Origin of the sequence: Kribbella sp. NPDC058245 (assembly GCF_042882005.1) — a bacterium.
Lineage (GTDB): Bacteria > Actinomycetota > Actinomycetes > Propionibacteriales > Kribbellaceae > Kribbella.
On record NZ_JBHVWY010000007.1, the window covers coordinates 355,962 to 442,430 of the forward strand.

Consider the following 86,469-nt stretch of genomic DNA (forward strand, 5'->3'; position numbering starts at 1 on the left):
GGCAGAAGACCGCGTTCGGCTACGACGACAACGGCAAACGCACCGACGCTTGGTTCAACACCAACACCGCACACACCACGTTCGCTGCGCACACCAAGACCACCTTCGACAAGTCCGGCCGGATCTCGCGTACCTGGACCTCGCGGGCTTCCAACGACGCGACCAAGGTTTACGACACCGGCTTTTGCTACTCGCTGTACGTCGCAGGCCAGTCCTGCCCCTCGGCCTCGGCAAGCACTGACACCGGGCTGATCAAGTGGTCGACCAACAACCTCACCGGTGCGCGGTCGGATTACATCTACGACACCTCGAACCGGCTCACCGCCGTCTCGAACCACAACGGCCACTCCTACGCTTACACCTACGACAAGGCCGGCAACCGCCTCACCGCCAAGGTCGACGGCACCACAACCCAGACCCTGACCTACAACTCGGGTAACCAGATCTCGACATCCGGCTACGCCCATGACGCTTCGGGTAACCGGACCACTGACCCGAACCAGGGCACGCTCACCTACAACGCCGCCGGGCAGACGATGACGCGCACTAACAACTCGGCCGTGACGAACTACGTCTGGGGCGGTGGTGACCAGAACGAGCTCGTCTCGACCACTACTGGTACTGCCAGCACGTCGTACGTGTACGGGCGCAGTGACCGCAACGGTGTGCCGACGATGGAGTCGTTCACCAAGAACGGCCAGACCAGCTACCTCGACACCGACCCCAGTGGCACACCCATCGCACTCACCACCAGCGCTGGTGTCGACTACTACGCCCTCGACAACCAAGGCTCGCCCGTCGGCCTCACCAACGCCGCCGGTGCGGTAACTGCCACGTACACCTACGACCCCTCCGGCCAGCAGACCTCCGCTACCGGGACCTCAGCAGCCAGCAATCCACTGCGCTACACCCAGGGTCTGCTCGACGACCAGACCGGCTGGCTCAAACACGGCGTCCGCTTCCACGACACCACCACCTCGAACTGGACCGCCCAAGACCAGCTCAGCCAGTTGTTCCGGCCCGACGCGGCTAGCCGCTACGCCTACGCCGGAGGCAACCCCTGCAATTACATCGATCCGACGGGCCGCGATGACGAAGACGACGATGATCTCAGCGACTACATGGGAGACATCGCAAACTTCTCGGGTGCCGGCGCTGGGATCGGGGCAGGCGTGGGCTGTGTGCTGACGATCCCGGCCGGTTGCTGGGAAGGAGCGGGGGTGGGCGCAGGTATCGGCGTTACTATCGGCGCAGCAGCAGGCATCATCTACGCGATTGGTTCAAGGTTGTGATCGGACGTTGGCAGCAGGGCGTGGTACTCATCTTCGCCCTGGTCGGTTTAGCTGCGCTCGTTGCAGTGGGAGTCTATTTAGGCCTGTCACGCGGCGAGGTGATGGCTTTGTTCCTGCCCGCTGCAGTCGCCACTCTTCCAGGCGTGATCGCCGTCTTCCTTGCTGGACAGCATCCGCGAGGGCGCTAGGCCTCTTCGCCCAGGACAGTCACAGTCTGAGCCTCACCGGATCGTACGGATCAGTCAGTTCCTTGCGACTTGATCACCACGCCTGACGAAAGGCCACGACCGCGCTGGTCGTGGCCTTTCGTTACGAGGGCCCGGTGACTCACTGCTGACTGTCCGCCCGGGAGTGTCTTCTCATCGGTGGCACACGAAGGCCGTGAATCCGCTGTCGCGCTTGCGGAACCTCTCGATCGCGGGCGATGAGGTCTCTGCGGTCGCTAGCGTCTCCGCAGGCGAGAGGCCCTCAGCCATGTGCGGCACGGCGGAGGTGGCGGGGGACGGCTCGCATGACCCGGCCGAGGTCGTCGGTGATGGCGGAGACGCGTTCGGCGCGGCCGTCGTCGTCGATGTAGATCATCACGGTGCGGACGTCGGCGTGGCCGGACAACTCCTGGATGTCTTCGGCGTTGAGGCCGCGGCGCTTCTGATCGGTGATGGCGGTGGCGCGCAGCGAGTGCGGAGTGACCTTCTCAGGGCGGGGAATGCCGGCGTTCTTGGCGAGACGGCGTAGTAGCCGGGTGACGTCGTGGCGGTCGAGGCGACTGCCGGAGGCGTCTGCGACGAGAGGTGCTGGGCCGGTCCCGGTCCACGGTGGGCGGATGGCGACGTACAGGTCGAGGAGCTCGGCGACTGTGGTCTCGAGGGGGACGCGGACGGATGCGCCGCCTTTGCGCGTGATGACGAGCCAGGTACGTCGGCCTTCGTCCTGGCGGTCTTTGTCGTCGGCGGCGCAGAGCTCGGAGACGCGGAGTGCCCCGGTGAAGAGCAGGCCGACGACGAGTGCGTCCCGCACGTCGGTGGCGGCAGCGAGGATGGCTGAGATGTCGTCTGCCTGCAGCACCCGGGCGGAGGTCGCGCGGCGGCCGCGGTGGAACTTCGGGCGGTGGTCGTCGTCGGAGATGGGGGAGACCACCTGCAGACCCCAACTGGCGGCGTACCGGTAGAGGCTCGAGAGCGTCGACAGCCGGCGCGCGATCGAGGACTGCGTAACGCCGGCATCTTGCTGCTGCGACAACCACATCGTCACCTCGGCGCGGTGCAGATCGAGCGCGAAGCGGTCCCGGCCGAGCTCGCGACGCGCCCATTCGGCCCACAGCAGGAGGTCGTCGGCGTACGCGATCCGCGTCTGGGTGCTCGCTCGGCGCGTCCCGCCCAGCCACAGCACGGAGAGCGCGGTCAGCTCCGGTGTCAGGGCAGCGGCCAGCAGATCTAGCCGATCGACGGGTTCTGCCGAGCGCTCGGCTCCTAGTGGACGCTGGGCACCCAGGGAGCGTCGTACGGCGGCTTCGGTCGCCCGATCTGGCAGGGGCTCTTTTTCGGCGAGCTCGTTGCGTCGTTCCAGGGCGGTCCCGCGCTCATCGTCCACAGCGCAGATCCTAGCGCATAACGGGGATTATGCGCTCTATCCAGGTTCTATTTAGTTCTCATCGTTCAGTCATATCTGACGTAACTAAACTAACGTAACCATGAACGTAATGACGAAAGTAAGATAGGATGACGTTCATGACGGCGACCGAAACTGAACAGGCCCGCGGCGGACTGTGCGAGTTCCCTGGCGTGAACTGCCCGAATCCGAAGCTGGCAGACGCCGGAGCTTCGGGCCGGCCTCCGAAGTACTGCGGCCTGGAAAGCCCTGGGATCGACGGGAAGCTGGTCGTCCACAACAAGGCGACCGCTTGGTCGGCTAAGAAGGCCGCTGAGAGACGTCCTGAGCGCGCCGCCGGGGGAGCGGGGTCGATACCGCCACTGCCGGCCGGGCCGGTGACGACCGCCAGGACAACGCTCGAGAATCAGATGCTGGAGCTGCCCCGGCGACTCGATCAGCTACAGGAGTTCCTGACCGGGATCACTGCAGCAGTTCGCGCGTACGGCGATGCTGAAGCCGTGGCTGCCGAGGTGGAGCAACTGCAGGCGTCGTCGCGAGCCCAGGTGGCCGAGGTCGAGCGGCAACGCGGCGAGGAAGAGCACCGCCGGCGCCAGGCCGAGCAGCAAGCCGCTGATGCCGAAGATGCCCGGGAGGAGGCTGATGCCGCCGCCCAGGACGCGATCGAGGAGCTCGAATCCGCCCGCGCAGAAGCATTGGCCGCGCTGACCGCGGCGGAGAAGGCCCGGCAGGACGCTGTCACAGCTCGCGAGAGCGCTGCCGCCGATGTGGAGCAGGCCCGCGCCGAGGCGACGGCCGCGCAGGAAGCCGCCACGGCACACGCCGAAGAGCTGCGCCTGGAGACCGAGCGGCGAATCGCCGAGATCCAGTCAGCTGCAGAGCTCCAGATCCAGCAGACGCGGACCGAGGTAGAAGTCGCCCGGATCGCTCAAGCCACGGCCGAGTCCGAGCGCCAGACCGCTCAGCACACTGCGGACCAGCTCCGCGCTGAGCTGCGTGAACTGCGCGATCAGCACCGTGGCGAGCTCGAAGCCTTGCGCACCGAGCACCGTGCCGATCGCGATCAGCTGCGCTCCGATCACCAGGCCCAGTTGGCCGATATCAGGCAGGCAGCTGCTGACCGCGTCGCCGCTGCCGCGTCCGCCCAGCGAGCGGCCGAGCAGACCACCGAGGCCCTGCGCGAGCAGCTCGTCGCCCGTTCTGAACCGGTCATCGCGACGGAAGAGTTGAGTGCTTGACCGACTGCGATGAGTGACTGATCATGAGCCTACGCCGCAGGTGATCAGTCGATTACGTGTGCCGATACCTACTTCCCGGAAATGCGTGCCCGTTCGTCGCTGACTGACGAATCGGCACGCATTTTCGTGATTTCCCGGGTTTTGCGCAAAGGCACAAATATGCTGCGCAATCGCGAACCTTGACAGACATTGTCGGGCTTTGTCACGCTCAGCTGTGAGAGCGCGATCACTGTGCTCTGCCGCCCACTGCAGCACCCGAAGTGAGGTCTAGCCGACGTATGAGTAACCACCTGGGGAATATCTCGGCGACAGCATGGAAAACCGTGAGAATTGGCCAAGGAAGGGAGCGGACAGTACGCCGGGCACTCGACGCACTGGCGGAGACAGAATGCTTCGAATCACCCTGGCGGCTGTGGAGCGCGCTCTATGCGCTCATTTCCGCGGGTGAACTCCGCCGGGCCGACCAGCACTGCCTGTGGCTGGCCGAACATCCGCGGACGTCCCAGGAAGCCCTCGAGGGCATCACTCTGGTCCGGGCCCGCACGCACTTCCTCCGCGGCCAGGTGAACCAGGCGCTCGCGGCCTACTCGCTACCGGCGTCGGTCGATCGGCTGGTCGCGATTCGCACGGCCTGGACGATCGAGGCGATGCTCGATCTGGGGGAGGCGAAGGGCGCACAGCAACTGCTCCAGAGCCGGCGCCTCGACGGCACCATCTCATCCGGGCTCCCAGGGCGTGGCACGTTGCTCACCGCTCGCGGGCAGCTGCAACTCGCGCTCGGCGCGACGCACCAGGCGGTAGCCGACTTCATCGAGAGCGGCCGCCCGCCGGCCAACGGGCCGATCGAGAACCCGGCGGTCACCTCTTGGCGATCGCGCGCAGCGCTCGCCCTTGCGGCAGTTCGGCCGGAGTTTGCTGCTCGGCTCGCAGACGAGGAGCTGTTGCTCGCGATGCGCTGGGGCGCTCCTCGCCAGATCGGTTGGGCGCTCCATGCCCACGCGATGGTTCGTGATGACCAGCAGACGCCTGCGCTGCTCGGTGAAGCCATTGACTTGCTGGAGATCGCCGACGCCCGCAGTGAACTGGTGCCGGTCCTGTTCCGGACAGCCACTCACCTGGCCGCCAAGGGCGACGCACTCGCCGCCCGGCAACGCCTGGCCCGAGCCTCTGAGCTGGCCCGGCAGGACGCGCGGTCGCACTGGGCCAAGCGCATCGACTCTGCGACGCACCGGCTCCAGGGCCGCCGGCCCCACCCGACGCTGACCAGGCAGCAGCTCCGGGTGACCAGCCTGGCCCGCGCCGGTTCCACCAACCGGCTCATCGCTTCCCAGCTCAACCTGTCCGTGCGGGCGGTCGAGTTCCACCTCTCAGCGGCGTACCGGCGGTTGGGGATCTCGGGGCGCGCGGAGCTCTACCAGATGATGGGCTGAAGGCGCCGCCGGCCTTCCTGCGTGAGCAGGATGGCCGGCTGCAGCTCCCGGCGTCCGGAGATGCCGAGCTTGCGGTAGACCGACGACAGGTGGAACTCGATCGTCCGGACCGTCAGACACAGGTGCTCGGCGATCTGCCGGTTGGTGCGCCCTGGCTGAACCTCTCGCGCAACGGCCAGCTCCTGCGGGGTCAGCCGCGCCGGTCCGGGCGCTCCCTCGAGCTGGTTGATCGCTGCGACGATCCGGTCGCGCCACAGGTCGTTTCCGACCTCGTCAGCCAGCGCCCGCGCCGTACCGAGCAGTGCGAGTGCTGCCGCGTCGTCGCTGCGCTCAGCCCGCAGTACGGCGAGTTCGTACTTGACCCGGATCTGTTCGAGCAGCGCACCGCTGTCGGCCAGCTCGCTGTCCGCGCTCTCCAGCCGCTCCACTCGGGCCTGCTCGTCAGGGGCGAGCCGGGCCGAGATCTGCAGCGCAATCCCGCTGGTACGGCGTCCGCCCCAGGCGCGAGCGGCTACGACCTCGTCACTCGCCAGTGTCTTCGCCAGCCAGTTCCGGCGCGTCATGTGTGCGCACAAAGCGGCGTACGCACGCCAGTTGGCCACTGCGGGGTTCACCACGGCCCACGCGGTCAGCTCCCGGCCACAGGCGGAGTAGTCGTCGTACGCGAGTCCGAAGCGCCCCTCGGCCAGGTGCAACGCACCGCGAGCAGCGAGCAGCTCAGGACGGTCCGGTACGTCGACCAGCTCGTGGTCGTACCCGTGGAGACGCAGCAACTCGTTGGCCTGCTCAAGTTCGCCGAGGTCGACCAGCGCGGAGACGCGCCAGGCGACCGCGGCCGGGGTCAGATCAGCCCGCAGGTCACCGTCGAGGAGAGTGTCGAGTAGCTCGGCCGCCTCCCGGCTGCGGCCCTGGCAGGCAACGATCCGGGCCAGCAGCATCGCGAACACCGGGCTGACCTCGCCAGCGGCCAGCATCGTGCGGAGGCGGGACTCGGCCTGCGCGAACTCCTCGGCGTACAGGAGCACCAGTAGCGCCCGCAGCATCGACGCCGGACTGGTCGGCGGGGAGTCCAGCGTCATGAGCGCTGCGGCGACCGCGGGTTCACGGTCGCGCTTCTGGTTGACCGCGAACAGATGCCGCAGCAACGCGGCTGCCGACGGCGCGGCCAGAGCCGGGTCGTCGGTCGCACCGCCCACGGCGTACACGAGCGGTTCCAGTTCGTCGGCACGCAGGCGCTGCGGATCCGCGCCGGCCGCCACGATCGCGTCCCGCCGTCGGTTGCTGTCGGTCAGATAGTTCATCCCCAGTTCCCCCGTTGCGCTCACCGGGCGCTGGAAACGCTCCCAGATCGCCGATCCTCGCCTGTCGATCACCCAGAGTCCATACGGTGCAACCACAGAGTTGTCAGTTATGGGTTGCGGACAGGTGTGCACGCTCACCCTGAGCGCCGAACAGAGTCAGCTGCCCCGGCATGTCGAGGACGTCGCGGTGGCTTCGTCCCAGGGGTACAAGCAACGAAACGGAGAACTACCGTGACGATTCAGCGGATGGACAACGTCGGCATCGTGGTCGGCGACCTGGATGCCGCCATCACCTTCTTCACCGAACTCGGGATGGAGGTCGAGGGCACCACTCAGGTGGAGGGTCCCTGGGCAGACCAATGCGTCGGACTCGACGGCGTCGTCTGCGACGTCGCGATGCTGCGGACCCCCGACGGCTCGGGCCGGTTCGAGCTCGCGCAGTACCGGCATCCCGTCGCCCTGCCGGCACCGGACAACCCGCCGCACAACACGCTCGGCATGCATCGGGTGATGTTCACCGTCGACGACATCGACGATACCGTGACCCGCCTACGCCCGTACGGCGCCGAGGTGGTCGGCTCGGTAACGCAGTTCGGAGACAGCTACCGGCTCTGCTACATCCGCGGCCCCGAAGGCATCCTCATCGGACTCGCCCAGGAGCTGAGCTGATCAACTCTTCAGCCAGATAGTCTGCTCTCTCGGTACTGGGGACCAGGGGGAGACCGTGAGCACAGTAGATCCGATCGCGGCGCGTCGGGCGCAGCGGCTGAGCAGGCAAGGCCAGCCGAAGTTCCTGGTCTGGGCGATCGTTGCAGGGTTCATTCAGTCAGGCGCCGCGTTCTTCGCCGGAATGGCCATCGGAACCATGGTCAACCTGCTCCGGGCCGGAGTCATCGACAGCAGCTTCTCCGACAACGATCCGGGCATCGACGGATTCCTGGGGCCGGCAACGATGCCGGTCCTGATCTTCGGCGGCATCTTCGGACTGATCATTGCGGGCGCCACCACCAGATACCTGGTCGACGCTTACAGCGGCGGCGAGAAGCAACCGATCCGGCAGACGGTGGCCGTGGTCTGGCTCGTCGCCGTGGGCCTCCTCGTGCACACCACGACCTGGACCACCCCGCTCGCCGTCGGCACCAAGGTCGATCCGGTCTTCCAGGACGACGAGCCCTGGAGCGCTTTCGGCTGGGTGATGTACCGCGCCAATCTCTGGCTCCCGGCACTCCTGATCATCATCGCCGTGCTCGTCACTCTCTATGCCCTCAAGCACAACCGCCGCCTGCGTCAGCAAATCGCCGACCGGAACCGTCTGCTCACCGCGGGCCGCAAGGTCACCGGCGCCATCACCAACGTCTCCATCCGGACCTCACAGAATGATCAGGGTCAGCGATCCGTCGTGGGCGCCGACGTCGTGGTGAAGTTCACCGACCTCCAAGGCACGGATCGCTGGGTCACCCGCCGCGCCGAGAACCGCTCCAGCATCCCCACCGCGGACACTGCCCTGGTCCTGTTCGACCCGCTGCGACCGGACTCCGACGATCTGATCTTCGTCGCGTTCCTCCCTGACCCGCTGCCCGGCGACTGGATAGGCACCGTCGCATGAACGCTCCCTCTCACCGGCGCCGGCGAGAGGGAGCGCACTGGCTGATGGATCAGCCGAGGGTGAGGGTGACGCCGTAGTACTGGGCGGCGTCGACGACCGGCTGGTAGAACGAGTAGGAGCCGGTGGCATTGCTGCCCTGGTTGAAGCCACAGTCGTGGCCGTCGCTCGGGCCGCCAGACGTCATGCCCTGGGCGAGGGTGCCGGAGATGTAGGCCCCACCCGAGTCGCCGCCCTCGGTGCAGACGGTCGAACGGGCCAGACCGCTGGTGCGGGTGACCGCGCCGCTCGGGCTGCCGTAGTTGACGGTCAGGTTGTACTGCGAGATCGTGCCGCAGGTCCACCCGGTGGTGTTACCGGCCTTGCAGATCGTCGAGCCGACCGGAGCCTTCGACGAACCGGTGACGCGCGTGGTCTGACCGTTGCGGTTGTCGATGTAGCCGCGGCCGACGTTGTTGGAGTCGATGTCCATCAACCCCATGTCGACGCTCGGCGACCCGGTCCGGAACCGGCTCGCCACCCCGACACCGAGCCGGACGGCGGAACTGTTCTGCACCATCGGGTTGCCCTCGACACAGTGACCCGCGCTGAGCATCACGTTGTCGCCGCCGTTCCGCGTCCCGGAGAAGCCGAGCGAGCAGTTCGTGCCCGGCACCAGGTCCATGATCTGGCCGCCGATCACGTCGGCGGTCATCGTCAAGGTGGTGTCGTTGCTGCTGACGTCGACTCCCGGGATCGCCTTCAACTGCTTGACCAAGGCAACAGTCTTCGCCGACTGCTTGCCCGGCTGGAGCACCACCTGCAGCCGGTCGGTCGGCAGATCGGCACCGATCGACTGAACCTGCAGCGAGCCCGACTTGTCAGCCAGCGCCTGCACCTGAGTCTGCAGCTTGGCCAGCGCCTTCTCACCACGAGCCACGGTGCGCGGCGACAGGCCCTGCGCACGAGCGACGTCGGCAGCCTTCGCCGAGTGCACGTTCACCACAAGCTGCCGGTCAGCGTTGAAGAACGCGCCATCCAACTGGCCCTTCGCGGACTCGAACGCAGAAGCCTTGGTGTGCTCGCCGTCGAGCCGCACCTTCGCCTCGGCCGGGCTGACACCCCAGCTCTTGCCGAGTACGTCGTACACACCATCGACGGGGGAGGGGACCGGCGCACTCGTCGCACTCTGCATCGGCGCCAGGGCGGCGGCACCGAGTCCAAGAGCGAGAACTGCACCAGCAATGGACTTCCGGGGGCGGGGCGGGAAGCGCATAACTCACATCCGATTCCTCTGGGGTGGCCTGCCTCAGGGCCACGATGTTGGGAATCGTTGTCGGTAACAGAACGTCCTTACAAGCCGTCACCCAGACCCGCAGGGTCGCACAAGGGCAAACCTTCGGTTCACCCTGCGTCAACCACCCATCGACCGAGGGTGAACAATCGTTGAACCCCGCGAATCAAGGGTTCACCCCAAGGCCGGTTGGTTAGTGGGTCGGCGGCGGTGTTAAGCAGCCCGCCCCGCGTTGACGTCCGAAAGAACTGCGGGCGTGGTCTCCGGATCATCACTGTTAGGTGAGCGCGTTGGGTCGGGTGGGCGGAGTGCTGCTTTGGCTGGCGGCTGTCGCGCGGTGGCTCCCCAAACCGGTTTGGGGAGAGTTTGCCCGGCCCGGAACGGGATCTGGGGAGGATTCGCCCCCCGAATCGGTCCCATATCCTCCCCACACTGGCTGGACGCCGACCCTGACCCATTAACCAACCGGCCCCTCGAAGAACGAAGGAAGTCGCTCGAGCGCGGCGATCGCCTCCGGCGGAAACTGCCGCGGCGGATCGATGGAACCCTTCTCCTCACCACGCAGGTGCTGCTCGATAAAGGCTTGTGCGTTACTCATGGCGGCCGCGCATTGAGCCGGCGTGATGGCGCCTTGCGTGAGGGCTTCACCGAGCTCGTCCAGGTCGAGTACGTGGTAGCGCGCAGCGCCGGGCGGCACGAGGAAGTCGACGTACAGGTCGTGGACGACCAGGCCGCCGTCGGTCTCCTCGATCTCCACCACATCGACGTACCACCAGCCGATGAGCGGCCCCTCGAACGTCACGGTCCGGATCAGTTGGATGCCCTGGTCAAGCAGGAGGTACGCGCGATCGACAGTCGGGTGCCCGGCGACCTGCCACTGGGGCAGGATCGGGAGGTCGTAGGCAGCAACCTCGCCGAGCCGGCGGCCAGGACACCGCTGGCCAGTTCGGTGCAGGACCTCGATGTGTTCCATGGCACATGCTCCTTTGGGCAACCGTGCGGGCATGAAAGGGCACCGCGGGAGTGTTACCGATCAGGTGGCTGCCATTTCCTTGGCCGCCGACCGCTCCCGAGAGGACTACTCAGTGCCCGAGTTCGATATGAATGACTTCAACCAGAAGATCATTGCCGACTTCCGTGCCAACAACGGAACCGTGACCATCGAGCCGTTTGCCGGCGGCCCGATCGTGCTGCTGCATCACGTCGGCGCGAAGACCGGCACCGAGCGAGTGACGCCGCTCGCGTACGACGAGGTCGACGGCAAGCTGTTCATCATCGCGTCCAAGGGCGGCACGCCGGAGAACCCGGCGTGGTACCACAACCTGCTGGCCAACCCCGAGACCACGATCGAGTTCGGTCCGGACACCCTCGAGGTCACCGCCGAGGCGTTGACCGAAGGCGAGGAGCGGGCGCGGCTCTACAAGCACATCTCCGACAAGATGCCGAACTTCGCCGAGTACCAGAAGAAGACCGACCGGCTCATCCCGGTCGTCGTGCTGCACCGCAAGTAGGTTCCGCATCATTGGGCGTGCCACGTGCGCCAGAGGCGGCCGTAAGGGCCGTTCGCGGTGACGAGGTCGTCATGGGTGCCGAGCTCGACGAGTCGGCCGGCATCCATGACGGCTATCCGGTCGGCGTCGTGGGCCGTCTGCAGGCGGTGGGCGATCGCGATGACGGTCCGCCCCTCGAGAACGGCGCCCAGCGACTGTTCTGTCTGGCGAGCCGTCTTGGGATCAAGCAGCGCCGTGGCCTCGTCGAGGATGAGGGTGTGCGGGTCAGCCAGGACGACGCGGGCGAGTGACAGTTGCTGAGCGCTCGCATCGTCGAGGTCGAGCTCGGTGTCCAGCCCGTCGGGGAGGTCGTCGAGCCAATCCACACCGACCACCGACAGAGCGGCGTACAGGTCCTCGTCGGTGGCGGTCGGCTTCGCGATCAGGAGGTTGTCGCGCAGCGTGTCGTGGAAGACGTGATGGTCCTGCGTGATCAGTACGACGTGCTCGCGGAGCTGATCCGGCGGCAGATCGACAACCGCCGTACCGCCGATCGTCACCGAGCCGGTGTGCGGGCGGTCGAGACCAGCGAGCAGCCGCGCGAGCGTTGACTTGCCCGCGCCGGAGGTGCCGACGATGGCCAGGCGCTCGCCGGGCTGCACCACCAGGTCGATCCCGCGCAGGACGTCGCGCGCACCGGTGTAGCTGTAGTGCGCGTTCTCCACCCGGATGCGATCACCGGTGTTCTCCGCCACCGGGGTGACGTGCGACTCGGCCGTGGGGACATCCGCCAGACCTTCAACGCGCGCGTACGACGCTCCGGCCCCCTGCAGCTGTTCGATCCAGAGCATCAGGGTGTCGAGCGGACCGACGAGCTGGCGGAGATAGACCGTCGCAGTAATGACGACTCCGAGGGTGACCAGATCCCTCGTGTACAGCGTGAAGCCGACCAGCAGTACTCCGACCACCGGCAGCGCCAGTGCGATCTCCGACCACGGGAACAGCACCGTCCGCAACCACAGAGCCCCGAGCCGAGCGGACCGAGACTCGGCGATGGCAGCTTCGGAGACCTCGGTACGGCGCTCCTCCAGCGCGAGCAGCTCGATCGTCCGAGCCCCCTTGGCGTTGCTGGCGACGACACCGGCGACCTCCGCACCGGTCGCGGCCACAGCTAAGTAGACCGGCCGCGCGCGCCGCATGTACCACCGCACCGCGGCGCCAACACCGACCAAGCACACCAGTCCGCAGAGACCGAGTCGCGGATCCAAGACGAGTACGGCGACCACCAGGAACAGCGCGTGGACCACCGCCACGAGCACCTCAGGCACCGCGGACCGCAACGTCAGCGCGACGAGCGACGCGTCGGTGCTGCCCCGAGCGATCAGATCACCGGCCGGAAGATGATCGGCAACCCGAGGCGGCAGCGCCAACGTCCGCAGGAGGAACCGCTCCCGAACCCGCGCCGCCGTCCGCTCGCCGAACCGGTACCCGATCTTGAGCGCCCACCACGACAGCACCATCTGTACGACGGTGAACACCAGCGCGCCGAATGCCAGCCGATCAACCGCACTGAGCACGTTCCCCGAGCCGGCCTGGATCGTGTCGATGATCCGGCCCAGCAACAGCGGCCCGACCAAACCGGCTCCAGCCGCAAGCCCGTTGACCAGCACGAGCCGCACCACAGCCCACCGGTCCGCCCCCAGATCCCGCATCGCGGCAGCACGGACCTCTGCCGGACTCGCGACCGGCATCTGCCTACTCATCGTCGCCATCCTGAGCACGCGAGACCAACTCGCGGTAGTAGGGATCGCTGTGCAGCAGGTCGGCGTGCTTCCCGACCGCCGCCACCTTGCCGTCAACCAGCACGATCACCTCGTCGGCACGATCCATTACCAGTGGCGACGTCGTCGTGATCACCGTCGTCCGGTCGCGCCGGACCTCGCGGATCCGGTCGATCATGGCCGCCTCCGTATTCGCATCAACCGCGGAAGTCGGGTCGACCGCGAGCAGTACATCCGGGGCGGCGTAAACAGCGCGAGCGAGCCGGATCCGTTGCCTTTGGCCACCAGACAGGTCACTCCCACCGGCAGAGACCGCCGAGTCCAGACCATCAGGCAGCGCGTCCACAACGTCCTCAGCCACCGCGACCCGAACCGCCGCCTGGATCAGCTCGTCATCAGGCTCCAGCCGACCGGCCACAATCCCGCGCACGGTCCCGGCGAACAGCTCCGCATCGTTGTCAGCGACAACCAACCGCTGCCGGAACTCCGCACGGCTGACCGCGCTCACGCGCACCCCGGCCCACGTCGTACCGGGATCGTTGCCGAGCCGCTCGATCACACTCAGCGTCTCGGCCGGCCGCGCGGCCACCAACGCCGTCAACAGCCCGGGACGAATCATCACTCCCGACTCAGCGTCGGCCAACGGACCACAGCCGTGGGGGAGTGGCGCCGTACCGGAATCCTCAGCGACCGGGAGGTTGAGCAGGTCGATGATCCGCTGACCAGCCACCCGGGCGCGTGCGATGTCGCCACCGCCCTCGATGAAGTTCGAGACCGGCACCACCAGTACGGCGACGTACCCGTAGACCGCGACGACATCGCCGATCGTGATCGCTCCGGTCGCCGCCATCCGCGCCGACACCCACACGACCGCGGCGAGGAACAACGCCGGCAGCCCGGTCGACAACGCGCCTACCCAACTCGCCGGGCCCGCGACTCGGTAGCCGCGACGAACCAGGCGCTGCGACTGTTCGCCGTACCGGTCGGCGACGAACGTCTTCCCGCCGAGGCCGTTCAGAACTCGAAGCCCAGCCAGTACGTCGACCAGTCGGGTCGTCAACCGGCCTTGGTGAACCCGGTACTCACCGCCGGTGCGCTCGATGCGCTGCAGGAACGGGCCGACCGCAACCACGATCAGTGGAACACCGGCCAGGACGACCGCGGCCAGGAGCGGTGAGATGGCGAAGAGGATCACCGCGACCACGCCGTACGCGATGACTGCACCGACGCCCGGGCCGGTGACGGTCAGCGCCATCGCGACCGTGTAGACGTCGGAGATGCCGACCGTCACGACCTCACCGGCGCTGATGCGACGCGTCAGGGACGCGCCCAGTCGGGAGGTGTGCCAGACGGTCGCGCGGACCGAGCGGAACGACGCGTCCATCCGGATCTTTGTCATCGTCCGGTGCCGCGCGATGGCGAGCGACGCGATCAACACGCTCACCACCAGCAGGACCAGCGCCCACTTGACCAGTGCGCCGGTGTCGCGTGGTCTGAGTCCTTCATCGACCGCCTTCGACAACACCCACGGCGGTACCGCGAGCCCGACCATCCAGACCGTGCCGAGGAACGCCCCGAGCGCGACCCGGCGCGCTTGCGACCGCGTCAGCCAGAACAGGAACCGGAACGGGCCGGCCAGGTCCTTCGCTGTCGGTGGCGCCCACGTGTCCGGCGTTCTGTCCAGCCACTCGCGAAGCCTCGCCATCCCCAGATCCTCGCAGGCGCACGGGTCCGCCGGGTCAGCCAGGGTTGCAGGTTGCTGCAACCGGCACCGCCGAACCAAACCGGCCCGGCTGTCGTCGGAGGAACCAACCTAGGTGAAAGGACGCTGTCTTGCGGCCCGATCATTACGACAGCTTCGCGGCGAGCTACGCCACCGAGAACGAGTCCAGCCTCATGAACGCCTACTACGAACGCCCCGCGATGCTCGCCCTGGCCGGCGACGTCTCCGGTCGCAGCGTGCTCGACGCAGGGTGCGGATCCGGAGCATTGTCCGCAGAGCTGCAGGCCAGGGGAGCGGTCGTGACGTCCTTCGACGGCAGCCCCGGCATGGTCGAACTCGCCCGCGAGCGGCTCGGACCGGACGCAGTTGTGGATGTCGCCGACCTGACGAAACCACTCCCGTACGCCGACGCTCAGTTCGACGACGCGATCGCCTCGCTCGTGCTGCACTACTTCGAGGACTGGACGACGCCGCTCGCCGAACTGCGGCGCGTCCTCAAACCGGGTGGCCGACTCTTGGTCTCGGTGAACCACCCGATCATCTACCGGCTGCTGAAGCCGACGGCCAACTACTTCGAGACCGTGCCGCACACCGAGGAGTACGCCTTCAACGGCCAGCCCGCAGAGCTGACCTACTGGCATCGCCCGCTGACCGCGATGTCGGACGCGTTCGCGGAGGCCGGCTTCACTGTGTCGTCCTTCACCGAGCCACCGTTCTCCACCGACACCCCACCAGAGTTGCTGGCAGAGAATCTGCGGGACAAGACGCACTTCCTCTGCTTCATCTTCTTCGTTCTCAGCGCTCCCAGTCCCGCCTGAGCAGCCCGTAGACCCACGAATCGGAGACGTCGCCGTTCACAACACAGTCTTCTCTGAGGGTTCCTTCTCGCAAGAACCCGAGCTTCTCCAGCACGCGAGCCGATGCGGCGTTGCGGGTGTCGCACTCGGCCTGCACCCGATTCAGATCAAGCGTGTCGAAGGCCCACCCCAGTACGGCGCCCGCCGTCTCCGTCGCGTATCCGTGTCCCCACGCCGCCTCGCCGAAGCAGTACCCCAGCGCCGCGCTGCGGAAGTCCGCATTCCACTGCGTCAGACTGCACCACCCGATGAACACGCCATCCGACGCCCGATCCACAGCCAGCCGAGCGCCAACGCCATCCTCAGCCAACTGCCGGCACTTCGCGACAAACCCCTCAGCCCGCGAACGCTCCGTCCACGGCGGCGAGTCCCAATACCGCAGTACCGTCGCATCGCTGTGCAGCGCATAGAGCGCGTCCGCATCAGAGTCCTCAAACGGCCGCAACCGAAGCCGATCGGTCAACAACGAGGGAGTAGGCAACAACATGCAGCCAACCAAGCACCCAAAGCCCCCTACCGGCAACCGGTTTGAGGTGCTCCACATTCGTAGTGCAGACCCCGGCGAAGCCGACGCGCTGGCAGAGTTGCATGCCCGGTCGCGAGCCGTGTACTACCGAGCCGGCGGCCATGACGTCGCGACACATCCCGACGAGGGATACCGGGAGGGATGGCGCAAGCTGGTCGGCGATTCTCGGATCATCGTCCTGGTCGCCGCCTCCGATGACGAGCTCGTCGGCGTGCTCACGGTCGACGTCGGCACGTCGTACCGGAAACGCGTTCGGCTCACCGGCATCTTCGTCGAGCCGGGTCAGTGGTCCACCGGCGTCGGTAGCACTCTGATGGCGCGCTTCATCGCGATCGCACGCGACGCTGATGCCGTGGGCGAGGTCGACGTGTGGGAGCGGAACTCGCGCGCCATCCGGTTCTACGAGCGACACGGCTGGACCCGAGACGGAACCTCCCGGCCAGGGCCCGCCGGCGCGGCCTACCTCGGCTACGTGCACCTGCCCACTCCTGTTAGTGCTCCACCGGGAACACGAGGTGGATGACCTGGTCGCCCTGAACGCAGACCGTCGGATTCCCGAGCTTCACGTCTTCGGCGGAGAGCTTGCCGAAGAACGGGCGGTTGCCCTCGCCCATCACGACCGGAACCAGGTCCACGGCCACCTCGTCGAGCAGCCCCAGTTCCAAGCACTGCTTGGCGATCGTGCCACCGGTAACCGTGACGACGCGATCCCCAGCGATCTTCTGTGCGTGAGCGATCGCCGACGCCACGCCATCGGTCACGAACGTGAATGGCGCGTCGGGATGTGCCTCGACCCACTCGGTGGGTACCTCGTGCGTCACCACGACAACGGGCACGTCCAGCGTATGGCGACCCTGCCAACCCGCGGCCACCTCGAACAACGTCCGCCCGCACACCAGCGCACCGAGGGACGACACCCACTGCTGCAAGTGTTCCAAGCTCGGGGGAGTGAGGTGCAGAGCGAAGTCTCCCGCCGGCGTGGGCATCTCGACCTCGCCGTTCTGCAGCCAGTCGAACAAGCGGCCGATGCTGTTGTCCTGCTTGGCGACGTACCCGTCGAGCGACATGTTCGCCTGCGCAACTACCTTGCCCATGATGCCTCTTTCCCTCTTACCTGCTGATGTCTCAACTCTCGCTGCGGGAGCGGTTCGCGTCATCACCAGATCTGGTGACTTCATCGGTTGGACGACACAACGCCGTACCGGAAGCAGGGGAGTAGCTCATCGAGGCGCTGCGAGCACCTTGCTGATGACGTGCCGCGCGTAGTTCGCGCTCACCGGGTTGGTGTCCTGGTGGGCTGCCAGCACGATCACGGCCTGGGAGAGTGCGCGGCCGCGGCCGCGGAGCCACGTCGCGTCATCCACGTCCAGCGCCGCACGGAACTCGTCGCGGAGGGTCGCGGGCAGCAGGTGCCACGCAGGAAACAGATCGCACGCCGGATCGCCGACACCGCAGGTCTCGAAGTCGAGCACCGCGGTCAGCCGGCCCTCCGCCGACACGAGCAGGTTGCCCGGCGTCAGGTCCGAGTGCACCCACACCTCGCGCCCGTCGTACGGCGCCGCGAGCGACTCCTCCCATGACGCCAGCGCTGCGCGAGTGTCGATCAGGCCCTCCAGATCCCCGATCGCCTTCCGCGTCGGCGAGTCAATCGAGAGCATCGAATCGCGCGTACGGCGCTCGCCCAGGTACACCGGTGACCGGTCTGGCAGGTCGATCCGCCGGAACGCGTCGACGAACGCTGCGAGGTCCGTCGCCAGCCCGCGTGGGTTTGTGAGCGCGTCGGCGGCGGGATGCGTACCGGTGAGCCAGCGGTGGACGGACCACACGCCTGGGTAAGCGTCAGTGGGGGAGCCGATCGCCTCGACCGACGGGATGGCCACCGGCAGATACGGTGCGAGTGCGACGAGCTTCTCCTGCTCCCGGTGCACTATGTCGGCGGTCGAGGGGCGGAACGGCAGCCGTACAGACAGGTCGGAACCGAGCCGGTAGATCGCGTTCACCATTCCGCTGGAGTCGACCGGCTCCAGCGGCAACGCAGCCCACTGCGGGAACTGAGCCGCCACCAGCTCCCGAACGAGCGGTGTGTCGATATCGACCTGGTCGGCATGTCTCACAAGCCCATCCGAAGGGCCGGCCGCATCCACTGTCAACCCGGTTATCAGACCGCGAGGCGGTAAGTTACCTGGCTATCCCTGCCTATCTGTCGTCGGAGAGGTGTGACTGCATGTCCACGATCAGTAACTCAGAGGCGATCGCAGCGTGGTCGGCGATGCCGGCTGACGCGATTGAGGCGTACGACGATCAGGGTGACTTTCCCAAGCGCCACTTGATGAACGGGAACCTGCTCCGAATGCTGGGGGACGTCGACGGCCGGAAAGTCCTCGACGCAGGCAGTGGCGAAGGCTATCTCAGCCGGCTGTTGGCCGACGGGGGAGCCGAGGTGGTTGGTGTCGAGCCGGCCTCCGCGCTGCTGGCGCGTGCTCAGAAGATCGAGCAGGAGCGGCGTCAGGGGATCAGGTTCGTACAGGCTGATCTCTCGACGTTGCCGGAGGTTGGCCAGCCCTTCGATGCGGTGGTCTGCAGCATGGTGCTGCTCGCCATACCCGCCTGGCAGTCGGCGATGGCGGCGTGCGTCCGCGCACTGAAGCCGGGCGGCCGGTTCGTTTTCTCGATCACTCATCCGGCGTTCGAGAATCTCTACCCGACGTGGCGCGATCACGGCCATTACCAGCTCGATCGGTATCTGGACGAGTACGAGATCCCAGGCGGCTATCCACTCGACTTTCATCGCCCGCTGTCTGCCTACCTCAACGAGGTCATCAGCCTCGGGTGTCGCCTGACTGAACTGTGCGAACCGAAACTTGATCCACAGGTCGCACGAGACAGCGGAATCGACGCGATCGAGTCCTACGTCGCGCTGCCGAACTTCCTGATCGTCAGCGCCGAACGCGAGGCGGGGTAGTGGTTCCGCGGCGACCTACTGATCCATCCTCAGCGGACTAGTTGACATAATGTCGCTTATCGGCGCTTAATCAACGGGAGTAGAAGTAGATGCGACTACTCCCGTCCCTTGGCGATCACACACGAGAAGCTCGACCGAAGCGACCCACGGTCGCGACCTGATCAGTCGACGGGTTACTGGTTGAAGAACGTCTTCAGTACACGGGCCATGAGTTCGGGGGCGACGACGTGTCCCTGCCCGTCGAGCGTGTGTCGTTCGGTCTGGGGGGTGGCAGCGGCTATCGCTTTCGCGGCGCGGTCGAAGAAGTCGGTCGGGAGGCCCGCCATCTGGGGCTCGGTGATCGGACCCTCGGTGGTCACCAGGACCGACTGAGTGATGCGGGCAAGTCGGTTCGTGGGGATCTTGTAGTCATTGAGGACCATGGCGTCCTTGACGAGCGTGTGGGCGAGCGCGACGGACGAGGCCCAGTACGGGTGTTGTTTGCCAGCCGCGATGTCCGCGTCGGGTCCGCCGGTAAGCCTCATGAACAGTTCCAGCATCTCCTCGTCGCGGCCGGCTTTGTATGCCTCGTGGGTGTCCGCGAGGTACTGGTTGAACCTCGGCAGCAGGTCGTCCCCGATCACGTACGGCACATCCCACACCGCGATCTTGTCGATCGCCGAACCTGCCGCTGCTGCCTCCAGCGCGAGGGCGCCGCCAGATGAGGCGCCGTACAAGTGAGCTGAGCCGCCGGCTGTCGCAATCAGCGCGTCGAGGTCTTCCACCTCCCGCGCCACGGCGTACGGCGGTGTATTGCCGCTGTCGCCCCGGCCGCGTCGTGCGTAGTTGTAGACCGTGAAGTGGTTGGCAAGGAGCCGGGCCAGCGGCGCGTTCTCAGCGCCGTCGTCTAGGGTGCCGCCGACGAGGATCACCGCCGGGCCAGTGCCTTTCCGGTCGTAGGCGATCCTCGTACCGTCGGCGGACGTCACACGAAGTGTCATCTCGTTCACTGCTTCTCTCCATTTCTCGATGAGTGGTCGTCACCGTCGGAGCATGTCGACCAGGATTGAGTTACGTGGGCTGCCCCCTCCGTCACTTGCACTTCGGGCCAGTTTCGGGAGTTCCGGGCTTGGGGCGTTCTCCGTTCCGTCGTCGAGACCGCCGCCGACCAAGGATCTACCCAGGGGCCCGTCGCCGTGCCGTGTGTAGCCGATGACGGTGCCGTCGGCGGAGGTCACAGTTCATACTCCTAAGTTAGGAGCATGAACACCTATTGTGCAAGTACACTCGGGTGCATGAGCAAGAAACGGCTGTTCGACGACCCCTGCGGCATCGCGCGAGCGCTGAACGCGGTCGGCGAGCGGTGGGCGTTGCTCGTCGTGCGAGAGCTGGTCTTCGGCCCGAAGCGCTACTCCGACCTACACCGCGGGCTGCCGCAGATGAGCCAGAACGTCCTCGCGCAGCGGTTGCGCGAGCTCGAAGCCGACGGCCTGGTGCGGCGAAGGCGCCTGGGACCGCCTGCGCCCGCCGCCGTGTATGAACTCACCGAGCGCGGGCAGGAACTGGAGCCCGTGCTCCGCGCGCTCGCCCACTGGGGCAGCCGCGCACCGCTGCCCGAGGACGGCGCGGCGGAACTGAGCGTCGACGCGCTGCTGTTCGCCCTGCGCGCCACCTTCGATCCGGCACTGGCAGGTGAGCTGTCGCTGCGCTGCCAGCTGGACGTCGCGGGCGACCGGTTCCGCATCACCGTTGCGGGCGGACGCCTCGAGTTGGACCGCGGTGAGCACGCCGAACCCGATGCGTGGCTGACCGTGCCGGAGGCGGCGACATTGCGCGATCTGGTGTTCGCCGGTGCGGCGCTGCACGACGCCGTCGAGCGGGCAGACACCGAGGTGGCAGGCGATACCGCGCGGCTCGCCGCACTGCTGCGCTGCTTTCCCGCAGCCGTGCGGTATCCGGCGCCACAGGACCCCGGGCCGCCGGATCCCGTGTAGCCGGGCCCCGTTTCACCTGGCCCCGGGTCACCGAACGCCGAACTCCCGGATCCCGCCGTCAGCACAGGAAGTCGTCGGGGGTGAGCGGCAGTCCGCGGACCCCAGACACCGGTGGCGAGGTTATGCCGGCCGACAGTTCAGACCCCGCGGGCTCGCGGAACTCATCGCCGAGACGACGACGCACCACTTGGATAGCGACCCGTAGCTCGACCAGCGTGTCAGTGATCTACCGCTCCCGAGTCGTGGCCAGGCACCGCCGGCCCATCCCGTGGCCATGTGAGGGGATCTCCGTTGAAGTTGACGGTTCTCCCCTCAAAATTTGGGCAGAGAAGGGTCAACTTCAGGGGATCTCCGTTCACATGGCCAGAGGCCGGCAACGTTGACACGGGTGTCCGGGGCCGGGCAGGATCGGGGTACGGCGTTGCCGACGCCCAGCCTCGTGAGGACCTGCCCCAGCCGGGACCTCGAGAAGGTGAAGGGGATTCTGCCCTCAAGGCTGCTGCTGTCCAGGCCTGTACCGAGTGCCGCTTCGCTGGGGGAAATGGGCACATCGTGGAGGCTTGTCATGACCAAAGAGGGCAGTTTCAAGCGTGCAGTACGTCAGCGCGCACAAGCGACCGGGCTGCGATACACCGAGGCTCGTGCAGCTCTGGAGAAGGGCAGCAAGTCGCCGTTCGCCAAGACTCGACCAGTTGAGTTCGCCGAACTGAGGGCGCACCTCGAGACGCGCTACGCCATTCGCATCACGTCGATCGCGCCGATCGACGACGATCCCGAGACTCGGCCGAGTGGCTCCTGGATCGGGCATTACCCCTGGACGCTGGTCGTCAAGCGGCAGGACGACTCCCCCTGGATCGCTCGTGTTTTCTCGTCGGCTGCGGATACGGTCGAACGCGTCGAGGGTGATGCGGAGATCCTGCGATTCCTTGCCTTGCACAACTTTCCCGCCGAACGGCCGGCACACGACGATCCCGTGTCGGTGTTCGAGGGAAACGGCGTGATCGTGACCCAGTACGTCGAGGGCGGACGCCCAGCCCAGTCCCCCACGGTGCTTCACGAGTTGGCGAGCCTGCTCGGCCGCCTGCACAAACTGCCCGCGGCCGGTGGTGCGGTTGCGCGGGACGGCGGAGCCGAGGAGCACGACGGCGCGTTCTTCGCAGGACGACCGAAGCAGGATCTCGCGGCAGCGATGAGCTTTCTGGTGAGTATCGAGGACGCCGTCAGTCCCGAGGGCCGCGAGACGTTCGAGTGGCTGCGCGACACGATCGAGCACGCCGACGACGCAGAAGGTTTGCCCGAGGCGTTCACCCACGGGAACTACCACGCGTGGGCGGCAGTCGGCACGCCGGGCGAACTCTCCATCGTCGGCTGGGCCGGTTCCGGGCGCGGGCCTCGGCTGCCCGCCCTTGCCTGGCTGCTGACGACCGCCGGCGAAGGTGACGCGGAGGGTATCGACGCCGTCGTACGCGGGTATCGCGAGCACATCGAGCTCACCGCCGAGGAACTCAAGCGGTTGCCCGGCGTACTGGCTATGCGACCCCTGTGGCTGGCGTGCCTCGACTACCGCGAGTCGGTACGCAACGGGTCGACGCCACCGATGGACCAGGGATGGATCGGCTGGGTGGCGCGCCCAGAGCACGCCGAACGACTAGCCGCCCAGGCGATCGCGTCGTTGCAAGGCTGAAGCGCGCACCACTCCCCTGTTCCTGGCCTAGGGTTCCGCCATGGGCGCCCAGACTCCGATCGCACTCGCTGCATTTGTCCGTGATGGCCTGTTGCTGCTGCTGCATCGGAGTCCGGCGCGTCGCTGGTATCCCGATTGCTGGGACCTTGCCGGCGGCCATGTCGATCCGGGCGAGTCACCGCACCAAGCAGTCAGGCGTGAATGCCTCGAAGAACTCGGGGTTCACGTCCGCGACGCCGTACCGATCCCGATGACGATCAGCGACCCCAACCTCGCCGTACACGCGTTCCTCGTCACGCGTTGGGACGGCGAGCCTGCCAACACGGAACCGGACGAGCACGACGACCTTCGCTGGTTCCGTCCCGAGGAGCTCGCGGACCTGAAACTGGCCCACGCGGCCAGCCTGCCGTGCCTCCTGAGCGCCATAGAAGGGGCATGATCCTTCCGTGGAAGTTCACGTCGTCACTGCCGACCGGTGGGCCGATCTGGTCGCGCTGTTCGAGCGCAAAGGCCCACGCGGTGGCATCCCGATTCCCGGCCACTGCTGGTGCCAGGCCTGGCGCGACCAAGAGTCACCCGACGGCCCCAAGGCGAATTTCAAGGCCGCCACTGTGGACCAAGACCGCCACCCAGGGCTCATCGCCTACCTCGACGGCCGACCCGTCGGCTGGATCGCCGTAGCGCCACGCCCGGACCACGCCAAACTCGAACGGTCCAGAAAGTACGGGCCCGGTCCCGACGATCACGACGTCTTCGCCATCACCTGCTTCTACGTCGACCGCGACTTCCGCGGAACCGGAGTCGCCAGCGCCCTACTGGACGCCGCGATCACCTACGCCCGAAACGCAGGCGCCCAAGCCCTCGACGCCTTCCCCAAGGCATCCCTCGCACCCCACACCCTCGCCAACCGCCGAGCCGAAGAGAACGACAGCTTCATGGGTCGCCGCGCCTCCTACGAAGCCAGAGGATTCACCATCCTCCGCGACACCGGCGCCAGACTAGTCATGCACCTGATCCTCTCCCCCACGAATCCTCTGTCAGGTGAGGTCGGCTAGGACCTCGGCGATCATCCTGTGCCCCTGCTGCTCGAACGACTCGTCGCCGACTTTGTGCGCCCAGGCTGCGGTGCCAATGGCTTCCTGGAGGCGCAGTCTGAGCCAGGCGTCGGGCTGCCGTGGGTCGGCACCGTAGCCTTCGAGGAAGGCTGCCTCTAGTGAGGGCATCGTTCGGAACTGCTGTACGGCGAGGCGCCCGAAGTCGGTGTGTGGGGGTCGGAGGTCGGCGCGGCCGAAGTCGATGATGCGCACGTCGTTCTTGTGGATAAGCCAGTTGCGCGGCTGCCAGTCGCCATGAGTCGGTACGACGACCGCTGGCCGAGCGCGCCATTGCTCGACTTCTTTTGTCAGTACGGCGACCGCGTCGTCGGCAATGCGGTGCGGGCGACCGAGCCACGCGAGGGCGGATTCCTTCTGGTGTCGTTCGAAGGCGCCATCATCGAGTACGGCGTGCTGTCCGTGGAAGCGGGCTAGGAGCTGACCGGCTTGGCGGTAGGTGCCGAGGCTCCACTCGTGGTCGGTGCCTTCGACGAGTTCGCCAGGGAGGTACTCGGTGATGAGCAGCTTGGCCTCGTCGTCGCCGTGAACGAGTCGCGGCGCGTGGCGGGTGGACGCCAGGATGTCGACCCATTGTCGGTGGGCGGCGAGTTCTCGAACGAGGTGGTGATCGTTGGCGTCGCCGGCCTTGACGATGTACGGCGTACCGTCGCTTCCCCGCAGCCGAAGGACCGTCGTACCGACGACGCCCCAGCTGAGGTCGCGCTCGACTGTTGCCCCAGGCAGCCACCGGTGCAGCAGATCGTGTTGCCGTGAAGTGAGCTGCACCTGGCCAAGACTAGCCGGACGAGTTTTGTCGGTGGGGGGTGTCAGGGTGGGGGGAACTTGGACGCTCTGGAGGACTTCGATGGCTGTGTCGTACCAACTGGTGATGGACTGCCGGTCGCCTGAAACGCAGGCTGAGTTTTGGGCTGCGGCTTTGCAATATGTACTGGCGCCACCGCCGGACGGGTTTGGGTCGTGGGACGACTTCTACCGGTCGATCGGGGTACCCGAGGAAGAGCTTGGGGGTGGGGTGGACAGCATCGTGGACCCGAAGGGTGAGGGGCCGCGGATCTGGTTCCAGATCGTTCCGGAGGAGAAGACGATCAAGAACCGGATCCACATCGACGTGGCTGTCGGCGGAGGCCGTGGGAATTCTCTTGAGGTACGGCGGGAGCGGGTCGAGGCTGAGGCGGCACGGCTCGTTGGTCTCGGGGCGACGCGGGTGCGGGGGCTGGCCGCCGAGGGGCTGGACCATTACGCGGTGGCGATGACCGACCCCGAGGGCAACGAGTTCGACATCAACTAGGGACGACGCGGTAGGTGACGAGGAGGTGGCCGGTCGGGGAGGTGGTGCTGCGGATGACCTCGAGGCGTAGCGACGGGAGGTTGTCGAGCAGGCGCTTGCCGGTGGCGACGACGGTGGGGGCGATGACGAGGCTCAGTTCGTCGAGAAGGCCGGCGGCCAGCAGGCTCTGAGCGACGGAGATGCTGCCGTGGACGCCGATGTCGTCGCCCGGCTGGTTCTTCAGGTCGCGGACGAAGTCGACCAGTCCCCCGTCGATCACCTCGGTGTTGGCCCAGGTGTCGTCGAGCGGCGTCGACGTCGCGACGTACTTGGGGACGGCGTTGATGAAGTCGGTGAAGGGCTGGATGTCGCTGTTCGGCCAGAAGCCGACCCACTCGTCGTACGTGCGACGGCCCAGGATCACGGTGTCCTGGGTTTCGATCAGGCGGGCGCCGGCGGCGTCCATCTCGTCGTCCCAGGCGGTGAGGAACTTGTCGGCGCCTTCGGCGACGCCGTCGAGGGACAAGAAGTAGGCGGCTACGACCTTGCGTGACATGGAGGTTCTCCTTGTGTTGGGTGTGTCTTCAGTACTGCGTCGAACGAGGATCGCGGTTTTCGACAGGGCGGTTCAGGTTCCTGCCAGAGTCCAGTTCTGGACGTCGAGGAACCCACTGCCGGGCGGTGGGAGTCGGTAGCGTCCCAGGCGAATCCACCGCCCTGAGGAGCAGACGCATGACGCCGCCCATCAGCCGTCGCACATTCACCGCAGGACTCGCCGCCGGAGCTGCCGGAGCTGCCGGAGCCGCTGGAGCCATCACCACCGCCTTGCCGACAGCCGCCGTACCGGCAGCCGGAGCCGGAGCCGCAGCTGCGACCGGTGCCGCCAGACCGACCGAGGTCGCGGCACCGGCGTTCGCCGAGACGATCTTGTGGGACAACACGGTCGGTCCCCTGGCCAGCTATCACGTGCATGGGCTCGCCGTGCTGCCGAACGACACGATCATCGCCTGCACCGAGGGCCGGCATGAGGTCTGCGACGCCGGTCCGCACGACCTGCTGATCCGGCGCAGCACTGACGGCGGCCAGACGTGGACCCCATCCACCGCGGTCGTTCCGTCGGTGAACGGTCAGAGCTGGGCCAACCCGGCCTTCGTCGTCGACAACGTAACCGGCGAGGTCTTCCTGTTTCACGGCCTCTGCGTGCGTCTCCCGGAGAACACCAGTTGCTCATCGGACTCCAGCACAGTCCACGTCGTCTCCAGCACGGACGGCGGCGTGACCTGGGGTCAGTCGCGCAACCTGACAGCGCTGTTCGACCACTTCCCGCACGACTGGGCCATGCACGGACCTGGTCCCGGCCACGGCATCCAGCTCACGTCGGGCCGACTGCTGCTGACCGTCGGGCACCGAACGATCATCACCGGCGTACCGACGACCGACCGTCACTACGGCGTCTCCACGATCTACAGCGACGACCACGGCCGGACCTGGCAGTCAGGCGGTGAGGTCCCCCTGGGTCCCGGGCTGCCGACCTTCGGCGAGGCGCGGTTGGTGCAGCGCGCTGACGGCAGCGTCATCCTGAACAGCCGGCCCGGCTCCGGCAACGACTGGGCGCGGGGAGTAGCAGTCAGTACCGACGACGGCCTCAGCTGGTCACGCCCAGTCCTCGACTTCGCGGCAGGATTGTTCAACGGCGTCGACACGGGCTTCCTCCGCTACACCGGCGACCGGGTTCTCTTCAGCCGCCCTGATGCCCCCATGCGTTGGAACATGACTGTGTCGGTCAGCTACGACGAGGGCGACTCGTTTCGCTACAGCCGCGTGGTCAACCCGGGCCGTAGCTACTACTCGGACCTCGCGCGCCTCTCCGACGGCACGATCGTCCTGCTGTACGGCCGGGACGGCGATCTGGACGGCTTCCCGCGCTGCGTCGCTGTCGCCCGCTTCAACCTCGAGTGGCTCACCCAAGGCCGCGACTCCCTAGCCGCCGGACCCGCACTCAGCACGCAGACCTTCCCGCTCGGCCCTCCCCCGACGGGCTCCATCGAATACCCGTTCATCGTCACCCGCGACGACCAATACGAGCTCTGGCTCCGCTACTACCGCACGGCCGATGGCGGTCTCATCAACCTCGCTGTCGACGGCCAGACGCCCCGCACCTCGGCCATCGACCTGACCTCATTCCGCGGCGAAGGACACGACGTCGTACTGGTGGACACCCGTCGCCTCGCACCTGGTCGGCACACGCTGAGCATCACCCTCGCCGGCGCGGGCCGAGGCGGTGGCAAGGCTGTCTCGCTCGATCGGCTGTCGCTGGTCACCGCACCGGCCAAGCCCGACATCTGTGAAGAGGTCACCGTGGACAACGACGGGCTCGGCTTCGACGTACTCGGCGACTGGAACAGTGCACGCAGCATCGCCGGGTGCTACGGCTTCAACTACCTCACGCACCCCAAGGGCACCGGTACCAACTGGGCACGGTTCCGACCCGCCCTTCCGGCCGACGGCCGCTACGAGGTGCTCGCCTCCTACACAGCTGACCCCAACCGTGCGAGCAACGCCAAGTACGCGATCCACCACGCCACCGGTACGGCGACTGTCACCGTCAACCAGCGTGTTCGCGCCACCCCGGATGACCGCACCGGCGAATGGAAGTCGCTCGGTGTCTTCACCTTCAAGGCCGGAACCGCCGGCTACGTCCAGCTCACCGATGCGGCCGACGGATTCGTGATCGCTGACGCGGTCCGGTTCCGCCGTCAGGCTTAGACCCGCCGTCACCTCTGGTGATCGTCCCGTCACAAACCCTACCCTTACTGAACGGTAGTGCATCTTTGTGAGGGGATGACTCGATGGGTGACAACAGTCTTAGCCGCCGCAGCGTCCTGGCCGCCAGCGGCGGAATAGCAGCCGGTACGGCGTTAGGCGCGTTCGGGCCGCGTCCAGCGTCGGCCGCGGCGCAGGCCGATGCCGACGTGATCGTCGTCGGAGCCGGATTGGCCGGCCTGGTCGCGACCTCCGAACTCGTCGCGGCCGGGCGAAGAGTGCTCCTGCTCGACCAGGAACCCGAGGCCAGCCTGGGCGGACAGGCGTTCTGGTCACTCGGCGGCCTGTTCCTGATCAACTCCCCCGAACAACGCCTCGCCGGCATCCGCGACTCGATCGACCTGGCCCGCAACGACTGGTTCAGTACGGCGGGCTTCGACCGCGGAGTCGACGATCCGCTCGGCCAGGACTACTGGGGATCGCGCTGGGCCGAGGCCTACCTGCAGTTCGCGGCCGGCGAGAAACGTTCCTGGCTGGCGAGCCTCGGACTCACCTGGGTGCCGATCGTCGGCTGGGCCGAACGCGGCGGCCAACTGGCCGACGGTCCGGGCAACTCGGTCCCACGCTTCCACCTGACGCTGGGGACCGGACCGGGTGTGATGGAACCGTTCGAGAAGAAGGTCCGTGCCGCGGCAGCCGACGGCAAGGTGACGCTGAAGTTCCGGCATCAGGTCGACGGGCTGATCACCACGAACGGCGCGGTGACCGGCGTACAGGGCAGTCTCCTGGAGGCGAGCAGTGCGGCCCGCGGTACGCCGAGCTCCCGGGTGAAGGTCGGCGAGTTCGAACTGCACGCACCCATGGTGATCGTCACGTCTGGTGGCATTGGCGGCAACCTCGACCTCGTCCGCGCCAACTGGCCCGCCCGGCTCGGTACGCCGCCGGCCCGGCTGATCACCGGCGTACCGGCGCATGTGGACGGCCGGATGCTTGCCATCAGCAACCGAGCCGGCGCGCGCATCGTCAACCCCGACCGCATGTGGCACTACACCGAAGGCATGGTCAACCACAGCCCGATCTGGCCCGGTCACGGCATCCGCGTACTGGCCGCGCCCTCGTCGATGTGGTTCGACGCCACCGGCCGCCGCTTCGCCAACCCGGGCGTCCCCAGCTACGACACGCTCGGGACGCTGGAGCTCATCGGGCAGTCCGGTCACGGCTACTCGTGGTTCGTGCTGAACAAGAAGATCATCGACAAGGAATTCGTCTTGTCGGGCTCCGAGCAGAACCCGGAGCTGACCCGCAAGGACCTGGTCGCCTACCTCGCTATGCGGCTGCTGAACAGTACGCCGCCGCCGGTGAAGGCGTTCATGGACAAGGGCGAGGATTTCGTCATCGCCAACACACTGCCCGAGCTCGTCATCGGGATGAACCAGCTGACCGGCACCAACCTGATCAATTACGACCAGCTTCGGCGGCAGATCGTCGTACGCGATCAGCAGGTCGACAACCCGTTCACCAAGGACAGCCAGGTGATGGGCATCCGCAACTCACTCGCCTACAGCGGTGACAGCCTCGCTCGCACCGCGCCGCTTCACAAACTCCTCGACCCATCTGCCGGCCCGCTCATCGCCATCCGCATGAACGTCCTCACCCGCAAGACGCTCGGCGGTCTCCAGACCGATCTCTCCGGCCGTGTGCTCAACGCGTCGGGCCAACCCATCCCCGGTCTGTACGCCGCAGGGGAGGTAGCCGGCTTCGGAGGTGGCGGCGTCCACGGCTACCGCGCCCTCGAAGGAACCTTCCTCGGCGGCTGCCTGTTCACCGGCCGCCAAACCGGCCGCGCCGCCGCGGCCGAAAGCGCCTAGTTTGGCTTCGTGGACAACCCGTTGCGTTCAGAGGTGCTTGCCCGGGCCAGCGCCGACAGTGCCGCTGTCGGCGCCGGGACCCGGCCTGATCCTTGGCGATCACCAATCCCAGGCGCGATGGGCCCTCTGGCAACTAGCCACCCACGCCGAAGCCCTCTCCCCCACCTGGCTCCGAACCACCCTCCAAACCAAAGCGGCCAAGCTAGCCGCCCGCTACAAGGGGTAGTTGAGGGCTTTGAGTAGTTCGGGGTGGAGGTTGGCGTTGGAGTAGAGGCCGCCGCCTTGGTCGCCGGTGTTGGTGCCGGTGGGGTTGGTGAAGCGGCCGCCGGCCTCTTCGACCAGGAGGATCCAGGGGGCGTGGTCCCATTTGTAGTAGCGCTCGATCAGGAAGGCGTCGATCTCGCCGCGGACCAGTTCGACCAGTGGGAGCGGGCTCGCTGGCGGGCGAGCTGTGGGGAGTCTGGGGTTGTTGCCTAGGGCATCCAGTACGGCGGTCGCGAGCGTTGCCGTCGTACTGACCTGGAGGCGCCGGGGCTCGGCGCGCGGCCAGGACGACTCGAAGGCACCGCCTCCGCGGACCGCCCACCAGCAGCGTCCGAGGGCGGGTGAGATGACGACCGCCAGTTCGGTGACGCCGTCGACCTCCAGCGCGAACTGGACGCGCCAGTGCGGATCGCCACCGCTGAAGCGTCGCGTGCCGTCGATCGGGTCGATGATCCAGACCCGGTCGGAGTCGCCGGTCTCACCCAGTTCCTCGCCGAGGAACCCATCGTCCGGCCGCGCCGCCGCCAGCGTCTTCCGTAGCAGATGCTCGACGGCCAGGTCGGCTTCGGTCACCGGAGACCCGTCGGGCTGCAGCGAGACGGCGACGCCGGCCTCGAAGTGGGCGAGGGCGAGCTGGGCGGCCAGGTCCGCCGCACTGAAAGCAAGCGCAAGATCATCCATGGCAGTAGGTTCGCAGCACCTGGTTGTCGAGCGCGGCGAAGGTCCGCGTCCGCGGGTTGTAGGCGGTCGGCCGATAACCAGCCAGTACGCCGACCCGCGCGCCCTCGGCCCGATCCCAGAACTCCAGCCCGTCCTCCCCGACCACCGCGAGCTGACCGTCGACACCCCACATCCGTCCCTTCGGCCCGAACACCGTGCCAACACGAGCCCCACTCCGAGCGTCGTACAGCTGGACACCGTCGACCAGGGCATCACTGTCGTCGCCGATGCCTTGGATGGCTACGACGCTGTCGCTCACCCAACTCGCGGGCTGGTTCCAGAGGTAGTCGCGGACGACCAGCTCGTGGCCGTGTTCGGCAGCGAACGTCTGCCCGTCCTGCCAGGCAGCGAGATCGATGACGGCCGGTATGCCGACCGGATGCCAGACCCAGCCGTCATCCAGAAGCCACACACCCGTCGGGCTGACCGTCAGCGCGCCATGGAAGTAGTCGAGGTAGTCAGGTGGCGGGTTCTCGCTGTCGCGCAGTTCGGTGTCGCGCGGCGTCAGGAGCCCACCCGTCGCCGGATCGAACCGATCCAGCCGGTTCCAGTCAGTCGCAACCACCAGGGTGCCGTTGGGTAGGAACGCGATGGGGAACGGCGTCGCGAAGTTGCAGTAGTCCTGACGATCGAGCCGCATCGTCACCCGGCCATCGCCGAGATCCACCACCACGCCGTACCGGCCGAAGTCGCGAACCACCGCCGCGAACCTCCCGTCCGAAGACACGTGCAGAGCCGGTCCCGGCGTACCGAATCCGTTGTCGTCCTCTTCATCTGCCGGCAGTTCGAGCTTGTACGACGTGCCGCCCGACGGCACGAGGTGTTGACCGGTGTACACGAGCCACCCGTCTGCCATCGGCGCGAGGCACCGATCATTCGCGGGTCGGACAGGGGCTGCCTCCTCGCAGAAGACCCCACCGAGCGGCCGATCCAAACGCCGTACCTCGGGCTGTCCGCTGACGTGGGCGACGCTGCGCGCGTCGGCCCGGTCGGTGCAACCCTCACACACGACCGCCAACTGCGACCACGGATCATCGAGCTTCGCACACGGCACGCACAACAGGTGGTAGTCACCACCGCGGCCCGTGTACAACCGCGACACCTGAGAGGCCTCCTCCACGCACAGGTGCAGGCAGGTCCGGAACGGCCCCTCGTTCGCCAGGTGACCGCAGGCCAGCAACTCCATCCCCCGACGATAGATGAGTTAGCGTTCGCGGATGGATGTTCAGATCACCGAGGGCCGGTTCGTCGAGGTGCCGACGCCGGAGGCGAGTGGGATGGATCGCCGGGCGTTCGGCGAGTTCGTGGGCCCGCAGGGCGAGTTGGCGTCGTACGCGATCGGCTGGACGACCGGCGCCGATGAGCACATCGGGCGGATCTCGGTCGGCATCGGGGCGGGCAATCCGGGCGGTGCGACGATCCATGCGGTCGTCTTCGACAACAGCAGCGAGTACGCATTCAGTTTGGTCGATGAGCCGTTCGAGCAGGTCCCCGAGGGCGGGCCGAACCTGACGGCTGAGCAGGCTCGCGCTCACGAGGATCTGCCGTTCATGTGGTGGGTGGCCGATCACGCCTTCGCCCGCGACCGGCGCGCGCAGTGGATGCGCCACTGGCTGCTCCAGACCCAATGCATCCAGACCGGCCCTGTCTTCGAACTGCACGAACCCATCCTCTTCGTCTGCAACGACGTCGCGACGAACCTTTGGCAACTCCTCGGCCCGACGGAGGCCGGTCCCGACAGCAAAGTCGGCCACTTGAGCCACGCGATCGACGAGGATCAGACCCTCCTCGACGTACTGGATCTCAGCCCCGACGAAGCCGCTGTCCGTCAGCAACCAGGCGGTCCTTGGACTCGCCAGGTCGGCTAGCGGACGTAGAGCTCGGAGCGGGTGCTCGGGCGGAAGCCGATGGATTGGTCGAGGGCGCGCCGCACAGCATCAGGGCCGTCGAGATCACGCTGGCGCATTACAACCTCTGATTTTCGAGCGGACGACATCCAGATGCCGGCGTACGAGCGCTGCGGCTGGGTGGTTGCTGTCGAGGTCAGACAGTACGTCGATCAGTGCTGCGGCGATGTCGGTCCCGGCTTGTGCGCCCAGCATGGCGGCGATCGCGGCGGCGGTCTCGTGGTTGCCACGGGCGACGTGTTTGCCGGCCAGGGGCAGCATGGCGAGAGCGAAGACATCCGGAGGCGGCGGCGTCCCGGGCTGACCTCGGCCGAGGTGGTCGATGGTGCCGTTGAGGTCGAGAGTGCCGGGGGTTCCGCTGCCGGTCAGCAGGCGAGCCTCGCGGGGAATGGCGGCGTGGGGCGGCCAGAGGTACCAGTCGACCCACAGTGGAAGACCGGCGACGTCGTACATCGCGCCGAGGTAGCCACCGTCGGCCGGGCCGTTGGCCGGCATCTCGATCGTCAGGAGACTTCCGTCGAGCACGGGCTGACCGCCGACGACGATGAGGTCGAGGTCGCTCCACTCATCGCCAACTCCGGTCGCGAGTGAGCCGACCAGCCAGACTCCCCCGGCCTGTAGGGCCGAGGCCGTCCGGCTGAGCCACTCGGTGCGGCCGCGTGCGTACGCCGCCAGCAGGTGCCCGGCCTCGTCTGGTGTCACCCCGCGGAGGCTACCGAAGCGACGTACCGACGACTACTGGTTTACCGCCGATCACAGCCAGTGCGCGAGACCGGAAATGCTCGAATCGCGGGACAGCCCTTGGAAAGGCTTCTCCGAGACTCTACTGTGCTGATTCCCGGCCCACTGGGACCGGGAATCGAGGACGGCGCCCCCCGCCACGATCGCAAGGAGACAATTATGGTGGAAAACACTGTCCGGGAAGACTGGATCGCCCCGGATTTCACCGAGTTCGAGACCCCCACCGAGGTCACCGGATACGCCGGTCGAGTGAACTGATCACCACCCGTATCCCCTGTACAGCAAAGTGATCACCGGGTTTCCGCCCCCACCTGATGATCAGCCTGCCCTGGCCTGCGGCACCCGTCGCCGGTCCGGGCAGGCGTTCCGCTGAATTCCCCTGAGTTCCGTCCCGTGGGCGAAATCTGGAAATCGTTCCATGAATTGCGGATCACTCAGGAGGTTCTATGCAGCCGATGAGCGCGGACGAATTCACCGGGGCACTGCGCGGCCTTTCCCATCGGTACTGGGGAACCCATCCGTTCCACCACCGGATGCACGCCGGCGAACTGTCCCAGCCGGAGCTCCAGGTCTGGGCCGCCAACCGCTGGTACTACCAGAGCGCGATCCCCCGCAAGGACGCCGCGATCATCAGCAACTGCCCACTTCCTGAGGTACGGCGTCAGTGGCTGCCCCGGATCGTCTACCACGACGGCACCGCTCCGGGCGAAGGCGGCATGGAACGCTGGCTGCGCCTGTGCGAAGCCGTCGGGCTGAACCGTGACGAGGTACTCGACGAACGCCACGTCGTCCCCGGCGCCCGGTTCGCCGTCGACGCGTACGTCGGCTTTGCACACACCAAACCGTGGGTCGAGGCGGTCGCCTCCGGGCTGACCGAGATGTTCTCCGGCCACCTGATGAAGGCTCGCGTCGCCGACATGCTCGCGCAGTACGACTGGATCCGCCCCGACGACCTCGCCTACTTCACGAACCGCATCGATGCGGTCGCCGGGGAAGGCCAAGCCACCCTCGACCTGGTCGTCGAACACTGCCGCACCCGCGCCCAGCAAGAAGCCGCCATCGCCGCTCTCTCCTTCAAGTGCGACGTTCTCTGGTCGTTGCTCGACGCAATCGATCACGCGGCGAGCAAGAAATGACCGCTGAACCCGAAGGAGCGCTCTCCGAGGATCTTCGACCGCGCATCCGCCGCGGCGTCCGGCTGAGCCACGACAAGGTCCGGAACACCCCGGTCGTGCTGCATCCCGAGGGCGTACTGATCCCGAACCCCACCGCGACCGCCGTCCTCGAGCTGTGCGACGGAGAGCGCTCTCTGACCGAGATCACGCGTCTCCTCGCCGACCGGTACGACGCCGTCCGGCCCGAGCAGATCCGAAGCCTGCTCGACCGCCTCGCCGACAAGCAGGTGGTGGAGTGGACATGACCAGCCCGACACCCGACGGATTAGCCCCCGAAGGCCCGGCCTCAGATCCGCAGAACCCGAAGGGTGCGGTCCCGCCGCTCAGCCTGACCGCCGAGCTCACCCATCGCTGCCCACTCCATTGCGGATACTGCTCCAACCCCATCGAACTTCTCACCCGCGACCAGGAGCTCGGCACAGCCGCCTGGCGCGACGTCCTCACCCAGGCACACGACATCGGCGTACTGCAGGTGCATTTCTCCGGCGGTGAACCGCTCGGCCGCAAGGACCTGGCCGAGCTGATCGAGCACACCGCCGGCCTCGGCGCCTACGTCAATCTCGTCACCAGCGGTCTCGGCCTCACCGAGGCCCGGCTGCAGAGCCTGGTCGATGCCGGCCTCAACCATGTTCAGCTTTCTGTCCAGGGTGCAGACGCAGCGACCGGCGACCGGATCGCAGGTACCCGCGCACACCACCACAAGATCGTCGCCGCCGGCCTCGTACGGCGGGCAGGTCTTCCGCTGAGCGTCAACGTCGTGCTGCACCGGGAGAACCACCACCAGGTCGCCGCGCTGATCGCCTTCGCCGAGGAGCTGGGCGCGGACCGGCTCGAACTCGCGAACACGCAGTACTACGGCTGGGCCCTGAGAAACCGCTCTCAGCTGATGCCGACCGCGGACCAGCTCGCCGCGGCCGAGCCGATCGTCCAGGACGCCCTCGTCAGGCTCAAGGGCAAGATGCAGATCGTCTACGTGATCGCGGACTACCCGGAGAAGTACCCCAAGCCCTGCACCTACGGCTGGGGCGCACGCCAGATCACCGTCGCACCGGACGGAACCGTGCTGCCGTGTCCAGCGGCCGGAGCGATCAGCACGCTGCAGCTCGAGAACGTCAGAGAGCGCTCCCTGGCCGAGATCTGGTACGACTCCGGCTCGTTCAACGCCTACCGCGGCGACGACTGGATGAGTGACACCTGCCGAAGCTGCGACCGGCGCGAGACCGACTTCGGCGGATGCCGTTGCCAGGCGTTCCTGCTCACCGGCGACGCAGCAGCCACTGACCCGGTCTGCCACAAGTCGCCGGATCGCGGTGTCGTCGACCTTATCCTGGCCGAGCCCCGCCGTACCGGCCTGGTGATGCGGAGCCCGAGCCGATGAAGGTGATAGTGCTCGGTACGGCGGCCGGCGGCGGGTTCCCGCAGTGGAACTGTGCTTGCCCGACCTGTCGTAATCCCAGCCTCGAGCCGCGAACCCAGGACGGGCTGGCGATCAGTGCCGACGGCAACAATTGGTACCTGGTGAACGCTTCCCCGGATCTCCGCGCCCAGATCCTCGCCACGCCCGAACTGCGCGCCGGTCCCGACGTGCGCGACACCCCGATCCGCGGCGTCCTCCTCACCGACGCGGAGCTCGACCACACTCTCGGCCTGCTCCTCCTGCGCGAGGCCGAGACACTGACCGTCCACGCCCCGGCGGCCGTGCTGAACGCGCTCTCCCGTTTCCGGGACATCACCGATCGCTACCACGCCTGGACGTGGTCCCCAGTCCCGGACGAGCTCGACGGGATCACCGTCAAGACCCTGGCCGTCAGTGACAAGCGCCCCCGGTACGCCGACGATCCGGCCCCCGGACCGTGGGTCGTCGCGTACCGCTTCGAGCACAACGGTGGCGCGCTCGTCTATGCACCCTGCGTCGCTCACCTACCTGACGGCTTCGAGCAGTTCGCCGCCGGCGCGACGTACATCCTGCTCGACGGAACCTTCCACAGCGCCGACGAGATGCCCGGCCAAACTGTCATGGGCCACCTGCCGATCACCAGCACGATCGAGCAACTCGATCTCCCGCTGGCGTTCACGCATCTCAACAACACCAACCCCGTGCTCGACGCCGGTTCACCCGAGCGCAAGGCCGTGGAGAACGACGGTCACCTCATCCCCGACGACGGCACGCGCTGGGAGATCTAACCCGCCGAAACCCCATGCTGCGCGAGCAGTTCGATCAGCACCTCGTGCCCTTGCGTCAGATCCCACTGCTCAGCCGCCATCCCGGCCGCCCGAGCCCCGTCAACATTCCGAGCGGTGTCGTCGATGAACAGCACCGCCTGTACGTCGGCCCCGATCCGCCGAGCCGCCTCGATGAAGAACCCCGGATCCGGCTTGGCCACGCCCAGGTCGTGCGAATAACAGCTCACGTCGAACAACTCGTCGTACCCGAGCGCCGTTCGCATATACCCGCCGCGGTACGACTCCTGATTCGTCCCCAGGTGCACGCCGTACCCGTTCCGCCGAAGCCCCCGAACCACATCCAGCGACCCCTCGAACACCACGATGTTCTTCCACACCGCGTCGTACACCTCACCCACCGGAGCGCTGACCCCGAACTCCCGCAACGTCGCCGCCAGCACCGGCAGATAGTCCCCCTGGCCGGCCAGCATCGGCAGCTCGTCCTTCCAGGTCCGATGCAGAAACTCCCGAGAGCGCTCTCCGAGATACGGCTCCATCGCCGAGTACCACCCACCCGGCAACTCCTGCAGCACCCCATCAGCATCCAGCAACACATGCCGAACCAGCGACTCAGTCACAGCGCGTTGGGAGCCAGTCAGCCGCCCGTTCGGTTCGTCGCTCACCGGCCCGATGATGCCGCACCGGGCCATGCGGCGCACCGCGATAACGGCTGTCACAAACTGCGCAGGTGCTCGGTCTAGGTGATGACAATCAATGACGCGGAGGACTACATGAGTGAGCAGCTGCCGCCTGGGGTCGAGGTCATCTCGACGCTGCCTGGGTCGGCGTTCGAGATTCCGGCCGGGGCAGAGGCCAGGACGATTCGGGTAACGCTGGCGCCGGGTGATCCGGGGGCGCCGCCGCACCGGCATCCGGGGCCGGTCTTCGGGTATGTGATCGCAGGTGAGGTCTTGTTCGAGCTGGAGGGGCAGGCGCCGCGGGTGCTCAAGGCGGGTGAAGCGCTCTATGAGCCGGGCGGTGATGTGATCCACCTCCAGGGCTCCAACAACCTCGAGGACGCGGAGACGTTGTTCGTCGTGACGCTGTTCTCGGAACCGGGTGCTCCGATCCTGACCATCGTCAGCGCCGAAGAGCTCGCCGAACGCGAGCACCTTCGCGTGAAGTAGCCCGGTTCTCCCCGCCCTCGGGAGCGTTTAATCAAATGCTCCCTGGGCGGGAGCGGTCTACGGTGTTCGTGTTGCACCGGCCGAGAGTTGGGATGTGGGAACCGATGGGCGTTCGTCTGCAGGAACTGACCTACGCAGCGAAAGACCCCGCCGGATTGGCGCGTTTCTGGGCCGGCGTGCTCGGCTTCGAGCGCGTCGAGGACGCCGTCATCGCACCTGCTGACGAGCGAGCCTTCCGTCTCCGCTTCGTCGCGAACGACCTGCCCAAGCTCGGCCCGAACCAGATGCACTTCGACGTGACCAGTACGTCGCTCGACGATCAGCAGGCGAAGGTCGATCGGACCCTCGAGCTCGGCGGGAACCACCTCGACATCGGCCAGTCGCCGGACGAGAAGCACGTCGTACTGGCTGATCCCGAAGGCAACGAGTTCTGTGTGATCGAGCCGACCAACAACTTCCTCGCCAACACCGACGTGATCGGCGCGATGTCGTCGGACGGCAGCCAGGCGGTCGGCTACTTCTGGGCCAAGGCGCTGGACTGGCCGCTGGTCTGGGACCAGGACGAGGAGACCGCCATCCAGGCGCCGTACGGCGGCACCAAGATCGCCTGGGGCGGCCCGCCCGTGAATCCGAAGCTGGGGGTCAACCGCCTGCAGTTCAAGCTGATCGCGGACGGCGACCTGCAGATCGAGATCGACCGCCTGGTCGCTCTCGGCGCGAAGACCGGCGAGGGCGGCGTGCTGACCGACCCCGACGGCAACGAGTTCGTCGTTCTAGCCGGCTGACTTCGGCGAGACGATCTGCACGAGGTTCCCGCAGGTGTCGTCGAGGACGGCCATCATCACCATGCCCGCATCGGTCGGCGGCTGGGTGAACACCACGCCCAGCGCCGTCAACCGGGCGTGCTCGGCCGCGACGTCGTCCACGGCGAACTGCACGAGCGGGATCCCGTCCTCGCCCAGCGCATCGCGGTAGGGCTTGACTGCGGGGTGACCCGCCGGCTCCAGAAGCAGCTCGGGCCCGTCCGGCGCATCGGGTGAGACGACGGTCAGCCAGGAGGCCTCGCCGAGCGGGATGTCGTGCTTCTTCGTGAAGCCGAGTACGTCGGTGTAGAACGCGAGCGCCGCCCGCTGATCGTCCACGAACACACTCACCAGGTTGATTCTCATTCCGCGGTCCTCTCGCCGACCGGCCACCGTCGCGCGATCTCCGCGAGTGGCGCGGGGTTGAAATAGTGGAACTTCGAGCGCCCACGCTTCTCCGTCACGACCAGCCCGGCCTCCTCCAGCACTCCAAGGTGCTGCGAGATCGCCTGCCGCGTCGACGACAGTCCGTGCCGCGTCGTCAGCGTCGAGCAGATCTCGAACAGCGTCTGACCGTCACGCGCCGCCAGTTCGTCGAGAATCACCCGGCGCGTCTCGTCGTCCAACGCCCGGAACACCGTGACCACGCACCCCACTATAGGCAAGTAGCCACTTGCCTATCAACTCCTCACCCCCACCGCGCGTCGAAGCAGACGTGAGCAGCCTCCGTACGACGACCTGGGGCAGCGGCGAGCGTGTCGCCGTCCTCCTGCACGGGATGATGGGCTCGGCCCAGCAGTACCACCGGGTCGGCCCAGCGCTGGCCGACCGCGGCTACCGAGCCATCGCCGTCGACCTCCCCGGCCACGGCAACTCACCACCAGCCCGCTCCAACCTCGCCGCCTGGGCAACCGCTGTCACCGCATCCGTCCCCACAAACCCGGCACTCGCGATCGGCCAGTCGCTCGGCGCCGTCGTACTGGCCGCCGCCGTGCCCAAGCTCCAACCTGTCCGAGCGGTCTACGTCGACATCCCACTCATCGCCTCCGCCGGCCCACCCCACACGGCCGAAGAACTAACCGCCAAGTTCACCGCAGCCCAAGCCGGCCGGACAGCCGACGCCCTGCGCGTATCCAAGCCAGCGTGGTCAGAGACCGACCGTCAAGTCGAGGCAACAGCAGCCCAGCAGTTCGACATCGCCACCGCAGTCGCCCTGGAGCTCGGCGACAACCAACACCAAGCACCAACGGCCGACACCCCATCGCTCGTCATCCACGCAGACCCCAGCCGCTACGTCTCCACCACCAGAGCAGCAGAACTCCAAGCCCTCGGCTTCGACGTCCGCGCGATCCCCGGCGCCGACCACACCATCTGGTACTCGCACTTCGACCAGTTCATGGCCGCTCTCGACGAATGGGTCGGGAACGACACTACGTAGAGGTATGAGATCGACACCTTCGTGAGGACCGCCCGCCTGCGAGAGCATCTGCGTATATGACTACCTAGTGTCCTTCACGACGCCGGTCGCCGAAGAGCTGCGTGCGTTCTTCACGCCTCTCGGCCGGGCGGAGTGAGCAGGCTCTCGATCACCCGGCGGGCCTGGTCCACGGCGGTGCCACGACCCAGCCGGAGGGCGATGTTCGCAGCGGTGAGCACCGCGTCGATCTGGAACGCCGCGAGGTCGACGTCCAGCTCGGCGATCTGTCCAGCCTCGACAGCGGCTCGCAACTCCGCCGCGATCCGACCGAGCCAGTCGGAGTGCTGGTCGGCCAGCAAGTCCCGGACCGGGCCTGGTCGACTGTCGAAGTCGGGCAGGGTGGCCGTCCAGAAGCACCCGCCGGGAAACACCGGGATCTGGACATAGGTGATCCAGTGCTCGACCAGCGCGCGCAGCCGATCCGCGCCACCCTGGGCCTGCGACGCCGGCCGAACCACCTGGTCGGAGAACACCTCACGAGCGCTCTCGACGGCCGCCAGTTGCAGCCGTTCCTTCGTGCCGAACAACGTCTGCACGCCACTCTTGCTGAGCCCGAGGTCAGTCGCCAGCCGGCCGATGCTCAGCCCGTTGAGGCCCTCCAGGGAGGCGACGTCGGCGGCGTGCCGAGCGATCGTCCGTCTGGTCTGCGCACCGCGCAGAAGGCGTCGATCGGTGGTCGCGGCCATTTCGTTCATAACCTCAGCCTATCCCATGTTGTTTAAAAATACGATCGGTCGTATGTTTTCTTTTATGACGGACACAGACACCAGAACGACCCCGACGACCACCCCTTGGCAGGCCGTGTCGATCGTGCTGATCGGCGCGTTCATGGCCACGCTCGATTCGTTCATCGTCATCGTGGCCGGCCCGGCGATCCAGGCCGACCTCGGCACGTCCGACGGCGAACTGCAGTGGATCCTCGCCGGCTACCAGCTCACCTACGCAGTGCTCCTGGTGACCGGCGGCCGCCTCGGCGACATGCTCGGCCGCCGGCGCATGTACGTCGTCGGCACAGCCCTGTTCACCGTCGCTTCGGTGGCCTGCGCCGTCTCCCCCACCGCGACCGCACTCATCGTGGCGCGCCTCGCCCAAGGCCTGGGTGCCGCGCTGATGCTGCCCCAGGTCTTCGCTACCGTCACCGTGCTGGTCCAGGAGAAAGACCGGCACCGGGCATTCGGCACCCTCGGCGTCGTCGTCGGGCTCGCGACCATCGGCGGTCAGCTCATCGGCGGTCTGCTGATCGGTGCCGACGTCTTCGGTTCCAACTGGCGGTCGGTGTTCTGGATCAACGTGCCGATCGGGCTGGCCACGATCGCGCTCGCAGCCTGGAAGCTGCCGGAGTCACGCGCGGCGGTCAAACGCGCACTCGACATCCCCGGCGTCGTGGCGCTGAGTGCGGCACTGTTCCTGCTCGCCTTCCCCCTGATCCAGGGCCGCGAGGCGGGGTGGCCATGGTGGGTCTGGGCCGCGCTCGCCGGCAGCGCGCTCGGCTTCCTGCTTTTCCTCCGGATCGAGCGCCGGATCGCAGAGCGTGGCGGTGACCCCCTGATGCGAGTCTCACTGTTCGCGAACAGATCGTTCTCGGTGGGGCTGATCCTCGTGCTGGCCACCTACGCCGTCATCACGTCGTACTACCTCGTCCTGTCGATCGCGCTGCAGGACGGGCTCGACCTGACAGCTCTCGGCGCCGGACTCGTCTACGCCCCGGCCGCGGTGACATTCATTGTGTTCAGTGTGATCGCCGGCCGGCTCGCGCCGAAGTACGGCCGCCGGGTGCTCGAGGCCGGAGGCATCACGCTCGCCGTCGGCTACTTGCTCACGGCAATCGTCCTGATCGGCGGCGTGCCGTTCAGCCCCGTGACCATTGTTCCGGCACTGATGCTGCAGAGCGTCGGTGGCGGTCTGCTGATCACTCCGTCCCTCAAGGTGGTGCTGAGCCGGATCGACCCGAGTGATGCGGGCATCGCCTCTGGCGCCTTGTCCACCGCCCAACAGATCGGCAGCGCGATCGGCGTCGCTGTTGTCGGTGCCGTGTTCTTCAGTTCCTTCGACGCCACGGCATCCGATCACTCCGGTACGGCGGCGTACGCGCTGGCGATGTCGTCCTTCGCCACGTTTGGCATCGCGATCGTGGCTACGGTGCTGGTGTATCTCCTGCCACGCGATCCGCGCGGCTGAACGATCTCCAGCTACTCAGGCGCAGACCGTCCGCCTGCGAGAGCGTCTACGTATATGACTACCTCCTGTCGTTGCGCAGGCCGTACCGTGGCCGGCATGAACGTGGAGCTGCTGACGAAGGCCTCAGCTGAGTTCGAGCGCGTGGTGACCGAGCTGCCCGACAACAGCTGGGAGCTCCCGACGCCGTGTGAGGTAAGCGTCCGCGAGCTGGTCGAGCACGTTGTCGAGGGCAACCGGTTTGCGGTGGCGGTGCTCGCCGGAGCGGGGGCAGCGGAGGCTTGGGCGGCGGTTCGCGCGCAAGCCAACGGCCCGGATGCGGTGCAGGAGTCGGCCGCCGAACAGCTCACCGCATTCCGCCAGGCGGCAGACGATCAGACCGTGCACCATCCAGGTGGTGACATCACCGCGGAAGCGTTTCTCAGGTACCGGTTGGTCGACGTCGTCGTACATGCGTGGGACCTGTTGTCGTCCGCCGGCCTGGACGAGACCCTAGATGCCGGAGTCGTCGACGGGCTCTGGGCTCTCGTCGAGCCGAAGCTGACCGAGATGCTCGCCTTCGGCTCCTACGGCGACGGCCCGAGCGGGACACCGAAAGCGTCAGTTCAATCGACGTTGCTGGACGCGTTCGGACGCCAGGTCTGACGAGGTGCGTGACCGGTACGACGCAACCAGTGGTCGGTGTAAAGGATCGGCTCCTCCGACTCCGCCCGCGGGAGCACGCCGTCGGGCGTCGGACCCGTCAGCCAGGGATTAGTGATCGGCAACGTACTCCTTCAGATGCTTACCGGTCAGTGTCTTCGCGGCCTTCACGAGCGCCGCCGGCGTCCCCTCGAACACGACCTTCCCGCCGTCATGCCCAGCCCCCGGACCGAGGTCGATGATCCAGTCGGCGTGCGCCATCACGGCCTGGTGATGCTCGATCACGATCACCGACTTCCCGGAGTCGACCAGCCGGTCGAGCAGACCGAGCAGGTTGTCGACGTCAGCCAGGTGCAGACCGGTCGTCGGCTCGTCGAGGATGTAGACCTCGCCCTTGTCGGCCATCTGCGTGGCCAGCTTCAGCCGCTGCCGCTCACCACCGGACAGCGTGGTCAGCGGCTGCCCGACCTTCAGGTAGCCGAGCCCAACATCCGCCAGCCGATCCAGGATCTTGTGTGCGGCCGGCACCTTCGCATCACCATCGGCGAAGAACGCAACAGCCTCCGCCACCGGCATCTCGAGCACCTCGGCGATGTTCCGCCCGCCGAGCGTGTACTCCAGCACCGCCGCCTGGAACCGCTTGCCCCCGCACTCCTCACAGGTCGCCTCAAAGGTCGCCATCACTCCGAGGTCGGTATAGATGACGCCGGCCCCGTTACACGCCGGGCACGCCCCCTCGGAGTTCGCGCTGAACAGCGCAGGCTTGACGCCGTTCTCCTTCGCGAACGCCTTCCGGATGGGCTCGAGCATTCCTGTGTACGTCGCCGGGTTGCTCCGCCGCGATCCCTTGATCGCACTCTGGTCGACCGTGACGACACCCTCGCGGTCGGCGATCGACCCGTGGATCAGCGAGCTCTTCCCCGACCCGGCCACGCCGGTCACCACCGCAAGAACCCCGAGCGGTACGTCGACATCCACGTTCTGCAGGTTGTGCGTCGAAGCGCCCCGAACCTCCAGTACGCCGTTCCTCTCGCGCACCTCGCTCTTCAGCGAGGCCCGGTCGTCGAGGTGCCGACCGGTGATCGTGTCACTGGCGCGCAGCTTCTCGACCGTGCCTTCGAACACGACCTCGCCGCCCTCGCTCCCGGCCGCTGGGCCGAGGTCGATGACGTGGTCGGCGATCGCGATCATCTCCGGCTTGTGCTCGACGACCAGGACGGTGTTGCCCTTGTCGCGCAATTGCAGGAGGAGCTCGTTCATCCGCTGGATGTCGTGTGGGTGCAGACCGATCGACGGCTCGTCGAACACGTACGTGACATCGGTCAGCGACGACCCGAGGTGCCGGATCATCTTCGTCCGCTGCGCCTCACCACCGGACAGCGAACCGGCCGGACGGTCCAGCGACAGGTACCCGAGGCCGATCGACACGAACGAGTCGAGCGTGTCGCCGAGTGCGTTCAGCAGCGGCTTCACCGACGGCTCTTTCAGCTTCCGGATCCAGGCCGCCAGGTCGCTGATCTGCATCGCGCACAGATCGGCGATGTTCTTGCCGCTGATCTTCGAGGCCAGCGCCTCCTGGCTGAGCCGCGTACCGTCGCAGTCCGGGCAGGTCGTGAACGTCACCGCCCGCTCCACGAACGCCCGGATGTGCGGCTGCATCGCGTCGACATCCTTGCTCAGGAACGACTTCTGGATCGATGGGATGAGGCCGGAGTACGTGAGGTTGATGCCCTCGACCTTGATCTTGGTCGGCTCCCGGTAGAGCAGGTCGTGCAGTTCCTTCTTGGTGTACTTCTTGATCGGCTTGTCGGGGTTGAAGTAGCCGGCGCCGCGGAAGATCCGCCCGTACCAGCCCTCCATGCTGTAGCCGGGGATCGTCAGCGCACCCTCGTTCAGCGACTTCGTCTCGTCGTACAGGGCGGTCAGGTCGAAGTCGGTGACGGAGCCCATCCCCTCACAGCGCGCGCACATGCCACCGGCGTACACGGCCTCGCGGACGACCTGCTTCACCCCGGCGCCCTTCTCAGCGACCATCGAGCCGGTCGCGACCCGGCGCGGGACGTTGAACGAGTACGCCGTCGGCGGGCCGGCCGGCGGTTTCGCGAGCCGGCTGAACAGGATCCGCAGCATCGCGTTCGCGTCGGTCGCCGTACCGACCGTGGAGCGCGGGTTCGCGCCCATCCGCTCCTGGTCGACGATGATCGCGGTGGTCAGCCCGTCCAGTACGTCGACGTCCGGGCGGGCCTGGTTGGCCATGAACCCCTGCAGGAACGCGCTGTACGTCTCGTTGATGAGGCGCTGCGACTCCGCGGCGATCGTGCTGAAGACCAGTGAGCTCTTACCCGAACCCGAGACCCCGGTGAACGCCGTCAGCCGGCGCTTCGGGATCTCGACGCTGATGTCCTTCAGGTTGTTCTCGCGGGCGCCGACGACCCGGATCAGATCGTGGCTGTCGGCAACATGCTCGGTCATTCGCGGTTCTCCAGGTCAGTGCCGTCTCAGGCGGGGGCGTGGTCTCAGGCCTGCTGATTGATGCGGATGTGGTTGCCCGCCGGGTCGCGGAAGGCGCAGTCGCGCACGCCGTACGGCTGGTCGGTCGGCTCCTGGATCACTTCGGCGCCACCGGCAACCATCTTCTCGAAGAACTCGTCCAGGTTCGGGCTGGACAGCACCAGCGTGGCGTAGGTGCCCTTGGCCATCATCTCGGTGATGGTCTTGCGCTCGTCCTCGGTGATGCCCGGGTCCGCGAACGGCGGGGTCAGCACGACCGCGGTGTCCGGCTGCCCGGCCGGGCCGACCGTGATCCAGCGCATCGTGCCGCCGCCGACGTCCATCCGGACCTCGAAGCCCAGGATGTCGCGGTAGAAGTTGACCGACGCGTCAGGGTCGGTGTGCGGAAGGAAGCTCGAAGCAATCTTGATGTCCATGCCCATCACAGTAGGTGCGGCGCAGCCTGGTCTGCTTCTTGATTCCTGATCGGTCTCGTCACGCGTTTGGCAACACACGACGGCAGCCCGGCCGCGGCCTGGCTCACCTCACGCTTGTACGCGCTCGGCGACATCCCCACCAGCTCGGTGAACCGCGTGCTGAACGTCCCCAGCGACGACCCACCGACCGCGAAACACACGTCCGTCACGCTCATCTCGCCGCCGCGCAGCAAGGCCATCGCCCGCTCCACCCGCCGCGTCATCAGATAGCTGTACGGCGACTCCCCGTAGGCGCGCTTGAACTCCCTGCTCAAGTGCCCCGACGACATCCCGGCGCCGCGAGCCAGCGCCTCCACGTCCAGCGGCTGCGCATACTCCCGGTCGATCCGGTCCCGCACCCGCCGCAGCCGGACCAGATCCTCCAGCCGCTGCTCCTCAGCACTTTTCCCCGCCATACCCAAGATCCTGTCACGCGACCGGCGCGTTTCCCAGATCCTTCAAAGCCCGGCGGACTGCAGATACTCCTCGACCTCGCGCTCCAACCGCCGTCGCCGCAGCCGCGCGGCCTTCGGAACCAGCCGGAGAGTGCTGACCAGTACGGCGGTGTCGGGGTGCCGCGGGCCGTGCTCGACCAGCGCCGCTCGGATGCCCCGGTCGAGGAACCACAGCGCTTGGCTGGGCCGGTGCGCCCGCAGCTTCACCCGGGCCAGGACCCCTTGGAAGCGGATCGCGCGGGCCACGGCGCGATCGGTCGGCTCGCCCGGAATCCGATCGGGCGTGAGGGAGTCGAATTCTTTCGCCAGCACGCGGGTGGATCCGAACGACTGAACGATGCGGACCGCTCCCCGCTCCGCCGAGCGCGTCACGAGGTGCTGAGGTCCCAGCCGGTAGACGGCCTGCTGCGCGACCGTCTCGTACCACGCCAGCGCGTCCCAGCGGTCGCCGATCGCCTCACGCTCCTGAGCGAGCCGGAGCCTCAACCAGACATCGCTCACAAAACATTGCCGCCCGCCCCTCCGAATCACCTGAGTGTCCTGAGTTTGGCGCGCCGGTGCGGCGGTCGGAGCCGGGTGGCAGGTTCGTGCCGGGCAGCCGCCACGGCAGCTCGCCCGGACGTTGGCGCGGAAATCTGACGGCGCGGAAATCTGAGAGGGTGAGCAGCATGAGCAACTCCCAGAACGGAGAGAGCGCGTTCCCGCGGCGCATGCACACCGCGCTCGACGCGCTGGATGCACGAGAGCTCGCCGAGTTCTACCGGCAGCTTCTCGGTCTGCGGTATCGACCGGGCGACGAGCCGCCCACGGACGGTACGGCGGATGATGCCGACTGGCTCGTGCTGGTCGACGACGAAGGAAACCGCCAACTCGCGGTCAACCGGACCGATGTGTTGCCCCGATCGACCTGGCCCTCACCCGACGTCCCGATGCAGATGCACCTCGATTACGCCGTACCGACGGTTGAGGCGTTGCACCTGCATCGGCGGCGGGCGGAGGAGCTTGGAGCCCAGGTTCTGCTGGACCGGACCGGTGTAGAGTCCGAGCCTTTGTACGTCCTGGCCGATCCGGCCGGGCATCCGTTCTGTCTCTTGGTGGGGATGCCATGAGATCCACGGCTCGGGCGAGCCGACTACCTGGCCAAGTGCCGGCCCGCCCGATCAACCTGCCGCTACAGCTCACGGCATTTACCTGCACGGTCGACGCGACCGGTCGGCTCCTGATGGTTCGGCACGAACGGCTCGGTGTGGTCCGCTGGGAGGTACCCGGCGGCCACGTCGAACCCGGTGAGACGGCCGCCGATGCCGCGGCCCGCGAGACTGCCGAAGAGACTGGCGTAGTTGTCACGCCCGGCCGGATCGTCGCCGACTGCGTGCACAACTGGCGCGGCCGAAGCGTCGAGATCGTGTACTACGAAGCCTCACCACAACCACCCTTCGAGCTGGGTACGACGGACGCGCGGATCAGCGCGGTGGACTGGATCAACCCGGCCGACCTCGCGCCCGAGGAGACCTCGGCGCTCGGCTGGCCCGTCGTCCAACATGTTGCTTCCGGCAACAGCTCCGTGCTGCACCTCGGGGCATCCCACCATCAGACGGCGGCCGGCTGGGAGCCCCTGATCACCTGGAGCCGGCTGTGCACTGAGTAGGGTCGGAGCATGTTTCGTGAGGCTGAGGCAGCGGACTTTGCGAGCGTGATGCGGCTCTACGGGCAGCTGCATCCCAACGACCCCGTCGTCGCGGAAGAGCGTGCGGCCGCGACGTACGACCAGATCCTCCGGACGCCCGGAATGCACCTGTTCGTGCTGGAAGACGCGGGCGAGGTGGTCGCCTCGACGTACCTGAACCTGGTCCCGAACCTCAGCCGTGGCGCGGCGCCGTACGGGGTGGTGGAGAACGTGATCGTCGACTCCGCTCGCCGCAGGACCGGCCTCGGGAAGGCGATCATGGCCGGTACGCTCCAGGCCGCCTGGGACGCCGGCTGCTACAAGGTGATGCTGCTGACCGGGTCCAAGCGCGAGTCCACGCACGCCTACTACCGAGCCTGCGGGTTCGACTCGGGCGAGAAGACGGGATTCGTGGCGCACCCGCCGTCCTGACAACACGATCATGCAAATTGCTGTCATCACCGGTGGAAGCTCCGGAACCGGCGACTACGACCTCTGAGGCCGCCAGGCACCACCTTGCTCGGCAGTCCGGGCGAGCGCGTACTCGGGACTGGACTTGGGGATCTGCGCCCGCACCCGCTCGGCGGTCGACGTACACAAAGTGAGCAGCACCTGGTTCTTCGGACGGACCGGCGGGGTGAGGACCCGGGCAGCCGCCGGCCTCGCCGGTCGCGTGGTCGCGACCAGGTAGCTGAATTTCTCGTCCTCGTAGTTGCGGGTGCCGGCCTTGAGCCGCCGATGCAGTTCGGTGCGCGGCAGCCGGACGGCGAAGTGGCACCAGTCAGGATCGACGAGCGGACACCGGAGCTGATGCGGGCAGGGCGCAGCGATCGTGAACCCGAGACCAATCAGCTGGTCGCGGGCCTCGACGATGTGCCGATATCCACGGGGGGGTGCCAGGTTCGACCAGCACGATCGTGCCGGTGGAGGCGGCCGCCGCGGAGAGAACGCTCTGCCGCGTCTCCGCCGTCAACTCGTTCAGAACGTACGCGACCGTCACCAGATCTACCGAGGCTGACGGCTGCCAGTCCCGAAGGTCCGCCGTCGACCACACAGGAGTTGGGCTCCAGGTGCTGAGCCTGCGCCCCAGCGCGACGGCGGCAGCTTGGCGTTCGACGATCTGGGTCTGGACGCCCGGCCAGATCGAGGCGGCGGCCCAGGCAGCAGCACCTGTTCCGCCGCCCAGGTCGAGGTGGGTGGTCGCCGCGCCCACATGAAGGTCGGCCGCACGCAACGCGGCCTGGATCGCCCGGTAGGTGGCCGGCATCCGGACCACGGCGTACGCCAGGCAGTCGAGCTCATCGCGCAGGGCGGGGAGCGTGTCGGTGATGCCCGCTTGGCGATAGCGGGCCGAGAGTTCGGACGCGCGCGTGCGAAGTACGTCGTACTTCACGCCGGTGATCGCGCGCAACAGGACAGCATGCAGTTGGGTGTCCACGGAGGACATGGCAGAGCTCCGGTTCGGCTGGTACGGAGTGCGCGACGCGCACGGGACCCGCGGCCAACGCCGCGACGCACCAACCGGTCCGACCGCTCAGAAAACAGCCCACAAGAGAGCTCAGAAGGAGGAGTTGGCACGCAACCGGATTGCCATGCAAGTCATCACGTACCTCCTCAGCACCGCATGCAGAAGCGGCTCTCGCTCACACAGTAGCTAGCCGCCGGCCGCCCCGACCACTTATTTCCGGCCGTTGATCGTGCAGATGCAGGCACGGTTGCCCTGCGCGTCGGCGAGCACGGTGAACGACGGGTACTCGTCGAAGACGACGGTGCCGCCGGCGGCTACGGCAGCCTCGATCCGGGCCGGCGCCTGCGCGATCGGCATCCACAGGTCGTAGTGGAAACGCTGGCGCGGCGTCTCGTGCTCGGACGTCTTCTGGAACCAGAGATCCGGTGTCCGGCCGGTGGGGTCGACCACCTCGAGATGATTCTTGTAGTTGGCGGCGTCGCCGGTCAGCAGCGCGGCCCAGAACGGACCGATCTCGTCCGCGTCGTGCGTGTCGAGGCCCAGCTCGGTGAGAAAGATACCGTCCAGATCGGCCGTCAGACCGAGCGCTGCGGCCAGTTCGCTGATACTTCGCGCCAGGTCGACGTCGATCTGGGTCACCGTGGTCCGGACGTCCCCGTCGCTGTCCACGGCGCCGGGCGTGGCCAGCTTGAGGTCCACGAACGTCGAGGTCGCGCGGACCTCCGGATCATGCCCGGCCGAGAGCTGCGCCACCGCCTGCGCGAAGCCGAGGCCGTGTGCGAGCGATTCGACCAGGTAACGCGCATGCAGCGCCGTCGACAGCTTGCTCCAGTCGGCCAGGCCAGCGGCCTGGATCTCCTCCACCGTCAATACGTCCATGCCGCGAGGCTAGACGAAGGCGCCGACAATTTCGTGTGATAAAAGACCATCACCGCCATCCGCAGTGAACGGAGCAGCATGTACCGACGGCTCGTGCTCAAGTTGTCCGGCCAGGCGATCGCCGGGGGTGACGAGTTCGGATTCGACAGCGACCGCCTCACGCACCTGGCGACTGAGGTGATCGCGCTGCGCGCCACCGGTGTCCAGGTCGCGGTGATCGTCGGCGGCGGCAACGTGTTCCGCGGCAACCGCGCCGAGGACTGGGGTATCGACCGGGTCGAGGCCGACAACATCGGCATGCTCGGCACCGTCATCAACGCCGTCCTGCTCCGCGGCCGGCTCGCTGCCCTCGGCGCGCACGGGGTCCGGCTGATGACCGCGGTCCCGATCAACAACATCGCCGAGCCGTACATCCGGATGCGCGCCCTGCGGCACCTGGAGAAGGGCGCGATCGTGGTCCTTGCCGGAGGCAACGGTCAGCCGTTCACCACGACCGACTACCCGGCTGTGCAGCGCGCCGTCGAGCTCGAGGCCGACGCCCTGCTGGTGGCCAAGAACGGGGCCGACGGCGTGTACGACGCCGACCCGAACAAGTTCCCCGACGCGACCCGGTTCGACCACCTCAGCTACGAAGAGATCATCGACCGCGGCCTCGGTGTGATGGATCAGTCCGCCTTCATCCTGGCCCGCGACCACCGACTGCCCCTGCATGTCTTCGACATCGACCGACCGTCGGCCGCCGCGTCCATCAGCAGCGGCAAACACATCGGCACGCTGATCAACTGAGCTCCGCGGCGATCCGCCGTACATGCGGGTCGATCCAGTCCCCACCGGCGGCGAGCTCGGCGCGCAGCGCCATCAGGGACCACAGGATCCGGTACTGCGAGAAGATCCGGTCGAGCTCGCGGTCCGGGGTCAAGCCGTAGCCGGCGAGTACGACCTCGGTATCCGCGGTCATCGTGAACCGCGCGACGTCGAACAGCGGATCGCCGTACAGGCTGTCGCCCCAGTCAAGGATCCCGGTCAGCTGGCCGGCGTCGGCGTACAGGTGCCGGAGATGAAGGTCGCCGTGCAGGAGTGCGGGCGGCACCTCGGCAACCTCTTCGAGGAACGGCGGGAGCGCTCTCCGCAACTGGTCGGCGAGCTCCGGCGGAACGAGTTCGTCGAGGGCGTCCACTGGTGCCTGCAGCGTTGCTGGCCAGTCGGCTTCGGCGTGCACGGTGTGGAGTTGGCGCAGGTGTCTCGCGGCGGCGCGGACTACCGCGGGTGTGTCGGACGGTGCGCCAGGTAGCTCGGCCATGAGTAGGTAGGGCACGGCCAGGTCGGTGGTGAGAACGCGGGGTGCGGGGATGCCGAGGAGCTGGGCGTTCTCGAGAGCGTGGGACTCGGCGGCGATCGCGGCGCCGGTCTTCAGGTAGGCGGTCGCCCCGTTGGCGGCGCGGAGGCGGAACGTCTGGTTGCCGACGAAGCCTTGCACGGGTTCGACGGACTCGATCGGTCCGAGGACTGCGGCGGCGTACTGGCTGGCTTCAGCTAGCTGCACAGGGCTCCTTTAGCTGGGGGCTAAAACGTTTGGACGAATCTCGGGCGCGTTGGTCTACTCGGAGTGTTGTCCGGAACCCGAGTCAAGGAGTACATCGTGCGATCTCACGTCCTGTCTGTCATGGAAGGAACGGACATCTGCTCTGAGGACATGAGGCTGCGTGAAAGTACTGAATCTTGGGATCCTGGCGCATGTCGACGCCGGTAAGACCAGTCTGACCGAGCGGCTGCTCTACGCCGCCGGAGTCATCGACGAGATCGGTAGCGTCGACGACGGTAGTACACAGACCGACTCACTCGCGCTGGAACGCCAGCGCGGGATCACGATCAAGTCGGCGGTCGTGTCGTTCACGATCGGCGAGGTCGACCCGGTGACGGTCAACCTGATCGACACCCCCGGTCACCCGGACTTCATCGCCGAGGTCGAGCGCGCGCTGAGCGTGCTCGACGGTGCGGTGCTGGTGGTGTCCGCGGTCGAGGGCGTGCAGGCGCAGACCCGCGTGCTCATGCGCACGTTGCAGCGGCTGCGGATTCCGACGCTGATCTTCGTGAACAAGATCGACCGGAGCGGTGCCCAGTACGACGGTGTGCTGAAGGCGATCACCGACAAGCTCTCGCCTGCCGTCGTACCGATGGGGTCGGTGACCGGCCTCGGTACCCGATCTGCCGCCTTCACGCCGCACTCGGGCTCGAGCGCGCTGATCGAGGTGCTCGCCGAGAACGACGACGAGCTGCTGAGAACATTCGTGGAGAACGAGAAAGCGCTCTCTGACGACGCTCTCCGGGGATCACTCGCTCAGCAAACCGCCCAGGCCCTGGTGCACCCGGTGTACTTCGGATCCGCGATCACCGGCAGCGGCGTGGATGCCCTGAGCAACGGGATCAGTGACTTGCTGCCACCGGCGAGAACGGACGGGAGAGCGCTCCACGGCGTGATCTTCAAGGTCGAGCGCGGCGCAGCCGGCGAGAAGATCGCGTACGTCCGAATGTTCTCCGGCACCCTGCAGGTGCGTGACCGCATCCGGTACGGCGCCAGTGGCGGCGACGCGAAGATCACCGCAGTACGCGTGTTCACGGAGGGCGCGGCCGTGATCGCAAGTCAGGTCGTCGCGGGTCAGATCGCGCAGCTGTGGGGACTGCCCGACGTACAGATCGGTGATCGCGTGTTCGCCGGCGACGACGCGCCTCCGCACACCGCTGCCGGTGGATTCTTCGCGCCGCCGACGCTGGAGACGGTGGTCACGCCGCAGCGGCTCGGCGACCAGGGGAAACTCCGGGAAGCGCTCTCTCAGCTCTCCGAACAAGATCCGCTGATCAACGTCCGCCAGGACGACCTGCGGCAGGAGACCTCCGTCTCGCTGTACGGCGAGGTGCAGAAGGAGGTCATCCAGACAACGCTCTCAGCCGAGTTCGGCATCGACGTCACCTTCCGCGAAACCACGACGATCTGTGTCGAGCGCGTCCGCGGTATCGGGGCCGCCTTCGAGATCAAGAAGAAGGACGGCAACCCGTTCCTCGCCACGATCGGCCTGCGCGTCGAACCGGCGCCCGTCGACTCGGGCGTGACCTTCGAACTCGAGGTCGAGCTCGGCTCGATGCCGTACGCGTTCATCAAGGCCGTCGAAGAAACAGTCCGGGAAACGCTCTCTCAAGGTCTGCACGGATGGGCAATCCCGGACGCGCGGATCTTCCTGACGCGTTCCGGATACTCCGCCCGGCAGAGTCACGCCCACGCCGTCTTCGACAAGAGCATGTCCAGCACGGCCGGAGACTTCCGCAACCTCACTCCCCTGGTCCTGATGACCGCGCTCCAACAAGCCGGTACGTCGGTCCACGAGCCGATGCACCGGTTCCAGCTCGAGGTCCCGACCGACACCACCAGCGCAGTCCTCTCCGCGCTCGCCCGCCTCCGCGCCATCCCCGACGTACCGGCCCTCGCCGCCGACACCTCGGTCCTCGAAGGAGCCATCCCCGCAGCCGCCGTCTACCAACTCGAGCAACAGCTCCCCTCCCTCACCCGAGGCGAAGGTGTCCTCGAATCCACCTTCTCCCACTACCACCCAGTCCCCGGCACCCCGCCCAACCGTCGCCGCACCGACCACAACCCCCTCAACCGCCGCGACTACCTCCTCCACACCCAACGCCGCATCTAGCCTATGACCGACAGACTCGACCGGTTTGCGGTTCTACTGTCTCTCCAGCCGCAGTGGGTATCCCCTTGGCGTGGTCAACCAGTGCGGCCGACGGCGTACTGGGTGGTTGCTCGCCGCTGCGGCCGACCTACTGAGAAGCAGCGTGGCCGGGCAGGCCTGTGGCTGAGGGGGATGGTGCACTCGGCGACCACCTGTCCGTTGCCCGGGCTTCCGGGCTACGGCTGGGGCAGTCGGTGGAGGTAGCGGTCGGAGGTGAACGTTGCTTGGGTACGGGTCGTAGGGCTGCGCGGAAAATGAGGGGATATCCGCTGGAGTTGCTGGTTCTCCCCTCAAATTTTGGCCAGAGAAGGGGCCACTTGAGGGGAGATCCCCTCAAGTGGCCTCTCCTGTCCGACGTGTGGGTGGTCCGACGTTGCCGGGGGTCCGCGGTTTCCCGGGTTCCCGGGGGTTGCGACCGCAGCCGGGCGGGCAGCCGGGATGGATCTGCCACCACATTTGCCTGGCTAGGCACGGAAATGGGGGGTTATGTACTCATAACCAGGGTGCGGAACCCCTGATTTGGGTGGCTAGGCAGGCAAATCGCTCGGGGTCGTGCGGCGGCCGGGCGACGGCTCGCAGCTAAGGGTTGCCTTGTCGGTCGCGTACACACCGACTGTTAATACGCTCACCGGCCGCCCGTCCCAGATCCATTGTCACGCTGCAGCACGACCACCACGGCTGCGTAATGACAGTCCGTCTGTACACCCGCAGCCCCGGACGGTGCTGCCGGCCGCGTCGCGGCAGCAGATAGCGCCGCGACCAAGACCCCGGCCGGAACCGCCGTCTCCGTACCGCGGTAGGCGGCGGTTCCGGGCAGGACACCTCGCTCCCCAAACCGGTTTGGGGAGGATCCAGGACGGAATCGGGGGGTGAAGCCACCCCGATCCCCCGCCTCGAGCCCGGCCCCGGCCGGGAGGGCGCAATGATGCCAACCGGGTGCCGTGACCTGTGCGAAGGCGGCCTCGGTCACGGGCCGCGATAACAAGCAACTCGCACCGTCTGGGCGAACGCACTCGACGCCAGGTTGTAGCGCACCCCAGCTCCCCAGCGCCTCACCTCAGCGTGCTTGCGGTTGGGTCACTGGCCGGCTCACTTCTTGAGAGGCTGGCCTCGATCGCGTCGGCGGCTCGCACCGGACCACCGGCAGCTTCGAGATGAACGTGCATGTCGGCCAACGCCGTACGGATGGCTGGATCGGCGGCGATGTCGGCAACGGTCGATTGGAGTGACTCGGCGCTCAGTTCGGGCAGTTGCCGACCGAGGCCGAGAGCGGTGACCCGACCGGCGTTGGCCTGTTGCTCGGCCGTCTGCGGATAAGTTGCCATCGGCACCTGATTGAGCAGCGACTCCATCACCGAGTTCATGCCTGCGTGGGTCAGGAACGCGGTGGCGTGCGCGAGCACAGCGGGTTGCGGGAAGTACGGGCGGACGTCGAAGTTCGGCGGGATCTCTCCGAGCGAAGCGACATCGACCTGATCGCCGATCGCCATTGCGACCTGCCAGTCGGTGCCCGCGAAGGCCTTGGTGCAGGCGGCAAAGAAGTCGGGCCGGTCGTTGACCGCCGTACCGAGGGAGATGAACAGCAACGGCGCCCCGCCGGCCGGCGGTTCCCAGTCCGACGTCGCGGCCCGAGCACCGATCGCGGGCCCGACGAACTCGAAGCGCTCGTCGAACGTCTCCCCCGCGATCTGGAACTCGCGCGGGATGAACACCAGGTTCAGTGGCGCGACCGCACCCGCCGCCGCGACCTTGTCCAGCGGTACGTCGAAGTCCTCGGCGAATGCCGCCCGTTCGGCCAGGAACTCCCGGAACGCCGGATGCGACGGATCGAAGTCCGCCGGTACGAACGCCGCGCGGGTGTCGTAGTGCTCGTTGGTCGCGAAGTTCGCGACCGTGGTCGCCTCGCGCAGACCGAGCCGGTCCGCGACCATCGACCCGACGAAGGTCATCATGTCGTAGCAGAACAGATCCGGCCGATCATCGCGCAGCGCCTGCTCGACCGTCGCCATCACCGGGCGCGAAGCGCGCACGAATCCGGTCAGCATCGCGCTGAGATCAGCCGTCGTCTGCCCCTGCGGCGACACCTTCCACTGCTTCGGCACCCACTCGAGATCGATCAGCGTGGCACCGGCCGCCTCGACTGCGCTCCGGTACGTCGGTCCTGTCGCGTAGCTGACGCGGTGACCGCGCCGCACCAGCTCGGTGACCAGCGGAAGGGTGGGGTTGATGTGCCCGGCGGCCGGGATGGTCAGGAACGCGATGTGTTTACCCATAACGGATCCATCATCGCCAACGACCGGCAGGCGAGCGAGCGGATTTGCCCCTAGGGGCAGCTACGGCAGATAGGTGCCGTGGACAACATTCGCGCCGAGCTCGTCGTCGACCGCGATCTCCGCGGTCAGACCGTGCTCGAGCAGTACGGCGTGCGCCAACGGCGCCTGCTGATCGCTCATCTCGACGAACAGATGCCCTCCCGGTGCGAGCCACTCGGCCGCGCCGGCCGCGACTCGTCGGAACGTGCTCAATCCATCCGGACCGCCGTCCAGCGTGACGCGCGGTTCGAACAGCCGGGCCTCCGGCGGCAGCAGGCGGATCTCGTCGGTCGGCACATACGGCACGTTCGACAGCAGGACGTCGATCCGCCCCCGCAGCTCGGCAGGAAGAGCGTCGTACAGATCGCCTTGAGAAACCGCTCCCTGCCAGGGCGCCAGGTTGCGCTCGGCGCAGGCGACGGCGGCCGGCTCGACATCGGCCGCGTACAGCGATACCTGCCGCTCGGCGGCAACCGCTGCGCCCAAGGCGCCCGCGCCGCAGCAGAGGTCGACCACAACCGCACCCGGTGCGGTCACTCGTAGCGCCTCGTCGACCAAGAACTCGGTACGGCGACGCGGGATGAACACACCGGAATCGATCGCGATCCGCAAACCGCGGAACCACGCCCAGCCGACGACATACTCCAGCGGTACGCCGGAGATCCGGCGTACCGTCATCGCCTCGCGCTCGGCCACGTCCCGTGCGGTCTCCACGATGAGCGCGGCCTCGTCCTCGGCGAACACACAGCCGGCCGCGCGCAGGCGGCTGACGAGGTCGCCGACGTCGACAGGCGAAGGAGGAACGGACACTGCGCAGGACCCTACCGGAACGCGTTCTCCCCGGTCAGGTCCGCCGACACCGTCCACAACCGTGCTGCCGAGGCCGGGTCGACCGCATACGGACGCACGCCCGGGCTGTCGTCGGTGGACAGCTCCGCGATCTCGCAGTCCTCGCAGAACAGTCCGCCGAGACCCTCGAGCTTCGGCGAAGTGGCTGCCCAGACCTGGGTGGCCGCGCCTTGCTCGGGCGACTTGAAGCCCGGGTTCAGCGGGTTGCCTTCGGCATCGATCCAGCCGAACTCGACCATCTCCTCGCGCTCCAGGTGCCGCTGCAGCGGAGTCAGGATGCCGCCCGGGTGCAGCGCGAACGCACGCACGCCCGAATCCTTGCCCAGGGCATCGAGCTGCACGGCGAAGAGAGCGTTTGCTGTCTTGGCCTGGCCGTAGGCCTGCCACTTGTCGTAACCCTGCTCGAACTGCAGGTCGTCCCAGCGGATGTCCGAACGCCGGTGCCCGCTCGACGACACCGAGATCACCCGAGCGCCACCACCTGCAGCAAGCGCGGGCCAGAGCCGGTTCACGAGCGTGAAGTGCCCGAGGTGGTTGGTCGCGAACTGCGCCTCCCAGCCGGGACCGACCCGGGTCTCCGGCGCGGCCATGATCGCGGCGTTGTCGATCATCAGATCGATGCTCCGGCCCGACGCCAGGAACCGGTCCGCGAACGCGCGGACGCTGTTGAGATCACCGAGATCCAGCTCGTCGATCTCTACGCCAGAGATCTCGGAGAGCGCTTCCTTCGCTGCGTCTGGGCGCCGGGCGGGGACGACCACATGGGCGCCGGCCTTCGCCAGGGCGCGGGTCGTCTCCAGGCCGAGGCCGGAGTAGCCACCGGTGACCACCGCCAGCTTGCCGGTCAGATCGATGCCGTCGAGTACCTCGTCCGCCGTGCTGTCGTGCCCGAACCCAGAACCGATTGCGTGCTGTCCAGTCATACCTTGGACACTACGAGCTAGAGCGCACTCGAAGTCAAGCTCGCCGTCAGCCGCTGCAGAGCTGGGTTCGGATTGTCGGGACTCCAGCAGGCGTGCAGCGTCACCGAGTGCGCGTCAGCCGCCTCCAACTCACGGTAGCTCACGCCCTCGACACGCATCGCCATGATCGAGCGCGGGATCAGCGCGCATCCCAACCCGGCCCGCACCAACGCGAGCATCGTCGGGACTTGCGAGGCCAACTGACTGACGGCGTACCGATCCATGCCGATCATCGCCGCGCAGATGTCATGCAGGTACTGCGATCCCTCCGGGCTGTACCCGATGTATTCGTCGGTCACGTCGGCCAGGGTCACCGGGGCGTCGCCGCCGGCCAGTGGATGGTTCTCCGGTACGGCGAGCACCAGGTCCTCCGAGTGAACGAGTACCGACGCGAACTGATCCGGGATCGGCGGCCGTACCAGGCCGATGTCGATCTTCAGGTCCGCGAGCGCCCTGAACTGATCCGGACTGACTAGCTCGGTGAGCTCAGACGTCACGGCCGGCGCGTGCTTGGCGACCGTGGTCAGGAAATCAGCCAGTACGGCGTACGCGCCGATCGCGGTGAACGCGATCCGCAGCGTTCCGGTGGTCCCGTCAGCAGCGCGGCGCGCGGCCTCAGGCGCGACCTCGAGCAGCGCAAGAACGCGGCGGGCGTGGTCCAGGAACGCGTCGCCGGCCGCGGTCATCCGCACGCCCCGGCCGGTCCGATCGAACAGCTTGACCCCGAGAGAGCGCTCTAAGCCTTGGATCTGCCGGGTGAGCGGGGGCTGGGTCAGATTCAGACGCAGAGCGGCGCGGCCGTAGTGGAGTTCCTCGGCGACGGCGACGAACCCGCGGAGCTGCTGCAGCGAGAGATCCATGCCAGCACGGTATCGGTTCATGCGAAATCGGGCTTGGACCTGCATAACGGAAAGCGCCTACCGTCGAGATCACCACGGAACTGAGGAGCTGACCCTGTGTCGAATTCTGGGCTGAGACTGGCCGCGCTGATGTCGCCCGCGCGGGCCGCCGATGTGGTGGACGCCGCGACGCGGCGCTTGCTCGACGAGCGGTTCGAGGTGGTGTGGGCGACCGAGCAGCACCTCGCCGGTGCCGATGACCCGGCGAAGCCGGCCGCGCTCGACCCTGCCGCCGTACCCGAGTTGGTGGCGGGTGCGGATGTCGTCCTGACGAGCTGGGGTACGCCGACGCTCCGCAAGGAACTGTGGTCCGACGGAACCGGGCCGAAGGTGGTCGCGCACGCGGCCGGCACGGTGAAGAACCTGATCGATCCGGCGATCCTTGACCAAGGCGTCGCGGTGTTCTCGGCCGGGCCACGGATCGCGTGGTCGGTCGGTGAGTACTGCCTCGCAGCGATGCTTACGCTGGCGCGGCGACTCCCCCGGTTCGACGGTGCGATCCGGGCCGGTGGGTGGAAGCAGTCCGGGTTCCGCGGTCATGAGGTCGCTGGGGCGAAGGTCGGCATCGTCGGCGCGAGCAGTACCGCCCGCGCGTTGATCACGCTGCTCAAGCCTTTCGGGTGCGACATCGTCGTCTACGACCCGTATCTGAGCGCCGAGCGCGCTGCCCAGCTCGGGGTGCGCACGGCCGAGCTCGGAGAAACGGTAGAGAGCGCTTTCTTGACGATCCACGTGCCGAACGTGCCGGAGACCAAGGGCATGATCACCCGCGAGCTGATCGGCCGGATCCCGGACGGCTCGGTCGTGGTCAACTCCTCCCGCGGTCCCGCGATCGACCAGCAGGCCCTCCTCGACCACGTCCTCGACGGCCGCTTGTACGCGGCGATGGACGTCTACGACCCCGAGCCGCCGAGCTTCGGAGAGAGCGTTCTCCGGGCCGAGAACCTGTTGCTCAGTCCGCACATCGCCGGTGACTCCGTCGAAGGCCACCTCGCCCTCGCCGGCTATGTCCTCGGAGATGCACTCGCCTGGCTCGACCACGGCACCCGCGGCCCCAGCTTCGTCGACCCGGCCACCTGGTCGATCGCGGCCTGAGAGGACGAGCCCGATGAGCACAGAAGCTATCAGCGCGCTCGGGAGCGGGGCGCGGATTCGGCAGGTCGAGGTGTTCCCGGTCGCGGTGCCGTTCGCGCGGAAGTTCGTGCTGGGCAGCGGGGCGGTGGGTGCACCGGACAGCAGGCCGGACCAGGCGGCTGCAGTGATCTTCGTGAAGCTGACGACCGAGGACGGAGTCGTCGGGTGGGGAGAGCAGAGAGCGCTCCCCAGCTGGAGCTACGAGACCGCGGAAACCATGGCGGTCATCATCCGCCGGCACCTCACCCCGATCCTGCTCGACCTCACGCCGTTCGACGTCGAGCTCTTCCACCAACGCGCGGCCAAGCGGCTGAGTCCCGCGGTCTCCAACGGGTTCCCGTTCGCCCGCGCCGCCATCGACGTCGCGATGCACGACGCGGCCGGAAAGCTCGCCGGGATCCCAGTACACGCTCTCCTCGGCGGTAAAATCCACGACGAGATCGCCCTCTGTTCCGCGATCGGCGTCGGCGACCAGGACACGGTTCGCGAGCACGCCATCCAGTCATCGGACTATGCGGCGTACAAAGTGAAGATCGGTGGCGACCTGGACGCGGACGCCGCCGCGATCCGAACCGTCGCCGAGGTTGCCGGAGGCAAACCGCTCTGGCTGGACGCCAACCAGTCCTACCGCCCGAGCGCTCTCAAGCAACTGCTCGACCGCACCAAAGACGTCCACACCATCCACTGCGTCGAGCAACCGGTGCCCAGCACCGACACCTTGGCCATGGCGCGGCTGCGGGGCCTGATCGATCTCCCCATCGCGATCGACGAGGGCAGCTTCTCCGCCCAGGACCTGGCCCGGGCAATCCGCCTGGAGGCGGCCGACCTGGTCGTGGTCAAGATCTGCAAGTCCGGCGGTCTGCGGAACGCGCTCAAGACCGCTCAGACAGCGCTCTCCGGCGGTCTCGAGATTCTCGCCAGCGGGCTCACCGACTGCGGGATCGCGTTCGCTGCCGCGCTCCACGTGTTCAGCCAGCTCGAGCTCGCACTCCCCGCCGAGCTGAACGGGCCGGAGCTCCTCTCCGACCTCTATGTCGAAGGACTGACCATTACCAAGGCCGTCGCAACGGTCCCCACCGCCCCAGGCCTCGGCGTACAGGTCGACGAAGAGCGCATCCGCGCCGAGTCGATCGACCTCGCCTTCCACTGAGCACGTCAGCAACAGCAACACCCGAGGAGAGCTATGCCAGCCAAGCTGTCCCGCCGCAGCTTTCTCGAACTCACCGGACTGGCCGGCCTGGGGGCGGCCGTCACCGGATGCTCAACCGGTCCGCCGAGCGGCGCCGCGACCTGGGCGATGTGGTCGAGCAGCGCCGCGGAGAAGAAGGTCTGGGACGACTTCAGCCAGTACGTCGAGCAGCAGCTCGGCGTGAAGTCGGTCCCGACCCTCACCCCGTCCAGCGGCTACCCGACCAAACTCGACCTGCAACTCGTCAGCGGTACCGCGAGCCTGGTCACCGCGATCAACGGCACCCTGATCCCGACGTACGCCGCCCGCGGTGCGCACCGGCCGCTCGACGACCTGATCGCCGCCGACCCGGACTTCCACCTGGACGACTTCTACCCGACCAGCCGGCAGATCTCGAGCTTCAACGGCAAGACCTACGCGATCGGCTTCGACGTCGCCCCGACCGTCATGTTCTACAACAAGACGCTGCTGCAGAAGCAGGGCATCCCACTCCCCTCCCGCACCGAACCGATGCCGTGGGCAACCTTCCGCGATCTGGCCAAGGAGCTGACCGGCAAGGACCAGTACGGCTTCACCTGCGCGCCCGCGATCGACGACCTGGTGTCGTGGATCTACTGCGCCGGCGGCAACGTCATGAATGCTGCCGCCGACCGCAACATCCTGAACGCACCTGAGGCGATGAAGGCGATCCAGTTCGTCATCGACCTGTTCGTCAAGGACAAGGTGACGCCGCCGATCAAGAACCTGGTCACCGAGAGTTCGCTGGCCAACTTCATCCAGGGCAACGTCGCCTTCATGCAGAACGGCCCGTGGCAGGTCGTCAACGCGCGCAAGGCGAAGTTCGACTGGGACGTGATCCCGTTCCCGGCCGGAGACGCCGGGAGCACGCCGCGAGTGTCCGGGTCCAGCTTCGGAATTCCGTCGGGGGTACGCGAGGGCGCCGAGCTCGACCTCGCGTGGAAGCTGCTCAAGACACTCACCAGCACCGGCGCCCTCGACATCTACGCCAAGGCCGGCCGCAACAACCCGGCCCGGCTCAGCGCCGGCAGCGCGTTCCAGCCGCCGCCGGACAACCTCGGCATCGTCCAGGACATCCTGGCCGGCAAGGCCGCCGGTGGTCACCCCTTCGACGTCACCACCAATTGGAACCAGGTCAAGCAGCTTCTCGGCCAGGACCTCCCTCGCACGTTCCTCGGCCAGGTGACCGTGAGCGACGCGATCGCCGGTCTCACTCCACGCCTGGACATCCTGATGCGTCAGCACCAGGACACCGTCCGCCAAGCCACGGCCAGGAAGGGGTGACCCATGGCCGTCGACACCGCACCACCCGCAGCCGCCGCACCGACGCTGACGCCAACATCCAAGCCCACGCCCAGATGGCGCAACCGCGAGTCGCTCACCGCTTGGTTGTTCATACTGCCCAGCCTGATCGGCTTCCTGATCTTCACCGCCGGTCCAGTCGTCGCGGCCGGCGTCATCTCACTCCTGGACTGGAACCTGTTCAGCCCACCCACATGGGTCGGCCTGCGCAACTTCGCGCGGCTCGGACCTGACCCGACCTTCTGGTCCGCGCTCGGCAATACGGCGTACTTCACGCTCGTGAGCGTGCCGCTGACCATGCTGGTCAGCCTCCTGCTCGCGTTGCTCCTCAACCAAGGACTCAAGCGCATCGCGGTCTTCCGCTCGCTGCTGCTGTTGCCGTACGCAACGATCACGGTGGCGGTCGCGTTCGTCTGGATCTGGCTCTACATCCCGCACGACGGCCTGGTGAACGCCGTGCTCGGATGGTTCGGGATCGACGGCCCGCAGTGGCTGATCTCGGACCACTGGGCGATGCCCGCACTGATCCTGATGAGTGTCTGGAAGAGCTTCGGCTTCGGCATGGTGGTCTTCCTGGCCGGCCTGCAGGCCATCCCGCAACAGCTCTACGAAGCGGCCCGGGTCGACGGTACGACGAGCTGGCAGACCTTCCGCCACGTCACGCTCCCGATGCTGTCGCCGGCCCTGTTCTTCGTGATCGTCACCTCGATCATCGGTTCGTTCCAGGTCTTCGACCAGGCGCTGATCATGACGAACGGCGGCCCGGGCACGCGCACGACCACGCTCGTCATGTACATCTACCGAACCGGCTTCGAGAACTACGACCAGGGGTACGCCGCCGCCCAGTCGCTGGTGCTGTTCGCGTTCATCGTGCTGATCACCGCGGCCCAGTTCACCATGCAGCGAAAGCTGGTGCACTATGACAACTGACGTCCGTAAGAAGCTCGTTGTCTTCACCTGCTTCGTCGTCACCGCGCTCACCCTCGTCCCCGTCGTGATGATGGTGCTGGTCGCGTTCCAGTCCGACGCCGAGTCGATGGCCGCCAAGCCGACGTTCTGGCCGAGCAGTTGGCACCCGGAGAACCTCACCCGAGCCTTCGAACTCGTGCCGCTCGGCAAGTATCTGCTCAACACCATCTACTTCGCGGCCGGCACCACTCTGCTGGAGACCGTGACGGCCGCCCTCGCGGCGTACGCGTTCGCCCGGCTGAGCTTTCCCGGCCGCACCTGGCTCTTCGGCATCTACCTGGCCACACTGATGATCCCGTCCCAGGTCACCCTGATCCCGCAGTTCGTCCTGGTGGCAAAACTGCACGGCATCGACACCTGGCCTGGGATGATCCTGCCGCACGCGTTCACCGCGATCGGCGTCTTCCTGCTGCGTCAGTTCTTCCTCGGCATCCCCCGCGACTACGAGGAAGCGGCTCGTCTCGACGGCGCGAACCGTTGGCAGGCGTTCGTCCGAGTGATCGTGCCCCTCGCCGTACCGGCGATCGCGACCCTCGCGGTCTTCAAGTTCATCGGCCAGTGGAACAACCTGCTCTGGCCGCTCGTCATCTCCAACAGTGACGCGACCCGTACGGCGTCAGTCGGGCTGCAGGTGTTCCAGGACACCAACGGTACTCAGTGGAACCTGCTGCTGATGGCCGCGACCGTCACCACGGTCCCGCTGATCGTGTTGTTCTTCCTGACACAGCGCTGGTTCGTCCGAGGTATCACCATGAGTGGGCTGGGAGGCCGTTGATGATCTGGTCCGTCTTCACCAAACCGTGGGCCGGTCTGCCCGGCGACGAGCTCGGCCGGCTGATTGCCGGGCTCGGGTTCGCCGGCGCCGAGGTCCCGGTCCGGGACACGGCCTATGTCACGACGGCGACGGCCGAGGCGGAGCTGCCGACGTTCACCAAGCAGCTCCGCGACGAGGGCATCGAGCCGATCAGCGTCGCCTCCGATCTCACCGAACCGGTCTTCGCCGCCTGCGCCGCGTCCGGCGTACCGATGATCCGGATCATGGCGCCGCTCGGTCCCGACGGCTACGCAGCCTCGGTACGGCGGAATCGTGCGCAGCTGGAGGAGTCCGTCGTACTGGCTGAGCGGTATGACGTCGAGGTCGGCGTGCAGCCGCATCACGGCAGGTTCATCCCGTCGACGCTTGGTGTGCTGCAGTTGCTGGATGGACTGCCGGATCGGTTCAAGCTGGTCTGGGATGCGGCTCACGATGCCCTGGCCGGTGATGAGCCGGAGGTGACGATCGAGCTCGGCGCCGATCGGCTCGGCATCGTGAACCTGAAGAACGCCAAGTATGTCGAGACTGACGAGGGCTGGAAGACCCAGTTCGGTCAGGCCGACGACGGGTTGGCCGACTGGAACGCCGTACACGCTGCTCTGGTGAAGGTGAACTACGACGGACCGATCTGCCTGACGGCGCAGTATTCGGACCTGACCGTATCGGTCGAGGACCGCGTCCGGAAGGATCTGCAGACCGCTGTCACATCCTGGGGCCGGGATCCGTCGAGGGAGTGAAGACACCCCAACGGAACCAGGAGTACCTCCCATGACTGCTCGTATGCCAAACCCGACTGTGCTCCTGCCGGACGCCATGAAGGGCATCCAGAACCTCTTCAAGGCCGTCCACCAAGGCGGAGCGCCGGGTCCGGTACTGGAGCTCGTGCACCTGCGGACAAGCCAGATCAACGGCTGCTCGGCCTGCGTGTACGGCGGAATCAAGTCGGCGCTGAAGAACGGCGAGACCGACGAACGCCTGCACCAGGTCGCGGCCTGGCGCGAATCCGACCTCTTCACCGATGCCGAGCGCGCCGCACTGGCGCTGGCCGAAGAGGCGACCCGCATCGCCGACCGCGGCGATGCGGTGTCGGACTCGACGTGGGCGGCTGCTGCTGAGCACTTCGACGAGAAGCAGCTGTCCGCGATTCTGTTGATGATCGGTCTGACGAACATGTTCAACCGCTTCAACGCGGTGACCCGCGCCCCCGCCGGCGCAACCTGGTAACTCCACGCCGGCGACCGCGACCGGGTGAGTCGGTAGGTTGGCGGGATGAAGTACATGCTGCTGATCTATGGGAATGGTGAGACCTGGGAGGCGATGGGCGCCGAAGGGATGGATGAGGTGTACGGCGCCCATCGCGCGCTGGTCGAGGAGATGCGGGCGGCCGGGGAGTTCGTTGCCTCCGACGGGCTGACGACGGCCGGTGCGCGCGTGGTGCGGCTGCGGGACGGCGTGCCGGCGGTGACCGATGGGCCGTTCACGGAGGCCAAGGAGGTGCTGGCCGGGTACTACCTGGTCGAGTGCTCGCTGGAGCGCGCAACGGAACTCGCGGCGCGGCTCCCGGAAGCGCGCTTCTCGCCCGTCGAGGTCCGTGCGCTGACCGCTCCCATCCCCGACGCGGCACGCGACTGATCGCAGCGCAAAGTGTTGCTGGACAGACCTGGTAGGACCTCGGCAGGGACTTGCCGGCCTCAGCTCGGCGTTGGGACCTGAGACCGGCGAGTCACTGATTCAGTCCACTGGACTGGACCTTGTTGTCAGCTGACTCGTGGTCAGCTGGGGTGGGCCGACGCGAGGATGACCCCACCTGAGACGGGCTCGTCGCCCATCCCCCGGCCACCCCGGACGTACACAGTCGCGCCTCGCTCCGGTGCCTTGGCACCTTCGTCGAGGCGCAGCGTGGTGGTCAGACCGCTACTCAGTCTGAGCAATGCCACGCGTCGCGGCTGGACCGACGGAATCGACGAGGTCACCTCGTGGATGCCGGTGCAGACCGCCGGTTGGATCGAAGCCCGTCCGAGACCTTCGTTGCCGTGACTCCTCACATCACGGCACTGCTCGACGAGCCTTGTCATCGCTGACACACGTCCCCCTTCTTGTCGTTACCAACCCCCGAGGGCGGTTTGGCGTGGCCGCGTGTCTCCACGTGGCCACACACTCCCCCGTCATGCCCGCTCCCGGATACGACGCGGAAGTGATCCGTGAAGCCTTGCTGAGAGTGACGAGGTTTTCAAGGGATGAGTTCAGGAATCCCGCGTTCCGGAACCGATGTCCAGTAATCGTGCGGACGTTGTCGCGTCACGTAAACGTTGCGCATTGCCTTACTGGCCACCGAATCCGGTCGTCGCAATGCCCTTGATGATGTGCCGCTGGAAGAACAGGAAGACCACTACGAGCGGTAATGCCGCGAGGATCGCCGAGGCCATGTTCTGTGCGTACTGCAACCCGTACGCGCTCTTCACGGTCTGCAGACCGACCGGCAACGTCATCAGGTCGGCGTCCGTGGTCACGATGAACGGCCACAGGAAGTTGTTCCAGGCACCGATGAAGACGAAGATCGCGACCGCCGCCAGGATCGGGCGTGACAAGGGCAACACGATCGACCAGAACACCCGCAGCCGGTTCGCGCCGTCCACCCGCGCCGCGTCCTCGAGCTCGACCGGGATCTGGTCGAAGAAACGTTTGAGGATCAGCACCATCGCCGGCGCGAACGCCTGCGGCAGGATGATTCCCCAATAGGTGTCGACCAGGTTGAAGGCCAGCATCTGCCGGAACAGCGGGACGATCAGCAACTGCGGCGGAATGATGATCGCCGCAATGATCGCGGCGTACAACCAACGCTTGCCACGGAAGTCGACCCGCGAGAATGCGTACCCGGCAAGCGCCGACGTCGCGACCGTGATCAGTGTGATCGCGACCGAGGTCAGCAAGCTGTTCCACGCCCAGGCAGGAATATCGCCTGCGGCGAGCACCTTGCGATAGGCATCGAATCCCAAACCATCCGGCGGATTCAGGCTGATCGACGAAGCACCGGCGTCCGCCTCACTCTTCAGCGACGTCAGCACCGACCACGCGAACGGAACCAGCCAGGTCGCGGCCAGGAAAGCCAGCACCAGCAGGGCAATCATCCGCGAGACACTCCACGGATTCTCCCCGGGCTTGTGCCCCTGCTTGATCCCCCGGGACAACGTGTAGCTACTCATGCGGCACTCCTGCGGTTGATCAGCTTGTACTGCGCCAGTGAGACCAGCACGATGATGGCGAAGAACAGGTACGAGATCGCTGACGAGTAACCGAAGCGGTAGCCGGTGAAGCCCGACTCGTAGATGTACTGCACGAGCGAACGAGTCGAGCCGGCCGGACCGCCGTTGGTCAGCATGTAGATCTGGTCGAAGACCTTCAGCGAGGCAAGGATCTGCAGCGTCAGGATCAATCCGGTCGTCGGCGCCAACTGCGGGATCACGATCGAGAACAGCTGCCGCCACTTACCGGCTCCGTCGATCGCGGCCGCCTCGAACTGCTGCTCCGGAATGTTCTGCAATGCCGCAAGGTAGAGCAGGAAGTTGAAACCGATCGTCCACCACAGCGTGGTGATGACCACCGAGATCATCGCGACCTTCGGATCCTGCAACCACGCCACCGGCCCGATCCCGAACTCGGCCAGGGCGCCGTTGATCAGCCCCAGCTTCGGGTTGTACATCCACGACCAGAACATCACTACGACCGTCGAGGCCAGCAGGTACGGCAGGAAGAACGACAACCGCCACAACCATCGCCCCGGCAGTCCGAGGTTCACGAGCAACGCGAACGCCAGCGACAGAATCACCAGCGGGACTGTGCTCAACACCGTGAACCACAAGGTGTTTCCGAGCGAGTGCCACATGTCCGGATCGGTCAGCGCCTCAGCGTAGTTCGCGAAACCGATCACCGAGCCACCAGATCCGGTCAGCGTCTCCCCCGTGAAGCTGAGGTAGAGGCCGTAGACCGCAGGCACCACGAGAAAGAGCGCGAACAGTACGGCGAACGGTGCCGCGAACGCCCATCCGGTGAGGTGCTCCCCGCGCCGGGTGGTCGGCATCTTCCCGTCCCCTGTCACATCGGCCTCTGTCACATCGGCCCCTTTCACCGCGACCCCGCTCACAGCGGCTGCGGACGGTCGAGCAGCACGTTCAGCCGCTTCACGAAGCCCTCGAACCCGGCGGCGGGATCCCCGCTGCCGAGGAAGACGTTCTGCACGTTCTCGGCGAAGTACCGATGGAAGTCACTGCCCGCGCCGCCGAACCACGCGTCCGGGTCGTAGTTCACGTACTCCGGGATCCCCGCGTAGTTCGATTGCGGCTTCAGCGCCTGGTACTCCGAGCTCTTCACCACTGGCTGGTACGCCGGGATGTGGCCGGCGCCGGCCCACTTCACCGAGCGCTTGAGGATCTCCGCGACCAGTTGGTACGTGTGCTTACGCCGTACCGGATCGATCTTCGACTGGCGTGGCAGCACGAACGTGTGCGAGTCCGCGTACGCCGCGTCGGTCCCGAACAGCGTTGGAATGGGGATCGCGTCGAACGGCAGCTTCGCATCCTTGATCGGGGGCAGCTCCCAGACACCACCGAACAGCATGCCGCTCTCAGCGTGCAGGAACTCACTGGTCGCCGTACCGCCGTCTCCGGCCTTCGTGGCGATCGTGTCGTCGAGCAACGACTGCACGAACTTGAGGGCCTTGACCGCCGCGGCCTCGTCGACCTGTGCCTTCTGACCGGGCACGAGCTTCATCTCGGCGTTCTGCTGGCGGTAGAACGTGTAGAACAGCCGCCACATCTGCGAGCCGTCGCCGAGATAGCCGTAGGACAGTCCGTGCTTGCCGGTCACCTTCTGGAGCTTGCGCGCGACCTCGGTGAACTCCTCGGGGGACTTCAGCGTGTGCAGGTCGTCGGTGACTCCGGCCTTCTCCGCGTGCTCGGTGTTGTAGTAGAGCACGAAGGGATGCGTGTCGAGGGCGATCGAGTACAGCTTCCCGTCGTACAGGCCTTTCTGCCACACCAGCGGCGGGAAGTCGCTCTCGTGCAGGCCCACCTCGGCCAGCAGGTCGAGGTCCCACGGCTCGAGCAGGCCGCCGGGCGCGTACCCGGCGATCCGTGACGCGTGCATGATCGCGAGATCGGGCGCGCGGCCGCCGGCCGAGGCCATCGCCAGTTTCGTGTAGTAGGGCGGGCCCCAGGCCAGCACGGTCTGGGTCGCATGGAAGCCGAGGTTCTGGGCGTTGACGGCGTCCACCAGGCCGGCCATCACGATCCCGTCTCCACCGGTCATCAGGTGCCAGTAGCTGAGGTCGGCGGCCGACCGGGACGCTCCGGGTGAGCATCCGAGCAGTACACCGCCACCGGCGATCGCGGCCGCCGTCCCGAGCAACCGGCGCCGGGAGAAATGCTGGTCCAACGCACTCATTCAGGTCTCCTTCGCAGGGCCCCTGGATGATTACATCGTTGGAATGCGTTGACAAGTGTTTGTGTTTGTTTTGCCGGATTCCCGCACCAACCGATACTGCTGGTCAGCGGGTGGTGCTGACCCGCTCGATGATCCGGTGCGGGACGATCACGCGGCGCGGTGCGGCGTTCTTGTCCGCCATCCGCTCCTCGAGCAGCTCCAGGGCTGCGCCGACGAACGCGCGCCGGTCGAAGTCGACCGTGGTCAGCGGCGGGATCATGAACTGGCTCTCCAGCACGTTGTCGAACCCGGCGACCAGGGTCTGACCCGGTACGGCGACGCCCGCGCCCCACAGCGCGGACAGGGCACCCGAGGCGAGGGTGTCGGTGAAGCAGAAGAACGCGTCGGGGAGCTCATGGTCAGCCAGGTACTTGCCGACCACGGTGGCTGCGCCCTCGGGACGCCAGCGGTCGAGTCCGATCTCCAGGGCCGGATCGTTCGGGATACCGGCTTCTTCGAGCGCTGCGCGATAGCCGGCGGTCCGCAGCCGGGAGGCCGCCGTACCGGGGGCTTCTGCTGCTCCACTCAGTACGCCGGCGCCACTCGAGCCGCGCGGGATTTCCGGCGTACCGACGGCGGCGATCCGGCGGCAGCCCTTCGCGATCAGGTGCCGGGTCATGTCGCGGGCTGCAGCGGTGTTGTCGATCGCGACCTGGCTGACCAGGTCCTGGTCGACGTCGCCGATCAGAACCAGAGGCGGCAGCGGACCGGCCGACAGTACGGCGCTGTCGTCGAGGTTCACCGGGTTGAGGATCAGGCCGTCGACCAGGTATGCCCGCGCCTTCGACAGCAGCTCGAACTCACGCGTGGGCTCGGCCGCGGTCTGCTCGATCTGCACACCCCAGCCGCGCTCGTGGGCGAGCTCGACGACGAGGTGCACGATCTCGGCCGAGTACGGCCGGAGCAGGTCCGGCAGCGCGAGGGCGATCATGCCGGTCCGGCCGTTGCGCAGGCCGCGGGCGCTCATGTTCGGCACGTAGTCGAGTTCGCTGATCGCCTGCTCGACCCGGGTCCGGGTCTCCGGCCGGACGAACACCACACCGTTGATGACATTGGAGACCGTCTTCGGGGAGACCCCGGCCAGTTTCGCGACGTCTTTCACGGTGGCTCGCATGCCGGACATTCTCACACCTTTCACGGCCTGTCGAAACTTTCCCGGTGTGCTCAGCGGTCGCGTCGCGAGCAAAGTCTTCATCGGCGGTTCAATGGGAGGATTGAAGGATGCTTGCTGACAGCCATGACGTGATCGAAGTCCGTGGTGCCCGGGAGAACAACCTCGCCGGAGTGTCGCTCGACATCCCCAAACGCCGCCTGACCGTGTTCACCGGAGTCTCCGGATCGGGCAAGTCCTCACTCGTCTTCGACACCATCGCCGCCGAGTCCCAGCGCCTCATCAACGAGACCTACACCGCGTTCATCCAGAACCTGATGCCGAGCCTGGCCCGGCCCGAGGTGGACGCCCTGCGCAACCTGTCCGCTGCCATTGTCGTCGACCAGGAGCGGATCGGCGCCAACTCCCGATCCACGGTCGGCACCGCGACCGACGCGCACACCATGCTGCGCATCCTGTTCAGCCGCGCCGGTACGCCGCACATCGGCGGCGCCGGCGCCTTCAGCTTCAACCTGGCCGAGGGGATGTGCCCGGCCTGCGAAGGTCTTGGCCGGACCACCGAGCTCGTGGTGGACGAGCTCGTCGATCGCTCACTCAGCCTGAACCAGGGCGCGATCACGGTGCCCGGCTATGCCATCGACACCTGGTGGTGGCAGGGGTACGCGAAGACCGGGCTCTTCGATCCCGACCTGCCGCTACGCGACTACTCCCCCGACGACTGGCAGCGATTCCTCTACCAGGAGCCGACGAAGGTGAAGGTCGGACAACACAGCATGACCTTCGAGGGCCTCGCGGCGAAGGTCCGGCGCCAGTTCATCGGCAAGGACATCGACGCCATGCAGAGCCAGGCGCGAGCCTTCGCCGAGCGGGCGGTGAAGCAGGACGTCTGCTCGGAGTGCGGTGGTTCCCGGCTGAACGAGGCGGCCCGGTCGGTGACCGTGAACGGGCGCACGATCGGTGAGTGTTCCGCCATGCAGATCAGCGACCTGGCCAAGTTCGTGGCCGGCGTCGAGAACACCGAGGTCGGCCCGATGGTCGACGGGTTGCGGCAGACCCTCGACTCGATGGTCACGATCGGGCTGGGCTATCTCAGCCTCGACCGGGAGTCAGGCACGCTGTCCGGCGGTGAGGCACAGCGAGTGAAGTTGGTCCGGCACCTCGGGTCGAGTCTGAGCGATGTCACTTACGTGTTCGACGAGCCGACGGTCGGGCTGCATCCGCACGACATCCAGCGGATGAACGACCTACTGGTTCAGCTCCGCGACAAGGGCAACACGGTCCTGGTCGTCGAGCACAAGCCGGAGACGATCCGGATCGCCGACCACGTGGTCGACCTCGGGCCGGGAGCCGGGATGTCCGGTGGGCGGCTCTGCTACTCGGGTGACCTCGAGGGTTTGAAGAAGTCCGGCACACTCACCGGTCGCTATCTCGATCATCGGGTCGCGGTTCGCGACGTCGTACGGCGTCCGACCGGGCAGCTGTCGATCGAGCACGCGAACCTGCACAACCTGCGTGATGTCAGTGTCGAGGTCCCGCTCGGGGTATTGACCGTGGTCACGGGTGTGGCTGGGTCGGGGAAGAGTTCGCTGATCCATGGATCGTTGGCTGGTCGGCCGGGCGTGATCGTGGCTGGTCAGGAACCGATTCGCGGGTCCAAGCGCAGCAACCCAGCGACGTACACGGGGTTGCTCGATCCGATCCGGGCCGAGTTCGCGAAGGCGAACGGGGTGAAGCCGGGGTTGTTCAGTGCGAACTCCGTCGGCGCATGCCCGTCCTGCAAGGGGATCGGGCTGGTCTACACCGATCTCGCGATGATGGGCGAGGTCGGCTCGATCTGCGATGTCTGCAACGGGGCCCGGTTCACGGCTGAGGTGCTCGCGTACAAGCTGCGCGGGAAGAACATCAGCGAGGTACTGCGGATGACCGTCACCGAGGCGCGCGAGTTCTTCGTGAAGGGTCAGGCGCGGACGATCCTCGATCGGTTGTCGTCGGTCGGGCTCGGGTACATCGGGCTCGGGCAGCCCCTGACCACGTTGTCGGGTGGTGAGCGCCAGCGACTGAAGCTCGCGATCAACATGGGCAAGAGCGGCTCGATCTACATCCTCGACGAGCCGACGACCGGACTGCATCTGGCCGACGTCGACGCGCTCCTCACGATGCTCGACAAGCTGGTCGACGACGGCAACACAGTGATCGTGATCGAACACCACCAAGCAGTGATGGCGCACGCCGACTGGCTGATCGACATCGGCCCGGGCGCCGGCCACGACGGCGGTCAGGTCGTCTTCACCGGCACGCCGGCCGACCTGGTCGAGAGCAGCCCGACCCTGACCGCGGAACACCTCCGCTCGTACATCCAGTAGCTCTCTTGATTCTCTGTTGATCAAAGGAAGACGCGGGCAACGTCCAGCCACTTGTCCGCGTCTTCCCCGACTGCCTTGAGGCCGGTCTGCGCGCGCTCTCTTCGGTGGGTCACCCGGAGACAGAAGTCGAGTGCACTCCCCTCGATCCGCTGCGCCGCATCCTCCGGACCCCAACTGCCACCACCGGGCCCGGTCAGCTCAATCCGAATCGGCTCAGCCGGTACGGCGAGTTGTGCGACCGCGAACGACATCTCACCACCAGCCACTCCCAACGCAGCCACATGCTCGAGTCCACTTGTCGGAGCGTGCTCGATACCCAAGGTGTCGTAGATGTCCTGCCCGTGGGCCCACGTCTCCATCAGGCGCAGCGGAATCATCAACTGCGCGTTCAGCTCCGACCCGAACCACGGAAACGCACGATCCGCCGGCAACTCACCCAACGCCTCCGCCAACTCCGCGCGCCCAGCCCGCCACTGCTCCAACAGCACCTCGCGCGGCTGACCCGCTCCCACCTCAGCATCCCGATCAGCGTCTGTCCCGACGTTTGCGAACGATGCGGGGTCCTTCAGCGCGATCAACACGTTCGCATCGGCCTTGGCGAGATGCGCGATCTGATGCGCAATCGTCCACCCCACGCCGGCGTAGCCCGAGACCAGTCCCCCTCCCCCGCAACCACCACCTCAAGCCGATCCCCCTCAGCCACCAAGTCCACCAGCGCCCGCCCACCATCCACGGCCAACAAATCCAACCCGTAATTCACCATCCGACTCCCCTTCCAATCACCCGTCCCCAGTCCACGCCCCACCACCCCCAACGGTTCACCCCACAACGTCCGAAACACGCCGACCACGCCCACCAGCCCCTCGGACGTCCCGCCGTACAGATCCCTAAGGTCCGAAAACACGCCGACCACGCCCACGACTACTTCGGACGTCCCGCGGCGCCGGCGGCGAACATCCGGTCCACGCCGACCACGCCGACCGCTCATCCGGACCTCCCGCCGTACAGATCGCTAACGTCCGAACGTCCGGAGACGATGTCTTCGGTTCTTCGGACGTTGCGTGGGTGAGCAGCCCGGCGCTCCCGCCCATCGAGCTGGTGGGTTGCCCCCTGAGATTTTCGATGGGCAACCCTCCAACTCGGTGGATATCCCCTGAGCTGGAGGGTTCGCCCACGCGAGATGCCCGGGCCCGAACGGCGTGAGGAGAACGGCACGGCGAGAGCGGGCGGTGGCGAGAACGGCATGGCGAGAACTGGTGGCTGGTGTCGCACGGCTGGGCGCAAGGCGCGTGTGCTTCAGATGGTTGGACGTCGGGTGAACCGGCGCCACCGCCGACCCCCACCCATCCGGCCCGAACTCGCCGGTCCGGCCCAGGAAATTTGAACGGATCACCCCTGAAGTTGCCCCTTCTCCCCCCAAAATTTGAGCAGAGAAGGAGCCACTTGAACGGATATCCATTGAAATGCGCGGGGGCGTAGGGGCACGCGGCGAAGCGGTGAGCAACGGCGGGGGCCAGAGACCGGCGTACCGCGACCGCGACGGCGGGGCGGGCATACGGCGTTGGTCAGGGCGAGAGGGCTGGGGTACGGCGTTGGCCGGGCCTAGGGCCTCCGGTACGGCGTGGGTGGGGCGCGGTGGGCGGATCTCGCGGGTGCTCGCGGCCGTTGGGGTTGCCCGTTGAGTTGGGGGGTTGCCCACTGGGGTTTTCGATGGGCAACCCCCTAGCTGAGGGGATATCCCTCGAGCTGGAGGGTTGCCCCGAAAGGTGTGGGGCGGGGGTTACTTGAGGGAGGGGGCTACCAGGTTGGCGTACTGGGCTTGGCCGGTGACGTTGGGGTGGTAGGACTCGCTGACCGGGTTGGAGAGGCCGTTGATCCATTCGGGGTTGCCGCAGACGGAATGGCCGATGAAGGCGGAGGTCGGGTTCACGAAGGCGAAGCCGGCGGCGCTGGCTGCTGCGGCGATCTTGGAGTTGAGGAGGTTGGCGGTCTCGTTGAGGCGGGTCATCTCGTCGGGGCTGAAGAAGGTGCCGGCGTTGCAGTCGGTGCCGTTGAAGAGGCGCGGGTAGCCGACGACGATCACGTGGGCCGAGGAGGCGCGGCTCTTGATCGAGGCGTAGAGGCCGTTCAGGCGGCCGGGGATCGTGTTGTTGATGGTGGCGGTGGCGTTGTTGATCGCGGTGGTGCAGTCGCCGAGCCAGGCCGGCTTGGCGCATTCGGTGATCACTGAGGAGAAGCCGGCGTCGTTGCCGCCGACCTGGACGGTGATGCGGTTGGCGGCGCTCGTGACCGCGCTGAGCTGGTTGGCCGTGACGTCGGCGACGCGGGCGCCGGAGCAGGCGACGAAGGTCAGGTTCGCGCCGAGCCGGGCGGCGTCCAGGTACGGGTAGGCCTTGACCGAGCGCTGGCACGAACCGCTGTCAGCGATGTAGGTGCGGGTGCCGACGCCGGAGGCGTAGGAGTCTCCGAGGGCGACGTAGTTGACCGCGGCGTGGGCGACGGTGGGGCTGAGGAGCACCACGGCGCCGAGGGCCGCGGCGGACAGCAGACTGGCGATGGACTTCATGGGCGGACCGCCTTGTGTGCGAGGGGTGGCGACTGCAGTACTCAAAGTCACGATGGCCGACTCGCGGGTAACAGACAAGGTCTTGGTAAGAAACTGGCGAGGTATTTCTGGAGTAGGTCAGCGGCCTTCCGGGCCGGGGACCGAGAGCGGATCGAATCCGTACGGAAGCTCCAGGCGGTGTGCGCTCATCAGGTCGGCGTCGCCGAGCAGGTCCCGCGTCCGGCCGTCCGCGACGATCCGGCCGCTGTCCATCAGCAGGCTTCGCTCACACAACTGCAGGGCATACGGGAGGTCGTGGGTGATCATCAGCAGGGTCACATCGAGGCCGGTCAGGATGTCGGCGAGCTCGCGCCGGCTGGCCGGGTCCAGGTTGCTCGACGGCTCGTCCAGCACGAGCACCTCGGGCCGCATCGCGAGCACTGTCGCGACCGCCACCCGGCGACGCTGACCATACGAGAGATGGTGCGGTGCGAGATCCGCGTGATCCTGCATGCCGACCTGGACGAGCGCCTCGCGCACCCGGTCCTCCAGCTCAGCGCCGCGCAGGCCCAGGTTCGCGGGACCGAACGCCACGTCATCGCGCACGGTCGGCATGAACAGCTGGTCATCCGGATCCTGGAACACCAGCCCGACCTTCCGCCGGATCACCGGCAGGTGTTCGCGGTGCAGACCGGTCCCGCCGATCTCGATCCGCCCGCTCCCCGAACCGCCGGCGACCGAGCCGAGGATCCCGTTCAGATGCAGGACCAGGGTGGTTTTGCCGGCACCGTTCGGGCCCAGCAGCGCGACGCGTTCGCCACGCTCGACGGTGAAGTCGACGCCGAACAGGGCCTGCCGTCCGTCCGGGTAGGCGAAGACGAGCCGCTCGACATGAATCGCAGGACCGCTCACAAGCCGACAACCCTAGCCGCCACCGCGACGGCGACCGCAGCCAGGGAGATCGTCAGGCCCTCGATCCACTGAGCTCGCGTCGCGCCGACCTCACCCAGCAGCGGCATCCGCCCGGTGTACCCGCGCGACCGCATCGCCAGGTGCACCCGCTCACCACGCTCGAAGCTCCGCACGAACAGCGCGCCGACTCCCCCGGCAATCGCCTTCAGGTGCCCGGCTCGGCCGCCGACGTACCCGCGTGACTCCCGGGCGATCCGCATCCGGTGCAGGTCGTCGGAGACGACGCTGAGGTAGCGGACCATGAACGAAAGGATCGCCACGAGCGTCGACGGCAGCCGGAGCCGTTCGAGGCCGGCGAGCAGTTCGCGCGGTCCGGTCGTGGCCGAGAGCAGGATCGCGGCGACCACGCCGAGCGTGCCTTTGGCCAGCACGTTCCAAGCACCCAGTACGCCGGACTGCGACAACTGCACACCCAGTACGTCGACCGTCGGGCCGGTCGCGACGAACGGGAGCAGCAGCGCGAACACGATGAACGGCGTCTCCACCGCCAGCCGTCGCGAGACCACCGGCATCGGGAGCTTCGCGACCACGAGCGCACCCACGAGCAAAGCGGCGTACAGGGCGAAGGCCCAGAAATGCGCGGCCGGGGTGGAGACGACGGCGAGGACAAAGACGAAGAGAGCGACGACTTTCACCTGTGCCGGGATGCGGTGGACCTTGCTGTCCACCGCGACGAGCAGGCCGTCCCCGCTCATGACGCCTTGCGCAGCGACGCGACCTTGGCGATAGCTAGGCCGACAGCGATCGTGACCAGTACGCCGATGATCCCGGCGAGCGCTCCGGACACCTGCGCGTTCCCGATTCCGCTGACGCCGTAGTCGGCCAACGGGCTACTCGCGACCGCGGAGTGCTTGGCCGCGGACTCGAAGCCGAGCTTGGCGCCGACGAACTCGAGCCCGTCCGGGTGCGCGCTAGCGAACAAGCTCACGCCACCGGCAACGACCAGCGTCACAGCGATCCCGATACCGAACGACCGACCAGCAGGCTTGGCCGCGATTGGCGTGTCCGGCGACACGGTGGAAGTGTTGCCATCGGCATCGACCAGCACCAGCTCCTGCTGCAGGTGCCGGGCGGCGTACACGAGGTCCGGACGCGTCGCGACCACAGCACCCAGTACGGCGGCAGTGATGACCGCCTCACCGATTCCGACCAGGATGTGCCAGCCGACCATCGCGGTGGCGAGCTTGGCGAGCGGGATATCGACCGCACCGCCGATCGCGTACAACCCGGTGAAGGCCAGCGCGGCAACCGGTACCGAGACGAGCGCGCCAACGGTGGTCGCCGGTACGACGCTCCCCGTACGACGCGGCAGAACCTGAAGCAGCGCCCGCGTGATGAAGTACCCGACCAGGACCGTGATCAGCCCCATCAACGTGATGTTCGTGCCCAGCGCAGTCAGCCCACCGTCGGCGAATAACAGCCCCTGCACGAGCAGCACCGTCGACATCACCAGTACGGCGGTCCACGGGCCGACCAGCGCGGCAGCCAGCGCACCACCGAGCAAGTGGCCGCTGGTGCCGGCACCGACCGGGAAGTTCACCATCTGTACGGCGAAGACGAACGCGGCCGTCAGCCCGGCCAGCGCGGGACCCGTCTCGCGGATCTCGCGGTTGGCCCGCTGGAGGCTGAAGCCGACCGCACCGGCCGCGATCAGGCCGGTGGCGATGGAGGTCGGGGCGTCGAAGAACCCATCAGGAACATGCACGCCGACATTCTTTGTCCTTTTGCGATCGAATCGCAACAGGGACGGTCACAAATCCTTGAGCGCATCACCAATCGCGCGGTGGAACGTCGGGTATGCGTAGATGACCTGTTGCAGAGAGTGCACGGGTACGGCGGCGTGTACGGCGATCGCGAGGGCACTCAGCACCTCGCCACCGGTCGGCCCGGCGCTCGTCGCGCCGACCAGGACGCCGCGGTTCGTGTCGACGACGACCTTGATGAATCCCTCGTTGCCGGCCTTGTGGATCCAGCCACGCGACGAGGACGGGATCTGGGTGATCCCGGTCGCCACGGTCAGCCCCTGCTCACGGGCCTGCTTCTCGGTCAGGCCGACCGCGCCGATCTCGGGATCGGTGAAGGTGACCCGCGGCATCGCGTGGTAGCGCGCCAGCGGCGCGTCCTGGGTGCCGAGGATGTCGTGGACGGCGATGTTCGCCTGGTACATGGCCGTGTGGGTGAACGCACCGACGCCGGTCACGTCGCCGACCGCCCAGACGCCGTCCGCGGCCCGGACGTGCTCGTCGACCTCGATGCGGCGGGCGTCGGCATCCAGCCCGACCTGATCGAGTCCGAGCCCCTTGATGTCGACGCGGCGACCGGTTGCCACCAGCAACTTCTCGCCAGTCACCGTGCGGCCGTCATCCAGCGTGATGGTGAAGCCATTGCCGTCGTACGAGACCTTGGACGCGTGGACGCCGGTGTTGACCGTCACGCCGTCTCGCTCAAGCGCCTCGCGAGCGAGGTCGCCGGACTCGGGCTCCTCCATCGACAGGATCCGCTCCGCGCCTTCGACCACGGTCACCGCGACGCCGAAGCGCGCGAAGACCTGGGTCAGCTCGACCCCGATCGCGCCGCCACCGAGCACGACCAGCGAGACCGGCAGCGTCTCGACCCGAATCGCGTCCTGGTTCGTCCAGTACGGCGTACCGGCCAGGCCCTCGATCGGCGGCACCAGCGGGACCGTCCCGGTCGCGACGATGATGCCCTTCGACGCCTCGAACTCCCGGTCGCCCGCCTTCACGGTGTGCGGCCCGGTGATCGTCGCGTGCTCGCGGACGAACGTGACGCCCTTCTTCACGAGCCGGTCCACCGCGACCTGGTCGTTCCAGTTGTCGGTCGCCTCGTCCCGGATCCGCTGCGCCACCGGAGCCCAGTCCGGCTGCACAGTCGCCGTACCGGCCATGCCGTCGACGCGGCGCGTCTCGGCGATCAGGTTCGCGGCGCGGATCATCATCTTGCTCGGGATGCACCCGTAGTACGGGCACTCACCGCCGACCAGCCGCGGCTCGATCCCCACCACGTTCAGCCCCGCCTGGGCCAGCCGCCCGGACGCTTCCTCGCCACCCACACCCAGCCCGATCACGACCACGTCAACCTGTTCAGCCATGCCGCCAATCTCTCAGACCCCATCCCCCCAACCAAGCCCCACCCCGGCGCGTCATCAGCCGGTAAGGGGTGCCCGATGGTCTGCTCCTCCGCACCTGACTACGCCGGTGCGCGCTCGCAGAGACTCCGGTCATGAGCAAACGGTCATTCGAGCGATCACTCCGCGCAGTCGGCCTCGCCTTGGGTATCGCGGCGCTGATGCTGTCCACGGGTACGAGCACGGCCGGTGCCGTCTCCTACGAGCAGTACGTCAAGAACTCCGGCAACCAACTCTGTGCCTCCACTGTCCGCTCCGCCTCGCCGCCATGGGTCTACCTGGGCGAATGCGATCTCGGCGCCGGTCCACGAAACGGCTGGCGGATCCGGCCGATCCCCGGCACGGTCGGCCTGCTGACCTTCTCGCTGTCCGACAGTCTGGGCATCTCTCTTGGCTGCCTCACCTCGCGCTTCGTCGGCACCAGCGGCGGCCTGACCGCCATCGAGCCCTGCGACTCCAACGACCAGCACCAGCGCTGGTGGACCGAAGGCAGCCCGCGCGTCTACATCCGCTCCATGGGAACGGGTGGCTACCTCGCGAGTTCGGCCGTGGACGGCGCGGTCCGCGTGTACTCGACTCCAGGCCAGGCCAGGGGTGGGACGGTCGGCGCCAAGTGGTGCACGCCCGACTGGAACTGGCCACCCGTCCCGGCCTGCTGATCCCGACACGTCATGGTGCGGTAAGCACCCGTTCACCGCACGCGACTAACGTCCCCCACTCATCGAAGTGGGGGCACGTTGTTCGACTTCTCTGGTTTCGCGTCCGTCAATCTCGAAACCGTGATCGCCGCGGTCGCACTGATCGGTACGGCGGTCGCCTGGCTGGTCGACCGCTATGTGCTCCGCCGCAAGCGTCTCGTCTACCGCATCCAGGTCGACGCGCGGATCGGTGTCTACCCGCGGGCCGACCAGACCCAGCGGATGGTCGACGTCGAGGTGCGCCACCAGGGCGCCGTGGTGCCCGACCCGAGCATCGTGCTGCTCCGGCTCGACAACGCCGGCGGGATGGACATCGATCCGCACGACATGCACGAGAAGGTCGCCTTCGCGTTCCCCGATCGCAAGATCGTCGGGCTGAAGGTGACCGAGGCCTACCCGCAGTCGCTGGGCGAGATGCTCGAACGGCGGCTGGCACCGGCGAACTTCGTCGACACCAGCAAGCTCGTCCTGCCCCGGATCGCGATCAACCGCGGCGACCATTTCAAGTTCCTGCTCGTGCTGTCCGGCACGGGGACCGGTATCAGTCACTCGGGTTACCTGGCCGGCGGCTCGACCGGTGGCGGGGTCTATCACGAACCACGCCCGCGCGGCCCAGGTCGCCGTACGCTGCTGTTCGGCGCACTGTCGCTCGTCCTGGTCGGAGCGCTGGTCGCGTTCTTCCTCGTCGACGTACTGAAGCCGCCGGACGACTGCTCGTCGGGTCAGCTCCGGGTGATCGGCTCGACCGCCGTGGAGCCGACCATGCGTGAACTGCGGACCGCGTACGCGGCCGAGTGCACCAGCGCCGACATCGTGATCGCCGCGAACGGGAGCCGCAGCGGCGTCCGTGCGCTGGCCGAGCTCGGGCCTAAGGACGCCGCCCAGGCGGCTAAGCAGATCGCGATGTCGGACGGTCCCGCCGAGGGCGCACCCGAGCTCGTCGGTACGCCGGTCGCCGTGGTCGTGTTCGCTGTGGCCGTGAACCGGGCGGCCGACGTGACCGCGCTGACCACGACGCAGCTGCGCGACATCTACAGCGGCAAGTTCACGAACTGGAAGCAGCTCGGCGGCCGTGACATCCCGATCCGGATGGTCAGCCGGGTCGGGCCGGACTCCGGTTCGCGCCGGGTGTTCCGCGAGAAGGTGCTCGCCGGTGACCAGGAGCTCGGCATCTCCTCCGACAACTGCGCCCGCGACGACGACGCGGTCGCGAAGTACCACCGCTGCGAGGTCGGTACGACGGAGGAGCTGCTGACCCGCGTCAACGAGATCGACGGCGCGATCGGGTACGCCGAGCTCGGGAGCGCGCGGAGGTTCGCGCAGGTCTCGATCGTGACGATCGACAAGGTCGCCCCGGACACCGCGAGGGTGGCGGACCGGTCGTACCGGTTCTGGGAGGTCGAGCACGCCTACACCTACAAGGCTCCCGAGCCCAAGACACTCACCGCGGCGTTCCTCGACTACATCGGGTCGACCAAGGCTCGGCCGGTCCTCGAGCGCGGCGGTCTGGTCCCCTGCGGCGATCTGCCGACCGGGTTCTGCGGTTAGGGTTTTGCGATGATCGTCATCGCACACCTGAGTGACCCTCATCTGGACGGAACCGACGTGCCGCGGGACCGGCTGCGGCGGATCACGGCGTACCTGGCTGCATTCAGTACGCCGGTTGACGTCGTACTGGTGAGTGGGGATCTAGCCGATCACGGGCTGCTCTCCGAGTACGACGAGCTGGCCGCGGAACTGCCGACCGGCGTACCGGTTCTGGTGTTGCCCGGAAACCACGACGTGAGTGAACCGCTGCGGACCGGACTCGCGGCGTACCTGGACTCCCCCGGCACCGGCCACCCGATCCATCAGGTGCGCGAGGCCGCCGGCGCGCGCTTCGTCCTCGTCGACACCTCCGTGCCGAATAAGGACCACGGCCTGCTGTCCGCGGACTCGCTGGCCTGGCTGGACGCCGTACTGCGGGAGCCCTTCGACGGCCCGACCTTCGTGGCCATGCACCACCCGCCACTCACCATGCACCACCCCGTCATGGACCAATGGCTGCTGCTTGAGCAACCGGCCCTAGAGGCGGTCCTCACCGGCAAGCCGATCACCGCGATCCTGACCGGTCACGTGCACAACCCGGTCGTGACCTCCTTCGCCGGCCACCCCGTCCTCGGCGCACCAGGCATCCGCTCGACCGTCCCGCTCCCCTTCGAGCCCGCCCCAGCCAGCGGCACCATCGTCGACACCGACGCCGCCCCCGGCCTAGCCCTCCACATCCACCACCCCGGCGAACCCCTACAGACCTTCTACCGCTTCCCCTGACAACGAATTCCGAAAATGCCAGGATCAACGCATGACGAGTTATCTGGGGTCTGGCGCTTACTGCTATGCGAATTCGCTGGCGATGATGATCCGCGACGTGCCGATGACTGCGATCGAGGTGCTGACCGGATCGCCGTTCGGCGCGCAGGTCGAAGACAACGGTCTGCCGTGGTTCGACCCGCCTGGCTGGCAGCCCGACCTGGGGCTCGACCGGGCCATCGAGCTGCTGGGCTGGACGTGCACTCGCAGCTCGGGCGGTTCGGCTGACGAAGCGCTGGAACGGCTTCGATCCGGGGCGCCGGCATTGGTTGGTCCGGTCGACATCGGCCTGCTCACGCATCAGCCGTGGTCGCCGGGCAAGGCTGTTGGCGGTGACCATTGGGTGGTGGTCACCGAGGTCACCGAGGACGCCGTCGTCTTCCACGACCCGGACGGCTTTCCCTATACCACGCTGCCGATTTCGCAGTTCCTCGAAGCTCGCCGCGCCGACGAAATCACCTCGGTGGAAGGCTCGTACATCCTCCGTACCGATTTCGAACGCCGCTATCAGGTGCCGGTCGAGGATGCACTCCGCGCCTCGCTCCCCTACGCCCGCGGCTGGCTCACCCGCGACTCACAACAAGCCATCGAACAGATGGCCGCCCAACTCGCCGCCGAGAGCGAAGGCATCCGTGGCCATCTCGCCGGCCTCGCGGGACCATCCGGCGTACGTCGACTCAACGACGCCTCGATCTGGCTGGCCGCCATCGACCAGCACGAGGCCGCAACCGTGGCCGCGGACCTCGCGCGCCAGCTCGGCGGTCTGCAATTCGCGCTGACCTCGCGGCGATTCGCCCGAGCCGCAGCGATTCTCACCGAGCTGGCTCCGGGCTATCCGAAGTTCCGCGCCGCACTGGATACCTGAGGCAGAAACGCGAACGGGCGCCGGCGGAGGATCCGCGGACCGACTGTCGGTTGTCTGGGGTTGCCGGGCGGTGGTTGCGTTTCAGGAAAGACGCCCCGCCATGCAGCTGAGGCCGGCTCCACCTCGTGCTGGCCGATTAACGTCCGAAGAATCGCCGACCACGCCCCGCGAGTCTTCGGACGCTAGCGAGACAACCGCCCGGGTGACGCCTACCGTGTCCCTCAACTCCCCAACCGACCGCGGGGTCACCCCGACCTGCCGCACGCTCTTGTCGCTGTCGCCTGCCTCGTGACCGGCCCCCGGGGGTTCCGGATCGTGGCGGTCGTGGCGGTCAGGGTCTAGTACGCGTCACCCGTGCGGGCGTGGCTGAGCGTTCCGCGAGGTGGTGGGCGGGCAGTGACCGGGGCGGGAGGCGGGGCCTACGGTCCGGCTGCGGGAGTGTCATCGGCCCAGGGATCGCGGTAGTTGGGCGTCAGCGAGAGCAGCCGGGCCCTGAACGCTTCGCGGGCAGCGGCCAGTTCCGGATTGGGCACGGTACTGGCGGTGGGGAGCCGGTCGGGCGGCCAGTGCACAGGGTCGCTAGTGAAACCTGCCCCGCCCACACCGGCATCGGAACACGCGTCGCCGTCGCCGTCGCCGTCGCCGCCGCTGGCACTGGCACTGTTCGCGTCGGAGACGCTGTCGTTGTCGTTTTGGGCAGGGGTGGCCCAGGCAAAGACCGCGGCCAGGTCGGCAGGATCGGTCAAAGGTGGGTCGGCCCAGTCCGGGCGTGTCACCTCAACAAGCCCGCTGCTCGTGATCGAGACAGCCCACTGCCCCGCATGAACCGCGCGATGATGGGCAGAACACAGCAACGCCAGATTCTGCAGGCTCGTCGGACCGCCGTCAGCCCAATGAATCAGATGGTGCGCATGACACATCCAAGGTGGTGCTTGGCACACGACGCAGCCTTTGTCGCGTTTGTTGAGTGCGCGGCGAATGTATCTGTTCACGAACCGTTGCTCGGTCCCCACGTCCAGCGGCTGCGAATCGCCACCCAACACGATCGGCAGGATCGCAGCATCACAGGCCAGCAACCGCACAGCCGAGGCCGACAGATTGCCTCCCAACACCAACTCACCGCCCGCGCCCGACAAACCGAGCACGCCCACCGCATCCGTCGTATCGGTTGTTCCCATCGCGCCCATCGCGCCCACCGCGCCCACCGCGCCGGCCGTGTCGGTGGTGCCCACCTCACCCGTTGCGCCGGGCACACCCGACGTTCCTGCCGCACCCGACGGGCCGGGGACACCTGACGTCCTCGCGCTGCCGGACGTGCGGCGTGTACCCGTCATATTGGGTGCGGCTGTCGCGCCCGGCGCATCTACTCCACCCGTCGTGCCGGGTGTGGTGGTCGAGCCCGTCGCAGCCGCTCCATCGGTCGTGGCTGGTGTGGGTGTGGGTGTGGGGGTGGTGGAGCCGGCGGCTTCAGTGACTGTGCCGAGCTGGGTCTTGAGGTCGTTGAAGTCGATGGTGACGGTGATGTGCGGTACCCCTGGATAGTCAGGGTTGCCCGCGGCCGCATCCAGGATCGTCTTGAACCCGTCAACCTGCCGAACCTCAAGAGGCCGCGGATCACGCTCACCATCGACTGTCTTGTGCGGCTTGGACAACGCATGAAGCTGCGTGAGGAGGGTCTCGCCGCTGGCACCGGCTACGAACCCGGAGAACTTCACCCCACCGTCGACCTGCCGCACCCGCAACGACTCCTTCGCGCGCGCCTCGTCCTCGGCGGGTTCAGCACCGTCGGTGTCCAGCCGGGCCAGGACCTCCAGGCCGAACTTGGTCAGTTCACGGGGGTTGGAGATCCGTGCGGCGTTGATCATCTGTTCTTCGGCGACCTCCAACTGGTCGACCGGAACTGAGGCGGGTGCCTTCTCCAGGGTCGTGACGATCACCTTGGCCAGCGCCGGATCCAGAACCGCTGGACGTGCTGGGTCCGTGGGATCAGGCAACGCGTCCACCACCGCGGAATACTTGCCGAGGGCACCGGAAAACGTCACGTCTTTGCGGACGTCGGCGGGGTTGAGGCGGTAGCGCTGTGACACCAGTTCGACGGTGTCGCGGGCGCCGAGGGCTTGGGCGGTGCCCCTGTCGTGCAGGTCCGCGATGACCTGCAGTTTGGCCGTCTTGATCAGGGCCTCGGCGGTTTCCAGCGTGTCGAGAGTGACCAGCAGTTCGCTGTCACTCTGCATGCACACCGGGCGCATCGCCAAGATCTCCATACCGAAAAGCATAGCCACGCCCACCGACAGTTTCCGGCCCCAGAACCCCTTATTT

Annotated in this window: 88 protein-coding genes (1 of these 88 cut by a window edge); 45 read left to right on the forward strand and 43 right to left on the reverse strand. The window is 67.1% G+C overall.

Features of this window, described 5'->3' with window-relative positions; genetic code table 11:
* On the forward strand, positions 1–1,292 hold the end of the coding sequence (locus tag ACFVWG_RS19425) for an RHS repeat-associated core domain-containing protein (protein ID WP_391544695.1). The gene continues 1,864 nt to the left of window position 1, outside the view; 1,292 of the gene's 3,156 nt are visible here — the last part of the coding sequence; its start codon lies beyond the left edge, outside the window; the stop codon is at positions 1,290–1,292.
* Positions 1,293–1,760: 468 nt separating this feature from the next.
* On the opposite strand, the gene ACFVWG_RS19430 is transcribed toward ACFVWG_RS19425, so the two are convergent.
* Positions 1,761–2,882 (reverse strand): tyrosine-type recombinase/integrase, encoded by a 1,122-nt coding sequence (locus tag ACFVWG_RS19430; protein ID WP_391544696.1) that lies wholly within the window; start codon positions 2,880–2,882, stop codon positions 1,761–1,763.
* Between the two features lie 137 nt (positions 2,883–3,019).
* On the opposite strand from ACFVWG_RS19430, the gene ACFVWG_RS19435 reads away from it, so the two are divergent.
* Both ACFVWG_RS19435 and ACFVWG_RS19440 read left to right on the forward strand, forming a co-directional pair.
* Positions 3,020–4,138, forward strand: a complete 1,119-nt coding sequence (locus tag ACFVWG_RS19435; protein ID WP_391544697.1) for a hypothetical protein — start codon at positions 3,020–3,022, stop codon at positions 4,136–4,138.
* Positions 4,139–4,461: 323 nt separating this feature from the next.
* The gene (locus ACFVWG_RS19440; protein ID WP_391544698.1) at positions 4,462–5,568 is read left to right on the forward strand and encodes a LuxR C-terminal-related transcriptional regulator; all 1,107 of its coding nucleotides are present in this window, start codon (positions 4,462–4,464) and stop codon (positions 5,566–5,568) included.
* Here ACFVWG_RS19440 and ACFVWG_RS19445 read toward each other — a convergent pair.
* On the reverse strand, positions 5,550–6,869 hold the full coding sequence (locus tag ACFVWG_RS19445; protein ID WP_391544699.1) for a LuxR C-terminal-related transcriptional regulator: 1,320 nt from the start codon (positions 6,867–6,869) through the stop codon (positions 5,550–5,552). The two genes, ACFVWG_RS19440 and ACFVWG_RS19445, sit on opposite strands and share 19 nt — an antisense overlap.
* A 231-nt stretch (positions 6,870–7,100) precedes the next feature.
* Here ACFVWG_RS19445 and ACFVWG_RS19450 point away from each other — a divergent pair, with 231 nt between their 5' ends.
* Positions 7,101–7,538: a VOC family protein gene (locus tag ACFVWG_RS19450; protein WP_391544700.1), complete on the forward strand. Its 438-nt coding sequence runs from the start codon at positions 7,101–7,103 to the stop codon at positions 7,536–7,538.
* A gap of 55 nt (positions 7,539–7,593) precedes the next feature.
* Positions 7,594–8,475, forward strand: a complete 882-nt coding sequence (locus ACFVWG_RS19455; protein WP_391544701.1) for a hypothetical protein — start codon at positions 7,594–7,596, stop codon at positions 8,473–8,475.
* A 49-nt stretch (positions 8,476–8,524) separates the two neighbouring features.
* Here ACFVWG_RS19455 and ACFVWG_RS19460 read toward each other — a convergent pair whose 3' ends face one another.
* Both ACFVWG_RS19460 and ACFVWG_RS19465 read right to left on the reverse strand, forming a co-directional pair.
* Entirely contained in the window at positions 8,525–9,727 is a 1,203-nt protein-coding gene (locus tag ACFVWG_RS19460; protein WP_391544702.1) for a S1 family peptidase, read from the reverse strand.
* 475 nt (positions 9,728–10,202) lie between these two features.
* Entirely contained in the window at positions 10,203–10,718 is a 516-nt protein-coding gene (locus ACFVWG_RS19465; protein WP_391544703.1) for a DUF402 domain-containing protein, read from the reverse strand.
* Between the two features lie 112 nt (positions 10,719–10,830).
* Between ACFVWG_RS19465 and ACFVWG_RS19470 the strand changes: the two genes are divergently transcribed.
* The gene (locus ACFVWG_RS19470) at positions 10,831–11,256 is read left to right on the forward strand and encodes a nitroreductase family deazaflavin-dependent oxidoreductase (protein ID WP_391544704.1); all 426 of its coding nucleotides are present in this window, start codon (positions 10,831–10,833) and stop codon (positions 11,254–11,256) included.
* Between the two features lie 8 nt (positions 11,257–11,264).
* Here the strand turns inward: ACFVWG_RS19470 and ACFVWG_RS19475 are convergent, their stop codons facing one another.
* Both ACFVWG_RS19475 and ACFVWG_RS19480 read right to left on the reverse strand, forming a co-directional pair.
* Entirely contained in the window at positions 11,265–12,998 is a 1,734-nt protein-coding gene (locus tag ACFVWG_RS19475) for an ABC transporter ATP-binding protein (protein ID WP_391544705.1), read from the reverse strand.
* Entirely contained in the window at positions 12,991–14,721 is a 1,731-nt protein-coding gene (locus ACFVWG_RS19480; protein WP_391544706.1) for an ABC transporter ATP-binding protein, read from the reverse strand. The genes ACFVWG_RS19475 and ACFVWG_RS19480 overlap by 8 nt, the downstream gene beginning before the upstream one ends.
* A gap of 128 nt (positions 14,722–14,849) precedes the next feature.
* Here ACFVWG_RS19480 and ACFVWG_RS19485 point away from each other — a divergent pair, with 128 nt between their 5' ends.
* Positions 14,850–15,557, forward strand: coding sequence for a class I SAM-dependent methyltransferase (locus tag ACFVWG_RS19485; protein WP_391544707.1), 708 nt, complete (start codon positions 14,850–14,852; stop codon positions 15,555–15,557).
* Here ACFVWG_RS19485 and ACFVWG_RS19490 read toward each other — a convergent pair.
* A complete protein-coding gene (locus ACFVWG_RS19490) occupies positions 15,535–16,059 on the reverse strand; it encodes a GNAT family N-acetyltransferase (RefSeq protein WP_391544708.1) in 525 nt (174 codons plus the stop codon). The two genes, ACFVWG_RS19485 and ACFVWG_RS19490, sit on opposite strands and share 23 nt — an antisense overlap.
* A gap of 70 nt (positions 16,060–16,129) precedes the next feature.
* On the opposite strand from ACFVWG_RS19490, the gene ACFVWG_RS19495 reads away from it, so the two are divergent.
* A complete protein-coding gene (locus tag ACFVWG_RS19495) occupies positions 16,130–16,645 on the forward strand; it encodes a GNAT family N-acetyltransferase (protein ID WP_391544709.1) in 516 nt (171 codons plus the stop codon).
* Here the strand turns inward: ACFVWG_RS19495 and ACFVWG_RS19500 are convergent.
* Together ACFVWG_RS19500 and ACFVWG_RS19505 are read right to left on the reverse strand one after the other, a co-directional pair.
* Positions 16,614–17,216: a dihydrofolate reductase family protein gene (locus tag ACFVWG_RS19500; RefSeq protein ID WP_391544710.1), complete on the reverse strand. Its 603-nt coding sequence runs from the start codon at positions 17,214–17,216 to the stop codon at positions 16,614–16,616. The two genes, ACFVWG_RS19495 and ACFVWG_RS19500, sit on opposite strands and share 32 nt — an antisense overlap.
* Before the next feature lie 126 nt (positions 17,217–17,342).
* Complete coding sequence (locus ACFVWG_RS19505) at positions 17,343–18,236, reverse strand: aminoglycoside phosphotransferase family protein (protein WP_391544711.1); 894 nt, start codon at positions 18,234–18,236, stop codon at positions 17,343–17,345.
* Positions 18,237–18,346: 110 nt separating this feature from the next.
* On the opposite strand from ACFVWG_RS19505, the gene ACFVWG_RS19510 reads away from it, so the two are divergent.
* Positions 18,347–19,084, forward strand: coding sequence for a class I SAM-dependent methyltransferase (locus ACFVWG_RS19510; RefSeq protein WP_391544712.1), 738 nt, complete (start codon positions 18,347–18,349; stop codon positions 19,082–19,084).
* A gap of 173 nt (positions 19,085–19,257) precedes the next feature.
* Here the strand turns inward: ACFVWG_RS19510 and ACFVWG_RS19515 are convergent, their stop codons facing one another.
* Positions 19,258–20,064: an alpha/beta fold hydrolase gene (locus ACFVWG_RS19515; protein WP_391544713.1), complete on the reverse strand. Its 807-nt coding sequence runs from the start codon at positions 20,062–20,064 to the stop codon at positions 19,258–19,260.
* Positions 20,065–20,358: 294 nt separating this feature from the next.
* Between ACFVWG_RS19515 and ACFVWG_RS19520 the strand changes: the two genes are divergently transcribed.
* The 4 genes from ACFVWG_RS19520 to ACFVWG_RS19535 all read left to right on the forward strand — a co-directional run bounded on the left by ACFVWG_RS19520 (position 20,359) and on the right by ACFVWG_RS19535 (position 23,796).
* Positions 20,359–21,057, forward strand: coding sequence for a winged helix-turn-helix transcriptional regulator (locus tag ACFVWG_RS19520; protein WP_391544714.1), 699 nt, complete (start codon positions 20,359–20,361; stop codon positions 21,055–21,057).
* 565 nt (positions 21,058–21,622) lie between these two features.
* Entirely contained in the window at positions 21,623–22,741 is a 1,119-nt protein-coding gene (locus ACFVWG_RS19525) for a phosphotransferase enzyme family protein (RefSeq protein WP_391544715.1), read from the forward strand.
* Between the two features lie 40 nt (positions 22,742–22,781).
* The gene (locus ACFVWG_RS19530; protein WP_391544716.1) at positions 22,782–23,180 is read left to right on the forward strand and encodes an NUDIX hydrolase; all 399 of its coding nucleotides are present in this window, start codon (positions 22,782–22,784) and stop codon (positions 23,178–23,180) included.
* A gap of 7 nt (positions 23,181–23,187) precedes the next feature.
* A complete protein-coding gene (locus tag ACFVWG_RS19535) occupies positions 23,188–23,796 on the forward strand; it encodes a GNAT family N-acetyltransferase (protein WP_391544717.1) in 609 nt (202 codons plus the stop codon).
* On the opposite strand, the gene ACFVWG_RS19540 is transcribed toward ACFVWG_RS19535, so the two are convergent.
* Complete coding sequence (locus tag ACFVWG_RS19540; RefSeq protein ID WP_391544718.1) at positions 23,779–24,621, reverse strand: phosphotransferase family protein; 843 nt, start codon at positions 24,619–24,621, stop codon at positions 23,779–23,781. The genes ACFVWG_RS19535 and ACFVWG_RS19540 overlap by 18 nt on opposite strands.
* Before the next feature lie 103 nt (positions 24,622–24,724).
* On the opposite strand from ACFVWG_RS19540, the gene ACFVWG_RS19545 reads away from it, so the two are divergent.
* Positions 24,725–25,144, forward strand: coding sequence for a VOC family protein (locus tag ACFVWG_RS19545; protein ID WP_391544790.1), 420 nt, complete (start codon positions 24,725–24,727; stop codon positions 25,142–25,144).
* Here the strand turns inward: ACFVWG_RS19545 and ACFVWG_RS19550 are convergent.
* On the reverse strand, positions 25,137–25,679 hold the full coding sequence (locus ACFVWG_RS19550; RefSeq protein WP_391544719.1) for a dihydrofolate reductase family protein: 543 nt from the start codon (positions 25,677–25,679) through the stop codon (positions 25,137–25,139). The two genes, ACFVWG_RS19545 and ACFVWG_RS19550, sit on opposite strands and share 8 nt — an antisense overlap.
* Positions 25,680–25,855: 176 nt before the next feature.
* Here ACFVWG_RS19550 and ACFVWG_RS19555 point away from each other — a divergent pair, with 176 nt between their 5' ends.
* Both ACFVWG_RS19555 and ACFVWG_RS19560 read left to right on the forward strand, forming a co-directional pair.
* Entirely contained in the window at positions 25,856–27,889 is a 2,034-nt protein-coding gene (locus ACFVWG_RS19555) for an exo-alpha-sialidase (protein ID WP_391544720.1), read from the forward strand.
* Positions 27,890–27,972: 83 nt separating this feature from the next.
* Positions 27,973–29,754: an FAD-binding dehydrogenase gene (locus tag ACFVWG_RS19560; RefSeq protein WP_391544721.1), complete on the forward strand. Its 1,782-nt coding sequence runs from the start codon at positions 27,973–27,975 to the stop codon at positions 29,752–29,754.
* 213 nt (positions 29,755–29,967) lie between these two features.
* Here ACFVWG_RS19560 and ACFVWG_RS19565 read toward each other — a convergent pair whose 3' ends face one another.
* Both ACFVWG_RS19565 and ACFVWG_RS19570 read right to left on the reverse strand, forming a co-directional pair.
* Positions 29,968–30,699, reverse strand: a complete 732-nt coding sequence (locus tag ACFVWG_RS19565) for an inositol monophosphatase family protein (protein ID WP_391544722.1) — start codon at positions 30,697–30,699, stop codon at positions 29,968–29,970.
* Positions 30,692–31,924, reverse strand: a complete 1,233-nt coding sequence (locus tag ACFVWG_RS19570) for a hypothetical protein (RefSeq protein WP_391544723.1) — start codon at positions 31,922–31,924, stop codon at positions 30,692–30,694. The genes ACFVWG_RS19565 and ACFVWG_RS19570 overlap by 8 nt, the downstream gene beginning before the upstream one ends.
* A gap of 31 nt (positions 31,925–31,955) precedes the next feature.
* On the opposite strand from ACFVWG_RS19570, the gene ACFVWG_RS19575 reads away from it, so the two are divergent.
* Positions 31,956–32,606, forward strand: coding sequence for a hypothetical protein (locus ACFVWG_RS19575; protein ID WP_391544724.1), 651 nt, complete (start codon positions 31,956–31,958; stop codon positions 32,604–32,606).
* Between the two features lie 84 nt (positions 32,607–32,690).
* Here the strand turns inward: ACFVWG_RS19575 and ACFVWG_RS19580 are convergent, their stop codons facing one another.
* The gene (locus ACFVWG_RS19580; RefSeq protein WP_391544725.1) at positions 32,691–33,347 is read right to left on the reverse strand and encodes a nucleotidyltransferase domain-containing protein; all 657 of its coding nucleotides are present in this window, start codon (positions 33,345–33,347) and stop codon (positions 32,691–32,693) included.
* 198 nt (positions 33,348–33,545) lie between these two features.
* Here ACFVWG_RS19580 and pqqA point away from each other — a divergent pair, with 198 nt between their 5' ends.
* The 5 genes from pqqA to pqqB all read left to right on the forward strand — a co-directional run bounded on the left by pqqA (position 33,546) and on the right by pqqB (position 36,745).
* Complete coding sequence (gene pqqA / locus ACFVWG_RS19585; RefSeq protein ID WP_391544726.1) at positions 33,546–33,644, forward strand: pyrroloquinoline quinone precursor peptide PqqA; 99 nt, start codon at positions 33,546–33,548, stop codon at positions 33,642–33,644.
* A 197-nt stretch (positions 33,645–33,841) separates the two neighbouring features.
* Positions 33,842–34,522, forward strand: coding sequence for a pyrroloquinoline-quinone synthase PqqC (gene pqqC / locus ACFVWG_RS19590; RefSeq protein ID WP_391544727.1), 681 nt, complete (start codon positions 33,842–33,844; stop codon positions 34,520–34,522).
* Positions 34,519–34,806, forward strand: a complete 288-nt coding sequence (gene pqqD / locus ACFVWG_RS19595; RefSeq protein WP_391544728.1) for a pyrroloquinoline quinone biosynthesis peptide chaperone PqqD — start codon at positions 34,519–34,521, stop codon at positions 34,804–34,806. The genes pqqC and pqqD overlap by 4 nt, the downstream gene beginning before the upstream one ends.
* Positions 34,803–35,939, forward strand: coding sequence for a pyrroloquinoline quinone biosynthesis protein PqqE (gene pqqE / locus ACFVWG_RS19600; protein ID WP_391544729.1), 1,137 nt, complete (start codon positions 34,803–34,805; stop codon positions 35,937–35,939). Before pqqD ends, pqqE begins: the two co-directional genes overlap by 4 nt.
* On the forward strand, positions 35,936–36,745 hold the full coding sequence (gene pqqB / locus ACFVWG_RS19605) for a pyrroloquinoline quinone biosynthesis protein PqqB (protein WP_391544730.1): 810 nt from the start codon (positions 35,936–35,938) through the stop codon (positions 36,743–36,745). Before pqqE ends, pqqB begins: the two co-directional genes overlap by 4 nt.
* On the opposite strand, the gene ACFVWG_RS19610 is transcribed toward pqqB, so the two are convergent.
* Positions 36,742–37,407 (reverse strand): HAD family hydrolase, encoded by a 666-nt coding sequence (locus tag ACFVWG_RS19610; RefSeq protein WP_391544731.1) that lies wholly within the window; start codon positions 37,405–37,407, stop codon positions 36,742–36,744. The genes pqqB and ACFVWG_RS19610 overlap by 4 nt on opposite strands.
* Positions 37,408–37,488: 81 nt before the next feature.
* On the opposite strand from ACFVWG_RS19610, the gene ACFVWG_RS19615 reads away from it, so the two are divergent.
* Both ACFVWG_RS19615 and ACFVWG_RS19620 read left to right on the forward strand, forming a co-directional pair.
* On the forward strand, positions 37,489–37,911 hold the full coding sequence (locus ACFVWG_RS19615) for a cupin domain-containing protein (RefSeq protein ID WP_391544732.1): 423 nt from the start codon (positions 37,489–37,491) through the stop codon (positions 37,909–37,911).
* Positions 37,912–38,015: 104 nt separating this feature from the next.
* Positions 38,016–38,696, forward strand: a complete 681-nt coding sequence (locus tag ACFVWG_RS19620) for a VOC family protein (protein ID WP_391544733.1) — start codon at positions 38,016–38,018, stop codon at positions 38,694–38,696.
* Here ACFVWG_RS19620 and ACFVWG_RS19625 read toward each other — a convergent pair.
* Complete coding sequence (locus ACFVWG_RS19625; RefSeq protein WP_391544734.1) at positions 38,685–39,080, reverse strand: VOC family protein; 396 nt, start codon at positions 39,078–39,080, stop codon at positions 38,685–38,687. The genes ACFVWG_RS19620 and ACFVWG_RS19625 overlap by 12 nt on opposite strands.
* Entirely contained in the window at positions 39,077–39,361 is a 285-nt protein-coding gene (locus ACFVWG_RS19630; protein ID WP_391544735.1) for an ArsR/SmtB family transcription factor, read from the reverse strand. Before ACFVWG_RS19630 ends, ACFVWG_RS19625 begins: the two co-directional genes overlap by 4 nt.
* Before the next feature lie 68 nt (positions 39,362–39,429).
* Between ACFVWG_RS19630 and ACFVWG_RS19635 the strand changes: the two genes are divergently transcribed.
* On the forward strand, positions 39,430–40,152 hold the full coding sequence (locus ACFVWG_RS19635; RefSeq protein ID WP_391544736.1) for an alpha/beta fold hydrolase: 723 nt from the start codon (positions 39,430–39,432) through the stop codon (positions 40,150–40,152).
* 110 nt (positions 40,153–40,262) lie between these two features.
* Here the strand turns inward: ACFVWG_RS19635 and ACFVWG_RS19640 are convergent, their stop codons facing one another.
* Positions 40,263–40,886, reverse strand: coding sequence for a TetR/AcrR family transcriptional regulator (locus ACFVWG_RS19640; RefSeq protein WP_391544737.1), 624 nt, complete (start codon positions 40,884–40,886; stop codon positions 40,263–40,265).
* Between the two features lie 55 nt (positions 40,887–40,941).
* Between ACFVWG_RS19640 and ACFVWG_RS19645 the strand changes: the two genes are divergently transcribed.
* Both ACFVWG_RS19645 and ACFVWG_RS19650 read left to right on the forward strand, forming a co-directional pair.
* A complete protein-coding gene (locus ACFVWG_RS19645) occupies positions 40,942–42,369 on the forward strand; it encodes an MFS transporter (RefSeq protein ID WP_391544738.1) in 1,428 nt (475 codons plus the stop codon).
* Positions 42,370–42,465: 96 nt separating this feature from the next.
* The gene (locus ACFVWG_RS19650) at positions 42,466–43,011 is read left to right on the forward strand and encodes a TIGR03086 family metal-binding protein (protein ID WP_391544739.1); all 546 of its coding nucleotides are present in this window, start codon (positions 42,466–42,468) and stop codon (positions 43,009–43,011) included.
* Between the two features lie 108 nt (positions 43,012–43,119).
* On the opposite strand, the gene ACFVWG_RS19655 is transcribed toward ACFVWG_RS19650, so the two are convergent.
* From ACFVWG_RS19655 to ACFVWG_RS19670, 4 genes are read right to left on the reverse strand one after another with little or no spacing between them, the layout of a single operon-like run.
* Entirely contained in the window at positions 43,120–45,480 is a 2,361-nt protein-coding gene (locus ACFVWG_RS19655) for an ATP-binding cassette domain-containing protein (protein WP_391544740.1), read from the reverse strand.
* Positions 45,481–45,524: 44 nt separating this feature from the next.
* Positions 45,525–45,935: a VOC family protein gene (locus ACFVWG_RS19660; RefSeq protein ID WP_391544741.1), complete on the reverse strand. Its 411-nt coding sequence runs from the start codon at positions 45,933–45,935 to the stop codon at positions 45,525–45,527.
* A gap of 5 nt (positions 45,936–45,940) precedes the next feature.
* Positions 45,941–46,390: a helix-turn-helix transcriptional regulator gene (locus ACFVWG_RS19665; RefSeq protein WP_391544742.1), complete on the reverse strand. Its 450-nt coding sequence runs from the start codon at positions 46,388–46,390 to the stop codon at positions 45,941–45,943.
* A 42-nt stretch (positions 46,391–46,432) separates the two neighbouring features.
* Positions 46,433–46,930, reverse strand: a complete 498-nt coding sequence (locus ACFVWG_RS19670) for a hypothetical protein (RefSeq protein ID WP_391544743.1) — start codon at positions 46,928–46,930, stop codon at positions 46,433–46,435.
* 167 nt (positions 46,931–47,097) lie between these two features.
* Here ACFVWG_RS19670 and ACFVWG_RS19675 point away from each other — a divergent pair, with 167 nt between their 5' ends.
* The 3 genes from ACFVWG_RS19675 to ACFVWG_RS19685 are packed head-to-tail and all read left to right on the forward strand — an operon-like array spanning position 47,098 to position 48,527.
* The gene (locus ACFVWG_RS19675; protein WP_391544744.1) at positions 47,098–47,538 is read left to right on the forward strand and encodes a VOC family protein; all 441 of its coding nucleotides are present in this window, start codon (positions 47,098–47,100) and stop codon (positions 47,536–47,538) included.
* On the forward strand, positions 47,535–48,077 hold the full coding sequence (locus tag ACFVWG_RS19680; protein ID WP_391544745.1) for an NUDIX domain-containing protein: 543 nt from the start codon (positions 47,535–47,537) through the stop codon (positions 48,075–48,077). Before ACFVWG_RS19675 ends, ACFVWG_RS19680 begins: the two co-directional genes overlap by 4 nt.
* A gap of 9 nt (positions 48,078–48,086) precedes the next feature.
* Complete coding sequence (locus ACFVWG_RS19685) at positions 48,087–48,527, forward strand: GNAT family N-acetyltransferase (protein ID WP_391544746.1); 441 nt, start codon at positions 48,087–48,089, stop codon at positions 48,525–48,527.
* 54 nt (positions 48,528–48,581) lie between these two features.
* Here the strand turns inward: ACFVWG_RS19685 and ACFVWG_RS19690 are convergent, their stop codons facing one another.
* The 3 genes from ACFVWG_RS19690 to ACFVWG_RS19700 form a co-directional block, all read right to left on the reverse strand.
* Positions 48,582–48,995 carry a small ribosomal subunit Rsm22 family protein gene (locus tag ACFVWG_RS19690; RefSeq protein WP_391544791.1) on the reverse strand — a complete coding sequence of 138 codons (414 nt, stop codon included), beginning with the start codon at positions 48,993–48,995 and terminating at the stop codon, positions 48,582–48,584.
* A complete protein-coding gene (locus tag ACFVWG_RS19695; protein WP_391544747.1) occupies positions 48,877–49,542 on the reverse strand; it encodes a small ribosomal subunit Rsm22 family protein in 666 nt (221 codons plus the stop codon). The genes ACFVWG_RS19690 and ACFVWG_RS19695 overlap by 119 nt, the downstream gene beginning before the upstream one ends.
* 231 nt (positions 49,543–49,773) lie before the next feature.
* Complete coding sequence (locus tag ACFVWG_RS19700; RefSeq protein ID WP_391544748.1) at positions 49,774–50,442, reverse strand: VOC family protein; 669 nt, start codon at positions 50,440–50,442, stop codon at positions 49,774–49,776.
* Between the two features lie 78 nt (positions 50,443–50,520).
* Between ACFVWG_RS19700 and pyrH the strand changes: the two genes are divergently transcribed.
* Positions 50,521–51,228 carry a UMP kinase gene (pyrH, locus tag ACFVWG_RS19705; RefSeq protein ID WP_391544749.1) on the forward strand — a complete coding sequence of 236 codons (708 nt, stop codon included), beginning with the start codon at positions 50,521–50,523 and terminating at the stop codon, positions 51,226–51,228.
* Here pyrH and ACFVWG_RS19710 read toward each other — a convergent pair.
* Positions 51,221–51,985 carry a phosphotransferase family protein gene (locus ACFVWG_RS19710; protein WP_391544750.1) on the reverse strand — a complete coding sequence of 255 codons (765 nt, stop codon included), beginning with the start codon at positions 51,983–51,985 and terminating at the stop codon, positions 51,221–51,223. The genes pyrH and ACFVWG_RS19710 overlap by 8 nt on opposite strands.
* Before the next feature lie 160 nt (positions 51,986–52,145).
* Here ACFVWG_RS19710 and ACFVWG_RS19715 point away from each other — a divergent pair, with 160 nt between their 5' ends.
* Positions 52,146–54,137, forward strand: a complete 1,992-nt coding sequence (locus tag ACFVWG_RS19715; protein WP_391544751.1) for a GTP-binding protein — start codon at positions 52,146–52,148, stop codon at positions 54,135–54,137.
* 1,091 nt (positions 54,138–55,228) lie between these two features.
* Here the strand turns inward: ACFVWG_RS19715 and ACFVWG_RS19720 are convergent.
* From ACFVWG_RS19720 to ACFVWG_RS19735, 4 genes are read right to left on the reverse strand one after another with little or no spacing between them, the layout of a single operon-like run.
* Positions 55,229–56,449 carry a macrolide family glycosyltransferase gene (locus tag ACFVWG_RS19720; RefSeq protein WP_391544752.1) on the reverse strand — a complete coding sequence of 407 codons (1,221 nt, stop codon included), beginning with the start codon at positions 56,447–56,449 and terminating at the stop codon, positions 55,229–55,231.
* A 60-nt stretch (positions 56,450–56,509) separates the two neighbouring features.
* Entirely contained in the window at positions 56,510–57,298 is a 789-nt protein-coding gene (locus ACFVWG_RS19725) for a putative protein N(5)-glutamine methyltransferase (RefSeq protein ID WP_391544753.1), read from the reverse strand.
* A gap of 11 nt (positions 57,299–57,309) precedes the next feature.
* The gene (locus ACFVWG_RS19730) at positions 57,310–58,260 is read right to left on the reverse strand and encodes an SDR family NAD(P)-dependent oxidoreductase (protein ID WP_391544754.1); all 951 of its coding nucleotides are present in this window, start codon (positions 58,258–58,260) and stop codon (positions 57,310–57,312) included.
* A gap of 17 nt (positions 58,261–58,277) precedes the next feature.
* Positions 58,278–59,159 carry a LysR substrate-binding domain-containing protein gene (locus tag ACFVWG_RS19735; protein ID WP_391544755.1) on the reverse strand — a complete coding sequence of 294 codons (882 nt, stop codon included), beginning with the start codon at positions 59,157–59,159 and terminating at the stop codon, positions 58,278–58,280.
* 96 nt (positions 59,160–59,255) lie between these two features.
* Here ACFVWG_RS19735 and ACFVWG_RS19740 point away from each other — a divergent pair, with 96 nt between their 5' ends.
* From ACFVWG_RS19740 to ACFVWG_RS19775, 8 genes are read left to right on the forward strand one after another with little or no spacing between them, the layout of a single operon-like run.
* Positions 59,256–60,293 (forward strand): hydroxyacid dehydrogenase, encoded by a 1,038-nt coding sequence (locus ACFVWG_RS19740; RefSeq protein ID WP_391544756.1) that lies wholly within the window; start codon positions 59,256–59,258, stop codon positions 60,291–60,293.
* A gap of 13 nt (positions 60,294–60,306) precedes the next feature.
* A complete protein-coding gene (locus ACFVWG_RS19745) occupies positions 60,307–61,482 on the forward strand; it encodes a mandelate racemase/muconate lactonizing enzyme family protein (protein WP_391544757.1) in 1,176 nt (391 codons plus the stop codon).
* A gap of 33 nt (positions 61,483–61,515) precedes the next feature.
* Positions 61,516–62,823 (forward strand): ABC transporter substrate-binding protein, encoded by a 1,308-nt coding sequence (locus ACFVWG_RS19750; protein WP_391544758.1) that lies wholly within the window; start codon positions 61,516–61,518, stop codon positions 62,821–62,823.
* 3 nt (positions 62,824–62,826) lie between these two features.
* Positions 62,827–63,771, forward strand: a complete 945-nt coding sequence (locus tag ACFVWG_RS19755) for a carbohydrate ABC transporter permease (RefSeq protein WP_391544759.1) — start codon at positions 62,827–62,829, stop codon at positions 63,769–63,771.
* A complete protein-coding gene (locus ACFVWG_RS19760) occupies positions 63,761–64,585 on the forward strand; it encodes a carbohydrate ABC transporter permease (protein WP_391544760.1) in 825 nt (274 codons plus the stop codon). The genes ACFVWG_RS19755 and ACFVWG_RS19760 overlap by 11 nt, the downstream gene beginning before the upstream one ends.
* Positions 64,585–65,361 (forward strand): sugar phosphate isomerase/epimerase family protein, encoded by a 777-nt coding sequence (locus ACFVWG_RS19765; RefSeq protein ID WP_391544761.1) that lies wholly within the window; start codon positions 64,585–64,587, stop codon positions 65,359–65,361. The genes ACFVWG_RS19760 and ACFVWG_RS19765 overlap by 1 nt, the downstream gene beginning before the upstream one ends.
* Positions 65,362–65,392: 31 nt before the next feature.
* A complete protein-coding gene (locus ACFVWG_RS19770; protein WP_391544762.1) occupies positions 65,393–65,848 on the forward strand; it encodes a carboxymuconolactone decarboxylase family protein in 456 nt (151 codons plus the stop codon).
* Between the two features lie 45 nt (positions 65,849–65,893).
* Positions 65,894–66,256, forward strand: coding sequence for a YciI family protein (locus ACFVWG_RS19775; RefSeq protein WP_391544763.1), 363 nt, complete (start codon positions 65,894–65,896; stop codon positions 66,254–66,256).
* Between the two features lie 140 nt (positions 66,257–66,396).
* On the opposite strand, the gene ACFVWG_RS19780 is transcribed toward ACFVWG_RS19775, so the two are convergent.
* The 5 genes from ACFVWG_RS19780 to ACFVWG_RS19800 form a co-directional block, all read right to left on the reverse strand.
* Positions 66,397–66,699, reverse strand: a complete 303-nt coding sequence (locus ACFVWG_RS19780; protein WP_391544764.1) for a hypothetical protein — start codon at positions 66,697–66,699, stop codon at positions 66,397–66,399.
* A 246-nt stretch (positions 66,700–66,945) separates the two neighbouring features.
* Positions 66,946–67,827 carry a carbohydrate ABC transporter permease gene (locus ACFVWG_RS19785; protein ID WP_391544765.1) on the reverse strand — a complete coding sequence of 294 codons (882 nt, stop codon included), beginning with the start codon at positions 67,825–67,827 and terminating at the stop codon, positions 66,946–66,948.
* The gene (locus ACFVWG_RS19790) at positions 67,824–68,735 is read right to left on the reverse strand and encodes a carbohydrate ABC transporter permease (RefSeq protein ID WP_391544766.1); all 912 of its coding nucleotides are present in this window, start codon (positions 68,733–68,735) and stop codon (positions 67,824–67,826) included. The genes ACFVWG_RS19785 and ACFVWG_RS19790 overlap by 4 nt, the downstream gene beginning before the upstream one ends.
* Positions 68,736–68,761: 26 nt before the next feature.
* On the reverse strand, positions 68,762–70,063 hold the full coding sequence (locus ACFVWG_RS19795) for an extracellular solute-binding protein (protein WP_391544767.1): 1,302 nt from the start codon (positions 70,061–70,063) through the stop codon (positions 68,762–68,764).
* Positions 70,064–70,166: 103 nt separating this feature from the next.
* Positions 70,167–71,216 (reverse strand): LacI family DNA-binding transcriptional regulator, encoded by a 1,050-nt coding sequence (locus tag ACFVWG_RS19800; RefSeq protein ID WP_391544768.1) that lies wholly within the window; start codon positions 71,214–71,216, stop codon positions 70,167–70,169.
* Between the two features lie 107 nt (positions 71,217–71,323).
* Here ACFVWG_RS19800 and ACFVWG_RS19805 point away from each other — a divergent pair, with 107 nt between their 5' ends.
* Complete coding sequence (locus ACFVWG_RS19805; protein WP_391544769.1) at positions 71,324–73,576, forward strand: ATP-binding cassette domain-containing protein; 2,253 nt, start codon at positions 71,324–71,326, stop codon at positions 73,574–73,576.
* Positions 73,577–73,596: 20 nt separating this feature from the next.
* On the opposite strand, the gene ACFVWG_RS19810 is transcribed toward ACFVWG_RS19805, so the two are convergent.
* From ACFVWG_RS19810 to ACFVWG_RS19835, 6 genes are all read right to left on the reverse strand, one after another.
* Positions 73,597–74,211, reverse strand: a complete 615-nt coding sequence (locus ACFVWG_RS19810) for a maleylpyruvate isomerase family mycothiol-dependent enzyme (protein WP_391544770.1) — start codon at positions 74,209–74,211, stop codon at positions 73,597–73,599.
* 1,145 nt (positions 74,212–75,356) lie between these two features.
* On the reverse strand, positions 75,357–76,142 hold the full coding sequence (locus ACFVWG_RS19815) for an SGNH/GDSL hydrolase family protein (protein WP_391544771.1): 786 nt from the start codon (positions 76,140–76,142) through the stop codon (positions 75,357–75,359).
* 117 nt (positions 76,143–76,259) lie between these two features.
* Positions 76,260–77,033: an energy-coupling factor ABC transporter ATP-binding protein gene (locus tag ACFVWG_RS19820; protein WP_391544772.1), complete on the reverse strand. Its 774-nt coding sequence runs from the start codon at positions 77,031–77,033 to the stop codon at positions 76,260–76,262.
* A complete protein-coding gene (cbiQ, locus tag ACFVWG_RS19825; RefSeq protein ID WP_391544773.1) occupies positions 77,030–77,788 on the reverse strand; it encodes a cobalt ECF transporter T component CbiQ in 759 nt (252 codons plus the stop codon). The genes ACFVWG_RS19820 and cbiQ overlap by 4 nt, the downstream gene beginning before the upstream one ends.
* Entirely contained in the window at positions 77,785–78,798 is a 1,014-nt protein-coding gene (locus ACFVWG_RS19830) for an energy-coupling factor ABC transporter permease (RefSeq protein WP_391544774.1), read from the reverse strand. Before ACFVWG_RS19830 ends, cbiQ begins: the two co-directional genes overlap by 4 nt.
* 45 nt (positions 78,799–78,843) lie before the next feature.
* Positions 78,844–80,202, reverse strand: a complete 1,359-nt coding sequence (locus ACFVWG_RS19835; protein WP_391544775.1) for a dihydrolipoyl dehydrogenase family protein — start codon at positions 80,200–80,202, stop codon at positions 78,844–78,846.
* A 131-nt stretch (positions 80,203–80,333) separates the two neighbouring features.
* Here ACFVWG_RS19835 and ACFVWG_RS19840 point away from each other — a divergent pair, with 131 nt between their 5' ends.
* The 4 genes from ACFVWG_RS19840 (at position 80,334) to ACFVWG_RS19855 (ending at position 84,150) form a co-directional block, all read left to right on the forward strand.
* Positions 80,334–80,897, forward strand: a complete 564-nt coding sequence (locus ACFVWG_RS19840) for a hypothetical protein (RefSeq protein WP_391544776.1) — start codon at positions 80,334–80,336, stop codon at positions 80,895–80,897.
* Between the two features lie 78 nt (positions 80,898–80,975).
* Positions 80,976–82,484: a PstS family phosphate ABC transporter substrate-binding protein gene (locus ACFVWG_RS19845; protein WP_391544777.1), complete on the forward strand. Its 1,509-nt coding sequence runs from the start codon at positions 80,976–80,978 to the stop codon at positions 82,482–82,484.
* 9 nt (positions 82,485–82,493) lie between these two features.
* The gene (locus ACFVWG_RS19850; protein WP_391544778.1) at positions 82,494–83,246 is read left to right on the forward strand and encodes a metallophosphoesterase; all 753 of its coding nucleotides are present in this window, start codon (positions 82,494–82,496) and stop codon (positions 83,244–83,246) included.
* A gap of 31 nt (positions 83,247–83,277) precedes the next feature.
* Positions 83,278–84,150: a hypothetical protein gene (locus ACFVWG_RS19855; RefSeq protein WP_391544779.1), complete on the forward strand. Its 873-nt coding sequence runs from the start codon at positions 83,278–83,280 to the stop codon at positions 84,148–84,150.
* 419 nt (positions 84,151–84,569) lie between these two features.
* Here the strand turns inward: ACFVWG_RS19855 and ACFVWG_RS19860 are convergent, their stop codons facing one another.
* Positions 84,570–86,414 (reverse strand): DUF222 domain-containing protein, encoded by a 1,845-nt coding sequence (locus ACFVWG_RS19860; protein WP_391544780.1) that lies wholly within the window; start codon positions 86,412–86,414, stop codon positions 84,570–84,572.
* Positions 86,415–86,469: the final 55 nt, after the last annotated feature.

Bases quoted from the DNA above. Each gene is read 5' to 3' on its own strand.
- cbiQ (WP_391544773.1), bottom strand. From the start codon at position 77,788: ATGAGCGGGGACGGCCTGCTCGTCGCGGTGGACAGCAAGGTCCACCGC.
- ACFVWG_RS19445 (WP_391544699.1), bottom strand. From the start codon at position 6,869: ATGAACTATCTGACCGACAGCAACCGACGGCGGGACGCGATCGTGGCG.
- ACFVWG_RS19530 (WP_391544716.1), top strand. From the start codon at position 22,782: ATGGGCGCCCAGACTCCGATCGCACTCGCTGCATTTGTCCGTGATGGC.
- ACFVWG_RS19760 (WP_391544760.1), top strand. From the start codon at position 63,761: ATGACAACTGACGTCCGTAAGAAGCTCGTTGTCTTCACCTGCTTCGTC.
- ACFVWG_RS19515 (WP_391544713.1), bottom strand. From the start codon at position 20,064: ATGACACTTCGTGTGACGTCCGCCGACGGTACGAGGATCGCCTACGAC.
- pqqE (WP_391544729.1), top strand. From the start codon at position 34,803: ATGACCAGCCCGACACCCGACGGATTAGCCCCCGAAGGCCCGGCCTCA.
- ACFVWG_RS19835 (WP_391544775.1), bottom strand. From the start codon at position 80,202: ATGGCTGAACAGGTTGACGTGGTCGTGATCGGGCTGGGTGTGGGTGGC.
- ACFVWG_RS19685 (WP_391544746.1), top strand. From the start codon at position 48,087: ATGTTTCGTGAGGCTGAGGCAGCGGACTTTGCGAGCGTGATGCGGCTC.
- ACFVWG_RS19850 (WP_391544778.1), top strand. From the start codon at position 82,494: ATGATCGTCATCGCACACCTGAGTGACCCTCATCTGGACGGAACCGAC.
- ACFVWG_RS19695 (WP_391544747.1), bottom strand. From the start codon at position 49,542: ATGTCCTCCGTGGACACCCAACTGCATGCTGTCCTGTTGCGCGCGATC.
- ACFVWG_RS19700 (WP_391544748.1), bottom strand. From the start codon at position 50,442: ATGGACGTATTGACGGTGGAGGAGATCCAGGCCGCTGGCCTGGCCGAC.
- pqqA (WP_391544726.1), top strand. From the start codon at position 33,546: ATGGTGGAAAACACTGTCCGGGAAGACTGGATCGCCCCGGATTTCACC.
- ACFVWG_RS19435 (WP_391544697.1), top strand. From the start codon at position 3,020: ATGACGGCGACCGAAACTGAACAGGCCCGCGGCGGACTGTGCGAGTTC.
- ACFVWG_RS19800 (WP_391544768.1), bottom strand. From the start codon at position 71,216: ATGCGAGCCACCGTGAAAGACGTCGCGAAACTGGCCGGGGTCTCCCCG.
- ACFVWG_RS19750 (WP_391544758.1), top strand. From the start codon at position 61,516: ATGCCAGCCAAGCTGTCCCGCCGCAGCTTTCTCGAACTCACCGGACTG.
- ACFVWG_RS19730 (WP_391544754.1), bottom strand. From the start codon at position 58,260: ATGACTGGACAGCACGCAATCGGTTCTGGGTTCGGGCACGACAGCACG.
- ACFVWG_RS19785 (WP_391544765.1), bottom strand. From the start codon at position 67,827: ATGAGTAGCTACACGTTGTCCCGGGGGATCAAGCAGGGGCACAAGCCC.
- ACFVWG_RS19840 (WP_391544776.1), top strand. From the start codon at position 80,334: ATGAGCAAACGGTCATTCGAGCGATCACTCCGCGCAGTCGGCCTCGCC.
- ACFVWG_RS19860 (WP_391544780.1), bottom strand. From the start codon at position 86,414: ATGGAGATCTTGGCGATGCGCCCGGTGTGCATGCAGAGTGACAGCGAA.
- ACFVWG_RS19755 (WP_391544759.1), top strand. From the start codon at position 62,827: ATGGCCGTCGACACCGCACCACCCGCAGCCGCCGCACCGACGCTGACG.
- ACFVWG_RS19510 (WP_391544712.1), top strand. From the start codon at position 18,347: ATGTCCACGATCAGTAACTCAGAGGCGATCGCAGCGTGGTCGGCGATG.
- ACFVWG_RS19855 (WP_391544779.1), top strand. From the start codon at position 83,278: ATGACGAGTTATCTGGGGTCTGGCGCTTACTGCTATGCGAATTCGCTG.
- ACFVWG_RS19815 (WP_391544771.1), bottom strand. From the start codon at position 76,142: ATGAAGTCCATCGCCAGTCTGCTGTCCGCCGCGGCCCTCGGCGCCGTG.
- ACFVWG_RS19655 (WP_391544740.1), bottom strand. From the start codon at position 45,480: ATGACCGAGCATGTTGCCGACAGCCACGATCTGATCCGGGTCGTCGGC.
- ACFVWG_RS19650 (WP_391544739.1), top strand. From the start codon at position 42,466: ATGAACGTGGAGCTGCTGACGAAGGCCTCAGCTGAGTTCGAGCGCGTG.
- ACFVWG_RS19795 (WP_391544767.1), bottom strand. From the start codon at position 70,063: ATGAGTGCGTTGGACCAGCATTTCTCCCGGCGCCGGTTGCTCGGGACG.
- pqqD (WP_391544728.1), top strand. From the start codon at position 34,519: ATGACCGCTGAACCCGAAGGAGCGCTCTCCGAGGATCTTCGACCGCGC.
- ACFVWG_RS19565 (WP_391544722.1), bottom strand. From the start codon at position 30,699: ATGGATGATCTTGCGCTTGCTTTCAGTGCGGCGGACCTGGCCGCCCAG.
- ACFVWG_RS19555 (WP_391544720.1), top strand. From the start codon at position 25,856: ATGACGCCGCCCATCAGCCGTCGCACATTCACCGCAGGACTCGCCGCC.
- ACFVWG_RS19550 (WP_391544719.1), bottom strand. From the start codon at position 25,679: ATGTCACGCAAGGTCGTAGCCGCCTACTTCTTGTCCCTCGACGGCGTC.
- ACFVWG_RS19805 (WP_391544769.1), top strand. From the start codon at position 71,324: ATGCTTGCTGACAGCCATGACGTGATCGAAGTCCGTGGTGCCCGGGAG.
- pqqB (WP_391544730.1), top strand. From the start codon at position 35,936: ATGAAGGTGATAGTGCTCGGTACGGCGGCCGGCGGCGGGTTCCCGCAG.
- pqqC (WP_391544727.1), top strand. From the start codon at position 33,842: ATGAGCGCGGACGAATTCACCGGGGCACTGCGCGGCCTTTCCCATCGG.
- ACFVWG_RS19780 (WP_391544764.1), bottom strand. From the start codon at position 66,699: ATGACAAGGCTCGTCGAGCAGTGCCGTGATGTGAGGAGTCACGGCAAC.
- ACFVWG_RS19615 (WP_391544732.1), top strand. From the start codon at position 37,489: ATGACAATCAATGACGCGGAGGACTACATGAGTGAGCAGCTGCCGCCT.
- ACFVWG_RS19475 (WP_391544705.1), bottom strand. From the start codon at position 12,998: ATGAGTAGGCAGATGCCGGTCGCGAGTCCGGCAGAGGTCCGTGCTGCC.
- ACFVWG_RS19620 (WP_391544733.1), top strand. From the start codon at position 38,016: ATGGGCGTTCGTCTGCAGGAACTGACCTACGCAGCGAAAGACCCCGCC.
- ACFVWG_RS19660 (WP_391544741.1), bottom strand. From the start codon at position 45,935: ATGGACATCAAGATTGCTTCGAGCTTCCTTCCGCACACCGACCCTGAC.
- ACFVWG_RS19680 (WP_391544745.1), top strand. From the start codon at position 47,535: ATGAGATCCACGGCTCGGGCGAGCCGACTACCTGGCCAAGTGCCGGCC.
- ACFVWG_RS19545 (WP_391544790.1), top strand. From the start codon at position 24,725: ATGGACTGCCGGTCGCCTGAAACGCAGGCTGAGTTTTGGGCTGCGGCT.
- ACFVWG_RS19575 (WP_391544724.1), top strand. From the start codon at position 31,956: ATGGATGTTCAGATCACCGAGGGCCGGTTCGTCGAGGTGCCGACGCCG.
- ACFVWG_RS19735 (WP_391544755.1), bottom strand. From the start codon at position 59,159: ATGGATCTCTCGCTGCAGCAGCTCCGCGGGTTCGTCGCCGTCGCCGAG.
- ACFVWG_RS19520 (WP_391544714.1), top strand. From the start codon at position 20,359: ATGAGCAAGAAACGGCTGTTCGACGACCCCTGCGGCATCGCGCGAGCG.
- ACFVWG_RS19460 (WP_391544702.1), bottom strand. From the start codon at position 9,727: ATGCGCTTCCCGCCCCGCCCCCGGAAGTCCATTGCTGGTGCAGTTCTC.
- ACFVWG_RS19665 (WP_391544742.1), bottom strand. From the start codon at position 46,390: ATGGCGGGGAAAAGTGCTGAGGAGCAGCGGCTGGAGGATCTGGTCCGG.
- ACFVWG_RS19525 (WP_391544715.1), top strand. From the start codon at position 21,623: ATGACCAAAGAGGGCAGTTTCAAGCGTGCAGTACGTCAGCGCGCACAA.
- ACFVWG_RS19765 (WP_391544761.1), top strand. From the start codon at position 64,585: ATGATCTGGTCCGTCTTCACCAAACCGTGGGCCGGTCTGCCCGGCGAC.
- ACFVWG_RS19745 (WP_391544757.1), top strand. From the start codon at position 60,307: ATGAGCACAGAAGCTATCAGCGCGCTCGGGAGCGGGGCGCGGATTCGG.
- ACFVWG_RS19720 (WP_391544752.1), bottom strand. From the start codon at position 56,449: ATGGGTAAACACATCGCGTTCCTGACCATCCCGGCCGCCGGGCACATC.
- ACFVWG_RS19625 (WP_391544734.1), bottom strand. From the start codon at position 39,080: ATGAGAATCAACCTGGTGAGTGTGTTCGTGGACGATCAGCGGGCGGCG.
- ACFVWG_RS19640 (WP_391544737.1), bottom strand. From the start codon at position 40,886: ATGAACGAAATGGCCGCGACCACCGATCGACGCCTTCTGCGCGGTGCG.
- ACFVWG_RS19465 (WP_391544703.1), bottom strand. From the start codon at position 10,718: ATGGAACACATCGAGGTCCTGCACCGAACTGGCCAGCGGTGTCCTGGC.
- ACFVWG_RS19645 (WP_391544738.1), top strand. From the start codon at position 40,942: ATGACGGACACAGACACCAGAACGACCCCGACGACCACCCCTTGGCAG.
- ACFVWG_RS19480 (WP_391544706.1), bottom strand. From the start codon at position 14,721: ATGGCGAGGCTTCGCGAGTGGCTGGACAGAACGCCGGACACGTGGGCG.
- ACFVWG_RS19775 (WP_391544763.1), top strand. From the start codon at position 65,894: ATGAAGTACATGCTGCTGATCTATGGGAATGGTGAGACCTGGGAGGCG.
- ACFVWG_RS19560 (WP_391544721.1), top strand. From the start codon at position 27,973: ATGGGTGACAACAGTCTTAGCCGCCGCAGCGTCCTGGCCGCCAGCGGC.
- pyrH (WP_391544749.1), top strand. From the start codon at position 50,521: ATGTACCGACGGCTCGTGCTCAAGTTGTCCGGCCAGGCGATCGCCGGG.
- ACFVWG_RS19675 (WP_391544744.1), top strand. From the start codon at position 47,098: ATGAGCAACTCCCAGAACGGAGAGAGCGCGTTCCCGCGGCGCATGCAC.
- ACFVWG_RS19500 (WP_391544710.1), bottom strand. From the start codon at position 17,216: ATGGGCAAGGTAGTTGCGCAGGCGAACATGTCGCTCGACGGGTACGTC.
- ACFVWG_RS19570 (WP_391544723.1), bottom strand. From the start codon at position 31,924: ATGGAGTTGCTGGCCTGCGGTCACCTGGCGAACGAGGGGCCGTTCCGG.
- ACFVWG_RS19770 (WP_391544762.1), top strand. From the start codon at position 65,393: ATGACTGCTCGTATGCCAAACCCGACTGTGCTCCTGCCGGACGCCATG.